At 36.0% G+C, this 95,536-nt stretch carries 91 protein-coding genes, 1 tRNA gene, 1 other RNA gene and 1 pseudogene; 77 read left to right on the forward strand and 17 right to left on the reverse strand.

All coding sequences use genetic code 11. The features are described 5' to 3' along the window. Window positions 1-400: 400 nt before the first annotated feature. From ACIQYS_RS15425 to ACIQYS_RS15445, 5 genes are all read left to right on the forward strand, one after another. Entirely contained in the window at window positions 401-967 is a 567-nt protein-coding gene (locus tag ACIQYS_RS15425; RefSeq protein ID WP_402981845.1) for an RNA polymerase sigma factor, read from the forward strand. Next, window positions 945-2,561, forward strand: coding sequence for a DUF4179 domain-containing protein (locus ACIQYS_RS15430; RefSeq protein ID WP_402981847.1), 1,617 nt, complete (start codon window positions 945-947; stop codon window positions 2,559-2,561). The genes ACIQYS_RS15425 and ACIQYS_RS15430 overlap by 23 nt, the downstream gene beginning before the upstream one ends. A 283-nt stretch (window positions 2,562-2,844) precedes the next feature. Beyond that, window positions 2,845-3,210 (forward strand): DUF2089 domain-containing protein, encoded by a 366-nt coding sequence (locus ACIQYS_RS15435; protein WP_402981849.1) that lies wholly within the window; start codon window positions 2,845-2,847, stop codon window positions 3,208-3,210. A 12-nt stretch (window positions 3,211-3,222) separates the two neighbouring features. After that, the gene (locus ACIQYS_RS15440) at window positions 3,223-3,603 is read left to right on the forward strand and encodes an SHOCT-like domain-containing protein (RefSeq protein ID WP_402981851.1); all 381 of its coding nucleotides are present in this window, start codon (window positions 3,223-3,225) and stop codon (window positions 3,601-3,603) included. 9 nt (window positions 3,604-3,612) lie between these two features. Further along, window positions 3,613-3,894, forward strand: a complete 282-nt coding sequence (locus ACIQYS_RS15445; RefSeq protein WP_402981853.1) for a hypothetical protein — start codon at window positions 3,613-3,615, stop codon at window positions 3,892-3,894. 224 nt (window positions 3,895-4,118) lie between these two features. Here ACIQYS_RS15445 and ACIQYS_RS15450 read toward each other — a convergent pair whose 3' ends face one another. Further along, window positions 4,119-4,754, reverse strand: coding sequence for a GntR family transcriptional regulator (locus ACIQYS_RS15450; RefSeq protein WP_402981855.1), 636 nt, complete (start codon window positions 4,752-4,754; stop codon window positions 4,119-4,121). 244 nt (window positions 4,755-4,998) lie between these two features. On the opposite strand from ACIQYS_RS15450, the gene garR reads away from it, so the two are divergent. Genes garR through ACIQYS_RS15470 form a run of 4 tightly spaced genes read left to right on the forward strand, consistent with a single transcriptional unit; the run spans window position 4,999 to window position 9,577 of the window. Continuing rightward, on the forward strand, window positions 4,999-5,892 hold the full coding sequence (gene garR / locus ACIQYS_RS15455; RefSeq protein ID WP_402981857.1) for a 2-hydroxy-3-oxopropionate reductase: 894 nt from the start codon (window positions 4,999-5,001) through the stop codon (window positions 5,890-5,892). A 3-nt stretch (window positions 5,893-5,895) separates the two neighbouring features. Further along, window positions 5,896-7,341 (forward strand): four-carbon acid sugar kinase family protein, encoded by a 1,446-nt coding sequence (locus ACIQYS_RS15460; protein WP_402981859.1) that lies wholly within the window; start codon window positions 5,896-5,898, stop codon window positions 7,339-7,341. A 19-nt stretch (window positions 7,342-7,360) separates the two neighbouring features. Beyond that, complete coding sequence (locus ACIQYS_RS15465) at window positions 7,361-8,197, forward strand: class II fructose-bisphosphate aldolase (protein ID WP_402981861.1); 837 nt, start codon at window positions 7,361-7,363, stop codon at window positions 8,195-8,197. Between the two features lie 57 nt (window positions 8,198-8,254). After that, the gene (locus ACIQYS_RS15470) at window positions 8,255-9,577 is read left to right on the forward strand and encodes a gluconate:H+ symporter (protein ID WP_402981863.1); all 1,323 of its coding nucleotides are present in this window, start codon (window positions 8,255-8,257) and stop codon (window positions 9,575-9,577) included. A gap of 913 nt (window positions 9,578-10,490) precedes the next feature. Here the strand turns inward: ACIQYS_RS15470 and ACIQYS_RS15475 are convergent. After that, complete coding sequence (locus ACIQYS_RS15475) at window positions 10,491-11,396, reverse strand: LysR family transcriptional regulator (RefSeq protein ID WP_402981865.1); 906 nt, start codon at window positions 11,394-11,396, stop codon at window positions 10,491-10,493. A 144-nt stretch (window positions 11,397-11,540) separates the two neighbouring features. Between ACIQYS_RS15475 and ACIQYS_RS15480 the strand changes: the two genes are divergently transcribed. Beyond that, window positions 11,541-12,521, forward strand: coding sequence for a DMT family transporter (locus ACIQYS_RS15480; RefSeq protein WP_402981867.1), 981 nt, complete (start codon window positions 11,541-11,543; stop codon window positions 12,519-12,521). 57 nt (window positions 12,522-12,578) lie between these two features. Further along, window positions 12,579-13,460, forward strand: a complete 882-nt coding sequence (locus ACIQYS_RS15485) for a DMT family transporter (protein WP_402981869.1) — start codon at window positions 12,579-12,581, stop codon at window positions 13,458-13,460. Between the two features lie 510 nt (window positions 13,461-13,970). On the opposite strand, the gene ACIQYS_RS15490 is transcribed toward ACIQYS_RS15485, so the two are convergent. Beyond that, window positions 13,971-14,450, reverse strand: a complete 480-nt coding sequence (locus ACIQYS_RS15490) for a GyrI-like domain-containing protein (RefSeq protein ID WP_402981871.1) — start codon at window positions 14,448-14,450, stop codon at window positions 13,971-13,973. Between the two features lie 177 nt (window positions 14,451-14,627). On the opposite strand from ACIQYS_RS15490, the gene ACIQYS_RS15495 reads away from it, so the two are divergent. Beyond that, complete coding sequence (locus ACIQYS_RS15495) at window positions 14,628-14,951, forward strand: DUF378 domain-containing protein (protein WP_402981873.1); 324 nt, start codon at window positions 14,628-14,630, stop codon at window positions 14,949-14,951. Window positions 14,952-15,370: 419 nt separating this feature from the next. After that, on the forward strand, window positions 15,371-16,210 hold the full coding sequence (locus ACIQYS_RS15500; RefSeq protein WP_402981875.1) for a hypothetical protein: 840 nt from the start codon (window positions 15,371-15,373) through the stop codon (window positions 16,208-16,210). A 122-nt stretch (window positions 16,211-16,332) separates the two neighbouring features. On the opposite strand, the gene ACIQYS_RS15505 is transcribed toward ACIQYS_RS15500, so the two are convergent. The 5 genes from ACIQYS_RS15505 to ACIQYS_RS15525 form a co-directional block, all read right to left on the reverse strand. Continuing rightward, window positions 16,333-17,562, reverse strand: a complete 1,230-nt coding sequence (locus tag ACIQYS_RS15505) for an MFS transporter (RefSeq protein WP_402981877.1) — start codon at window positions 17,560-17,562, stop codon at window positions 16,333-16,335. 89 nt (window positions 17,563-17,651) lie between these two features. Beyond that, the gene (locus ACIQYS_RS15510; RefSeq protein WP_402981879.1) at window positions 17,652-18,278 is read right to left on the reverse strand and encodes a LysE family transporter; all 627 of its coding nucleotides are present in this window, start codon (window positions 18,276-18,278) and stop codon (window positions 17,652-17,654) included. Window positions 18,279-18,345: 67 nt separating this feature from the next. Next, complete coding sequence (locus ACIQYS_RS15515; protein WP_402981881.1) at window positions 18,346-19,908, reverse strand: YndJ family protein; 1,563 nt, start codon at window positions 19,906-19,908, stop codon at window positions 18,346-18,348. Then, a complete protein-coding gene (locus ACIQYS_RS15520; protein ID WP_402981883.1) occupies window positions 19,898-20,509 on the reverse strand; it encodes a DUF4166 domain-containing protein in 612 nt (203 codons plus the stop codon). The genes ACIQYS_RS15515 and ACIQYS_RS15520 overlap by 11 nt, the downstream gene beginning before the upstream one ends. Window positions 20,510-20,521: 12 nt before the next feature. Next, window positions 20,522-21,379, reverse strand: coding sequence for a DoxX-like family protein (locus ACIQYS_RS15525; protein ID WP_402981885.1), 858 nt, complete (start codon window positions 21,377-21,379; stop codon window positions 20,522-20,524). Between the two features lie 161 nt (window positions 21,380-21,540). On the opposite strand from ACIQYS_RS15525, the gene ACIQYS_RS15530 reads away from it, so the two are divergent. The 7 genes from ACIQYS_RS15530 (at window position 21,541) to ACIQYS_RS15560 (ending at window position 26,373) form a co-directional block, all read left to right on the forward strand. Then, complete coding sequence (locus ACIQYS_RS15530) at window positions 21,541-22,047, forward strand: NUDIX domain-containing protein (protein ID WP_402981887.1); 507 nt, start codon at window positions 21,541-21,543, stop codon at window positions 22,045-22,047. Window positions 22,048-22,077: 30 nt separating this feature from the next. Then, entirely contained in the window at window positions 22,078-23,106 is a 1,029-nt protein-coding gene (locus ACIQYS_RS15535) for a serine hydrolase domain-containing protein (protein WP_402981889.1), read from the forward strand. Between the two features lie 22 nt (window positions 23,107-23,128). Continuing rightward, complete coding sequence (locus ACIQYS_RS15540) at window positions 23,129-23,566, forward strand: GNAT family N-acetyltransferase (RefSeq protein ID WP_402981891.1); 438 nt, start codon at window positions 23,129-23,131, stop codon at window positions 23,564-23,566. A 123-nt stretch (window positions 23,567-23,689) separates the two neighbouring features. Beyond that, window positions 23,690-24,259, forward strand: a complete 570-nt coding sequence (locus tag ACIQYS_RS15545) for a DJ-1/PfpI family protein (protein ID WP_402981893.1) — start codon at window positions 23,690-23,692, stop codon at window positions 24,257-24,259. A 40-nt stretch (window positions 24,260-24,299) separates the two neighbouring features. After that, window positions 24,300-25,109: an aminoglycoside adenylyltransferase domain-containing protein gene (locus ACIQYS_RS15550; protein WP_402981895.1), complete on the forward strand. Its 810-nt coding sequence runs from the start codon at window positions 24,300-24,302 to the stop codon at window positions 25,107-25,109. Then, the gene (locus tag ACIQYS_RS15555; RefSeq protein ID WP_402981897.1) at window positions 25,096-25,548 is read left to right on the forward strand and encodes a GNAT family N-acetyltransferase; all 453 of its coding nucleotides are present in this window, start codon (window positions 25,096-25,098) and stop codon (window positions 25,546-25,548) included. Before ACIQYS_RS15550 ends, ACIQYS_RS15555 begins: the two co-directional genes overlap by 14 nt. A 21-nt stretch (window positions 25,549-25,569) precedes the next feature. After that, window positions 25,570-26,373, forward strand: a complete 804-nt coding sequence (locus tag ACIQYS_RS15560) for a class I SAM-dependent methyltransferase (RefSeq protein WP_402981901.1) — start codon at window positions 25,570-25,572, stop codon at window positions 26,371-26,373. A 26-nt stretch (window positions 26,374-26,399) separates the two neighbouring features. Here the strand turns inward: ACIQYS_RS15560 and ACIQYS_RS15565 are convergent, their stop codons facing one another. Continuing rightward, window positions 26,400-27,176 carry an enoyl-CoA hydratase-related protein gene (locus ACIQYS_RS15565; protein WP_402981903.1) on the reverse strand — a complete coding sequence of 259 codons (777 nt, stop codon included), beginning with the start codon at window positions 27,174-27,176 and terminating at the stop codon, window positions 26,400-26,402. Between the two features lie 258 nt (window positions 27,177-27,434). Between ACIQYS_RS15565 and ACIQYS_RS15570 the strand changes: the two genes are divergently transcribed. Both ACIQYS_RS15570 and ACIQYS_RS15575 read left to right on the forward strand, forming a co-directional pair. After that, window positions 27,435-28,664, forward strand: a complete 1,230-nt coding sequence (locus ACIQYS_RS15570) for an EAL and HDOD domain-containing protein (protein ID WP_402981905.1) — start codon at window positions 27,435-27,437, stop codon at window positions 28,662-28,664. Window positions 28,665-29,507: 843 nt separating this feature from the next. After that, a complete protein-coding gene (locus ACIQYS_RS15575; protein ID WP_402981907.1) occupies window positions 29,508-29,873 on the forward strand; it encodes a YhjD family protein in 366 nt (121 codons plus the stop codon). Here ACIQYS_RS15575 and ACIQYS_RS15580 read toward each other — a convergent pair. Next, window positions 29,870-30,412, reverse strand: coding sequence for a competence protein ComK (locus tag ACIQYS_RS15580; protein ID WP_402981909.1), 543 nt, complete (start codon window positions 30,410-30,412; stop codon window positions 29,870-29,872). The two genes, ACIQYS_RS15575 and ACIQYS_RS15580, sit on opposite strands and share 4 nt — an antisense overlap. Window positions 30,413-30,590: 178 nt before the next feature. Between ACIQYS_RS15580 and ACIQYS_RS15585 the strand changes: the two genes are divergently transcribed. From ACIQYS_RS15585 to ACIQYS_RS15695, 23 genes are all read left to right on the forward strand, one after another. Beyond that, window positions 30,591-30,827 (forward strand): IDEAL domain-containing protein, encoded by a 237-nt coding sequence (locus ACIQYS_RS15585; protein WP_402981911.1) that lies wholly within the window; start codon window positions 30,591-30,593, stop codon window positions 30,825-30,827. A 137-nt stretch (window positions 30,828-30,964) separates the two neighbouring features. Then, entirely contained in the window at window positions 30,965-32,947 is a 1,983-nt protein-coding gene (uvrB, locus tag ACIQYS_RS15590) for an excinuclease ABC subunit UvrB (RefSeq protein ID WP_402981913.1), read from the forward strand. 5 nt (window positions 32,948-32,952) lie between these two features. Further along, on the forward strand, window positions 32,953-35,841 hold the full coding sequence (gene uvrA, locus ACIQYS_RS15595) for an excinuclease ABC subunit UvrA (RefSeq protein ID WP_402981915.1): 2,889 nt from the start codon (window positions 32,953-32,955) through the stop codon (window positions 35,839-35,841). A gap of 82 nt (window positions 35,842-35,923) precedes the next feature. Beyond that, window positions 35,924-37,045, forward strand: a complete 1,122-nt coding sequence (locus ACIQYS_RS15600; protein WP_402981917.1) for a DUF4097 family beta strand repeat-containing protein — start codon at window positions 35,924-35,926, stop codon at window positions 37,043-37,045. Window positions 37,046-38,018: 973 nt separating this feature from the next. Then, complete coding sequence (hprK, locus tag ACIQYS_RS15605; RefSeq protein WP_402981919.1) at window positions 38,019-38,954, forward strand: HPr(Ser) kinase/phosphatase; 936 nt, start codon at window positions 38,019-38,021, stop codon at window positions 38,952-38,954. 24 nt (window positions 38,955-38,978) lie between these two features. Further along, window positions 38,979-39,788: a prolipoprotein diacylglyceryl transferase gene (gene lgt / locus ACIQYS_RS15610; protein ID WP_402981921.1), complete on the forward strand. Its 810-nt coding sequence runs from the start codon at window positions 38,979-38,981 to the stop codon at window positions 39,786-39,788. 19 nt (window positions 39,789-39,807) lie between these two features. After that, window positions 39,808-40,746: a nucleoside recognition domain-containing protein gene (locus ACIQYS_RS15615; protein WP_402981923.1), complete on the forward strand. Its 939-nt coding sequence runs from the start codon at window positions 39,808-39,810 to the stop codon at window positions 40,744-40,746. Next, entirely contained in the window at window positions 40,743-41,399 is a 657-nt protein-coding gene (gene ppaX, locus ACIQYS_RS15620) for a pyrophosphatase PpaX (RefSeq protein ID WP_402981925.1), read from the forward strand. The genes ACIQYS_RS15615 and ppaX overlap by 4 nt, the downstream gene beginning before the upstream one ends. Then, the gene (locus ACIQYS_RS15625) at window positions 41,396-41,905 is read left to right on the forward strand and encodes an acyltransferase (protein ID WP_402981927.1); all 510 of its coding nucleotides are present in this window, start codon (window positions 41,396-41,398) and stop codon (window positions 41,903-41,905) included. Before ppaX ends, ACIQYS_RS15625 begins: the two co-directional genes overlap by 4 nt. Window positions 41,906-42,302: 397 nt before the next feature. Next, window positions 42,303-43,481: an ATP phosphoribosyltransferase regulatory subunit gene (locus ACIQYS_RS15630; protein ID WP_402981929.1), complete on the forward strand. Its 1,179-nt coding sequence runs from the start codon at window positions 42,303-42,305 to the stop codon at window positions 43,479-43,481. Beyond that, window positions 43,474-44,103 (forward strand): ATP phosphoribosyltransferase, encoded by a 630-nt coding sequence (gene hisG / locus ACIQYS_RS15635; protein ID WP_402981931.1) that lies wholly within the window; start codon window positions 43,474-43,476, stop codon window positions 44,101-44,103. The genes ACIQYS_RS15630 and hisG overlap by 8 nt, the downstream gene beginning before the upstream one ends. 8 nt (window positions 44,104-44,111) lie before the next feature. Next, a complete protein-coding gene (hisD, locus tag ACIQYS_RS15640; RefSeq protein WP_402981933.1) occupies window positions 44,112-45,395 on the forward strand; it encodes a histidinol dehydrogenase in 1,284 nt (427 codons plus the stop codon). Window positions 45,396-45,406: 11 nt separating this feature from the next. Then, window positions 45,407-45,988, forward strand: a complete 582-nt coding sequence (hisB, locus tag ACIQYS_RS15645; protein WP_402982033.1) for an imidazoleglycerol-phosphate dehydratase HisB — start codon at window positions 45,407-45,409, stop codon at window positions 45,986-45,988. 14 nt (window positions 45,989-46,002) lie between these two features. After that, on the forward strand, window positions 46,003-46,746 hold the full coding sequence (gene hisA, locus ACIQYS_RS15650) for a 1-(5-phosphoribosyl)-5-[(5-phosphoribosylamino)methylideneamino]imidazole-4-carboxamide isomerase (RefSeq protein WP_402981935.1): 744 nt from the start codon (window positions 46,003-46,005) through the stop codon (window positions 46,744-46,746). Then, on the forward strand, window positions 46,740-47,495 hold the full coding sequence (hisF, locus tag ACIQYS_RS15655; RefSeq protein ID WP_402981937.1) for an imidazole glycerol phosphate synthase subunit HisF: 756 nt from the start codon (window positions 46,740-46,742) through the stop codon (window positions 47,493-47,495). The genes hisA and hisF overlap by 7 nt, the downstream gene beginning before the upstream one ends. Then, complete coding sequence (gene hisIE, locus ACIQYS_RS15660) at window positions 47,492-48,118, forward strand: bifunctional phosphoribosyl-AMP cyclohydrolase/phosphoribosyl-ATP diphosphatase HisIE (protein ID WP_402981939.1); 627 nt, start codon at window positions 47,492-47,494, stop codon at window positions 48,116-48,118. Before hisF ends, hisIE begins: the two co-directional genes overlap by 4 nt. Window positions 48,119-48,192: 74 nt before the next feature. Beyond that, window positions 48,193-49,719 (forward strand): tetratricopeptide repeat protein, encoded by a 1,527-nt coding sequence (locus ACIQYS_RS15665; RefSeq protein ID WP_402981941.1) that lies wholly within the window; start codon window positions 48,193-48,195, stop codon window positions 49,717-49,719. Window positions 49,720-49,788: 69 nt separating this feature from the next. Then, window positions 49,789-50,739: a thioredoxin-disulfide reductase gene (gene trxB / locus ACIQYS_RS15670; protein WP_402981943.1), complete on the forward strand. Its 951-nt coding sequence runs from the start codon at window positions 49,789-49,791 to the stop codon at window positions 50,737-50,739. Window positions 50,740-51,021: 282 nt separating this feature from the next. Continuing rightward, window positions 51,022-51,504, forward strand: a complete 483-nt coding sequence (locus ACIQYS_RS15675) for an NUDIX domain-containing protein (protein ID WP_402981945.1) — start codon at window positions 51,022-51,024, stop codon at window positions 51,502-51,504. Further along, on the forward strand, window positions 51,497-52,384 hold the full coding sequence (gene rapZ / locus ACIQYS_RS15680) for an RNase adapter RapZ (RefSeq protein WP_402981947.1): 888 nt from the start codon (window positions 51,497-51,499) through the stop codon (window positions 52,382-52,384). The genes ACIQYS_RS15675 and rapZ overlap by 8 nt, the downstream gene beginning before the upstream one ends. A gap of 4 nt (window positions 52,385-52,388) precedes the next feature. Further along, window positions 52,389-53,345: a gluconeogenesis factor YvcK family protein gene (locus ACIQYS_RS15685; RefSeq protein WP_402981949.1), complete on the forward strand. Its 957-nt coding sequence runs from the start codon at window positions 52,389-52,391 to the stop codon at window positions 53,343-53,345. 65 nt (window positions 53,346-53,410) lie between these two features. Further along, window positions 53,411-54,352 (forward strand): DNA-binding protein WhiA, encoded by a 942-nt coding sequence (gene whiA / locus ACIQYS_RS15690; protein ID WP_402981951.1) that lies wholly within the window; start codon window positions 53,411-53,413, stop codon window positions 54,350-54,352. A 19-nt stretch (window positions 54,353-54,371) separates the two neighbouring features. Beyond that, the gene (locus ACIQYS_RS15695; protein WP_402981953.1) at window positions 54,372-54,629 is read left to right on the forward strand and encodes an HPr family phosphocarrier protein; all 258 of its coding nucleotides are present in this window, start codon (window positions 54,372-54,374) and stop codon (window positions 54,627-54,629) included. 795 nt (window positions 54,630-55,424) lie between these two features. On the opposite strand, the gene clpP is transcribed toward ACIQYS_RS15695, so the two are convergent. Next, entirely contained in the window at window positions 55,425-56,021 is a 597-nt protein-coding gene (gene clpP, locus ACIQYS_RS15700) for an ATP-dependent Clp endopeptidase proteolytic subunit ClpP (RefSeq protein WP_402981955.1), read from the reverse strand. Between the two features lie 163 nt (window positions 56,022-56,184). Between clpP and ACIQYS_RS15705 the strand changes: the two genes are divergently transcribed. The 5 genes from ACIQYS_RS15705 to ACIQYS_RS15725 all read left to right on the forward strand — a co-directional run bounded on the left by ACIQYS_RS15705 (window position 56,185) and on the right by ACIQYS_RS15725 (window position 59,642). Next, window positions 56,185-56,256 (forward strand) — tRNA-Arg (locus tag ACIQYS_RS15705). A gap of 257 nt (window positions 56,257-56,513) precedes the next feature. Further along, window positions 56,514-57,548 (forward strand): AI-2E family transporter, encoded by a 1,035-nt coding sequence (locus ACIQYS_RS15710; protein WP_402981957.1) that lies wholly within the window; start codon window positions 56,514-56,516, stop codon window positions 57,546-57,548. Window positions 57,549-57,683: 135 nt separating this feature from the next. Next, complete coding sequence (locus tag ACIQYS_RS15715) at window positions 57,684-58,262, forward strand: LemA family protein (protein ID WP_402981959.1); 579 nt, start codon at window positions 57,684-57,686, stop codon at window positions 58,260-58,262. After that, window positions 58,262-59,086 carry a TPM domain-containing protein gene (locus tag ACIQYS_RS15720; protein ID WP_402981961.1) on the forward strand — a complete coding sequence of 275 codons (825 nt, stop codon included), beginning with the start codon at window positions 58,262-58,264 and terminating at the stop codon, window positions 59,084-59,086. The genes ACIQYS_RS15715 and ACIQYS_RS15720 overlap by 1 nt, the downstream gene beginning before the upstream one ends. 109 nt (window positions 59,087-59,195) lie before the next feature. After that, window positions 59,196-59,642, forward strand: coding sequence for a GNAT family N-acetyltransferase (locus ACIQYS_RS15725; protein ID WP_402981963.1), 447 nt, complete (start codon window positions 59,196-59,198; stop codon window positions 59,640-59,642). Window positions 59,643-59,732: 90 nt separating this feature from the next. Here ACIQYS_RS15725 and ACIQYS_RS15730 read toward each other — a convergent pair whose 3' ends face one another. Both ACIQYS_RS15730 and ACIQYS_RS15735 read right to left on the reverse strand, forming a co-directional pair. Beyond that, window positions 59,733-60,884 carry a hypothetical protein gene (locus ACIQYS_RS15730; RefSeq protein WP_402981965.1) on the reverse strand — a complete coding sequence of 384 codons (1,152 nt, stop codon included), beginning with the start codon at window positions 60,882-60,884 and terminating at the stop codon, window positions 59,733-59,735. Beyond that, window positions 60,859-61,383, reverse strand: a complete 525-nt coding sequence (locus tag ACIQYS_RS15735; protein ID WP_402981967.1) for an RNA polymerase sigma factor — start codon at window positions 61,381-61,383, stop codon at window positions 60,859-60,861. The genes ACIQYS_RS15730 and ACIQYS_RS15735 overlap by 26 nt, the downstream gene beginning before the upstream one ends. 138 nt (window positions 61,384-61,521) lie before the next feature. On the opposite strand from ACIQYS_RS15735, the gene ACIQYS_RS15740 reads away from it, so the two are divergent. The 7 genes from ACIQYS_RS15740 to eno all read left to right on the forward strand — a co-directional run bounded on the left by ACIQYS_RS15740 (window position 61,522) and on the right by eno (window position 69,046). After that, window positions 61,522-61,755 (forward strand): glutaredoxin family protein, encoded by a 234-nt coding sequence (locus ACIQYS_RS15740; RefSeq protein WP_402981969.1) that lies wholly within the window; start codon window positions 61,522-61,524, stop codon window positions 61,753-61,755. Window positions 61,756-61,977: 222 nt separating this feature from the next. Then, window positions 61,978-63,015, forward strand: a complete 1,038-nt coding sequence (locus ACIQYS_RS15745) for a sugar-binding transcriptional regulator (RefSeq protein ID WP_402981971.1) — start codon at window positions 61,978-61,980, stop codon at window positions 63,013-63,015. 12 nt (window positions 63,016-63,027) lie between these two features. Next, window positions 63,028-64,035 (forward strand): type I glyceraldehyde-3-phosphate dehydrogenase, encoded by a 1,008-nt coding sequence (gene gap, locus ACIQYS_RS15750; RefSeq protein WP_402981973.1) that lies wholly within the window; start codon window positions 63,028-63,030, stop codon window positions 64,033-64,035. 223 nt (window positions 64,036-64,258) lie between these two features. Next, the gene (locus ACIQYS_RS15755) at window positions 64,259-65,443 is read left to right on the forward strand and encodes a phosphoglycerate kinase (RefSeq protein WP_402981975.1); all 1,185 of its coding nucleotides are present in this window, start codon (window positions 64,259-64,261) and stop codon (window positions 65,441-65,443) included. 15 nt (window positions 65,444-65,458) lie between these two features. Continuing rightward, window positions 65,459-66,220 (forward strand): triose-phosphate isomerase, encoded by a 762-nt coding sequence (tpiA, locus tag ACIQYS_RS15760; RefSeq protein WP_402981977.1) that lies wholly within the window; start codon window positions 65,459-65,461, stop codon window positions 66,218-66,220. Then, window positions 66,213-67,751, forward strand: a complete 1,539-nt coding sequence (gene gpmI / locus ACIQYS_RS15765) for a 2,3-bisphosphoglycerate-independent phosphoglycerate mutase (protein ID WP_402981979.1) — start codon at window positions 66,213-66,215, stop codon at window positions 67,749-67,751. The genes tpiA and gpmI overlap by 8 nt, the downstream gene beginning before the upstream one ends. 2 nt (window positions 67,752-67,753) lie before the next feature. Next, a complete protein-coding gene (gene eno / locus ACIQYS_RS15770; protein ID WP_402981981.1) occupies window positions 67,754-69,046 on the forward strand; it encodes a phosphopyruvate hydratase in 1,293 nt (430 codons plus the stop codon). Window positions 69,047-69,108: 62 nt separating this feature from the next. On the opposite strand, the gene ACIQYS_RS15775 is transcribed toward eno, so the two are convergent. Beyond that, the gene (locus tag ACIQYS_RS15775; protein WP_402981983.1) at window positions 69,109-70,647 is read right to left on the reverse strand and encodes an energy-coupling factor transporter transmembrane component T family protein; all 1,539 of its coding nucleotides are present in this window, start codon (window positions 70,645-70,647) and stop codon (window positions 69,109-69,111) included. Window positions 70,648-70,852: 205 nt separating this feature from the next. Here ACIQYS_RS15775 and secG point away from each other — a divergent pair, with 205 nt between their 5' ends. From secG to ACIQYS_RS15835, 12 genes are all read left to right on the forward strand, one after another. Continuing rightward, complete coding sequence (gene secG / locus ACIQYS_RS15780) at window positions 70,853-71,080, forward strand: preprotein translocase subunit SecG (protein ID WP_402981985.1); 228 nt, start codon at window positions 70,853-70,855, stop codon at window positions 71,078-71,080. Window positions 71,081-71,185: 105 nt separating this feature from the next. Beyond that, on the forward strand, window positions 71,186-71,932 hold the full coding sequence (locus tag ACIQYS_RS15785; protein WP_402981988.1) for an alpha/beta hydrolase: 747 nt from the start codon (window positions 71,186-71,188) through the stop codon (window positions 71,930-71,932). 42 nt (window positions 71,933-71,974) lie between these two features. Further along, window positions 71,975-74,281 (forward strand): ribonuclease R, encoded by a 2,307-nt coding sequence (gene rnr / locus ACIQYS_RS15790; RefSeq protein WP_402981990.1) that lies wholly within the window; start codon window positions 71,975-71,977, stop codon window positions 74,279-74,281. Between the two features lie 45 nt (window positions 74,282-74,326). Further along, window positions 74,327-74,794, forward strand: a complete 468-nt coding sequence (smpB, locus tag ACIQYS_RS15795) for an SsrA-binding protein SmpB (RefSeq protein WP_144513059.1) — start codon at window positions 74,327-74,329, stop codon at window positions 74,792-74,794. A 95-nt stretch (window positions 74,795-74,889) separates the two neighbouring features. Further along, window positions 74,890-75,243, forward strand: a transfer-messenger RNA (tmRNA) gene (ssrA, locus tag ACIQYS_RS15800). Window positions 75,244-75,394: 151 nt separating this feature from the next. Then, window positions 75,395-76,363 carry a tyrosine-type recombinase/integrase gene (locus ACIQYS_RS15805; protein ID WP_402981993.1) on the forward strand — a complete coding sequence of 323 codons (969 nt, stop codon included), beginning with the start codon at window positions 75,395-75,397 and terminating at the stop codon, window positions 76,361-76,363. Between the two features lie 429 nt (window positions 76,364-76,792). Next, complete coding sequence (locus ACIQYS_RS15810; protein ID WP_402981995.1) at window positions 76,793-77,428, forward strand: helix-turn-helix domain-containing protein; 636 nt, start codon at window positions 76,793-76,795, stop codon at window positions 77,426-77,428. A gap of 39 nt (window positions 77,429-77,467) precedes the next feature. After that, window positions 77,468-78,304, forward strand: a complete 837-nt coding sequence (locus ACIQYS_RS15815; RefSeq protein ID WP_402981997.1) for a DNA-primase RepB domain-containing protein — start codon at window positions 77,468-77,470, stop codon at window positions 78,302-78,304. 6 nt (window positions 78,305-78,310) lie between these two features. Beyond that, window positions 78,311-79,090 carry a hypothetical protein gene (locus ACIQYS_RS15820; protein WP_402982000.1) on the forward strand — a complete coding sequence of 260 codons (780 nt, stop codon included), beginning with the start codon at window positions 78,311-78,313 and terminating at the stop codon, window positions 79,088-79,090. A gap of 259 nt (window positions 79,091-79,349) precedes the next feature. Further along, window positions 79,350-80,687 carry an AAA family ATPase gene (locus ACIQYS_RS15825; RefSeq protein ID WP_402982002.1) on the forward strand — a complete coding sequence of 446 codons (1,338 nt, stop codon included), beginning with the start codon at window positions 79,350-79,352 and terminating at the stop codon, window positions 80,685-80,687. Between the two features lie 6 nt (window positions 80,688-80,693). Next, window positions 80,694-81,743 (forward strand): HNH endonuclease family protein, encoded by a 1,050-nt coding sequence (locus ACIQYS_RS15830; protein WP_402982004.1) that lies wholly within the window; start codon window positions 80,694-80,696, stop codon window positions 81,741-81,743. 308 nt (window positions 81,744-82,051) lie between these two features. Beyond that, window positions 82,052-83,119: a DUF7487 domain-containing protein gene (locus ACIQYS_RS15835; RefSeq protein ID WP_402982007.1), complete on the forward strand. Its 1,068-nt coding sequence runs from the start codon at window positions 82,052-82,054 to the stop codon at window positions 83,117-83,119. A 257-nt stretch (window positions 83,120-83,376) separates the two neighbouring features. Here ACIQYS_RS15835 and ACIQYS_RS15840 read toward each other — a convergent pair whose 3' ends face one another. Further along, window positions 83,377-83,952 (reverse strand): hypothetical protein, encoded by a 576-nt coding sequence (locus ACIQYS_RS15840; RefSeq protein ID WP_402982009.1) that lies wholly within the window; start codon window positions 83,950-83,952, stop codon window positions 83,377-83,379. 400 nt (window positions 83,953-84,352) lie between these two features. On the opposite strand from ACIQYS_RS15840, the gene ACIQYS_RS15845 reads away from it, so the two are divergent. The 5 genes and pseudogenes from ACIQYS_RS15845 to ACIQYS_RS15865 all read left to right on the forward strand — a co-directional run bounded on the left by ACIQYS_RS15845 (window position 84,353) and on the right by ACIQYS_RS15865 (window position 88,390). Continuing rightward, a complete protein-coding gene (locus ACIQYS_RS15845) occupies window positions 84,353-85,426 on the forward strand; it encodes a hypothetical protein (protein ID WP_402982012.1) in 1,074 nt (357 codons plus the stop codon). A gap of 30 nt (window positions 85,427-85,456) precedes the next feature. Continuing rightward, window positions 85,457-86,068: a hypothetical protein gene (locus ACIQYS_RS15850; protein ID WP_402982014.1), complete on the forward strand. Its 612-nt coding sequence runs from the start codon at window positions 85,457-85,459 to the stop codon at window positions 86,066-86,068. Beyond that, on the forward strand, window positions 86,061-87,155 hold the full coding sequence (locus ACIQYS_RS15855) for a hypothetical protein (RefSeq protein WP_402982016.1): 1,095 nt from the start codon (window positions 86,061-86,063) through the stop codon (window positions 87,153-87,155). The genes ACIQYS_RS15850 and ACIQYS_RS15855 overlap by 8 nt, the downstream gene beginning before the upstream one ends. A 161-nt stretch (window positions 87,156-87,316) precedes the next feature. Continuing rightward, window positions 87,317-87,490, forward strand: a pseudogene (locus ACIQYS_RS15860) (hypothetical protein); the annotation flags it as partial. Between the two features lie 186 nt (window positions 87,491-87,676). After that, window positions 87,677-88,390: a hypothetical protein gene (locus ACIQYS_RS15865; protein ID WP_402982019.1), complete on the forward strand. Its 714-nt coding sequence runs from the start codon at window positions 87,677-87,679 to the stop codon at window positions 88,388-88,390. Between the two features lie 1,003 nt (window positions 88,391-89,393). On the opposite strand, the gene ACIQYS_RS15870 is transcribed toward ACIQYS_RS15865, so the two are convergent. Beyond that, window positions 89,394-90,233 carry a tyrosine-type recombinase/integrase gene (locus ACIQYS_RS15870; RefSeq protein ID WP_402982021.1) on the reverse strand — a complete coding sequence of 280 codons (840 nt, stop codon included), beginning with the start codon at window positions 90,231-90,233 and terminating at the stop codon, window positions 89,394-89,396. 756 nt (window positions 90,234-90,989) lie between these two features. Here ACIQYS_RS15870 and ltrA point away from each other — a divergent pair. Both ltrA and ACIQYS_RS15880 read left to right on the forward strand, forming a co-directional pair. Then, entirely contained in the window at window positions 90,990-92,318 is a 1,329-nt protein-coding gene (gene ltrA / locus ACIQYS_RS15875; protein WP_402982024.1) for a group II intron reverse transcriptase/maturase, read from the forward strand. 215 nt (window positions 92,319-92,533) lie between these two features. Continuing rightward, window positions 92,534-92,971 (forward strand): hypothetical protein, encoded by a 438-nt coding sequence (locus tag ACIQYS_RS15880; protein WP_402982026.1) that lies wholly within the window; start codon window positions 92,534-92,536, stop codon window positions 92,969-92,971. A 131-nt stretch (window positions 92,972-93,102) separates the two neighbouring features. Here ACIQYS_RS15880 and ACIQYS_RS15885 read toward each other — a convergent pair whose 3' ends face one another. Further along, complete coding sequence (locus tag ACIQYS_RS15885) at window positions 93,103-94,326, reverse strand: IS110 family RNA-guided transposase (RefSeq protein ID WP_402982029.1); 1,224 nt, start codon at window positions 94,324-94,326, stop codon at window positions 93,103-93,105. Between the two features lie 381 nt (window positions 94,327-94,707). Here ACIQYS_RS15885 and ACIQYS_RS15890 point away from each other — a divergent pair, with 381 nt between their 5' ends. Next, the gene (locus ACIQYS_RS15890) at window positions 94,708-95,277 is read left to right on the forward strand and encodes a hypothetical protein (protein WP_402982031.1); all 570 of its coding nucleotides are present in this window, start codon (window positions 94,708-94,710) and stop codon (window positions 95,275-95,277) included. Window positions 95,278-95,536 lie beyond the last annotated feature (259 nt).

Here is a 95,536-nt window from a genome sequence, read left to right on the forward strand (position 1 = left end):
TGTTCCATTTTGTTTTGTCATATCGATCGACCTCCGTGTAATTTACTTAATCATATCACGTTAGCCTCGTACGACTTCTATCCTAACAGAGGGGGCTTCACAAACTCATTTTCACTTTCACATAAATATCGGGTTGAAGTGAAAAGAATTTAATCAGATGTAGGGTAGGTATCACCATACCATTTTACTATAATTCAACCTTTTCCTTTTACAATGCCTTTTATTAAGGTGACTTCAAAACACTATATGGGAATTATTTGAATTTATATCTAGGAAAGATATATTAAATCGATTTTAAATTAATTTCTAAAAAAATGAAATTATTTGCCGATGGAACTCGTTATGATAGATGAGTGATAAAAACGAGATATGCGCATGATCGTTTAGCAAGGAGGTCAATATGGAAGAAGAACTGCAGTGGATCCAGGAAGTGCTGACTGGAAATAAACAAACATACGCACACATTATTGATAAATATAAAGATAGGTTATATGCAACAATTTTACGAATGACAAGAAATCCGCAGAATGCACAGGATTTAGTACAAGAAGCTTTTATCAAAGTGTATCATCAGCTAGATAAATATGATCAAAAAGGTTCATTTTCTAGTTGGATTTACCGCGTTGCTATTAATCATTGTATGGATGAATTTCGTAAAAAGAGCTATAAGATGAAGCAAGTGGAAATAAATGAAGAGAAGATTGTGAACACTAATCATCCAGAAGTTGTATTTTTGAAAAAAGAGAAAAGCAGACAGTTAGAAAGACTTATTGCAACTCTACCGGAAGATGAGCGGATGATTATTCTTCTACGATATGTAAATGAACTGAGCTATAACGAAATAAGTGAACTAATTGAAATTCCTCTCTCCGATGTTCGAAATAAACTGCATCGAGCGAAGAAAAAAATGAGAGACACAGTAAAACGCGAAGGAGGCTATTTTTATGAACTGTCCGAAGGCAGATAAACTTTCCCAGTACGTTGATAACCTACTTACTAATGAGGAGCATACTGACATACAAGCCCACGTAAAAAGCTGTGAGGGTTGTATGCGAGTCGTCCAAGCATTTCAAGAAGAACAACAATTTTTAAAGGAAACTTTACAGACACCAATATTGCCAGATGATTTTGCTTCCATTGTTTTAGAGCAATTGGAGCCTTATGAACAGAATAAAAGTCTTCGCAAGAAAACTCCTTGGAAACGTATAATGCTGACCGCTGCAGGGATTGTGTTGACATTTGGATTAACTGCTACACTTAGTCCTAGTTTTGCTCAGTTGATAGGTGGAATGTTTGGAACAGAACAAGTGGATGAAGGATTAAGAATGGCTACTGAGGCTGGTTTAGGAGAAAGAGTAAATCTGGAAGTTACGGATCATGGAATTACGCTCAAAGTGGAAGATTTGGTTGTTGATTCTTCTCGAATTGCTTTGTCTTATCAAGTGTTGGATAAAAAAGGAAAACCAAGAGATACGTATCTTTATTTTCCGGATTCTCAGAATGAAATTATCGTAATCGACCAGAATGGAAATGTATTAGATGGGCTAAATTCTAGTTGGAGTAAGGGGAGCGATTATGGGCTGATCGAATACTCATTGCGTGAGCATAGTGCTCTGGAGAAGATAATTATTAAATTCGATTTAGTAGAGTTAAATGGAGTGAAGGGTAACTGGAAATTAGAAGTACCAGTCGATATAAAAGAAAATAGTAAATTGACAACTTCCACCCCTTTAAATGATGTTAAAACAAGTAGTCACGGAGTAAATATTGCGATGAAGAAAGTCCAGTTTGCTCCTTCTGCGAGCGAATTATTTTATGAAACATCCTTTACACCAGAAGAACAGACAAAAGTAGAAGAACATATACAAAAGCTTAAAGAACAATTTGGCGAGCAAAGTGTAAGCACTTTTACTAACTATGGAACAGCGATTCAATATCATATAGAAAATGAGGAAAAGAAACTAATTTATGAGCACAATACCTTTGCAGAAGGTCAAGGGCATCCTAGTAGCTCAAGAGCTCTCCACGGGTCTGTTATGAACATGGAGCAACTTGGTCAAGTTGCATGGAACGATTCATTTATTCCACAAAAAGACAAAAGCAAGCTTACTTTTGTATTAGATGGAGTATTTAAAACTGTGCCCACGGATTTCTCTATTAAAATAAAACCAAAAGAATTGAAAAAAAATCCTGTTTCCTTTGAATACGAAGATAATTTTATGACAATTAAAATAGCAAAAAAACATAATAATTATTCGCTTCGTAAATCACTCATCCCAATTAAAAAGGAAACAATCTTTAAAATTGAGATGGAAGGAGGACGAGAAACGACTGCTGCTGAAATCGGGACATGGGTTTTGGTAGATAACAAAGGAAAAACCTATTTTGCTTATCAAAGCGGATCTATTCTTGATGAAAAAGATAAAAACGATCGTTATAAGACAACGATAGATCTTAGGTCATATGATTTAGAAGAGATTCCTGAAGAATTAACATTACATCTTCTTTCCGTTACTCGATATGAGGAAGTGAAAGAAGAATGGAAAGTTCCATTGTATTAAATTGTTAAAAAGCATCTTATTTTACAGCTGAATTTGCATTTGGTGATTGATATTAATTGCATTCCACTGGATCACTGCTTGAAAATAAAAAAAGCGTCTTCATCTACAAATAACTAGTAGAAGAAGATGCTTTTTTGTAATTACAACTCCTATTAGTGAAACGTATTATTAATATAATTAACATTATGTTTTATTTTTATTTAAATATTTAATTTAAATATTGATTTTAATGATTTGGTGATATATGATAAATACAAATGAGAGGAGTGTATGAACAGCTATTATGACCTATCAAGTTATTAGTCAATGTCCTGTTTGTAGTGAAACGCTAAAAATTACGAAACTGCATTGCTCGCACTGTCACACTACAATCGAAAATGAATTTGAGTTATCTAAATTAGCTTCCTTATCAAGTGAACAACTTCGATTTGTTGAGGTATTTCTAACATGTAGAGGGAATATTAAAGAAGTGGAAAAAGAATTGGGAATTTCCTATCCAACGGTTCGTGGAAAACTAAATGAGGTTGTTAGCTCTCTCGGATACGAAACGAAAAAGAAAAGCGGAGTAGATGAGAAAAAGGTAATTGCGATGCTAGAAAATGGTGAAATAACTTCGGAAGAAGCGATCAAACTTTTAAAAGATGAATAGGGGGAATGAAAGATGAATGCAGAAATTGAAAAAGTATTAACAATGGTACAAGAAGGGAAAGTAGATGCAGCGAAGGCAACTGAACTTATTCAAGTTTTAAAGGAAAGAGAGTCAGGTAGCACCCCTTCGCCCAAATCATATACAGATAAAACATTGAAAGTAAGAGTAGTTTCGGCTGAAAATGATAATGTTACGGTCAATTTGCCTATTAAGCTAGTGAAGGTTGTGCTATTGGCAGGACATAGTATTGCATCTAGCATCCCACAGTCGGAAAAATACGTGAAGGATATTGATATCGGCTTGATTTTGGAAGCAATTGAAAATGAATTAGATGGACAAATTGTGGATGTTAAATCTGCAAACGGCGATACAGTTTCCGTTACGATTGAATAGAGCGTTAAGATGATAAACGTAAAAGTGAAAACAAAAGGGGTACGGTTTTCTCTTCCTGTTCCATACCTGTTCTTAAATCTAGGCATTTCCATACTTTCTTCAGAATTCTTGCATAAACAAATGAATAAATGGATAAAGGAATCGATGAAAGAAAAAGAAATGTCATTTATGATTCCACAGCTAGACAAAAAGGAACTAGGAAAAATTGTAAGAGAACTAAAAAAACATAGAGGGTTAGAGATTGTTGACGTTCAAGCAAAAGATGGTACGGAAGTTTTTATTAGACTGTAAATAACGAAAAAGGTAACACTGAGCGGGGTCTACTAGCTCATTAGTTACCTTTTTTATGTTCTAGGAAATATGATACTTTTTTATTAAACGCAATATAGGGATAATGCGTCTTAAAAGAACTATACGGTAACTGCAATGATTTTCGCCCTGCAGCGGAAATCCTAGCGGATACTGTTGCGCATTATTCCTAATGCGTGAACTATCCATTTGTAATACTAGCTTTTTTATCCGTTTCTTGAACTATTTAAAATATGTAAGCAAAAATCTAAATCCTCTTTCAGATGGTCTTCCATTAGTTTCTTCGCAGTTTCACCATCTCTTTGTTTAATAGCTTCATATATTTGCTCATGCTCGTCAATTAACCTTGGGCGATTGTAAAGCACCACCGTCTTGCGAAAAAGATAAATAACGGACTTCATTCGATCAATCGTGTCTACCATAAGAGCGTTACCACTCGCATGTACGATAATTTCGTGAAATCGTTCATTTGCTTTCATTATTTCTTCCACCGTGCCTTCTCTTCCTATTTTTATGCAATTAGAAAGAGAATCTAATTCTTCTTTTGGTAAATAAGTAGCAGCTGCTTTCGCTGAGAACCCTTCTAGTAAGCTTCTAACTTGAAATAGGTTTCGTAAATCTTTTTCGGTAGGCTTTACGACTTTTTTATTGACGATCAGCCCTTCGTGACTTAATTGTCGCAGTGCTTCTCTAATAGGAGTACGGCTGAATCCTAAATCCACTGCCAGCTTTTCCTCTACAATTTTTGCGCCACCTGGCAAATCTCCGTTTAAGATGCGATCACGGATCATTTCATATGCTTGTTTGGAAGCAAAGCGAGAATTTTTATCGCTTTGGGTCATTATGTTCACTCCTAATTTTTACAATTTCACTATAAATAACTTATCAAAAAAAGGGAAAGAAAGAAAGTTGGATTATTAGTATCATACATATCGTGTACAAGTATAACTAAAATGTGTACAAATTTTTAAAAATGGTATACAATAATTTCGTAAAGTTTATTGCAAACGGTTTCAACTTACATTTATTAATTAGAATTTAATATATTCGAATTGGAAATATTATTTAGAATCAGGAGGAATTATAATGTCAAAAAAAATAGGGTTTATTGGATTAGGTATTATGGGAAAACCTATGGCATTGAATTTATTGACTAAAGGGTACGAAGTAATGGTGAACGACCTAAACAAAGAGGCGGTTCAAACTTTAATAGATGCTGGTGCTTCAGCAGGAGATTCTGCAAAAATCATCGGTGAAAACAGTGATGTAATTATTACAATGCTTCCTGCTTCTCATCATGTACAACAAGTTGTACTAGGGGAAAATGGTGTACTTAGTGGGGCGAAAAAAGGTGCAGTAATTATCGATATGAGTTCGATTACACCAGTTGTTTCAAAAGAACTTGCTGCGACAGCGGAAAATCAAGGAGTAGAAATGTTAGATGCTCCTGTTAGCGGCGGGGAACCAAAAGCAAAAGATGGTACGCTTGCGATTATGGTCGGCGGTAAAGAAGCAGTATTTGAACAAGTGAAAGATGTTCTGTATGCGATGGGTGCAGAAGTAACATTAGTTGGTGGTAATGGAAGCGGAACTACTGCAAAATTAGCAAACCAAGTAATCGTAAACTTAAACATTGCTGCTATGTCAGAAGCATTAGTATTAGCTACAAAAGCGGGTATTGATGTAGAAAAAATGTATCAAGCAATTCGTGGTGGACTTGCAGGAAGTGCTGTGCTCGATGCGAAAGTTCCACTGATTTTAGATCGTAACTTTGTAGCTGGTGGAAGAATTGATATTAACATGAAAGACATCACAAACGTAATGGATACAGCGCATAGTATTGGTGTGCCAATGCCGTTATCTAGCCAACTGTTAGAAATTTTCCACGCATTAAAAGTAGACGGGAAAGCGGCAGACGATCACGGTGGTATTGTTCAATACTTTGAAAAACTTGCAAATGTTGAAGTTGGGAGAGTTTAATTCATGACTACAATTGATAGTACTGAAAAGAGATTAGCCGAGGAAGTTTTAGGTAATATCCAAGCTGTAGATACACAAGTTGTAAAAGAGATGCTAAAAGCTGAATTAGCTAATTTGAATAAAAAAATCATCGTGCTTGATGATGATCCAACAGGTGTACAAACTGTTCATGGTATTTCTGTGTACACAGACTGGTCAGTGGACAGTATCGAAAAAGGCTTCCAAGAAGAAAATGCCATGTTTTTTATACTGACTAATTCTAGAGGATTCACTGCTGCTGAAACCAAAAAAGCGCATACAGAAATTGCTACAAATATTGTAGAAGTGGCGAAAAAACAAAACAAAGAATTTATTGTCATTAGTCGCGGAGATTCTACTTTAAGAGGTCACTACCCGCTGGAAACAGAAGTATTAAAAGATACAATCGAAGCAGATTCTGACATCAAATATGACGGGGAAGTTATTCTTCCATTTTTCAAAGAAGGCGGACGCCTCACAGTAGATAATATTCACTATGTACAATACGAAGAATATTTAGTGCCTGCTGGGGAGACTGAATTCGCAAAAGACAGAACATTTGGTTATACAAAATCTCATTTAGGTGAATATGTAGAAGAAAAATCTGCAGGCAAATTCAAAGCAGAAAACGCAACGTATATTTCACTCGAAAGCTTACGATCACTTGATATAAAAGGAATTACAAATCAATTGCTTCAAGTAACAGATTTTAACAAAGTAATCGTAAACGCAGTAGATTATGTCGATGTAGAAATCTTTGTCATTACACTTGTGAAAGCAATGAAAGCTGGAAAACAATTCATGTTCCGAAGTGCGGCTGCTCTGACTAAAGTAATTGGTGGAGTAAGCGATAAATCACTATTAACAAGAGAAGAATTAATCCAAGAAGAAACGAACCATGGTGGTCTCATTCTAGTTGGGTCTCACGTTAAAAAAACAACAGAGCAGTTAGAAGTATTGAAAACTAGTGATTTCATCGAGTTCATCGAATTTGATTGTCATCTTGTCTTGCAACCTGAAAAGTTCCAAGAAGAAATAGATCGAGTAATTTCTACAACTGAAAACTTCATTCGTGAAGGTAAAACAGTTACTGTTTACACAAAACGAGAAAGACTCGATCTTGGAGAAGATAAAAAAGAAGAAGAGTTAAAACTTTCTGTTCAAATCTCGGATGCAGTAACAAGCATCGTGCAACGTCTCAACGTGCGACCAAATTACATCGTGGCAAAAGGCGGAATTACATCTAGTGATATCGGAACAAAAGGGCTAGAAGTAAAACGTGCAACAGTAGCAGGTCAAATTCAACCTGGTATTCCTGTTTGGTTTACAGGGGAAGAAAGTAAGTTTCCTGGAATCGCATACATTATTTTCCCAGGTAATGTAGGTGCAGTTACGACCTTAAAAGATACAGTGGAAATCTTAACTAAGTAATCATCAAGGGGAGACTTACATGTTAGTAAATACAAAAGAAATTTTAAAAAATGCGCAAACTGGTAAATATGCGGTCGCAGCATTTAACGTATACAGTTTGGAAACAGTTCAAGCAGCCATTCGCGTTGCAGAACGAGAAAACCAACCAGTCATTATCGCATTAGGTGAGCGCTACTTTCCAAGCGTTGATGTAGAAGGCTTTGCTGCACTTGTCAAAGCAATTGCAGAAAAGTCTCCAGTTCCTATTGCACTTCATCTAGATCATGCCTATGAAAAAGAATCGATTATTCGTGCCATTCGTTGTGGATTTACATCTGTTATGTTCGACGGGTCTGCCTATGAAATAGAAGAAAATATTCGTCGCACAAAAGAAATTGTGGAAATAGCGCATATGGCTGGTGTTTCTGTAGAAGCAGAAATTGGTTCATTAGCTAAAGGTGATTTCTCCGATGAAGAAGAAGGAGATGGCACATTAACAGATCCACAGTCTGCGAAAGATTTTGTTGCAGAAACAGGAGTGGACTTTTTAGCAGCTGCAATCGGAACGGTACACGGTATGTATAAAGGGGAGCCGAAAATTGATTTACCTCTTTTAGAGAAAATAGAGCAGGCTATTGACGTTCCACTTGTGCTTCACGGCGGATCAGGAACTCCTGATGCAATCGTGAAACAAGCTATTCAACTTGGAATATGCAAAGTGAATGTGAATACGGAAGTATCTATGGCTGCCGTTTCTTATTTGAACAACGCTTTTGAGAATAAACAAATGCCGCATCTTTCTATTGTTATGGGAGAAATGCAACAAACAATGGAATCAGTCATGACAAAATTTGTACGGTTATTTGCAAATAAATAAGAAATGTCCCCATGTCACTCATGGGGGCAAGCTTCTAAATCGAAATGGGGAATTCGAATGCCAATAGTATCAATTTGTATAGGGGTTGCACTTTTACTTCTATTAATGATCGTGTTTAAGTTAAATGCTTTTATCTCGCTTATTTTAGTTTCTCTTGTTGTAGGTATATTAGAAGGGATGTCACCACTTGAAGCAATGACATCTGTTCAAGGTGGTTTAGGTGGAACACTTGGAAGCCTAACTATGATTATTATCTTCGGGGCAATCCTTGGTAAGTTAATGACAGACTCTGGCGGAGCGCAACGTATTGCGTCAACACTTATCCATGCGTTTGGGAAAAAGAGAGTTCAATTAGCAGCTGTTTTAACAGCTTCTGTCGTTGGGATTGCGTTGTTTTTTGAAACAGGAGTTGTTGTATTAATTCCTTTAGTATTTACAATCGCAACTGCAGCTGGAGTGCCAGTTTTATATATTGGGATGCCAGTAATCGCAGCACTTATTACGATGCATGGTTTTGTACCTCCACATCCAGGACCAACTGCAATTGCAAGCGTATTCAATGCGGATATTGGGAAAACATTAGTGTATGGAATTATCATTGCGATTCCAGCAATCATTATTGGTGGACCAGTATTTACAAAGTTTTTCAAGAAGGAATCTTTAGAAGTCGAAATTCCAAAAGGACTTTTTAATCCGAAAGAATTTACCGAAGAAGAAATGCCTGGATTTGCTACTAGTCTTATAACAGCTTTAATGCCGGTTATTTTGATCGCTTCACATGTAATTGTCGTAATTGCAGCGCCAGATTCAGCTGTCATGCCGTTCTTTGATTTTATCGGTAATGCCAATGTTGCATTATTATTTTCTGTGATTTTCGCATTCTTTACGTTTGGATTGAATCGCGGTAAAAAAATGAAAGAAGTTATGCAATCGGTTACAGAAGCAGTTAGTGGGATTGCAATGATTCTATTAATCATCGCTGCTGGTGGTGCATTTAAACAAGTGCTAATTGATAGTCATATTGATCAATATATCGCAGACATTATGGCTAGCTCAACGCTTTCTCCATTACTTCTTACTTGGTTAATCGCCGCTATTTTAAGAGTGGCTGTAGGTTCCGCTACGGTAGCTGGTATGACGGCTGCGGGTATTGCAGCACCTCTTGTTGGAATTACTGGTATAAGCCCAGAACTAATGGTGTTAGCTGCCGGTGCAGGAAGTATTACGTTCTCCCATGTGAATGATGCAGGATTCTGGATTTATAAAGAATACTTCAATCTTTCAATCGGAAAAACGATTAAAACATGGTCTGTTATGGTAACAATTCTTTCGTTAGTAGGGCTAGCGGGCGTGTTAATTATTAATATGATTATTTCTTAATAAAAAGCGTATTCTTCTACGAATTGATTGTAGAAGAATATGCTTTTTTTGCCGAGTTGGACAATAACGAATGGAAGTTGGACAATCTTATCTACTAGTTGGACGATAATACATGAAAATTGGACAATCTCAATCGATAGCTGGACGATAAATCTGAAAACTGGATAATCTTTTTAATGGTAATGATAGATGAGGGTCTTTCTATTCACTTATTTCAGTTGTGTATAACGCAGGGATGCTTTACTAATTGAAAAGCGTTTTCTTTTACAGTGTGATTGTAAAGGAAAACGCTTTTGTTGCCGAGTTGGACAATCTTATCTACTAGTTGGACTATAATACACGAAAATTAGACAATCTCAACAGATAGATGGACGATAAATCAGAGGACCTGGACAATCTTTTTTTATTGGAAATAAAAGATAGTGGCTCTGTCTGTTCATGTTTTGTATATTCAATCATGCTAACACAAAGAAGCTTTACTTAAGCTTTATTATTATGTTTCTACATTGAAAATTCCAACCATTATGTTATAGTTGCGACTAACACCAAAACAGTCTTGCAATAAAATAGTATCGCTCCAAAGGCGATCGGCAGTTTAGGTAGAGTAAACCTTCCCGTCACTGACTAGGTTATGGGGGCGGTTTACTTTTTTTTTGAAAAAGTATATGACAGTGCAAGAATTGATACGATTAACGTTGACTTGGAAAGTAGTCATAGCAACATCTCCTTCCCTCTACATCAAAAACTATCGATGAAAAGAAAATCGGAATGAGATGCCAACCTCCCCTGAAACCTTATTCTATCACTCTTTAATTATACCATACGCATGTTCTGTTTACATTAAATTATCTGAATAGCGCGGCATCAAAACCGTCTCCAGGACCTTGAATATACTCCCTGCGTTAGAAATAAATTAACCACCATTCAGAATTGTCTCTGAATTGTGTCTAACAATGGGAAGCGCACTATCTTTTGTATGTTCGATTGTTTCAATAAACTTTTCGATTGTGGACGTTAGATAGGCATTGGAACGTCTAATGAAAACAGTTTTAATCTTACTATATTTTGCGGGAAGGATATGACATTGGATCAGCCCTCTTTTCTCTAAGTGGGGAACAGCAGATCTTGGAACGAATGTAATGCCAAGACCTATTACAACACTGCTTAAAATGGTTTCTAATGTTCCAAATTCCATCACTTTTTGAGGAGTAATATTTTGATCTTGGTACCAAGACTCTAGTCTTGCACGATATCCACATCCTTTGCTAAAACAAAGGAAGGGCTTATGAATTAATTGTTCTAAAGAAGTTGTGCTACTATCTGAAATCAAGACGAGCTCCTCTTGAAAGACATCATGCGATACAAGGTCAGGGTGCAAGTCAGTTTCTGTAACAAAAGCACCGTCTAAACGGTGATTCAACACGTCTTGTTGTAATTGGTTAGTAACACCTGTTAATAGAGATAGATCGACGTTTTTATACTTCTTCGTATAGATAGATAATATAGTTGGCAATTGGATGACTGTTTCTACAGATCCTATCTCTAACTTGCCAGAAGGTTCCTCGCCGCTTTGTACGACTTTTTTCATTTCATTCGTTAAAGTTAATATTTTCTCGCAATAGACTAATAGTTTTTTTCCTTCTGGTGTTAAGCTCATTCCTCGGTTATGCCGATTGAACAGCGGAGTATTTAGCTCTTTTTCTAGTTTATAGATTCTTGCTGTAATATTTGATTGTACATAGCTTAATGCTTTTGCCGCTTCGGTAATCGTTCCTTTTTGTGCAACCATTTGAAAAATCTCTAAATCTTTGAACTCCATCTTTTGTCACTCTCCTGCAACTTCATATGTTATTTTCATGGTATCACTAAAATTGATAGCAAACATCATTAATTTTCGTTTTACATGATGTCTAATGATGGCGTTTAATAGATTATATAAGCAAATGAAGGAGATGGATGTTTTGTGAAAGGGAATGTACTATTAGGTGCTATATTGTGTCTAGTTGCATGTGTGTCGTGGGGAGCAATGTTCCCAGTCGCGCATGATGCTTTTCAATATATAGATCCCTTTTATTTTACTATTTTCCGTTATGGCGCAGTAACGGTCATTTTAGTAATACTACTATTATGGAAAGAAGGGAAACAAGCATTTCAATTGGAAGGCAAAGGATTCTCTTTATGGTTTTTCGGTACGATGGCTTTCACCGTTTATAATTTACTTATTTTCTGGGGAGAGGATTTATTAGGAGAGCCAGGGGTAATGGTCGCATCGATAATGGAATCTTTGATGCCAATGATATCGATTGTGATTTTCTGGATGCTTTATAGACGTAGACCGTATACGTTCACATTAGTATGTGTGTTAATCGCATTTATTGGTGCAGCGCTCGTTATTACAAAAGGTGATTTTGGAGCGTTTCTATCCGCAACCGATAACTTTGTTCCTTCCATCCTCATTTTAATCGCGGTTATTGGATGGGTTGTTTACACAATGGGGGGGAGTAAGTTTCGTGGTTGGTCTGCGTTACGTTATTCTACATTAAGCTGTCTACTTGGAACGATTTCAGCAGGCGTTTTTGTTTGGATACTTACACTTTCCGGTTATGTGCGTGTACCTAGTATGGAAACAATTACGATTGTCAGTCCGCACTTATTGTTCATGATTATTTTTCCAGGGCTTATTGCACTCATTGGTTGGAATGTCGGTGTTAGTATTCTGACTCCATTAAATGGTCTATTATTTATTAACTTTGTTCCTGTTACAACGCTCGTGATTTCACTTGTTCAAGGAAATCAAGTAAATTATGTTGAATTAATTGGAATTACGTTTATAATCTTCTCGTTAATCGCAAATAATACGTTTCTGCGGAAGCAACAGCAGAAAAATATACAAGCTGAAACAAATAATATCAAAGCGTCTGCTTCTATGAAAGAAATTTTGTAGAAGCAAGACGCTTTTTTGCGCTATACTAGGAATATTGAAAAAAGGTTGGTGGTATATATGCAAAAATATATCGGTGAAATATTGCTTGTTGCAACGGCGATTATATGGGGAAGTGGATTCGTTGCAAGTGCCGTATCACTTGAATATTATTCTCCCTGTCAAATTTTGGCAGGAAGATTTTTAATCGGTGCTATTATTTTATGTGTTGTATTTCATAAAAAGTTAATGAAAATGAAGAAAAATACGCTAATAAAAGGCGCAGTTTTAGGGGTCTTCCTCTATCTAGCTTTCGCTCTTCAAACAGTAGGTCTACAATATACGACGCCTTCCAAAAATGCATTTTTAACGGCAGTAAATGTGGTCATCGTTCCTTTTATAGGGTTTATACTATATAAGCGAAAAATGGATATGTATGAACTTGGTGGGGCAGTTTTAGCAGTGATTGGTGTGGCGGTATTATCGCTTAAATTATCTGCTGAGATTAATATTGGGGATTTGCTAACACTTTGCTGTGCAGTTGGATTTGCTTTTCACATATTTTATACTGCAAGGTTTGTAAAAGATGAGGATCCTGTTGTTATAACGATTATTCAAATGATCGTGGCGGCTATTATCGGCTGGATAGTTGTTGCTTTCAGAGGAGAGACTGAATTTTCTATGGAGACAGAAGGGGTGTTGAACCTTCTTTATCTTGGTGTTTTTTCTACTACGATTGCTTATTTAATGCAAACCGTTGCGCAAAAGTATATAACCGAAACAAAAGCGGCCATTATTCTTTCGACAGAATCTTTTTGGGGCATGGCGTTCTCGGTAGTCATATTAAGTGAAGTGATGACTTTTAAAATGATTATAGGTGCTGTTCTAATACTTTTTGCAATAGTTCTTTCTGAAACAAAGTTTGGTTTTTTGAAAAAGGATAAAATAAAGTCCCTAGTTTAGGTTTTTAGAATAATGCGTCTTTCATCAGATAGGATCTTTGGGTTTGTCGTGTTGAGCGGTCTTTTTGTCGCGCTCGGGGTAGTCTTTGTCGTGTTCGAAGGTAGTTTGTCGCGTTCGCAGCAAGTTATGTCTCGTTCAACCAATTATTGGATTTTATTTTCAATTCTACATAAGATTGAATTTAAAACAGGGACGATGATTAGCTAACAGATTTTATGCATTGGAACGAAAGGGCGGGGACTCCAGAGGTGGCCAACAGGATGTTGGTCACGAAGGCGTTGCCACACGATGGGGTACTCTTAGCCTCTGTTCCTTAGTGAGACAGATGAGACTTCACAACGTACGCGCAAGCGGCGGTGACGGCTCATCGCTCATCCCGCGGAAAGCGTCCGCCCAGCAGCGGAAATCCTAGCGGTAAATTTTTTACGACGCATTGTTCCTATATGTCGCAATATTATAGAGCATATTCGTAGCGCTCTAGGATAAGTTATTAAATAGAATAGTGGTGTTTTACTTTATGGCCACCCAAATTTCATTATATGCATTTAGATTTTTCGGATCCGTTTCTATGTAAACTTCAAACGGTTGTATTTCAGTGGGCACATATCCGGAAGAAGGAAACCATTCAGAATAAATACGTTCCCATGTGTTTGCTATAGCCGATGGGAATGGACCCTGTACTTCAAAAACGACCCATTTAGAAGCTGGAAAGTCTATACTTTTTAATTCTTCTGGCACGTCGCCACTATGTTCTGCGGCAACATAATAGTCCATTTTATTTTCTTCTTTATTTACTTCTGCCCAAATACCTAAAAGTCCTTTTGTTTCTCCATTTCTCAACTGTTCTAATTGATCGAAGGTTCCATTTTCGTGAATGGCATTCCAAAAGTTTTGAAATGCTTGTATGCCACCGTTTTCTACTTCGTATGGAAATTCTCGATTCACTCCAATTACTTGAAAAGCTTCTTTTTCAACAATACGATATTGCATTTATTTTGCTCCTCTCCTATAGAATGATTCTCCATATAGCATGTTTCTCTATTTAAATTATATGCGAATTTTACGACTTGCTCCAGTTTTTATAGTGAGTCTCCTTTTATGTATGAAAGTTAGTTTTTAGAGAAAGATAAGGGAGCATTTTAATGAAATCAGAGGAGGTGTAAATCAATGCGTACGATACATCGGATTGCTTTAGTGCTTGTCATAATTGGTGCACTTAACTGGGGGCTAATTGGTTTTTTTAGATATGACTTAATTTCGTCTATATTTGGAGGAGAGACGACAGGTATTTCGAGGTTCATTTATGCACTTGTTGGATTGAGTGGACTAATCTGTTTACCACTTTTATTTGAACCGTCTAGAGATGTCGAAGTAAACAGAGATGTCCGCGGCATTAGAGATGTGAATTACGGAACGGAATTTGGTGAAGAAACGGATTTTACCGATATTAGGGATTATTCCGAGAGAAAAAAGTCTGAGGAAAAGAAATAATTTTGGTATTTAGAAAAAAACTGGCGAGCTGGTATAGGCTCGCCAGTTTTTTTACAGCCAAAATACTGGAAGGTTCCGTTACCACTTTGAATTAGGTGAGGGATCTGTGTTTTCTCTAATATTAAAGGTGTTAGTAATATGAATTTCAATGCCACCTTTGTCTTTATTGACCAAAAATTTCTCTTCAGACTTTTTCTTTTTATCATCATATCCTTTGCTTTTTCTATTTTTGGACTTAGGATATTTCTCTCCTTTCTAAATGTAATACTAGCATTAAAGGAGTCTCTAAATTTTGATTGGCCAACTTGAATAAAAATAATATTGAAAGAGAGGAAAAATAGCAACGTGTGAAGAAGATTAAGAGAGAGGTGCTTCCTGTCAGAATGTACAGAAAATTTTAATAAATCGGAGGGAATAGATTGAAAATTATTGATACCGTTCCACGTTTTCTTCATAATTATGAACCAACTATCAGCTTTCTAAGAAATTACTTTGCGGAATATCCAACTATTTTTGCACATTATTTTCCTCTTCATTGCAAAGACACCGATGAGAGACATACTGAATCGTTAAAGAAATACCCTCAGCAATTTTCTTCAATTCAACAAGTGCATGAAAATATAGTAACAGTTATTGAAGAAATAAGAGCAGAGTATGAAAAGTTGTACGAGATTACTTTTCCTATTGATATAAACTTAATTGTTGGTGGATTTGGATCAAATGCTTTTACCAATCACCAAATAATCCCAGACATAACGTTTGCTTTAGAGAGGTTATCGCCGAAGCTTGATCATTTACGCGTAATTGTTGCACACGAGTTTGGCCACGCAGCGCAAAATATTATTTCCGATCGAGCGGGGATGGCTTGGCCAACCGTTCCCTGGACAAGCTTACTTCTTGGGCTATACCGAGAAGGAGTAGCGACACACTTCTCGCGACAAACAGTTCCAAATGTACATCCTTTTATATACTTTTCCTATAATGATGAAGGGCATGAATGGTTAATTTTCGCAAAACAAAATGCCGAAACTATAAAAAAAGCATTTGCTGATGATTACGAAGTCTTAACACGAGAAGCACTATTTCATGAATGGTTTTCCATCAATGGCGGAAAAAAGTTTGGTTACACTAGATTAGCCTACTTTATAGGGGATATGTTTTTTCAATTCCAAGTGAAGGAAATGGGAGAAATGGAAGCTATAATTGCTTGGAAAAATGAAGACTTTGAAAATCAGGTAAAGCAATGGTTGTTTCAATAAAGGGAAATGTAAAGTCGATTTAGCCTATAACAAATTTAGGAGATTTTAGCTTGTGTTACCTACAAATGGAATATATAAAGGACCGACAGTCAAATGATTGTTCGGCCCCATTATTCAACATGTTATTTCTGTTCTATTTCCTCCACTTTTACGAACTTGAATACGATAAATAAGAGAATGAATCCAAGAACACTTGCCATAATATAACTAATATTGAGATAGTTATTCATAACAAGAGACATAATAGGAGGTCCAGCTGCAACCCCGATAAATCTTGCAGAACTGTAAAAAGAGGAGACAGTTCCTCGTTGTTCTTTTTCTATGTTTTCCGTTATAATCGCATCTAACGCAGGTAGTAATGCACCAATTGCAATCCCTAGTATGCTTGTTACAACTAATAAAAGGATTAATTTTTTACTTGTGAAACCGATAAATATGACACTTGCGGAAGTACCGATTAAACAAGCAATCATCAATTTTTTGATCGTCTTTAATTTTCCTTTAATATTACGGCCTGTAATATAAGATGCAATGCAAAGCAATAAAAGAGGAATGGCTAGAACGAACCCTTTTTTTATACCTTTAATATCATGTGTTTTCTCCAAGTTTTCAGAGAGAAAAAATAACACACCAAATAAAAGTAGCATGGCAAACAGTCCATTTAGAAATACCGTGAACAACCATTTACCTTCCTGCTTGAATGTTTTCTTTAAGTTAGAGAAAAAATCGTTTAATTTAATCGGTTCATCTTTTTCTTTCGGCACCTTTACAAAGAAGAAGACTAATACAATAGAGATCAAGCTAAAAACGGATATAGAAAAGAATGGTAAAAACCACAAAAGGGCAGCAAATACAGATCCGAGAATTGGACTTAATACTTTACCAAACGTATTAGATGTTTCAATAATCCCTAAGCAGGAGCTTGTTTTTTCATCGTCGTCTTTATACAGGTCTCCGACAAGTGGCAATACAATTGGCATAGCACCAGATGCCCCTATTCCTTGTAGAATTCTACCGATTATAATCCATGTAAAAGGGCTCTCCAGTTTCCAGGATGCAAAACCTGCAACGAGACCTCCAATTAATGCAAGAACTAAGCTCGGCAGAATAACCATTTTTCTACCGAAGCGATCAGAAAGATAACCCGCTACTGGTATGAGAAATATAGCAGCAACCGAATAACTAGTAATAATCATACTCGATTGAAAAGAAGTGATTCCAACCTTATTCTCCAGTATCGGTAGAACCGGAATAAGCATGGAATTACCTAGTGTCATAACGAGTGGGATGGAGGCCATACTGATAATACACCAAATACTTACTCTATTCTCGCGATCGTTTATTTTTTCCATATATACACCTCAAATAATCTTTTGATTGTTTTCGATCATTAAAGGTATGTTTTCCTTACGTCTTCTTATTATACTTTTAGTGAAGATGGTTAAAACAGGGAGTGATATGCTTGGATGCCAAAGTAAATTCCGAAACCAATCATAGATAAGGATGAAATTAATGAAACAGTTTTCAAAAAGGAGGTCGATAATACTTTACGGGAACCACTAGATATAATGGACATTACTAAATCTACTAAAGAAATACCTATTAAGATGGTCATGCTATATAAAATAATTTGGAATGATGATAATGCCCCTGCACCTCCTACTAATATAGAGCCATAAATGCCTAACCAAAAAAGAATTGTTAATGGATTTAATAATGCCATTAGTAGACCAGAGAAAAAAGATTGCCTCAGACGGACGGTTTTACGAAATTTGGAGTCCATGGAAACGGTATGTAATGTCAATAAGTTCTCTATTCCGGTATACATTAGTACAAAAAAGCCAAACGACCAAAGAAATGTTTTCATAAAAGGTGAATCAATAAATTGAGCGACACCGAAATACACCATGAGCATGTATATAATGTCAGTTGCAACTGCGCCAAGGCCGAATAACCATGCATGAAAGAATCCGTTTTTAATACCTGTATTTAATAAAGTTGCTTTAACAGGGCCGATCGGTGCTGCTAATGAAACACCTAAAAAGAAGTATGTAAATATTGAATTCATAAAAATAGCCCTCCGTTAAAATGATGTCTTTGCATCATATTCACAGCGGACTAATTGTACAACTTATTTAACTAATTTTTTTGTCTTGTAAAGAAATAACATAATTTATCGTTAGAAAAGGCAAAGAAAATATCCGCATTTGGTGTTTTGCTCGGAGCTGTCCCTCCTGTATTTCTTCAACCAGAAATTGCTCTTGCAGTGGCAATTTAAATACAAACTTATTAGCTGTTAAATAGATTCCTGCATCGGAATTAGTTGTTCCTTTACTTGTTAATAGAAGTTTATCTCCCTGCTGATGCAGTTCTAAAATCCCAATCATCGATGACCAAGGAAGCGGTAATGCAATATTCATATACGTTTTCTCATTAGTTCGGTAGTATGAGTATAGAGCGATAAAGATCACTTCTTTGTCTATTTTTCGTACCCATGCTCTCGTCTTTGTTCGACCATCCTCTATTGCAATTATATCTCCTGTCATTTCCATTTGTTTATTTGAAAATGGAAGGTTGAGTTGTTGTACTTTATTGCTAATGGGTTGATAGATAGCTGCAAACGGCTTAAACCAAGTATGCCAATGGACTTCTGAGAATAGTCTGTACTGTATTGTGTTTTCGTAAAAATCTATAATAGTAGGGGATAGAGTTTTCTTCTCAACGTATATATTCATGTCATCTACAAGCCCATTATAAGTATGTTTCTCCACACTTTTCGTTATAATCTGATCTCCAATCACTCGCTTTCCGCGAATCCTACTAATTGGGAATCGGTAGCCTCTTTCATTCGACGGTGGTGTGAATTTTGACCAACCAACTAAACCACATAAAGCGAATAAAACACAATTGAAAAATCCATGAAAACGTAACATAAAGTCAATGCTTACAGTAACCCTTGCTGCATACAACAATGAAAAAATAATCGTAACACCTAATGCTCCGAATGAAATCAGAACCAAAACTTTCTGTAAAGTACTCGAAAATGGTGATTTAAAAGATAAAAAGATTAAACCGTAAATCCCAATGATATAGAGAAGCACGGAAATAACTTCAAGCCATGGGAGGGAGGTAATACCAATTGCTACGATAATTGGTGATATTAAAATAATCGTACAAACAATTTTGTATAAAGTCGTTTTATATAAACGACCGAGAAAACCAACAAAAACAGGCAATAAAAATGAAGAATAATGGAAGTGTATTCCTGTTAACCATGTGATTAAAGGAGAAAATCCAGTATCAATTTCAGCTATATATGCAAAGAACCACATACCACCGATGAATAAATACATCATCCCAGCATCAATCGCAAATTCCTCTAAATGTACAAAGCCTCGACGTATAAAACGTCCGAACCCATACAAGGCAACAACAAATGTGAAGAGCAAATAGATTGCTGCCAATAATAAATCTAGTTTAGTTTCCGTTGTTATTTGTAAAATAAAAACGGAAGCAAAAGCGGGAATTGCAAAGTAATAATACAATCGAGTCTCTTTTTTAAAGATTAATTGTAAAGTGACTGGTACAAATAAAAGCTGGGCGACAGTTAACATTAACAAATACCACGGACCAACACTAAAAATCGCGGCCGCTACAAATAAAATAATATGTAATAATGCAATTCGTTTAAAAGTCATCGGCTCGGAATTCTCCTTCATATTCAAATAAAGTACCGATTAATAGGTTTGTAATAATGACATGTATAGAAAAAACATCTCTTTCTTCTATATAACACTCGTCTACCCGCACAACACCTTGAAAAATTGTAGGCAGGGGAATTTCAATTAATCCAAGAACAAATCGCTGCTTACCTGATTCAATTCGCAAATGCCCTTTTTCCGAAACGATGAAAATTAGTTCAGAGTAAAACAAACTAGGCTCCCCTAGATAATCCTTTACTACTTTTTTAGTAGCATCTAGGCTCATCAGTGCATTAAAGTATCTTCTCTTTTTAGGAAATTGAAAAGTTCTTTCCCAGTGGACTTGGTTCTCACCATTTACTCCAATTCGAGTTGTATTAGCAATCTTAAATGGAATATTCTCGCCTTGCTCTGGAAATAAAAACTTCCAGCGAGTTCCTAGTAAAAAGAAGGGGAGTAGACATTTAGGTCCTCCACTTATTTTTTTCATAATGCCTGTCGCTTTAAAATGCTTCCCTTCATGGAATGCATATCTCTTTTGAAGCATCGGCTGAAGTTTAGCAAATTGCTCTCCTAATATTTCTTTATATATAGACATTCATTTAACTCCTCATTTCGATCGTTTACAGCTTTTAGCAGACGGAATATCATGGCTCATGAAATATCCAATAATAGAAAGCACAAATAAAGTGACGTTAAACGTTAAAGGATTAAATGGATGACTAACACTAGCTGGCTCTGCAATAATGGCTGATAAGGTGAGCAACGGGAAAAGGATTAACTGTATTTTTAGTAATCTCTTTTTATGATGATAAAGTAACCAAATGAAACCGAAGATTATTTCCGCCATACCAATTGTAGTGACAAGACTAGTTGCTTCGCTTAAAGTTACGGGTAGTAAGCTTTTCGTCATGCTGACTTCTTCTGGATGCATCATCACTAATTTAGGTACTAAACCTTGATATACCCACACAAAGAAGAACAGGAAGGTAATCATCCAATGACTGAAAAATCGACGATACTGTTCAGAAGGTGATACCCCTTTTTCAAGCCACCTTTTTAATACGTCAAAACTTAGTGCAGTCGCCCATCCGATGAGAGGTCGAAAAATAAAACGGTCAAAAAGTTTACCTATCAAACCAAAATTCGTTTCATAGTCGTATTGCGTAAGAAACTTGATCGAATTTTGTTCAGGCGTATATTTCCAGTATCCTTTACCTTCTCGAATAATGGAAATTGTTTGATCCGTCCCAAAGTGCAAGGAAGATGTTCGCGAATCGTCCTTTGCATGAAAACTACCAACACTTTTTCCCCATCCAGCAATATTCAATCCAAATCCTATATTCGTTTTATATTCAAACAACTGCGGCTTCTGTTCTTCTTTTGGTAAATAGGTAATAGAAGAAAAGCGGAGATCCCATTGCTCATGCAGTTCTGGTGTCTGCGTGGCATTCCACAACTTTTCCATTTCTGAATTAATAATTATTTCTATATATATATTGGTTTTCTTTTCATTAGAACACCCCCAATGAAGCTTATCATAAGATGGAGGAGTTTTGGATAATGATGGAGAATAAATAAGTAGGTAAAGCTAGATAATTTGTTGAGAAGGATTGGAGTGTATTTAATATGAGGATAAAAAATCTAGCAAAGGTAGCTATAGTTAAAGCATTTAAAATGGGCATAAGAAATTCAGCGAAAGCAGTAATAATCAAAGATGAAAAATTACTAACCATTAAAATACACGAAAATGGTGGAACATATTATATTCTACCTGGTGGTGGTCAAAAACACGGCGAAAATCTTCAGCAAGCATTAGAAAGGGAGTGTAAAGAAGAGTTAGGTGCGAAAATAGAAATTGGAGAATTGATATTTGTACGTGAATATATAGGAAAAAACCATGAGTTTGCTGCTTACCATTCTCATGCTCATCAAACGGAATTTATGTTTTTATGTAATATTAATCAAGACACATTTAATAAGGGAGCTAGTCCAGACAAGGGCCAAATAGGAACGGAGTGGCTACCAATTAACGAATTGCTAGAACATAATTTATTTCCACAAGCATTAAGGCCACAGCTAATTTCTTATTTTAATAGTGGGAAAGCTCCAACTTATGTAGGGGATATTAATTAAATAGATCTTGAGAAATGAGGTTATATAGTAGTGTTCATTAGTAAGAATTTAAACGATAAGTTCAATCCGGTTATATCCCATGTAAATAATACATATAATTCGGTCGATGGCTCAGGTGCAGCTGTTGTTATTATACATAACGATGAAGTGGTAACAGAGAACTATTGGGGGCATCACTCAAAGGCTCCAGGTGCAAGGCTTGTCCAAGAGGATACACAATTTCATGTTGCTTCCGTGAGAAAGAGTTATATAGGATTCGCTGTTGCTTATGCTGTGCACAACGGCTATTTAGCTTCTATTGATGACAAGGTAATTAACTATTTACCCGAACTTGATGCCACTCTTTTGAATGGAACGACTCTTAGACATTTACTAACTCATACGCATGGATTACGGGAAATTGATGGTGAGATTAGTCGTGAATTTGATTCTGGACAGAGCTGGGCTTATCGTGGGATTAATATATCCCTACTTACGCAAATAGTTAAAGAAACAACTGGTAAAACAGTAAGCCAAATCTTATCTGAACACGTATTTCAACCGATGGGATTCCAAGAAACTGGTTGGTATGGACAACAAAATGACAAGCTTGCTGAAGTAATTAGAGATAATGATGAGCCTTTTTGGAACAGTTATTTAAGTACTGATGGTGATCAGATGAACATGTATGTATCAGCAAGAGATTTAGCAAAATGGGGTTATCTTCACCTCAAGCAGGGCTATATAAAAGGGGAACAAGTAGTAGATAATGAAATATTAAAGTTGGCCACGACTCTTCAAAGTCCTAAAACGATTGATGCTGATCTCCCGCAAAACGGGTTTTTATGGTTTGTGAAAGATTTGCCTGCCCAAAAGACAGAGATTGGAGAACTAGTCCCGAAAGGCTCCTATCAAATTTTAGGCTATACAGGTGCCGCAGTACTAGTCATACCTGAGCATGATATTGTAGCAGTACGAATGTTTAATAGTTTTGGTTCTCCAGACGGCTTCGATTATTTAGAGGATATCCGATCATTTGGAGATACGGTCATGGAGTGCGTGTTAAAGGACAAAAAATAATTGAAATTAGGAGATATTAAAATTGAATATTCAAAAGGCAACATTAAACGATCTTGATGCATTAACCGAACTATTTGATTTGTACAGATTGTTCTACGAGCAAGAATCTGATTTGAAAGGAGCAAAAGAATTCTTACAGGAAAGGTTCATGAATGAAGAGTCGATCGTTTTCATAGCCTATGATGAGCATGATCCTGTTGGTTTTACTCAGCTATTTCCATCATTTTCATCTGTAAGTATGCAAAAGTCATGGGTGTTGAATGATTTATACGTGAAAAAGAGTGCACGAAGAAGAGGAATAGCCGACAAATTAATAAGAAAAGCAATTAGCTTTGCGGAGGAAACTGGTGCAAAAGGAATTTTACTGGAGACAGGCCAACAAAACGTGAATGCACAAAAACTGTATGAGAAAATTGGCTTTATAAGAGAGTCAAGTTACTATTATTATTTTTTGATTTGAGAAATTAAAGTCAGCATTTCATTGGATGTTGGCTTTTACTTTTGTAAAGGGATATGAGACAAGCAATATTGGATAGATAATAGGTAAGACTTAAAACTAATTATTATTGGAGTGGTTTTATAAATGAAAAAGATATTATTCTTTGCTTATCCCCAATATGCAGATTTTGAAATCGCGCATGCTTTATTTTTACTAAAAAAAATTGGTAAATATGCAATTACTACAGTATCCATTGATGGGAGCAATGTAGAAAGTGTTGGAGGACTATGGACAAAAGTAGAAGGAACTTTATCGGATACAAACATCATGGATTTTTCATTAATTCTTATTCCAGGAGGCGACGGAGTTCCCGAGATTTTAAATGAAGAGATTATTACTGATAAGTTAGTAGAAGCATATAATCTATCGATTCCTATTGCCTCCATTTGTGGTTCCGCTGTATTACTAGGTAAAGCAGGTATTCTGGAAGGGCGACAGTTTACATGTAACCAAGGTACCTTTGAAAATAATAAACTTTTCTTTTCCAATTCCATTTATACTGGAAAAGATATAGAAGTTGGTCATCAGATTATTACAGCTAAAGGTACTGCATTTGCCGAGTTTGCAGTGTCTATCGGTAAAATACTTGATCTATTTAAGGATAAAGATCAATATGATTCGCTTTTGAAGTTTTGTAAAGGGATAAGTTCTTGAATTAAAAAACACATGAAAAGAGAAGGGGTGAAATACTAATATGGGCTATAATTGGGAGAATTGTACAGAGGAAGTAAGAGATTTTGTTTATGATTTACTCAATAGAACGAAAGAAATCATAGACAATAGTTTAATAGGCTTTTATATACACGGCTCACTTGCGATGGGCGGATTTAATCCTAAAAGTAGCGATATCGATATATTAGTTGTGACTGCGGAATCTTTATCTGTTCAAACAAAAAGCATGTTGGCAAAACTGTTTTTAGAATGCTCTAATAATCCATTTCCTGCCGAAGTCAGCTTTTTAAATGAAGTACAATTGAAAAATTGGAAGCATCCTCTTCCGTTTGATTTTCATTATAGTGAACATTGGAGAAGACGGTATGAAGAGGAATTGGAAATAGGGACAATGTTGTATTTAAACGACCTACCAACAGAAGACCCGGATTTAGCTGCACATATTACAATTACGAATCATCGAGGAATTCATTTATGGGGAAAAACGATTCAGGAAGTATTTCCTTCCGTACCGAACCCCCATTATATATCTTCTATTATGTATGATTTTGAGGATTGTTTAGAGAATATTGTGCGAGATCCTGTTTATTGTACGTTAAATCTCATAAGGGTTTATTGGTATGCACTGGAAGGGATTATTTCTTCTAAACAAGAGGCTGGCAATTGGGGATTATCTGTTTTACCAAGAGAATTTCATTCGACTATTCGCCAAATTATTTCAGCTTATGAAAGCGATGAGCAGCATCATTATTTTAAATCGAATGATTTAGTTTCTATTAGAGATTATATAAAAAGGCAAGTAGTAGGAAGGGAGAGATATGGGAGAATTTAAAGTTAAGGAGATTAACGATTTGTTGACCGACGATATTTTTCATTTAGTACAGGAAAGCAAAATAGAGGGCTTTCACTTTCTTGATAGGCTAACGAATGATTACAAAGGTGGTACAAATACTTTCAGTGAGCCTGGGGAATTTTTAGTCGGTGCTTACAATAAATACGGGGCACAAGTAGCTGTAGGTGGACTAAATATAGACCCTTTTTCCGATTGTCAAAAAATTGGTCGACTAAGAAGATTTTATGTTGGTAAAGACTATCGAAGAAATGGTATAGGGACTGTTTTGTTAAAGGACATAGTTTCTAAAGCAACGTGCTACTATGATGTGCTAGTGTTGCATACTGATACAATAAAAGCAGACAAGTTTTACACGGCTTTTGGATTTGTTAAAGATTCTAAATATCCTAATACAACACATTTTTTAAATTTGCAGTAACTTTTTAAAGGAGATGGCATGATGAAACAACAATTAGTTAGCCGTACAAATCGAATAGGGTGGAACCAATCAGCGTATCAAGCTTGGACGAATCGGCACGGTTCACCTAAAGAATATGCTAAAAAACTAATGGCAGACCCAACTTCTTCTGTTGCGCACTATTTAAAGTTCATGGGAGATGTGAAGAATAAAAAAGTCGCAAATTTTTTAGGATCAAAGGGAAATAAAGCAGTATCTTTTGCTTTGTTAGGAGCAGAGGTTTGTGTGGTAGATATTTCAGAAGATAATAAGAGATATGCAATAGAGCTGGCTAAAGAAGCAAAAGTGGATATAAAATACATAGTTTCAGATATTTTAGAAGTTCCAGAAGACAGTGGGTTAGTGAACTTTGATTTCGTTCTTTTAGAGTTAGGTGTGTTGCATTACTTTACTGATTTATCACCACTATTCAAAGTAGTTTATGACTCACTTAAACCTGGAGGACAATTTATCTTAAGGGACTATCATCCTTTTGTTTCCAAGTTAGTGAATGTCCAAGAACAGGAAATGATTGCGAATGGCGATTATTTTAGTGAAGCAGTGATCGAAGAGGATGTGGCTTATAGCATTCTATTATCAGAGGAAGATCGAGCTTCTTTACAAAAAGTTACTATTCGAAGATGGACTTTAGGTGAAATTGTTACCGCTATTTCCAATGCAGGATTTCGGATTAATTATCTGGAGGAAGAAGCAGGAGTTAGATGGGCGTTTCCAGCGGATTCACCGGAAGGAATACAGAACAAGATGCCGGGGTTATATACGTTAATTGCGATCAAAGAGGAATGAAAGCACCGTTTCATCCCTCTTTCCGGTTATCTCCCTTTAAACTCAGGTTTTCTTTTTTCGCTAAATGCTTTCAATGCTTCCACTCGATCCTCTGTTGGAATGGTGAGTTCGTATGCTTTGCGTTCGATATGTAGTCCGGTTTGTAAATCGGCATTCATGCCGTGTTTGATGGCAAACTTAGCTTGTTGCAAGGCAATTGGTCCATTAGCAAGCATGAGTGCCGCAAAGCTCTCCGTTTCGGATATTAATGTTTCTCGAGAGGTAACCTTAGTTAATAAGCCATATGCGAATGCTTCATCTGCTTTTAGTCTTTTGGCGGTTAGAATTAGCTCCATTGCTTTTGCTTCTCCGATGAGTCTTGGAAGCCTTTGTGTACCACCAGCTCCAGGAATAATGGCTAAGCTTGTTTCGGTTAATCCTAGCTGAATGTCATCCGCTGCAATTCGGAAATCGCATGCAAGTGCAAGTTCCGTTCCTCCTCCAAATGCATAGCCATTTAGCATAGCAATGGTTGGTTGTGGTAAGTTTTCAATGGCCGAAAATACTTCTCCAATTTTATAAATGTTCCGCTTTACTTGTTGATCGGTCAGTGTTTTTCGTTCTTTTAAGTCCGCTCCAACACTAAACGATTTCTCACCAGCACCCGTGAAAATCACGACACGAATTTCCGGATTAATACGAATCGATTCTGCAATATCCCAAAGCTCTCTTAGCATCTCATAGTTAAATGCATTTAGCGCACTCGGCCTATTTAATGTGACATATGCTATATTGCCATGTTGTTCATAACGAATTAAGTCCATTTTCTCCCTCCATACTATAGAATGATTTCCCCCTACCAAACATATCATTTTTCTAATAGTCTGTCATCTTACGTTAGAAGTAATCAATTACAGCTCACGTAATTGCGTCCAGATTTGAATTGCACTTAGGATTGCGTGATGCAGGTCAGTAAGCCGTTGTCCAAAGGCACCTGCTGAGTCAAGTTAAATTAGATCGATTTTCATTTTCTGATTTGGTACAATTATATTATTGAAATTTTAAGGATTTGAGGTATTCACTTGGACATTTTTGTTGCGAGACAGTCGATTTTTGCTAAAGATGAACATATATTTGCCTATGAATTATTGTATAGAAATGGCCAGGACAATTCATTTCCAACTATATCAGGGGATGAAGCCACATTAGATGTCATAACGCATACTTTTTTAACAATAGGTATTAATGAACTAGCAGGGGATAAATTATGTTTTATTAATTTTACGGAAAATCTATTAGTAAAAGAAGTGTTTTCTAAATTTCCTGCGAATCGAATTGTCGTTGAAATTTTAGAGGACATTCCGATCACGATCGCTTTACTTCAAAAACTTCGAGAAATTAAGTCTCTTGGCTTTTTAATTGCATTAGATGATTTTGTTCTGCAAGAAAATGTCGTTTTATACGATGAACTATTCTCACTTGTTGATTTTATTAAAGTAGATTTTCTATTAAGCACGTTATCGGAACGACAAGCCATTGAACAAATCGTCAAAACCAATTATCCTAACATCGTGTTGTTAGCAGAGAAGGTAGAAACACGCGAACAATTTTATGAAGCAAAAGTAGCTGGCTACGAACTCTTTCAAGGATACTTCTTTGCAAAACCAGAAGTGATTAAAGGAACAGAAATACCAACGAATTTAGCGCAGTATTTTCGGATTATTAACTTGTTGCAAAATAATTCAGTTTCCGTAGAAGAGATTTCGAATGAAATTGAGCGAGATGTATCTCTTTCTTTTAAAGTACTAAAAATGATCAATTCCCCTGCAGTTCGTACAAAATCCAAGGTCCGCTCGATTAAACAAGGAGTGCTCATGCTTGGACTTGAGGAATTGAGTCATTGGTTGTATGTTTTATTACTACGTGAATCGAAAAAGAATCATTCGGGTGATGGAATGGCTCTTATTGAAGCATCGCTATTTCGAGCAAAACTTTGTGAGTTATTAGCAAGGCGTAAATTTTTACAAAATGCTTCTGAGTATTTTTTAGTAGGCATGTTTTCTTTAATAGACACATTATTACATCGACCGATGATCTATTTACTACAAGATTTACCGCTTTCAGATGAAGTCGCAGCAACACTTTCTGGAACTAAAACGGAAATGTCTCCTTTTCTAGAGCTTGCCGTTGCATGCGATGAAGTACGTTGGGACGATATGATAGGTGGATCAGCAAAACTTGGTATTGATCATTCCACATTAAACGCGCTTTATCTAGATGCAAGGCGTTGGGCAACTGAAATTATAGACTAACTACCATGTCTTTTTTTGATTGGTAGTTTTTTTAATTGTATTCAAATAAAGACGCCAAGACATATTAGAAGAGTTTGAGTTAATTCGCATTATAGGTATAGTGCGTCGTAAGAAGTGAAGTGTCCGCTGTGATTTTCACTGCAGGGCGGACGCTTTCCGCCGGGTGAGCGATGAACCATCGCCGACGCTGCGCGTTCACCTGCGATGGTTCATCTGTCTCACTCATCCGGCAGGAGTCGCCGCCCTTCCGCTTCAATCCATGAGAATTTCTTTCTAATTTAGTGTCTGCAGTTCGGAGATGTAAATTGCTCAGGTTCACTGTGTGCTATTTAGTAAACCTAATTAGAAAATGCTGTCTCTACATAAAAGGAATTGGATAAAAGCCTAATTAACTCAACCATTTGTTGGGATAAACCACCTTATTCATCGGCGTCTCATTCCAAGTAAACTTGTTATTTCAAGAATTGGTTGCTTTCCATGACTGATTTATTACCCAAAGTCATTTTCTGGATGCACACATGTGAAAAACTGCATAATATTTAGTCTTAGCGAGTCGGTACTGATAAATAAGCAATTCCTTTTGGATTGGAGCGAAAGGGCGGTGACTCCAGTGGGATAAAGTGAGTCAGGTGAGACTTCACAACGTACGCGCAAGCGGCGGTGAAGGCTCATCGCTCACCCCACGGAAAGCATCCGCCCTGAAGCGGAAATCCCAGAGGACACTTAACAGAGCTTTCTTACGACGCATTATCCCTAAAAAGTACTTGTTCTTAATTGTTGCTTTTCCCTTTAAAAGTTGTATAATGAAATGAGAACAAACGTTCGTTAAAAGGAGAATGCGAAATGCCATTAATATCGGAAGAGGCCATGCCTTATTTAGAAAATATGATTTATCTCCCGATGGTATTAACTATTTTAGAGAAGGATCGAATGAATTTTGAAAGAGGTCCCTTTAAGTTAAAGCGTCCGTATGTAGCTATGGTAGAAGGAGCAGCAAAGCAAGTTCAAAAAGAATTGAAAAAGACACATATTTATATGAAAAGGCATAGTATGAAAGTTCTTCGCGGAGAAGGCGATGATATGTTCACGGAATATGTATTTTTTCATGGAGGCTATGAAGAACATCGTCGTTATCTAAATGTCCGACTCCGCAACCGAGTGGAAGAACTACTCACGATGTATTTGGCGATTGTGGAAAATGCACATTAACCAAATAAATCTTTTTGAAATAGTGGATTGCGAGAAGTGATAAATCCTTTATTTACTAGATGACTCATTCTTTTTAAGAAGTGCATATTTAAAAGGTTGGCAAATCCAACTTGTCGGCTAATTGTATTTGGAGAAGAAGGTACTTGTATCATTTGTCCGTTTGCTAAAACTATCGTGCAACCACCTTCGGAAGGATAAAAAGATTCGATGGCTCCAAGAGAAAACCATGTATTTAAATCAGATTTTGGAGAAAGGATAGGGATTAAAATACAAGGACTCCCAAAGTCGTGTGCGATAAGAATAGGAAGCTTCAAATAATTTCCAATAGCTTCTTTCGATAATTTAGTGGATTGTTGAAACGTAGAGCCGTAATAGGAACAAGAATACCGGACGATATCGTACGGCTTTTTACCTATTATTTTAGATTCACCCGAATAGCTAATAGCTTTTGTGAAAACTTTGTTATTAATTACAATTGGTTGAAGTACAGCGGTGTCAAATGAAACTAGGAAAGATTTTTCGTCTTTTTTATTGAACATATACATTCACTCCTTAGTAAGTTATAACTCGATTATAGTTAAATTTGGAAAAAAATCAAGTAAATATGTCGAATTTTTAAAATTTTTATCATTAATTATAAAATCTTAATTTTCTAAAAATGTTTGCAACTCACGTTGAGCTTTTATATAATGAAAAAAAGGCATCGGGGTGATGGAAATGGACAAACAATATTCATATGCAGATTTTTTAAGAGCAATGGGTCAGCCAGGGAAAGAAAGCTCCGCAGAAAAACTGTTGAACGAAATTTATCTAGATATGTTTTTGAACATTATCCACCGGGAACAAAGTAGTAAACGTTTATTAGAATTGATAGATGAGGCACTTGATCAGAAAGACAAAAAGGCATTTACACAATATGCCAATGCTCTACAACAATTAAATAATCCAAAGTAATGGATATATTAGCCGCTTATGCAGAGCGGCTTTTATTATGCACAAATAATAATGTTAAAAAACATACGTTCGTTTTATTAGTGTTCAAAAAAAGAGTATGTTAAACTGAAATTAATCAATTGGTGGGAGGCTTATGTATGGAACAAATTTTCGATTTGCAAGCTCCGTATGAGCCAGCAGGAGATCAAATAGAAGCAATAAAAGAATTAGTAAAAGGTGTACAAACAGGGAAAAAACATCAAACATTGCTTGGTGCAACAGGTACTGGGAAAACGTTTACGATTTCAAATGTTATTCAACAAACGAACAAGCCAACCCTTATAATGGCACATAACAAAACACTTGCGGGACAGCTGTATAGCGAATTTAAAGAGTTCTTTCCTAATAATGCTGTCGAATACTTTGTTAGTTATTACGACTATTTCCAGCCAGAAGCATATGTACCTCAAACAGATACGTATATTGAAAAAGATTCAAGCATTAACGAAGAAATTGATAAACTTCGACACTCTGCTACATCATCATTATTCGAAAGAAAAGATGTCATTATTATTGCATCAGTTTCTTGTATATACGGACTAGGGAATCCAGAGGAATACAGAGAATTGGTCGTTTCGCTTCGAACAGGAATGGAAATTGAGCGAAATCAGTTGCTTCGGAAACTAGTCGATATCCAATACGAACGAAACGATATGAATTTTACACGAGGAACTTTCCGTGTACGTGGGGATGTTGTCGAAATTTTCCCAGCATCAAGAGATGAAAAATGTCTTCGAGTAGAGTTTTTCGGCGATGAAATCGACAGAATTCGAGAAGTAGACGCTCTGACTGGGGAAATAATGGCAGAACGTGAGCATGTAGCCATATTCCCAGCATCTCACTTCGTTACACGAGAAGAAAAGATGCTACTTGCTATAGAGAATATTGAAAAAGAGTTAGAAGAACAATTAAAGGTACTACGAGATGAAGATAAGTTACTAGAAGCTCAACGGTTGGAGCAAAGGACAAACTATGATTTAGAAATGATGCGGGAAATGGGCTTTTGTTCAGGTATTGAAAACTATTCCCGTCATCTCACTTTACGAGAAGCAGGGGCAACTCCGTATACATTATTAGACTATTTTCCAAAAGACTTTTTATTAGTAGTGGACGAAAGCCATGTTTCATTACCACAAGTTAGAGGAATGTTTAATGGAGACCAAGCGAGGAAATCAGTATTAGTAAACCATGGTTTCCGGTTACCGTCTGCACTTGATAACAGACCACTTACTTTTAGCGAATTTGAAGATCACGTCCATCAAGCAGTATATGTATCAGCAACACCTGGACCTTATGAGCTAGAACATACACCTGAAATGGTTGAACAAATCATTCGCCCGACTGGGTTATTGGATCCGATTATTACATTGAAGCCGATTGAAGGACAAATTGATGATCTGATCAATGAAATACAAGAACGTACGGCGAAAAATGAACGGGTGCTTATAACGACATTAACGAAGAAAATGTCGGAAGATTTAACAGATTATTTAAAAGAGATCGGCATTAAAGTGCAGTATTTACATTCGGAAGTAAAAACATTAGAGCGAATTGAAATAATAAGAGATCTTCGTTTAGGAACATATGATGTCCTTATCGGAATCAACTTGTTAAGGGAAGGGCTTGACCTACCAGAAGTGTCGCTGGTTGCGATTTTAGATGCAGATAAGGAAGGTTTTTTACGTTCGGAGCGTTCATTAATACAAACAATAGGACGTGCAGCGAGAAATTCGAATGGCGAAGTAATAATGTATGCAGATAAAATGACGGACTCCATGCAAAAAGCAATAGATGAAACAAAACGACGTCGTACAATTCAAATGGAATATAATGAAAAGCATGGAATCACTCCGAAAACAATTGAAAAGAAAATTCGAGAAGTTATTCGTGCAACTCAAGTGGCAGAAGAAGAAGCAACTTATGCTCAGCAGTTAACGAGTGGTAAACCTTTAACTAAAGAAGAAAAAGATACACTACTACAAAATTTAGAAAAAGAAATGAAAGATGCTGCTAAAGCACTTAATTTTGAACGTGCGGCACAATTGCGCGATGCAATTCTTGAACTGAAGTTGGAAGGGTGAACCAGGTGAAAAACCAAGAAATTATTATAGAAGGTGCTCGGGCACATAATTTAAAGAACGTCAGCTTAAAAATACCAAGAGACAAGCTTGTTGTTATGACTGGATTGTCGGGATCGGGTAAATCGTCTTTAGCATTCGATACTATCTATGCGGAAGGTCAACGCCGATATGTAGAATCATTATCCGCCTATGCAAGACAATTTTTAGGGCAAATGGATAAACCGGATGTCGACGTCATTGATGGACTTTCGCCAGCTATTTCCATCGACCAAAAGACGACAAGTAAAAATCCAAGATCTACTGTAGCGACTGTTACGGAAATATATGATTATTTACGATTATTATTTGCTCGTGTCGGAAAACCAATATGTCCTACACATGGAATTGAAATATCTTCTCAAACGATTGAACAAATGGTTGATCGACTAAGTGAGTATCCGGAAAGAACGAAAATGCAAGTATTAGCACCAATTGTATCCGGACGTAAAGGGACGCATGTGAAGTTACTGGAAGACATGAAAAAGCAAGGCTATGTACGTGTTCGAATAGATGGAGAAATCACAGATCTAGATGATGATATAAATTTAGATAAAAATAAAAAACATAATATTGAAGTGGTTATAGATAGAATCGTTATGAAAGAGGGGGTCGCAGCAAGGCTGAGCGATTCTTTAGAATCTGCACTTAGACTAGCAGACGGTCGTGTGCTAATTGATGTAATGGAACATGAGGAAATTCTATTTAGTGAACATCATGCTTGTCCGATTTGTGGTTTTTCAATAGGCGAGTTAGAACCAAGAATGTTTTCATTCAACAGTCCATTCGGTGCCTGTACTGATTGTGACGGACTAGGAACGAAATTGGAAGTAGACCCGGAATTAGTTGTACCTGATAAAAGTATGACATTGGAAGAAGGGGCAATTGTTGCATGGCAACCAACGAGCTCCCAATACTATCCAAAATTATTAGAAGCTGTGTGCAAACATTACAAAATCAAAATGAATGTACCAGTCGAAAAATTGCCGATCGATCAGTGGAATAAAATTATGTATGGATCCGGCGAAGATAAGATTCGTTTTCGCTATGAAAATGAATTCGGTCAAGTGCGCGATAATCTAATTCAATTTGAAGGAGTACTCTCTAATATCGAACGCAGATTTAAAGATACGTCCTCTGACTATATTCGCGAGCAAATGGAAAAATATATGGCGCAACATGACTGTCCTACTTGTAAAGGGTATCGCTTAAAAAAAGAAACACTTGCAGTGAAAGTGGACTCGTTACATATCGGTCAAATAACGCAATTTTCAATCGAAGAAGCAAATAAATTCTTTCACCAATTAATATTGTCTGAAAAAGATATGCAAATTGCACGATTAATATTAAGAGAAATTGACGAGCGACTTGGATTCTTAGAAAACGTTGGACTTGATTATTTAACTTTAAATCGTGCATCAGGGACATTATCAGGCGGAGAAGCTCAACGAATTCGTCTTGCTACACAAATAGGTTCAAGGCTAACAGGGGTATTATATATTCTAGATGAACCTTCGATTGGTTTGCATCAGCGTGATAATGATCGATTAATCGACACATTAAAAAATATGCGTGACATTGGGAATACCTTAATCGTTGTAGAGCATGACGAAGACACGATGATGGCTGCGGATTACTTAATCGATATTGGACCTGGTGCTGGAATTCACGGTGGAGAAGTTGTTGCTGCGGGTACACCAGAACAAGTGATGAAAAATAAAAAATCCCTTACTGGCCAATATTTAAGTGGGAAAAAATTTATCCCTCTACCGACAGAGAGAAGAAAGCCTGATGGACGGTATATAAAGATTAAAGGTGCAACTGAAAATAACTTAAAAAATGTCAATGTGGATATTCCATTAGGGGTATTTACAGCAGTAACAGGTGTATCAGGTTCTGGGAAAAGTACATTAGTAAATGAAATTTTATATAAATCGCTTGCTTCCAAACTGAATCGTTCTAAAGTAAAACCGGGAGCAAATAAAAGTGTAGAAGGAATCGACCAGTTAGAAAAAGTAATAGATATCGATCAATCTCCAATTGGGCGTACACCAAGGTCTAATCCAGCAACATATACAGGTGTATTTGATGATATTAGAGATTTATATGCAGCGACAAATGAGGCAAAAGTAAGAGGGTATAAAAAAGGTAGATTTAGTTTTAATGTGAAAGGTGGACGCTGTGAAGCATGCCGCGGAGATGGAATTATTAAAATTGAAATGCACTTTTTACCGGATGTCTATGTCCCTTGTGAAGTATGCCATGGTAAACGGTATAATCGGGAGACCTTAGAAGTACAATACAAAGGGAAAAATATTGCAGAAGTTTTGAAAATGACAGTGGAAGATGGATTAGCATTTTTTGAAAACCATCCAAAAATTAGTCGAAAACTACAAACGATTGTCGATGTTGGACTAGGTTATGTGGAGTTAGGTCAACCAGCAACTACACTTTCAGGAGGAGAAGCACAGCGCGTAAAATTAGCTTCTGAATTGCATAAACGATCCAACGGCAAAACGTTTTATATTTTAGATGAACCAACAACAGGTTTACATGTCGATGATATTTCTCGCTTACTTGTAGTGTTACAACGTCTTGTAGAAAACGGTGATTCAGTACTCGTTATTGAGCATAACTTAGATGTAATCAAAACAGCTGATTATATGATTGATTTAGGTCCTGAAGGTGGAGACAAAGGTGGAACGATAGTTGCGGTTGGACCGCCAGAAAAAATTGTCGAAGCAAAAGATTCTTATACTGGTAAGTACCTAAAACCTATTCTTGAGCGTGATCGAAAACGAATGGATGAAGTTGTTTCAGAAGCTTCTACAAAGAAAAAACCAACCGTTCAATCATAAATGAAACTTTATTCAAGTTTAATCGTATTTTATAGGGTAAGTAACTCGTTTTATATTTTAAACTTATGAGGAGGCCTTCATTATGCAAGAAGAACGTAAACGTATTTTAGATATGGTTGAAAACGGCACGATTACCGCACAGGAAGCATTGGCACTACTAGAGGAACTCGGCAAACAATCAACACCTATTATTTCGTTAGACAAGGAAGAGCCAAAACAACAACGAACCCATGCTCAAAATAAGCACCAAAGCGCCGATTTCATAGAAGATTTAAAACGTGATTTTACGGTAATGGGTGAACGATTTATGCAGTTTATGCAAGGAACTGTAGATAAGATGAAAGAATTCGATTTTGAAATGCCATTTGGTGAACCAGTAATTTTTGAGGAAAGACTAGTCAAAGAACAAGCGTCTTTCGATGATATTTCCGTTAATATAGCGAATGGTAAAATAGAAATTCAGCAGACAGAAGAAGCGTACGCACACGCAACTGTAAAGGTGAAATCTTTCAAAAATTCAACAGAAGATGAAGCGAAAGCACGCTTTGCAGAAGAATTTATCTTTACTACTGAAGGAAACAAATTGCGCGTATACAGTGATATGAAAACAACATCTGTCCAAGTGATGCTATTTGTACCGAAAAAAGCGTATAATTATATTTCGGCGCGATTATTCAATGGAGAATTTTCCGCTAAGAATATGGAAGCAAACTCATTTAAAGTAAAAACAACGAACGGCAAAGTAACATTGGATACCTTGACGTTCAAAAGAGCAGATATAGAAACGGTAAATGGATCCGTACAAGTGCAACAAGTTGTAGGGGATTCGATTGAAGTAGAAACGATGAACGGTCGTATTTATGTAGATGGAAAGCTGAAAGAATTGGAAGGTTCTTCGGTAAGTGGGCATGTCATTTTAACGACAAAAGATAAGCAAGCACGTAAAATCGAAGGTACTGCTGTTGCAGGAAATGTTGAATTGTACGTACCAAAAGATGTATCGTTAAAAGGAGAAACTACTTCTCAATTAGGCAAGATTGATGTGCAACTTTCAGATGTTACGCATATAAATCAATCGGAACAATTGTTGAATAAAAAAGTAGGTTTCACTAAAATAGTGGATTCTGAAGCAGAACCGCTACGAGTATACGGAGATGCAAAAACGGGATCCGTGCTTGTGCGATATACAGTAGATAGTGAATAAACAACAAAAGCTGAAAGGGGCATAACGCACCTTTCAGCTTTTTTTAGGAGAAAGCATATACAATTAGGTTAAAATTCTCCAAATGACATCGGATATGTTACTTTCTAGAGATAATGCGTCTTAAGGAAGTTACCGCTTGGATTTCCGCTGCAGGGCGGACGCTTTCCGCGGGGGAGCGATGAGCCATCACCGACGCTACGCGTACGTTGTGATGTCTCATCTGTCTCACTTTTGGCGTCTGCAGTTAGTCAGAGATTTAAATTTATCAGGTCCACTAAGAAATATTTGTTAAAAGTAATTAGAAATTCTAACTCAAAATAAGTGGAGTATTTACTAGAATAATAATATGGACAATCCCTCCCTAAAGTTGGACAATCACCTCAAATAGATGGACAATCTAGCACGAAAGTTGGACAATCGTATAGAACTTGGACGATCTCTCCCCAAACCTGGACTATCACCTCAAATAGATGGACAATCTAGCACGAAAGTTGGACAATCGTATAGAACTTGGACGATCTCTCCCCAAACCTGGACAATCACCTCAGATAGATGGACAATCTAGCGCTAAAGTTGGACAATCATATAGAATATGGACAATCTCTCCCTACACCTGGACAATCTCCTCAAATAACTTGGACAGCCCTCTCTTCAAGTTCATTTCATGCAATCATTTATTGTTAAATTTTTCCGAATAACTCGTTATTTTAGAAATGATTGCTTTCGATGACCGGTTTTTCCTAGCGTTAACTTCCTTACGACGCAGTATTTCTTGGTTACTTTTGATGACCGATTTACTTTCCAAAGAACGCTAGAAACAATAAAGACAAGGCCTTAAAGGATGTCCAGCAACTTTTTATCCGGTATCCTTTAATAAATAGGAAAGCAAAAGAGAAATGAATACAAAAAGAATGACTAATCATGCTAAAATAAGAACTATGTGTAGCAAGAAGCATGAAAGGAGTGGAGAGATATGCCTCATGTGACGACAAAGGATATAAAAGAAAAGTTCAATCTTTCAATAGTAAGTGGGGAGGAAGGAATTGGACGCCACGTTGCAATTAGCGATATTTCTCGACCAGGAATTGAAATGGCGGGTTACTTCACACATTATCCATCCAATCGTATCCAATTAATGGGGAAAACGGAAATTTCGTTTTTTGCATTATTAACAGGGGAAGAAAAAAGCGAGCGAATGTTGAAATTATGTGCATCTGATACACCGGTAATTATCGTATCGCATGGAATGGAAGTACCAGAGGAATTGATCACGGCTTCTAATGAAAACTCTGTTCCTGTTTTAACGACGAGTATGCCGACTACCAGATTTTCTAGTATGCTAACTAATTTTTTAGAGAGCATGCTTGCCCCTACGACTGCCGTTCATGGAGTGTTAGTAGATATATATGGAGTCGGGATTTTAATCACTGGTAAAAGTGGCGTTGGTAAAAGTGAAACAGCACTAGAATTAGTAAAAAGAGGGCATCGTCTAGTAGCGGATGATTGCGTGGAGATTAGGCAAGAAGGGGAAGATACACTAGTTGGTAGTGCGCCAAAATTAATCGAACATCTTCTGGAAATCCGTGGACTTGGAATTATTGATATTATGACGCTTTTTGGTGCGAGTGCCATTCGAAACTATAAACGAATCACATTAGTAATCGAGCTGGAAATTTGGGATGAGAAAAAAACGTATGATCGGCTAGGATTAGAAGAAGAAAAGATGGAAATTATTAATACAGCTATTACAAAATTAACTGTTCCAGTTCGGCCGGGTCGAAACTTGGCTGTTATTATTGAAGTAGCAGCGATGAATCATCGATTGAAGCGAATGGGCATTAATGCTGCAGAAGATTTTGCGAAACGATTAGACGATGTAATCGGCCAAAATGGGGAATCAAATTACTAATAAGCCAATTGAAGGGAGTTTCATATGAATTTATTACAAGCAATTGATCCGGTAGCTTTTTCATTAGGATCATTAGAAGTGCGTTGGTATGGAGTAATTATCGCATTTGGGATAATAGTAGCTTTTTTAGTGGCACAGAAAGAGATGGTAAAACGTGGATTTCATCCAGATTATTTAACCGATTTACTCATTTGGGCTGTACCAATTGCGATCATTAGTGCTCGTATATATTATGTCATTTTCAAGTGGGATTATTATGGGCAAAATCCGGGCAAAATAATTGAAATTTGGAATGGTGGAATTGCGATTCATGGTGCATTAATTGGTGCATTTTTAACTGCTTATTTCTTTACGAAAAAGAGAGGAACTTCTTTTTGGAAAGTGACGGATATTGTAGCTCCTAGTATTTTAATCGGGCAAACAGTTGGACGCTGGGGGAACTTTATGAACCAAGAAGCGCATGGTGGAGAAGTAGCAAGAAGCTTTTTAGAAAATTTAATGCTCCCAGACTGGATTATTAACCAAATGTATATAAATGGTAAATATTATCATCCGACGTTTTTATATGAATCGGTATGGAATTTAATAGGAGTTATTATATTAATTCTACTTCGTAAAGTGAATTTACGTCGCGGGGAAATGGTCTTGTTTTATTTAGTATGGTATTCTGTGGGGCGCTTCTTTATAGAAGGAATGCGTACAGATAGTCTATACTTAATTGGTGATTTACGACAAGCACAAGTTATTTCATTAGTAACGATTGCAGTTGCCATTATTCTATTTGTATATAGAAGAATGACAGTTAAACCAGTTGTACGATATCAGGATAAGTAAGTGAAAGAAGGGGAATTGTGTGGGGACATTAAAAAGGGGGCTTTTAGCAGGTCTCAAAACAACGTGGACATTAAGTAAAGTAATTTTTCCTATTACTTTACTTGTAGTTATTTTGCAGTATACTCCTGTTCTACCATGGATAATCGATTTCATTTCGCCATTTATGGGTTTGCTTGGACTTAGAGGTGAAGCTGCGATCCCACTTGTTTTAGGGAATGCATTAAATCTTTATGCAGGTATTGCAGGGATTCTTTCCTTAGATCTAACAGTAAAAGAAGTGTTTATATTAGCAGCGATGTTATCTTTTTCACATAATATCTTTATAGAAACAGGCGTTGCACTTCGAGTAGGGGTAAAGCTTTGGGTTGTTTTAGTTGTTCGTTTTGGATTAGCTATTTTATCTGCGGTAATTATAAATTTAGTTTGGCAAGGTGGCGGCGAAATTGCAAAGTATGGTGCAGTCGTTGCTACCGAGAAAATCCCGGATGGTTGGGGTGAAATTATTCTACTTGGCTTGCAAAAAGCGGCTTTTGGCGTTTTACAACTTGCACTTATTGTTATTCCATTAATGATTATTATACAAGTTTTAAAGGACCGTAATTATTTGCAAAAGTTTTCCGAAAAGATTGCTCCATTTACAAAAGTTATTGGTATTCAACCAAATGCTTCTTTGACACTAGTTGCAGGGCTAACGATAGGTCTTGCATATGGTGCTGGTGTTATGATTCAGGCAGTCCAAGAAGATGGAGTAAGTAAAAAGGATGCGACACTTGTCTTTATTTTTTTAGTAGCATGTCATGCAATAGTGGAAGACACGTTAATCTTTCTTCCGTTAGGAGTTCCAATACTGCCTTTATTTTTCGTAAGACTCGTGACAGCGTTTATATTGACGATAATTGTCGCTTACGTGTGGCGTAAATCGGAGCAAAGAAAACATGAGGAAGTGGTTACACTATGAAGGTAAAAGCCTATAAAGCATTATTGTTTGATTTTGATGGAACATTATTAAACACGAATGAGCTTATAATCGAATCTTTTTTACATGTTTTAGGAGAAAAATTTCCTGGGAAATATGATAGAGATAGTGTTTTACCATTTCTCGGACCTACATTAGAAGAAACGTTCCATTCCATTAATCCTGAACTAACGGAATCACTCATAGCCGCTTATCGTGCATGGAATATTCAACACCATGATCAGATGGTTGTACCGTTTGATGGGGTTGTCGACACATTGTACAAATTAAAAGAAGAAGGTTACAAACTAGCGGTCGTATCGACAAAAAGAAGAGTTATGATTGATAGAGGGATTAACCTCATGAAATGCGAGACGTTATTTGACACTATCATTGGATTAGACGATGTAAAAAATGCGAAACCAGATCCTGAGCCAATCGAACTTGCACTTGAACGACTTGGCGTTGGAAAAGAGGATGCATTAATGATCGGTGATAATTTACATGATATTGTAGGTGGGCAAAGAGCTGGTGTAGATACAGCTGCTGTTGCATGGTCCATAAAAGGAGAAGCTTTTTTAGCAACTTACTTACCAACTTATATGATTCATCATATAAGTGAGCTTCTCGAAATTGCCAAAGGTCAAACGGTATGAGGAGAACGGAAAGATACCCTGTAAGTGGTGCGAACTCGTTATGGCATGTTTATGATACAGTTCCTTTTTGGAAAGTAATGAAAAATTTTATCTTCATACAAGCGGCGAGATACTCTCCCTTTTTAAGTTGGAAAAACTTCTTTTATCGTGCATTTCTAAAAATGGAAGTTGGTAAAGAAACGTCTTTTGCGTTGATGGTGATGGTAGATGTCATGTTTCCAGAGCGAATAAAGGTAGGAGACAATACGATTATTGGCTATAACACAACAATATTAGCGCATGAATATTTAATAGATGAGTATCGTATCGGTGATGTGATTATTGGCGACCGCGTGTTGATCGGTGCAAATACAACGATATTACCTGGAGTGACGATTGGGAATGATGCAGTAGTTTCCGCTGCTACACTTGTCAATGCGGACGTTCCAGAAGGCTGCTTTGTCGGTGGAAACCCGATGCGTATTATATATACGAAGGAACAAATGATCGAACGAAATAATAAATAACAAACAAAGCTATTCTTCATAAGGAGGATAGCTTTTTTTATGGCCGAGCGTCGAGCTTCTTCATTTATTCAAGGTAGGAACTTTATTGCGAACTAGAGCGTGCATCTTGCGATTCGTGGACTCAACCTTGCGATTAATCAACTCTCTACTGCGCAAGTACCTTAAGGTGTTGCATATAATTTATTTTTGGGGCTTTCTTAAGCTTAGATACTGATCAGTTAGCAAATTCCGTTGATTGGAGCGGAAATCAACAATATTCTAGTACAAAACCTATTTTTTCTTACTATTCTAAAAGGAACAATCGAATAGATTGACGAAATGAATAATATAGGATAAAATCTATATAATTTAACGTATTAGTACTCTAGCACGATGAAGTAATTTTAGGAGGGATGAAATGGCTAAAATTCAAATGTTCGAGAAACCTCTTGGAATGAGAGATTCATTTCCGGAAGTAAATGAACAAAAAGAATATATACGGTCAACAGCAAGAAACTTTATACGAAACAAAGGATACGATTTTATCAAAACACCATCGGTCGAATACTTTGAAACAATCGGAAAAGCTTCCGCAATTGACGAATCTTCTCTTTTTAAACTAGTAGACAACCAAGGAGAAACACTTGTATTGCGTCCAGACATGACGACTCCTATTGCAAGAATTGCAGCCTCGAAGCTACTAAAAGAAAAAAATCCATTGCGTCTAGCTTATTATGCAAATGTATTCCGAGCACAACAACGAGAAGGTGGCCGACCAGCAGAGTTCGAACAATTAGGACTGGAGTTAATCGGTGATTTCAGTGCATACGGTGACAGTGAAATTATTCATACAGCAGTAGAGCTTGTAAAAACACTTGGTGTGGAGCGTTTTCGAATTACAATTGGACATGCGGGGCTATTAACTGCATTTTTGGCGAATAATACAAACACGACGGAGCAAGTAGACATGTTAAGACAGCTATTAGTAGAAAAAAACTTCGTAGGATTCGAACAAAAATTAGACGATTTAGGCTTATTAGAAGAGCAAAAAGATAATCTTACAAAGCTAATAGATTACACAATTGACTTTAAAGCATTTGAAAACTTCCGACCGTTTTTAACTGATGAACAGCAATACTTAATAGATCAAGTGGAACAGCTAAAAAGCTTATTGGAACTTCAACTAAGTGACCCGTCTATAGTCTCATTCGATTTCTCACTTGCTAGTCATATGAGTTATTACACGGGCATGTTGTTTGAAATTTATGCTGCAGGAAGTGGTTTCCCCATTGGAAATGGCGGCAGATATGATGAATTATTCAAACAGTTCGATGAGCAAGTAGGTGCTACTGGTTTTGGAATACGGGTAGACAGACTGTTAGAAGTTTTACCGAAGAATGTTGTAGAAGAAAAGCGTACACTACTTTTATTTACAGAAGGCGCTTATTTGGAAGCAAATAGGTTAGCGGAGAAAAGAAGAAATAATGCAGAGCGCGTAACACTTCAATATACAGAGAGTGTACATGATTTAGATGCATTTAAACAAAGTTTCGATGAAGTACTAATTGTCTTAGAAGGTGGTTCTTTACGTGAATGAGTTAACAATTGCAATGCCGAAAGGGCGTATCTTTGAAGAAGCATATCAATTATTTGTAGATGCAGGGTTTAATCTACCGCATGAGATTAGCGACTCTAGAAAGTTAATTGTTGAAGCACCAGAGGAAAGAATTCAATTTATATTAGCAAAGCCAATGGATATTCCTGTTTATGTGGAACATGGGGTTGCGGATATTGGTATTGCAGGAAAAGATGTACTATTAGAACAACTACGAGATGTCCATGAATTACTCGATTTGCATATTAGTAATTGCTATATTGCAACAGCAGGGCTCCCTCATACGACGATGAACGAAATAGCCCCAAGAGTAGCGACGAAATATCCGACAATTGCTACGAACTTTTATAAAGAAAAAGGGGAGCAAGTGGAAATTATTGAGCTTAACGGTTCGATTGAGTTAGCACCAATGATTGGACTAGCGGATCGAATTGTGGACATCGTTTCAACCGGTCAAACATTAAAAGAAAATGGTTTAGTGGAATATGAAAAAATTGTAGCGATATCATCCCGTTTAATCGTTAATCCTGTAAGTTACCGAGTAAAAAGTGAACGCATCCGGGAATTCATCGCACAATTAAAAAATGAATTGATAAAAAGGTAGGGAATCCTATGAAGATAGAGAAGCTTACAAATACAATTTCATTGCAACGTTCTGTAGAACAAGCAAACGAAAATCACTTAGAGACGGTACGTGAAGTAATTGAGCAAGTGAAACAAAATGGCGATCAAGCCCTTTTTACATATACAGAAAAATGGGATGGTGCGAAACTATCTTCTTTACAAGTAACAAAAGAAGAAATGGAAGAGGCATACGCTAGATTTGATCCTCAATTGATTGAAGATTTAGAAGAAGCGGCTTCTAATATCCGTGCATTTCACTCACAACAAGCACGACAAAATATAGATTTCCCATTAGCTAAAAACTCGTATATTCAATATAAAATTTCACCACTTGACGCAGTAGGACTATATGTTCCCGGAGGCACTGCTGCGTATCCGTCGTCGGTATTAATGAATGCCATTCCTGCACTTGTAGCTGGTGTGAAGCGAGTAGTCATTGTGTCGCCACCATCAAAAGATGGGAAGCTTCCGGCATCTGTATTAGTAGCTGCTCGTATCGCTGGTGTTTCAGAAATTTATAAGGTTGGAGGAGCGCAAGCGATTGCTGCTCTGGCTTATGGAACGGAAACGATTAAAGCGGTTGATAAAATTACAGGCCCAGGGAATAGCTTCGTGGCGCTTGCGAAAAGAGAAGTGTTTGGAAAAGTTGCGATTGATATGATTGCAGGACCTAGTGAAATAGCGATACTCGCGGATGATACGGCTTATGCAGACGAAGTAGCTTCGGATTTATTGGCACAAGCAGAACATGACCCGTTTGCGTCTTCCGTGTTAGTTACAACGAGTGAGAAACTAGCGGAACAAGTTTCAATAGAAGTGGAAAAACAATTGAAACAACTTCCTAGAGAAGAAATAGCAAGAGCTTCTATTGAAAATTTTGGATGTATTTATATGGCGGAATCATTAGAACAAGCAATTTCTGCCATTAATGAGCTTGCACCAGAGCATTTAGAAATTATGACGGAACATGCAGAAGCAGTGTGCGAGAGAATCAATCATGCTGGCGCTATTTTTATAGGAAGATTTAGTAGCGAACCAGTAGGGGATTATTTCGCAGGTACAAATCATGTATTACCTACAAATAGCACAGCGCGCTTTTCAAGTGGACTTGGTGTAGACGATTTTGTAAAGAAAACGAGTGTTGTCTATTATTCAGAAGAAATGTGGCAAGAACAATATCCAAAAATCGCACGACTTGCAAGATTAGAACAGCTAGAAGGTCATGCACGCTCGGTGGAATCGAGAAGTTGGGATAAGGGGGATTCAAATTGACAAATAAAAGAATGGCTAAAATAGAAAGAATGACAAATGAAACAAAAGTGTGGGTAGAAATAGATTTAGATGGAGAAGGAAAGGCACAGATCGATACAGGTGTTCCTTTTATGGATCATATGCTTGACTTATTTACAAAGCATGGATTGTTTGACGCAACGATTAAAGCGAATGGCGATACGCATATCGATGATCACCATACGACTGAAGATATTGGAATCGTACTAGGTCAAGCAGTAAAAGAAGCTCTAGGGGATAAAAAAAGCATCAAACGATACGGAAATGCATATGTCCCAATGGATGATGCGTTAGCACAAGTAGTAATTGATATTTCAAACCGTCCACATTTAGAATTTCGTGCACAATTTCCTACGCAAAAAGTTGGGAATTTCGATACGGAGCTTGTGCATGAATTTTTATGGAAATTTGCGTTAGAAGCACGTATGAATGTGCACGTTATTGTACACTACGGAGTCAATACCCATCATATGATAGAAGCTATTTTCAAAGCATTGGCTCGCGCAATTGATGATGCAATTACGAAAGACGATCGAGTGAAAGGTGTACCTTCCACAAAGGGATTGCTTACATAATAGGGGGAAAAAACATGACGTCCATTCAAGTCTATCCGGCAATTGATATGAAAGGCGGAAAATGTGTCCGTTTATATCAAGGAGATTATGAGCAAGAAACTATTTATGGTAATTCGCCATTCGATATGGCTAAAAAGTTTGTGGATGAAGGTGCAACTTGGATTCACCTTGTAGATCTAGATGGTGCAAAAGACGGCGAGAAAATTCATGCCAACGAAGTCATTCGAATTGCAAAAGAACTTCCTGTTAGCGTGCAAATAGGTGGTGGCATTCGGTCGAACGAAGATGTCAGTTACTATTTGAATAATGGCGTGACACGTGTCATTATTGGAAGTCTTGCCATAGCTAAACCAGACCTAGTAGCAGAATTGCTAGAACAGTTTGGTGGTGACCGAATCGTAATCGGTCTAGATGCAAAAGACGGCATGGTAGCTACGCATGGGTGGTTGGAGACATCTTCCCAATCGGCTATAGAAGTAGGGCAGTATTTTGCTTCTAAAGGGGCTAAGCATGTTATTTTTACCGATATTGCAACCGATGGAACGCTTCAAGGACCTAATTTAGCAGCAAACAAAGAGCTTGCAGAAGCAACTGGGCTATCTGTCATTGTTTCTGGCGGGATTAGCTCACTAGAAGATTTAGGGGAAGTAGCAAAATTAGCAAAAGATACGACGGTAAGTGGCGTCATTACAGGGAAAGCATTATACAATAACCGTTTCACATTGACTGAAGCATTACAGGAGGTAACCAAATGGTAAAGAAAATTATTCCATGTCTAGATGTGAAAGATGGGCGAGTTGTAAAAGGAATTCAATTCGTCGGTCTGAGAGATGCTGGAGATCCAGCAGAGCTAGCGGCATTCTACGACCAAGAAGGTGCAGATGAACTAGTGTTTTTAGATATTTCTGCGTCTGTTGAAGGTCGGGATACAATGCTAGAAACAGTGAAAAAAACAGCGGCTCAAATTTCCATTCCTTTAATTGTTGGCGGTGGAATTCGTTCGACGGAAAATATGAAGCAGTTATTAGATGCTGGAGCAAGTAAAGTATCTATCAATAGTGCGGCAATTAGCAACCCAACGGTAATAACGGATGGTGCTAAAGCATTTGGGTCTAATAAAATCATTGTTGCCATTGATGTGAAATGGTCGGAAGAAGAACAGGATTGGTTCGTCTATACGCATGGTGGGCAAAAGAAAACGGATTGGAAAGCAGTAGATTGGGCAATAAAAGTAGAGAAGCTTGGAGCAGGGGAAATTTTACTGACAAGCATGGACCGTGACGGAGAAAAAGATGGCTATGACATCGAGATTACGAAACGGGTGAAAGAAGCTGTTTCTATTCCTATTACGGCTAGTGGTGGAGCTGGAAACGTCGAGCATATATTAGCTGCATTTACGGAAGCTAATGCGGATGCAGCTTTAGCAGCCTCCATCTTTCATTTCAAAGAAACGAGCGTAGCCGAAGTGAAAAACTACATACGTGAAAGAGGAGTTGAAGTAAAATGACCAACTTAAAATTTGATGATAATGGACTTATTCCCGTCATTATTCAACATGCCATAACTCGAGAAGTATTAACGCTCGCTTACATGAACGAGGAAGCGTATAACAAGACAGTAGAAACAAAAGAAACATGGTTATTCAGCCGAAGCAGACAAGAATTATGGCATAAAGGAGAAACATCTGGAAACACCCAAACAGTCGTTTCGATACGTACAGACTGTGACTCAGATGCTTTAGTTGTAGAAGTTTTGCCAAGTGGACCAGCTTGCCATACAGGAGAAGCTACTTGTTTCCATAACATTCTAGAGAAATTTGATGAGACAGTTGGTTACAATGTGGTTACTTCCCTCATTAATACAATTGAAGAAAGACAGCAAACAATGCCAGAAGGTGCCTATACAACGTATCTATTTGAAAAAGGCGTAGATAAAATTTGTAAAAAAGTTGGAGAAGAGTCTGCAGAAGTCATTATTGCTTCTAAAAATAATGATGCAGAAGAGTTGAAATGGGAAGCGGCGGATCTTATTTATCACTTGCTCGTACTATTACAAAATCAAAAAGTCAGCTTTTATGATTTGTTACAAGTACTGCAAAAAAGACATGAAGAGAAAGCCGATAAAAAATAATACTTTATGATATACTGAAGAGTATACTAATAAGGAACGTAGAAACGTTCCTTATTATTTTTCGGAGGATTATCTTGAATAAAAAAAGTAAAAAGGTTTTTAAAGAAAACATTATTTCGTTTTTGCCTACGGGCGATTACTACTATAAAAAAGCTTTAGATGAGCTACAAAAAGAAAAATACGAAAAAGCTCATAAATATTTAAAAAGAGCTGTAGATCTAAGCCCTAATGATCCGGCCATTTTAATGCAATATGCCATTTTACAAATGGAATTAGATAAATTTGATTTAGCTCATGAACTTTTGAGAAGTGCATATACGATCGACCCAGGTGACCCTGAAATTGTTTTCTTTTTGGCAGAAGTGAATGCCCACATAGGAAACTTTATGGATGCGAACCGATTTGCCAAAAAATATTTGGAGATGAATATAAACGGAGAATACACAGAAGATGCGATGGAAATCGTTGACTTCACAGAGCAGGAAGACATTGTATCTCTACAAGTGGACGCACCTTCCTCTGAAGCTCTCTTTTTACAGGAAAAATCTCGTCGGTTAATGGAACAAGGGAAATTTCCGGAAGCAGTTGAATTATTAGAGGATATTATTACACAATATCCTGATTTTTGGGCAGCATTTAATAATTTGGCGCTTGCCTATTTTTACATTGGCGAAGAGGAACAAGCAAAAGCGTTACTTCATGAAGTACTAAGGGAAAACAGAGGAAACATTCATGCGCTTTGCAATTTAGCAGTCATTTATTATTATGAAAAAAATCAAGAAGAATTAGATGAAATTACTGCATTTTTAGCGAAAATTAACCCTTATTTCATCGAGCATCGATATAAATTAGGAGCTACATTAGCACTAATAGGTAAATATGATCAAGCATTTAAATGGTTAAGAAGCTTGCAACGGAAAGGTTTTGAAGGAGATCCAGGGTTTTATTTTTGGTTATCTCATTCCGCTTATTTTTCCGGCCATGAAGAAGTTGCGAAAAGTGCTTGGAAGACATTATTAAAATTGGATCCAGAAAAGGCAGGTTTTGAGCCTTGGTTACCACACCTGAAAAATATAGATGAATCGCAGATGGAGAACCAAAAAGAGCTTATTTTAGAAAAGCTACAAGACAAGCATGTGAGTGAGCGGATTTTTGGTTTTTATTTATTGGGGAAATCAGCGCACCGTCAAGAAATTATTTCACATCCAAAATGGATTGTTGTAGAAGAATTGACGACAATGGAAAAATTATTTTTAGCCCATTCTTTAGGGCACTCATTTAACGAAAAATCTGTAGCGGAAAAAGCTTTTTTAAGAGTCATTGCAGCTACAGATTTACTATATGAAAAGCATAAACCTTTGGAACAATCCGCTGCGTTTTTATTTCAAATGTGGTTTGTATTAGTGGAACGTGCATTAAAAAAGGCATATGCCTTTAAAAATCCACGAGCACTTGCAGCTGCAACGGAATATATGTTTGAATCTTCTAGAACAAAAAATGTAACGAAAAAACAGTACGCGGAAGAATACGGGATTACGACTACTACCTTAACGAAATATGTGAATGAACTCATGCAATTTTTGCCATTATTCGACGCATAAGCATAAAAGTTGAAGCAGTTACAAAAATCCTATAGATTGATGGTAGAAGCAATGTAGGAGGAATGTATGATGACTGAAGAAAAAATCTATGATGTGATAATAATAGGAGCAGGTCCTGCTGGGATGACTGCCGCTGTATATACTTCTCGTGCGAATCTTTCTACGTTAATGATTGAACGCGGTATTCCAGGTGGACAAATGGCGAATACAGAAGAGGTCGAAAACTATCCAGGGTTTGAAATGATTTTAGGACCAGAACTTTCGACTAAAATGTTTGAACATGCGAAAAAATTCGGCGCTGAATACGCATATGGAGACGTATCGGAAATCGTAGACGGCGAAGTTTATAAAACGGTTAAAGTGAGCGGAAAAGAATATAAAGCACTTGCGGTTATTATTTCATCCGGTGCTGAGTACAAAAAAATGGGGATTCCTGGCGAAAGCGAGCTTGGCGGACGCGGTGTAAGTTATTGTGCAGTTTGTGATGGTGCATTCTTTAAAGGGAAAAACCTAGTTGTAGTCGGTGGGGGAGATTCCGCTGTTGAAGAAGGTGCATTTTTAACAAAATTTGCGGATAACGTAACGATAGTTCACCGCCGTGATGAGTTGCGTGCACAAAAAATACTACAAGATCGTGCATTTGCAAACGAAAAAATCGACTTTATCTGGAATACAACATTAAAAGAAATTCACGGAAAAGACGGAAAAGTGGGGAGCGTTACATTAGTTTCAACTGAAGATGGTTCTGAAAGAGAATTTGAAACGGATGGAGTTTTTGTATATGTTGGTATGCTTCCATTAACAAAACCATTTTCGAATTTAGGTATTTTAAATGAAAACGGATATATCGTAACGAATGAAAGAATGGAAACAGCTGTACCTGGAATTTTTGGGGCTGGAGATGTGCGTGATAAAATGCTTCGTCAAATTGTTACAGCAACTGGGGACGGAAGTATCGCTGCACAAGCTGTACAACATTATATTGAAAATGTAAAAGAAAAAACGGCAACGAACGCTTAACATTAGTAGTATTTACATACTTGTGTGTTTAGCGCAGCTACTAGGTTCTAATTTATAACTTTATCGTCCGTAACACTAGTCTGAATTTAATTATTTCTTAATCGATTTGTAACCTGCTTGAAACAATTATAGCGTATAGTTAGAAATATAAATTGACCCCCTTTTTATATAAGAAATAGTTGAACAGGCTGTTTCGCGATTTTAATCGTGAAGCAGCCTCTTTTTGTGAAAATTAATGTATAATAATATTATTAACACATGATAGATGTGGAGTGACAATTCGTGCAAAGAATCGCAAATTTACTTATATGCAAAGACGGAGAAGTTCTTTTATTAAAAAAGCCGAGAAGAAACTGGTACGTTGCTCCAGGTGGCAAGATGGAAATAGGGGAATCTATTCTAGTTTCTGCTATTCGAGAGTTTTCCGAGGAAACGAATGCTAAACCTATTGGGGCGCATTTAAAAGGGATTTATACGATGGTAATTGAAGAAAATGGGAAACAAATAGATGAATGGATGTTATTCACGTTTGTTGCCAGAGATTTGGAAGGTACACCATTTCATGAAACAACAGAAGGTATTTTAGAATGGCATCCAGTAGAAGCTTTACACACGCTTCCAATGGCTGAAGGGGATCGAACAAACTTGTTATTTGCTGTGCAAGAAAAAGGAATGCAATATGGAACCTTTGTTTACACGCCTGATTTTTCATTGATAACAGAAACGATTCAGCACTCATCGGAGGGGGAAGTAAACAATGGATAGTACTGCACAAAAGCTGGAAACTGAAGTGGTCATTATTACTGGAATGTCTGGAGCAGGTAAGACTGTTGCGATTCAAAGTTTTGAAGATCTTGGGTATTATTGTATTGATAATTTGCCACCGGAGCTTTTAAGTACATTCATCAAGCTAATGATCGATTCCAATAAACAACCTCGAAATATCGCAGCAGTAATGGATTTACGGGGAGGCGAAATGTTCCACTCTCTAGTCAAATCGGTCAATCAGCTACACGAAGCAACGACTATCACCCCAAAAGTGTTATTTTTAGATGCGAATGATGAAGTGTTAGTAAGAAGATACAAAGAGACTAGACGATCTCACCCCCTAGCTAATTCTGGCCTACCACTAGACGGGATAAAAAGAGAAAGAGAGTTACTTTCCGAACTAAAAGGAAGAGCTCAATTTATTTATAACACATCTACGATGAAACCTCGTGAGTTAAGGGAAAAAATACAAGATGAATTTTCGGCAAAAGGTAGTAAAGTATTTACTGTAAACGTCATGTCTTTTGGGTTTAAACATGGAATCCCTATCGATGCCGATTTAGTATTTGATGTACGTTTTCTTCCCAATCCATACTATATCGAAGAGCTCAAGTTGAAATCAGGACTAGATGAAGAAGTATCTAGTTACGTCCTAAAATGGGCAGATACAAAAACATTAATCGAAAAGCTAACGGATTTGTTTTCGTTTATGATTCCGCAGTATAAGCGAGAGGGTAAAACGCAGCTAGTTATTGCATTTGGTTGTACAGGTGGCCAACACCGGTCCGTTACATTGGCTGAATACTTTGGTACACTATTAACAGCAGAAGATAAAACGGTTATAACGCATCGGGATGTAACGATAAGAAAGGAATGAAGGAATGGAGCGTACAAAACACCGTAAGAAAATAGTTATTATTGGTGGTGGTACGGGACTATCTACATTGCTTCGTGGTTTAAAGAAATTCCCACTCGACATTACAGCAATTGTCACTGTAGCAGATGATGGTGGAAGTTCTGGTCGATTACGGGATGATTATGATATTCCACCACCCGGAGATGTTCGGAATGTGTTAGCGGCATTGTCAGATGTAGAACCTTTAGTGGAAGAAATGTTCCAGTATCGTTTTTCTAAATCGGAAGAATTAAAAGGCCATTCTTTAGGAAATTTAATGCTAGCAGCGTTAACTGAGATTACAGGTGATTTTGCTAATGCGATTAGTGAAATGAGCCGTGTATTAAAGGTTCATGGAAAGGTTCTTCCAGCAGCCAATCAATTAGTGATACTTCATGCACGATTTGAAGATCAAACAATTGTAAGTGGGGAATCAAAAATTCCATCATATGGAAAGAAAATAGAAAAGGTATTTATTTCGCCATCTGACGTGAAACCGTTACCAGAAACTATTAATACGATACGGGAAGCCGATATTATCGCAATTGGACCTGGAAGCCTATATACTAGTATTTTACCTAATTTATTGGTGCAAGGTATAAAAGAGGCAATTATCTGTTCCAAAGCGAAGAAAGTATATATTTGTAATTTAATGACACAGGCTGGGGAAACGAGTGATTATACTGCATTCGATCATGTCAACGCTTTAGTTGATCATGTAGGTGAAAATTTCTTAGATGCAGTTTTAATAAGCAATGAAGAAATCCCTGAAAATGTGCAATATTTATACAAGCAGGAAAAAGCATCTCCTGTCAGAATAGATATAGAGCAACTAGAAACATTAAACTTAGAAGTCGTGAAAAAAGACATTTCCATCGTCCATGGTGGCGCAGTGCGTCATGATGCGATGAAAGTAGCGAAATGGCTCGTAGAATATGCGTAGATGATTACTGTTATAATTACATAATAAGTTATGGTAATCGTTAGCAAGAAAGGGGGAAACGGATTATGTCGTTTGCTTCTGAAACAAAAAAAGAAATGACGCAAGAAGAGTCCAAACCATGTTGTGCAAAAGCCGAACTATCAGCACTTATTCGAATGAACGGATCGCTCTCATTTAGCAATAAAACACTAAGTTTAGACGTGCAAACCGAAAATGCAGCAATCGCTCGAAGATTGTACACATTGATTAAATCATTATATCAGTATCAAGTAGAATTGCTCGTTCGTAAAAAAATGAGATTGAAAAAAAATAATGTTTATATTTGTCGTATCCGTGATGGAGCGAAAGAGTTATTAGAGGATTTACAAATATTGAAAGACCATTTTCAATTTGAATATTCTATTTCAAAAGAATTAGTGAAAAAGAATTGCTGTAAGCGCGCTTATTTAAGAGGTGCTTTTTTAGCTGGAGGATCTGTTAATAATCCGGAAACTTCTTCTTATCATTTAGAAATTTATTCATTATACAAAACACATAGTGATGCATTGGTGGATTTGATGAATGGCTTTGAGTTAAACGCAAAAACAATTGAGCGCAAAAAAGGCTTTGTTGCATATTTAAAGGAAGCAGAAAAAATTTCTGATTTCCTAAGCATTGCTGGTGCCCACAGTGCCTTATTAAAGTTTGAGGACGTCCGTATTATCCGAGATATGCGTAATAGCGTAAACCGTTTAGTTAACTGTGAAACGGCCAATCTAAATAAGACGATTAGCGCGGCTATTCGCCAAGTAGAGAACATACGGTATATAGAAAGTTCAATCGGTCTCGATCAATTACCGGACAAACTACGGGAAATAGCACGTTTACGTGTAGAATATCAAGATGTAACATTAAAAGAGTTAGGTGAGATGGTATCTACTGGAAACGTTAGTAAATCTGGTATTAATCATCGTTTACGGAAAATAGATGAAATCGCAGATGCACTTCGTAGAGGCGAAACAATTTAGTGAAATGGAGCGTATATTGATGACAGAAAAACAAGTGGAAGTGAAATTACCAGCAGGGTTACAAGCAAGACAAGCTGCATTATTTGTTCAAGAGGCAAATCGTTATATTGCGGATGTATATTTAGAAAAAGATGAGAAAAAAGTAAACGCTAAAAGTATTATGGGTATTATGAGCTTAGCAATAAGCAAAGGAATTACTGTAATCTTAAGCGCGGAAGGTTCTGACGAAGAAGAAGCGGTAGAAACATTAGCGAAATTTATCTCCAATGAAGCATAAGAAGAAAGGGCTATCCCAGTATGTCAATTTTGACTAGGGGGTAGCTCTTTTTGTAGCTTAGTCATCCATAAAAAAATGTTATGTAACTGACTTTCCCTCAATCATATAGGTAAGCCACTTTCTATAAATTAACACATTATAGGGATAGAAATTCTAACTCAAAATAAGTGGAGTATTTACTAGAATAATAACTTGGACAATCTAGCACGAAGGTTGGACAATCATATAGAACATGGACAATCTAGCGCTAAAGTTGGACAATCGTATAGAACTTGGACGATCTCTCCCCAAACCTGGACAATCTTCCCAAATAGCTGGACAATCTAGCGCTAAAGTTGGACAATCGTATAGAACTAGGACGATCTCTCCCCGAACCTGGACAATCTTCTTAAATAGATGGACAATCTAGCGCTAAAGTTGGACAATCTCTCCCCAAACCTGGACAATCTTCTCAAATAGCTGGACGATCTCTCCCCAAACTTGGACAATCTTCTCAAACAACTTGGACTGGCCTCTCTCCAAGTTCGTTTCATGCAATCATTTATTGGGATGATATCGCATATTTATTGTTAACTCTTTCCAAATTAACTCGTTCTTTTTAGAAATGATTGCTTTCGATGACCGGTTTTTCCTAGCGTTAAATTCCTTACGACGCAGTATTTCTATATTGCGAATCCATCCTTTATAAGGGTAGTTTGTTTCAATTGTTTCGTTCAAGTGGCATTGCGTTTGGTTTAGGTTTATTTTAAAAAAAAATACCCAAGGAAAGTGAATTTTCCTTGGGTAACATAATTATTATGCTTTTTTCATTTCGCTGCGCTCGATAATATGATCGATTAAACCATATTCTTTTGCACGTTCAGCAGTCATGAAGTTATCGCGATCTGTATCTCTTGAAACGATTTCAATCGGTTGGCCAGTGCGCTCTGCCATAATATTGTTTAACTTGTCGCGTAAGAACAGAATACGTTTTGCAGCAATTTCGATTTCTGTTGCTTGCCCTTGTGCTCCACCAAGTGGTTGGTGAATCATTACTTCTGCGTTAGGAAGTGCATAGCGTTTTCCTTTTGTTCCAGCTGTAAGAAGGAATGCTCCCATAGAAGCAGCCATACCAATACAAATTGTTTGTACATCTGGTTTGATGAACTGCATTGTATCGTAGATTGCCATACCAGCTGTGATGCTTCCACCTGGACTATTGATATAGATAGAAATATCTTTGTCTGGATCTTCTGCTTCTAAAAATAGAAGCTGAGCCACGATGGAGTTCGCTACATTGTCATCAATGCCACTTCCAAGCATAATGATACGGTCTTTTAATAATCGTGAATAAATATCATATGCACGTTCTCCACGATTTGTTTGTTCAATTACTGTAGGAATTAAATTCATCCTGTTTGCCTCCTTCAAAGGTGGTATTGTAAGTTGATTACTGAAAAGTATATCTCAGTTGTAACTTTATCATACACATTAAGGTCAAGGAAGGTCAAATATTAAGCACTAAAAACTTAGGTTGAATTATTTACAAATCATTTGTATAATAGATTAGTCGCTTGCCTCCGTAGTTTAATGGATATGACGTAAGATTCCGGTTCTTGAGATGGGGGTTCGATTCCCTCCGGGGGCGTAATATAAGGTAATTCAATGTTAAGCTGAAATTATAGGGAAAACACGCTAAAACGATATTGCAACGTTTCGGCGTGTTTTTTGTTGTTCAATGAATCGACAAGAACGTTTCGCTTGTTATCTCCATAATATAAGGTAATAATGAAAGAAAGAGGCGTTATAAGGGAGTTTTTAACTTCATTCAGCAAACAATAACTTCTGAATGAAGTTAAAGCCTCCGGCGAATTTCGAAAAAGTGGATAGGGAGTTTTGCGGTATATGGATGTTGTAACGGAGTTTTTTCAAAAAAAAGGAGTAAAACGAGTTTTAATTTTTGCTTTTATTGTTTTCATACTTTATAGCATGAGGAGTATGATGAATCTAATCTTATTGACTTTTATTTTCACGTTTCTGATGGATCGCCTCATAGAATTTGTAGTCAAATACATACGATTAAACCGAAAAACCCTTGTTATCATTTTGTATTCACTAATTGTCGGACTACTGACCTTAGGCATCGTGAAATACTTACCTATTATTACGGTGCAAATCAGCCAACTTGCTAAGCAAATTACTGCTTTTTATACACAGCCACATGAAAATGTGTTAATTGGTTATATAGAAATGATTATTTCTAAAAATCAGCTTACTGCTTATTTAGAAAATGGGTTCTCCTTTTTACTGAAATATTTTACAGGTATTAGTAAAACGAGCATTCAAGTCATGATTGCTTTAATTTTGAGCTTGTTTTTCTTGCTAGAAAAACCACGGTTAAAAGAATTCACAAGTAAGTTTAAATATAGTAAGATTGCCCCTTTTTATTATGAGGTTGAATATTTTGCATCAAAGTTTACTCGCACTTTCGGAAAAGTAATTGAAGCACAATTCATTATTGCAATCGTCAATACTATTTTGACCGTAATTGCTTTAAGCATATTGGGATTTCCACAAATATTTGGGTTGGCAATTTTGATTTTCTTTTTAGGACTTATTCCGGTTGCAGGGGTAATTATATCGCTCATTCCATTAGTCTTAATCGCTTTTACAATTGGGGGAGTCCTAAAAGTAGCCTATGTAGTAGTGGCAATTTTGATCATCCATGCAATTGAAGCGTATATTTTAAATCCAAAGCTAATGTCTTCCAAAACGGATTTACCCGTTTTTTATACGTTTATCGTTCTTATTTTTTCGGAAAGCTTCTTTGGTGTTTGGGGATTGATCGTTGGGATTCCGATTTTCGTTTTCCTGCTTGATGTACTTGAAGTGACGAATAAGGAAACGATAAGTCCACCGCACGATCGAAAGAACGGATAAGTATAATTTAAGCACCCTTTTCTAATTTGAAAAGGGTGTTTTTGAAACCAATTAAGCTTTTTTTCGTATACATAGTATGTTTTACTTTTTAGTTTTAAGGAAAATTAACACTATACTTAGTTAGAGGTGAATGAGATGAAAAAAATTTTAGGACCTTTAGTAATAATCGTCGTGATTATCGCCATTTTTGCGGCAATACTAATACCTAGCTACAATGGATTTGTAAATGGGGAAGAAGATGTAAATAAAGCGTATGCGCAAGTAGAAAACCAATTACAACGCCGAATGGATTTGATTCCAAACCTTGTGAATACAGTAAAAGGATTTGCATCACATGAAAAAGAAGTGCTAACGAATATTGCGGACGCTCGTTCTAAATTAGCGGGGGCGAATACACCAGAAGAACAAGCAGCTGCAAATGATCAATTATCTGGTGCATTAAGTAGGTTACTAGTTGTTGTAGAAAATTACCCAGAATTAAAAGCTGATGCAAACTTCCGCCAATTGATGGATGAGCTGGCAGGAACAGAAAATCGCTTATCAGTAGCGAGACAGGACTATAATGGAATCGTTTCAGATTATAATAAAAAAGTAAAACGTATGCCCGGAAGTATTATCGCTTCTATCTTTGGCTTCGATGAAAAAGAATATTTTAAAGCCGATGCAAATGCAAAAGAAGCCCCAATTGTTGATTTTGAAGGAGCTGGGAAGTAATGAGTAAAGTTGCGCGTTTGCTCATAACTGCGCTACTTTTATTTATTTCCATTCCAATGGTAGCTGCAGCAGCATCCGATATTCCAAAGCCGATATCTGGAGAATTGTATGTACAAGATTATGAAGGCTTTTTATCAAATGAAACAGAGCAAAAAGTAGAACAATTAGGCAAAAAACTAGATGACGCAACAGGTGCACAAATTGTTGTGATGATTATCAATTCTTTGAATGGGCAAGATGTTAATCAGTTTAGTGTAGATGTCATCCGAGAATTTGGAATTGGGAATAAAGAAAAAAATAATGGTGTTTTATTTGTTATTGAAACGGATCCGACAAAAGAAGGGAATCGCGACATAGCGATTACAGTTGGATATGGTTTAGAAGGTGCGTTGCCTGATGGGAAAATAGGTCGAATTATTGATGAATATACGATGCCTTTCTTAGAACGGGGCGATATAGATGATGCGGTACTTTCCACATACCAAGTGCTATACAATGAAGTTGCAACAGAATACGGCTGGGACGGGGAACTTGTAGAACCAAAAGATCCAGCAGCATCCGGTGAAGGTTTTTCGTTATCGACTATTATTATCATAATCGTCGTCATTTATTTAATTTACACCATAATGTCTGGCGGCGGTGGTGGTGGCGGAAGACCCGGCTCTGGTAGAAGACGTTCGAGTACAAGAATGTATGGACCAGGGAGTTTCGGAGGTGGCTTTGGCGGCTTCGGAGGCGGAAGTGGTGGAAAAGGTTCTGGTGGAGGTTTCGGCGGATTCGGTGGAGGTAGTTCCGGAGGCGGCGGAGCAGGACGGAAATGGTAAAGTATTAATGGAAAAGTCCTGCAATAGGGCTTTTTAACAATTTTTATTTATGTGATTCTTTCGATTCCTTGATAACATAATAAAGAAGTATTGAATGGGGGATTTGGGAATGAAACTAGTAGAGATCAACAAGGATAACTGGCTACGAACGGTTCTTTTGACGACTAATGAGGATGGAAAGGCGACTGTAATAGAAAAATTCGTAGCTTCCAATGCGCTATCGATTGTGCAATCGATTTACGAAACTGGATGGATTGTTAGAGGCATTGAGGTAGATGACAAGACGATTGGCTTCACGATGTATGGGTTAGATGAAGATACTAAGAATTACTGGATATGTCGATTAATGATTGATCATACCAGTCAGGGGAAAGGCTATGGCAGAGAGGCTATTCAGTTGATTTTGGACGATATGAAACAGTTAGAAGGTTGTGAGACAATCTATCTATCAACGGAGCCAGACAATGAAGTAGCTATCAAGCTATACGAAAGTTTCGGATTCCAAAAAACAGGCAACATCAATGAAGGGGAAGCAGAGTTTGTACTGAAATTATAAGCGTAGGCTCTTCTTTTTTTGAAGTGAAACTTAGCATGAATACGTTCTCAACTAGAAAAAAAACCAACAATCAGTTGGTTTTTTTGATTATCAATTTTCAGCGAATTCATTTAGCATCAGCTTGATTTTTTCATATAGCATGATATGTCGTTCTGTAGTGATGTCACCAAGAAGTCCTAAATCAGATCCTGGAGCGAACATCAGTACTCCATCCTCGTATAATGTAATAGTATATAAAGTTGTTTCCTTATCTGCTGCGTTTGTTAGGTAAATTTGATAATTATCAATTTGTGGAAGAACTTCGGCCCTCTCATCGCTTTCTTGCTCTGTTGCTTCTTTGATAGGAAGGTGGTCAAAAGTTCTTAGAATAGAGTTTATTTTCTTTTTAACCGATGTACATCCCGAGTCATGTTGTACTCCACTGCCTTGTTGATCAACCATGCGACCATTGAAGCAAAGCGTATCAAAGGTAACATCAATCGATGGTGTTCTTACATCCCCGACAAATGCGCTAAAATTCTCTATTTTCTCTTGAAGTTCTATTCCTCCACCACCTTTAACACCATTATAACTCCCTATTTTTCCAGGCTCTGATGTAGAAAAGATAAATTCTTCTCTCAAAGTATGAAAAACTTTTTGTCCTTGGCTATTCGTTAAGGACACTTCTATTATGGGGCGATAGATAGTTGGGTGATCTTTCTCCTGTTCAATTTGGACGTTCTCTAAATGCATCTCTAAATCATTATTTAATAGAGAATGATTATATTTGAACACCATATTCGTACTGATCGCTTTTGTCACCATGTTCTCTGTAAAGTATTTACCAAAAGTGGCTGGATAATAATTCATAAAATCTTTGTATTCGTTTGATTCTAGAAGTTGATCATACTCCTCTTGGTTATTCGCTTCCGTTTCGTTTTGGAGATTCATCCAATCATTTATTAAACGCGAAAGCTCCATGTCTGGTCCATTGAATTCTCTCTCTAACACTGCTCTTATTACTTCTTCATTAGAAAGAGGTCCAGCCGTTTTCTCTGTCTCCGAAGGATTCGAAAAAGTAATAAATAGAAAAGAGGCGATTGCTACAATTGCTATTGAAATAAATGCAGGAAATATGTTGCGTTTTCTCTTTGCTTCTATTTTACCTTTTAAGGCTAGCCATGTATTATGCTTTGCTTTATCCGAACGCTTCACATGTTTCATTTCCTCAAAAAGCTTATCGAATTCTTTTGATGGTTCCATTTGCATGACCTCCTTTCTCATGGAATTCCTTTTTTAGTGCCTCAAGTGCTCGTGTCATTTTCATCTTCACCTTTGCCTCAGTCCAGCCAAGTATATAGGCTGTTTCTTTAATCGAACATTCTTGTACTTTGCGTAGGAGCAATACTTCCTGATAGTCTTTTTTTAGTTTACTTAAGGAATCATACATTCTAGCAAGCTGCTCCTTTTGTTCAAATTGACTGTCTGGTGATAATGTATTTGTTTCTATATCATGTTCTTTATCAAAAGTGAAAAATTGGATGACTCTTTTCCTTCGAAAATAATCATAGGTCACATTGCGTGCTATTTTTAATAGCCAAGTGGCAACTGAAGCCTGCTTATTAAAGGATTCTAGCCCTCTATATGCTTTATAAAATGTTTCTTGCGTAAGATCTTCAGCACATTCTCTATGACGGACAAGAAAGTATATATAACTATATACTCTATCGCTGTACTCTTTGTATAACTGTTCCATTTCCATCTGCTGACCTCCCCTTATTGCTATAGACGAAGGAACGAATAAAAAGTATCGCTTTTATTTTAACCTTTTAAAGGAATAACAGCTTCAAAAAGACTATAATAAACATGTATCAAATGATTTTTTGGGGGATGATATACAATGATTGTCCGTTTCTACACAAGACCAGGCTGTCATTTATGTGAGGATGCCAGAATAGTTCTGAAGCTAGTTCAAGACGATGTTGCATTTGAAATAAAAGAGTTTAACATCGAAGAAGATGATAAACTTCATGAAAAATATATGCTAATGATTCCTGTAGTCGAATTTGAAAATGAAATTATTCAATATGGCCAAATAGATTACGTTACCATTCTGGATGCATTACTTACATAATGCTCCAGACTTTTTTTATGTTTCTGCGAATCGCAAGATCACCTCTCTAAATCGCAAAATAGGCATCCTGGACAACATATAATCACAAAATAATGCACAAAGATTGCCAATTTGCATAATATATAATATGATTATTTATAGAAATTCACTTTTTTTTTAACTAAGTGGGACATTTTTTAACTAAGTGGGACAAAAACGTCATAACCGATGAGGAAGTGAAATATGGAATCATTGCTCACTGCTCAGCTAAAGCTAATACCAGAAATGAGTGAGTTGTTACAAAAGAGGTATCGAATACTTCAAACAATTCAACTTGCTAAAGGGATTGGCAGGCGAGTTTTAGGAGAACAATTAGGTTTGTCAGAAAGAGATACTCGAAAAGAGTTAGATACATTGAGAAACCAAGGTTTAATCGATATTTCAAGAGACGGTGCGGCAATTACTCCGGAAGGAACCAAACTATTAGTAGAACTGAAAGAAGTAGTTCGAGAATGGTCAGGTAGGTTGCAGCTGGAAAGACAACTTTCACAGCATTTACACATTAAAGAAGTAATTATTGTACCTGGAAATGTAGATACTAATACGAATGCGACTATGCTTTTATCACAAGAAGCAGCGAAGTATTTGGAAAGCATTTTGACGGACGAAAAAATAGTCGCCGTTACGGGCGGTTCTACTATTGCCTCTATTACTAATTTTGTACAAGTAACAACGAAGTGGAAACAATTATTGTTTATCGCTGCTCGAGGCGGTGTTGGTAAAGACGTGTCATTTCAAGCAAATACCATTGCATCCCTTTTTGCGGGTAAAATGAATGGCTCTTACCGGACCTTATATATGCCGGATAGTTTGAGTGAAGAAGCGTACACTACGATGAAGAAAGAGCCTTTCATTCAAGAAATGATGGATTTTTACGAGAGAACGAATATTGTTATTCACGGCATTGGCGATGCAGAAGAAATGGCGCGCAGAAGAAACTCAAGTGAGCAAGAAATTGAGCGTCTAAAAGAAGCAGGTTCTGTTAGTGAAGCATTTGGGTATTATTTTAATGAACAAGGTGAAGCAGTTCACCGAATTCGAACGATAGGCATTCAGTTAAAACAGTTACAACATATAGAGCATTTACTAGCGGTTGCTGGTGGAGCCAAAAAAGCAAAAGCATTATTGTCGTATTTTAAACAAGCACCTGAGCAAACAGTTTTAGTAACAGATGAAGGTGCCGCAAATGAAATGATGAATATAATCTCGCAAAACAACTAGGAGGAATATAACATGACAGTAAAATTAGCGATTAATGGATTTGGACGTATTGGACGTAAAGTTTTTAGAGAAGCATTAGAAAAAAGTGAAATAGAAGTAGTTGCAATCAACGACTTAACGGATGCTGCAATGCTTGCACATCTATTGAAATATGATTCTGTGCACGGAATTTTAAATGCAGAAGTGTCTTCAGAGGGAGATTACTTAGTTGTAAATGGTAAAAACATTCGAGTACTTGCGGAAAAAGACCCTGCAGCACTTCCATGGAAAGAGCTAGAAATAGATATCGTAATTGAATCTACAGGAATATTCAGCACAACTGAAAAAGCTGGGAAACATCTTGAAGCAGGAGCTAAAAAAGTAATTTTATCTCAACCTGCTAAAGACGATATGCCTACCTTTGTTGTAGGGGTAAATGCGGATAAATATGATCCAGCAACGAATCATATCATTTCTAATGCGTCTTGTACGACAAACTGTTTATCTCCACTTGCAAAAGTGTTACAAGACAAATTCGGTATTAAACGTGGAATGATGACAACTGTTCACTCATACACAAACGACCAACGTATTTTAGATTTACCACATAGTGACTACCGTCGTGCTCGTGCAGCAGCAGAATCAATGATTCCAACTACAACAGGAGCAGCATCTGCAGTTGCGAAAGTACTTCCTGAATTAAAAGGAAAATTAGATGGTATGGCAATCCGCGTACCAACACCAAATGTTTCTTTAGTAGACTTTGTGGCTGAGTTAGATAAAGAAGTAACAGTAGAAGAGATAAATGCAGCACTAAAACAAGCTTCTGAAAATGAATTAAAAGGAATTCTTGCTTTCAACGAGCTTCCACTAGTGTCCATTGACTATAATGGAAATACTGCATCATCTACAGTAGATGGATTATCTACGATGGTGCTTGGAGATAATATGGTGAAAGTATTATCTTGGTACGATAACGAATCAGGATACTCTGCTCGTTGTATCGACCTTGCATTACTTATGGCTTCGCGTGGACTTTAATTTGTAAGTGATAACCTCTATAATATAAGAGGGTAAAAGGAGCAAGGGTTACCCTTTGCTCCTTTATTTTTATTTAATTCAACAGTGATTTGAACCTCTGTTGAATTAAATAAAAGCCTCCAGCGGATGCCATGAATTTAGCGAGCAGGCTCGATAAAAATCTAGGCGAAAATACGCCGAGGTGAATTTGATTACTTATGTACATAACAAGGGGGCTTATTCCATGAAGGAAAAACAATCATTAAGCGATGTAACTTTACAAGGAAAGCGTGTGTTTTGTCGAGTAGACTTTAACGTACCGATGGAAGATGGAGCTATTACAGACGATACTCGTATTCGTGCAGCGTTACCGACGATTAACTATTTAATCGAACAAGGTGCGAAAGTAATTCTAGCTAGTCATATGGGACGCCCAAAAGGGGAAGTAAAAGAAGAGCTACGTTTGACAAAAGTAGGAGAGCATTTAGCGACACTGTTGAATAAGCCTGTCACAAAATTAGATGAATCAATTGGTGAAGCAGTAGCACAAACTGTTTCTGATATGAAAAATGGAGAAGTCGTATTATTAGAAAATGTCCGCTTCCATGCAGGGGAAGAAAAAAATGATCCGGAACTTGCAAAAGCATTTGCAGCTCTTGCAGATGTATACGTCAATGATGCATTTGGTGCCGCACACCGTGCACATGCAACAACTGAAGGTATTGCAAAATTACTACCAGCTGTATCTGGCTTATTAATGGAAAAAGAGTTAGACGTTTTAGGAAAAGCATTATCGAATCCGGAACGCCCGTTTACAGCCATAATCGGTGGAGCGAAAGTAAAAGATAAGATTGGCGTTATCGATCATTTATTAAATAAAGTAGATAATATTATAATCGGTGGGGGCTTATCGTATACCTTCTCGAAAGCACAAGGAAATGATATTGGAACGTCCCTTTTAGAAGAAGATAAAATCGAATTAGCAAAAGAATTTATCGAAAAAGCGAAAGAAAAAGGTGTTTCTTTCTACTTGCCAATAGATGTTGTCGTAGCGGATGAGTTTTCAAAAGATGCGAACACAAAAGTAGTAGATATCGATCAAATACCTTCTGATTGGATGGGGTTAGATATCGGACCAAAAACCGCTGCTTTATATGCGGATGTCATTAAAAATAGTAAGCTTATCATTTGGAATGGACCGATGGGTGTATTTGAAATGGCTGCTTTTGCAAATGGTACAAAAGGTGTTGCAAATGCAATGGCTGAAACTACTGGTTATACGATTATCGGTGGTGGAGATTCTGCTGCTGCTGTTGAAAAATTCGATGTTGCCGATAAAATGGATCATATTTCAACTGGTGGAGGAGCTTCTCTAGAGTTCATGGAAGGAAAAGACTTACCAGGCGTATCCGCTTTAAACGATAAGTAATGGAGGAGAATTTGTATGCGTAAACCTATACTAGCTGGAAACTGGAAAATGTATAAAACAGTTTCAGAAGCGAAAGATTTTGTGGAACAATTAAAAGAAAAGCAAATTGATAGCAGCAAAGTGGACACGGTTATTTGTGCACCAGCACTCTTTTTAGATCAACTAGTGCAAGCGACCAACGATTCCTTTATCGGGGTTGGTGCCCAAACAATGCATGAAGTAAAAGAAGGTGCATTTACCGGAGAAGTAAGCGGACATCAACTTCAAGATCTTGGTGTTAGGTACGTTGTAATTGGGCATTCCGAAAGACGTCAATATTTCAATGAAACAGATGAATCTGTTCATCAAAAAGTAAAAGCTGCGTTTGAATATAACCTAACTCCTATTATTTGTGTAGGGGAAACATTAGAACAACGTGAGCAAAATGAAACCGTAAATATCGTCTCTGCACAAGTAATGGCTGCTTTAGAAGGACTTTCAGAAGAAAATGTGGAAGCTTCCATTATTGCTTATGAGCCAATTTGGGCAATCGGCACTGGTAAAACAGCTACTGCTGACGATGCAAATGATGTATGCCAAGCGATTCGTGAAACGATTCTCGATGGATTTGGGGAAGAAGTGGCAAGCAAAGTACGTATTCAATACGGTGGTAGTGTGAAACCAGAAAATATTGAAGAGTTGCTTTCGAAAGAGCATATTGATGGTGCTTTAGTAGGGGGAGCAAGTTTACAAGTAGATTCTTTCGTAAAATTATTGGAGGCTGGACAAAATGCCTAAAAGTCCAGTAGCTTTAATCATTTTAGATGGATTCGGACTACGCCATGAATCGTTCGGAAATGCGGTAGCACAAGCAAACAAACCAAATTATGATCGTTATTGGAAAGACTATGCCAATGCTACATTAATCGCATCTGGTGAAGCAGTAGGGTTACCAGAAGGACAAATGGGGAATTCCGAAGTTGGACATTTGAATATTGGAGCGGGAAGAATTGTCTACCAAAACTTAACGCGCATTCATAAGTCTATTCGAGATGGCGAATTCTTTTTAGAGCAGAAGCTTTTAGCCGCGATAGAGCATGTGAAACAAACGGGTGGTAAGTTGCATTTAATGGGACTATTATCTGATGGTGGCGTTCACAGTCACTACTCGCATTTATTTGCTTTATTGAAGCTAGCAAAAGCGCAAGGGCTACAAGACGTATTCGTTCACGGCTTTTTAGACGGTCGAGATGTAGGACCTCAAACGGCTGTTGGTTTTGTTGAAGAAACCGAAAAGCAAATGAAAGAAATCGGCGTCGGAAAGTTTGCTTCCATTAGTGGAAGATACTATGCGATGGACCGGGATCGTCGTTGGGACCGTGTGGAGCTTACTTACCGAGCACTTGTTGACGGAGTAGGTCGCAAAGCGGAAACTGCAACGAGCGGAATTTTACAATCCTATGCAGAAGATGTATTGGATGAATTCGTACTACCATTTGTTATGGAAGAAAACGATAACCCAGTCGCAACAATCGATACTGAGGATGCGGTAATTTTCTTTAATTTCCGTCCAGACCGAGCGATTCAATTATCGCTAGCGCTAAATACACCGATGTTTGATAGCTTTTCATTAAGTGACAAACATCCGACGAATATGAAATTTGTCACGTTTACACATTATAGTGATGATGTCATGTCAGACGTTGTATTTGAGAAAAACGATTTATACAACACCATTGGAGAAGTGCTTGCGAAAAATGGCAAAACACAACTCCGCATTGCGGAAACGGAAAAATATCCGCATGTCACCTTTTTTATGAGTGGTGGACGGGAAGAAACATTTCCGGGAGAAGAACGTATTTTGATTAATTCTCCAAAAGTCGCAACGTATGATTTGCAACCGGAAATGAGTGCGTATGAAGTAACCGATGCACTGCTAGCGGAAATTGCGAATGATAAATTTGATGCCATCATTTTAAACTTTGCTAATCCAGATATGGTTGGTCATAGTGGAATGCTTGAGCCAACGATTAAAGCGATTGAAACAGTGGATGAATGTTTGGGTAAAGTAGTAGATGCTATTTTAGCAAAAGGAGGTCGCGCAATTATTACAGCGGACCATGGAAATTCAGATGAAGTAACGACGCTAGAAGGCCAGCCAATGACTGCACATACGACAAATCCAGTGCCAGTGATTGTCACGCAAAAAGAAATTTTGCTTCGTTCTGACGGAATTTTAGCCGATTTAGCACCAACCATGTTACACTTGTTAGGGATAGAAACACCACCTGAAATGACAGGTAAAACACTAATCGAAACGGAGAGTTAAAAATGCCAATTATTACACATTTACAAGCTCGTGAAGTATTGGATTCACGCGGGAATCCAACAGTAGAAGTAGAGGTTTTTACAGAAAGTGGAGCATTTGGTCGTGCGATCGTTCCATCTGGCGCATCTACTGGTGAATATGAAGCAGTAGAACTTCGTGATGGTGACAAAGCAAGATACCTAGGGAAAGGTGTTTTAAAAGCAATAGATAACGTAAATAATATCATTGCCGCTGAATTAGAAGAGAACTTTTCCGTTCTTGACCAAGTTGGCATTGATCACGCAATGATTGAACTAGATGGAACAGAAAATAAAGGAAACCTTGGTGCAAACGCAATTTTAGGTGTATCGATTGCCGTAGCGCATGCTGCAGCAGATTATTTAGATATTCCATTGTATCAATATTTAGGTGGATTCAATGCAAAACAACTACCAGTTCCAATGATGAACATCGTAAATGGTGGAGAACATGCAGATAATAACGTAGATATTCAAGAATTCATGGTTATGCCAGTTGGAGCAGAATCATTCCGCCATGCATTACGTATGGGCGCTGAAATTTTCCATAGCTTAAAAGCGGTATTAAAAGAAGCAGGATTAAATACAGCTGTTGGAGATGAAGGTGGATTTGCACCGAACTTAAAATCAAACGAAGAAGCACTTTCTACAATTATGACTGCAATTGAAAAAGCTGGTTATAAACCAGGTGAAGAAGTTCTTCTAGCAATGGACGTTGCCTCTTCAGAGCTTTTCAATAAAGAAGACGGAAAGTATCATTTAGCTGGAGAAGGCGTAGTGAAAACTTCGGAAGAAATGGTTGCTTGGTATGAAGAGCTTTGCGAAAAATACCCAATCGTTTCTATTGAAGATGGCTTAGACGAAAATGACTGGGCTGGACATAAATTACTGACAGAACGTTTAGGTAAAAAAGTTCAATTAGTTGGGGACGATTTATTCGTAACAAATACGAAAAAATTAGCACAAGGAATCGAGCAAGGTGTTGGAAATTCAATTCTTGTGAAAGTAAACCAAATTGGTACTTTAACAGAAACATTCGATGCGATTGAAATGGCGAAACGTGCTGGATACACAGCAGTTATTTCTCACCGTTCTGGTGAATCAGAAGACGTAACAATTGCGGATATCGCAGTTGCTACAAACGCTGGTCAAATTAAAACGGGTGCACCATCTCGTTCAGACCGTGTAGCAAAATACAACCAATTACTTCGTATTGAAGACCAACTAGATACGACAGCTCAATATTTAGGGAAAAATACATTTTATAACTTAAAATAATGATCAAAAAGCTACTTAACGATATCTGACGTTAAGTAGCTTTTTTAAAAAGAACTTTTTAGTTAAAACAAGTAAGGACCAATTAACAAAAATAAAACGATTAAGTTCATAAACGTTGAATAAACTACAAACACATTAAAATTATCTTCCGATACCTTTTCACGAAGCATATATAAAGGTACAGTTGAAAGAATGCTTGAGAACAGCAATAAAATCGCAAAATGCCAGTATTCCTTTATAAAGGGAATATGGGATATAAAATTATCGATAGAAGAAAAGTTAAATAAAAAATACATTTGTATCACGAGTAATGCGACGATATGTACAAGAAATGCAATTCTATGGGAATGAGCAAGTCTCTTCTTCAGCATGATGATTAAAGTTCCATAAGTTAAGAGTAAGGCAATGATGATCCAAACAATTGAAAAAAGGACAAGTAAAAATCCATAAAATAACTTTTCGATTAATGTGTAGAACGCTGCTTTATAATCTCCTTCCATAATTCCGCTGCTAGCTTGTTTTTTTGCCTCATCAGCAGATGAATATGCAAGAGATCGATTTATATCGTTCATTTTTAGATAAGCCACTGTTTGTTCATTCAAAAGGATAGGGCGTTCATACCGACTTCCCGATTTAGTGACAGCATGAGCTTGGATGATCGTTTCAGAAAAATCACCTACAAAAATTTTCGTAACATTTTCTCCAGAAGAATCATCGAAAGTTGAGGAAAACGTAATAATTGGTCCTTGTTTTCCTTGAAAGATAGTCGGAGTTTGAATATTTTTTAATAACAAACCTGTTTGATTTTCAACAAAAGATAATTTGTTAAAAATCGGTGATTGATGCATGGAAAGATTGAATGATGCAATTTCGATATTCTTTGTGTTCGATCCGCCAGCAGATACTTTTTTATCTAATAGCAAAAGGTAATTAGTAGCTGTTTGTTGGATAATTTGCAATGAGGAAAGAATTTCTTGTGCCTTTACATCAAATTGAAAAAGTTGAGTCGGCTGTTTAGATAAGTTATACAAAGTAAAAAGTTCCGTCTTTTCATTTTTCGTGACAACAAAGATTTGGTTGTCAATAATTCTAACAATTTTCACAGCTTCAGTCGTGTTGTAATGGCGTTCTTCAGCAGAATAAGGACTGTTTAAAACGATGATATTTTGATCGTCGGTCCAATATACTAGTGTGTCTTCTGTCTTAGCGAAATCTATAACGCTTTGAGCTATTGTTTTTTCTCCGTCTGAGCTATTCCAATGAATAAGTGAATTATCTTTTATGTAATAAGAATTTGTTTCGTCACTCCAACTGTTTGCATATGTATTTAACGTGTCTATTGTCCGTTTTTCAACACAATCGAGATCCATATTACAAGATAGTACTATTAGCTTTTGGAAATCAAGTAGGCTTACTGTATAGCCATTTTCTGCTGGTACGCTTTGCAGCTTGGAGAAATTACTTTCAACCGTGTCAACCGGAAAAGATCGACTCCACTGGTTTGATGGGAGTTCCGTTTGGATTTGTAGTGTTATCCAATATTGGAACCCTATTAAGCATAATACGATTAGTGTACTGATGATGATTAGTTTATTTTTCAACACGAACCTTCCTTTTTTAGTTTTAATTTTTAGTTACTTTCTAATACTTAAATTCGCTATGACTTGCGCTATTTCCTTTAGTAAATATATGTAAGTAGGGACCGTACATGTTAAATCTATTATTTTTATACTATACGGTTGTAACTTGTGGTTGTTTTTGCTAAAATTAAAGATGTTGTGAACGTTTTATCAGGAGGTGGAACAAATGCATACGTTACTAATGGTTTTACTTATCATTGTATCGCTCGCATTAATCGTTGTTGTATTGTTACAATCTGGGAAAAGTGCTGGTCTTTCAGGAGCCATCTCTGGTGGAGCTGAACAACTTTTTGGAAAACAAAAAGCCCGAGGCATGGACCTTGTGTTACATAGAATAACGATAGTACTTGCAGTGTTATTTTTTATTTTGACAATTGCTATAACAAAGTTTTAATTTGATATGAATTGATTCTAACCGAACCGCCTGACCGACATCTGATTGGTTAGGCGTTTTCTATTACATACTATATTTGTGGTAGTTGATTGGAGGTAGCTATAGATGAAAATTACAACACCAAAGCCATTTTTCTTTGAAGCTGGAAAACGTGCAGTGCTATTGCTACATGGTTTTACAGGTAATTCATCGGACGTTCGAATGCTTGGACGTTTCTTAGAGAAAAACGGGTACACATCACTTGCACCGCACTATAAAGGGCATGGCGTTCCACCGGAAGAACTGCTTGAAACAGGGCCGAAAGATTGGTGGAAAGATGTCATGCGCGCGTATGACCGTTTAAAAGCGGAAGGCTATGAAGAAATTGCTGTAGCAGGACTTTCACTCGGAGGCGTATTTTCATTGAAATTGGGGTATACAGTTCCTGTGAAGGGAATTGTCACAATGTGCTCTCCAATGACGATGAAAACAACCGACATTATGTTTGAAGGGGTATTAAAATACGCCAAAGAGTATAAGAAGTATGAAGGAAAAACGGAACCGCAAATAGAAGAAGAAGTAGAAGCTATTCGCCAAACCCCAATGGAGACGCTTTCTGAACTAAGAGAGTTTGTCTACAATGTTCGGGATCATGTCGACCATATTTACGCGCCACTACTTGTCACACAAGGTAAGAAAGATACGGTTATTGATATGAACTCGGCAAATACAATTTATGAACAAGCAGAATCCATAGAGAAAAAACTCAATTGGTATGAAAACTCAGGGCATGTGATTACGCTTGGTCCTGAAAAAGAACAATTACACGAAGATATATTAAACTTTTTAGAGTCGCTTGATTGGAATGTGTAAAACAGTCCAAATGTGCACACGCTGAAAAAGGAGGGATGTAACATGGAAAATATGAAAGAAACATTATTAGAACTAATGCAATCAGAAGAATATAAACCATTAACAACAAAAGAATTAGAGGAACATTTCGGATTAGTAGATGCGGATGATTTCAAAGAATTAGTGAAAACACTTGTTCAAATGGAAGATGCAGGACTCGTTGTCCGCTCGAGATCCAATCGTTATGGCACTCCTGCTCGAATGAACTTAGTCGTTGGGAAATTTATCGGGCATGCAAAAGGGTTTGGCTTTGTTGCACCAGAAGAGGGTGGAGATGATATATTTATTCCACCGACTGAAGTGAATGGAGCGGTGAACGGAGACAAAGTACTTGTACGTGTGTCCCGAGAATCACACGGTGACCGAAGCGAAGGCTCGATTATTAAAATTACACAAAGAGGGATCACTCAAGTTGTTGGAACATTCCAAGACAATCGAGGATTTGGCTTTGTTATTCCAGACGATAAAAAAGTACCAATGGACGTATTTATTGCAAAAGGGGACACACTTGGTGCGATTGAAGGTCATAAAGTAGTTGTAGAAATTACAGAGTGGCCGAATGAAAGAAAATCCGCAACTGGGATGGTTACGAAAATTCTTGGACATAAAAATGATCCAGGTGTCGATATTCTATCGATTATTTATAAGCATGGGATCACGATCGATTTCCCTGAAGAAGTAATTAACCAAGCGGAATCTGTTCCAGATGCAATCGATGAAAAAGACTTGGACGATCGCCGAGACTTACGAGATGAAGTAATCGTTACAATTGACGGAGCAGATGCAAAAGATTTAGATGACGCAGTTACTGTAACGAAACTACCGGATGGTACCTATAAATTAGGCGTACATATTGCGGACGTTAGTCATTATGTAACAGAAGGTTCACCACTTGACCGTGAAGCATATGACCGCGGAACGAGTGTCTACTTAGCAGACCGTGTTATTCCGATGATTCCACATCGCCTATCAAATGGGATTTGTTCATTGAACCCACAGGTGGATCGTTTGACTTTATCTTGTGAAATGATTATTAATGGGTCTGGTACAGTAGTATCTCATGAAATATTCCAAAGTGTTATACGCACAACAGAACGAATGACCTATTCGGACGTTTATAAAATTTTAGAAGAAAAAGATCCAGCGTTAATCGAGCGTTATGAACCATTAGTACCGATGTTTGAACTGATGGGGGAACTTGCAGCTATTCTAAGAGAAAAACGCCAAGATCGTGGTGCGATCGACTTTGACTTCCCAGAAGCAAAAATTATTGTCGATGAGGATGGCTGGCCGACGGATATTGCGACTCGTGAACGTACGGTTGCTGAACGTCTAATTGAAGAATTTATGTTAGTTGCCAATGAAACAGTAGCCGAGCATTTTAAATGGATGGATGTTCCGTTTATTTATCGTATTCACGAAGATCCAAAGCCAGAAAAACTGCAACGATTTTTTGCATTTTTAACGAATTTTGGACTTGTTGTAAAAGGAACGGGCAATGAAGTGCATCCAAAAGCATTACAAGAGATTATTGAAAATATTGAAGGTATGCCGGAAGAACCTGTTATATCTACGATGCTTTTACGATCACTTCAACAAGCAAAATATTATGGGGAATGTTTAGGACATTTTGGTTTATCTACCGAATTCTATACGCATTTCACATCACCAATTCGACGCTATCCCGATTTAATCGTACATCGATTAATCCGAACGTATTTAGTAAATGGAGACGTAGGCTCAGCAACGATCAATCATTGGGGAGCGATTATCGATGATATTGCCGAGCATACATCGAAACGTGAACGTCGTGCAGTAGATGCCGAACGCGATACGGATGCGCTGAAAAAAGCCCAATATATGTCCGATAAAATTGGCGAGGAATTCGAAGGTATTATTAGCTCTGTTACAAACTTTGGTATGTTCGTCGAGCTTCCGAATACAATTGAAGGTCTTGTGCATGTAACGAATATGACCGACGATTATTATCGTTTCGATGATCGACAAATGATGATGATTGGAGAACGAGCTGGTAAGCAATTCCGAATTGGGGATGAAGTAACCGTTCGCGTATCCGAAGTAAAACCAGAAGAATCTGCGATTGACTTTGAAATCGTCGGCATGAAAAAAGCATTCCACCGAACTAGAAAAGAAGCACCAAAAGTAATTCATGCACAGAAAAAAGAAAGCGCTGGAAGAAGAACATCCAAATCGAACCCAGCTCCGAAAAAAGAAGTAAAACAGAAAAAGAAATTTTACGAATCCGTTGCGAAAAAATCCCAACGTCGTAAACGACCAAAGAAAAAATAGAAGGAGCGCTTAGTCGCTCCTCGTACGCTTTAAGAGGTGAATGAGATGGCAAAGAAGCATGATGATAAAGTTCTTGCACAGAACAAAAAAGCTGGCCATGATTACTTTATCGAAGAAACAATTGAAGCAGGAATTGTATTGCAAGGAACCGAAATAAAATCCATCCGTAACGGAAAAGTGCAATTGAAAGACGCATTCGTACGTATTCGTAATAACGAAGCGTGGATTTCCAATATGCATATTAGCCCATACGAACAAGGAAATCGCTTCAACCATGACCCATTACGATCTAGAAAACTACTTTTACATAAAAAACAGATCAGTACATTAATCGGTGAAACAAAACGAGAAGGCTACACGATTGTTCCGTTAAAAATGTATGTGAAAAATGGCTATGCAAAAGTATTAATCGGCGTCGGAAAAGGGAAGAAAGACTACGACAAACGAGACGTCTTGAAGAAAAAAGAAGCGAAGCGTGATATCGAAAGAGCGTTCAAAGAGCGCAATCAGTAAGACGCTATCCATTATTGGTAGAATGTATCACTTGAAAATTGACCATTTTTGATGTATAGTAAGCTATGTAACAAAGCTTACATTATTCCATAAACGGGGACGTTATGGATTCGACAGGGATAGTCTGAGCTTGAGTTGCGCGTCGGAGGCTCGGCTCCGCAAAAACGGACTTTATAATAACAGGCAAAACAAACAACAACTTAGCATTCGCAGCGTAAGCTCGGATCTGCTTTATCTATCCATCGCCCATGTGGCTAGGTAAAGCTCAACTTTAGTGGGATACGGTTGGCAGTGCCACTTGAGCTGTCAGCAAGAGATTTCCAAGTTAGCGTACATGACGCCCGCTTGTCGGCATAGTGCTACGCGAAACCTAAATAGGCAAGATACACGCGTAGAAGCTTAAGTGTTAGAGTTTCTGGACGCGGGTTCAAATCCCGCCGTCTCCATATAATATACTGCTACAAATGTAGTGGTATCAACGGTTTTTACAAATAGGGAGTTTGAACGGTTGTTGAACTAGGGAGGAAACTCCCTAATAAACTCCCTAACGAATTTGCGACAATTGACCTTCTAATTTATTAAAATTAGGAGGTTTTTTGTATGGGTAGAAAACATGGTATTTTTTCCATTCAATCAGAAGAAGTTATCATCTCTACAAAGAAAAAAACAGTCAAAAGAAACGGTATAACTATCCCGCAAGCATTAGAAAGCATTTATCAGCAAATGCGAATCGCAGGAAACCGAATTAGAACAATTGAAAGCTATGATTATATTTTTAATCAGTTTGTACAGTACAATAAACTGGAATACGTAGAGGATATTACAGCTGATAGCATTTACGAATACTTAGGTTCATTAAATGTCGCTCAACAGACGAAATTAATACGTCTCAAATCGATTAAGGCTGTTTTAAGTAAATTTCATAATAACGGTTGGTTGAAACAAAAGTTCTGGAGTACAATTCATATCAAAATTGATAAGCAAATTAAAAAAGGTGCAAAAGCAAATGATATTGAAAAGCTTATAGAACTTATTGACCAAAATACGTTCATTGGCTTTAGAGATACAGTAGCTATTCTGACAATGTATAAGACAGGTATACGTATCCAAACATTAGGCGAGTTGAAAGAGAGACATATTGACTACGAAAACCTTTCCTTAAACCTTGACGGCTCAATTTTGAAGAATCATAAGTTCTTAAAACTGCCAATCGACCAAGAATTAGCTGACCTTTATAAAGTGTTGATTAAGCAAAATGATAAGATACGTAGTTACTACAATACGGAGAATACAAATATCATCATTACTCAGAATGGCTTACCGATTAATAATAGTAAAACGTCTAATAACGCTATTTCTAAACAGCTAAATAAATATTCGAAACGATTCGGCTTAGAAGACATCAATGCACATGCAATACGCAGAGGGTATGCTAAGAGGTTACTTGAAGCAGGAGCAAGCATTGCAATAATATCAAAAGCACTTGGTCATGCCGATTTAGGCGTAACAACGCAATATTTAGATTTGGATGTTGAAGAGGTAGCATTAAGCTTGCGGGACTACCTGTAAAGTTTAAATGAATTTAATAGCTACTGTGTTAGTTGCAGAAGTCAAAGGAATCTAAAACAACTAGAACTCAAAAATGAAAAGAATCCAGTCATTTAACTGATTGGGTTCTTTTTTGTATTCTATTGCTCGTATTGTCTTGTAGGAGCAGTAAAAAATAAAACAAGCCCGTCTGTTATTAAGTCTACCCTTTAGAGGACGGGGGTGCGTTTACAGGAAAGGCGCTAGCCACATAAGTGCTACTCTCTAGAACTGTTACAGTCACAAAAGGGGAACAAAATAAATTTACGATACGATAGAGAAAAAATTCAATAGTACATACTTTTATTGTTGTTATTAATAATAATCTATGTACTATAAAATAAAATACTTTACTTAACATTAAGTTAAGTATATAATCGAAATATAAACAATCAATTGGAGGATAATAAAATGACAAACAACTTAAAACAGATAAGGAAAATTAAAGGGATAACACAAAAAGAATTGGCTGATAATCTGAGCGTAAGCAAAGCAATGATAAGTATGTGGGAAAGTAATCCTAATGAGAAAATTCCACAGTCAAGAATAAACCAGATTGTTCAATTTCTTAAAGTGGATGAAAAAGTACTGTTTGAAAAGGAAATAGATGTAGAAGCAATAGAGCGAGAAGTTAAAAAGGATAAACTAGATGATTTGATAGATAAATACGCCAAAGATATAGAACTTGAAAATCTACAGCGCCTAAAGGAAATGGAACAACATCATTTAGGTTTATCAAATGAGATAAACGAAATGTTCAATGAACCAGACAAGTTAGAAAAAGTTAAACGGATTAGTCAAATATTAAATAATGAACAGATTGAATCGGTATTTGACCAAAATATAAGACCATTTGCATTAAATTCTATACTCGATAACTTCCTTACGTTAATGGAAGAAAAGAGTCCAATTAAACTAAAGCTCTTGTTTGTGGTTGTTGAATACTTAATGTTACTAGATGAAAATAATAGTATTGATGGTCAAAAAGCATTGTTAAGTGAGTATGAAGATTACTTTATAGAGTTAGAAAAAATACTAAAAAATTAATAACAAAGGGAATGTTTTATAAAAAATATGAAACCACAAATGGCTAAGAAGGTAAAGATTGAACAACAAATATCAAAGTTTATAAATGCTATACATGGAGATTATCCTTTTGAAATAAGGATTATGTCAAAGGATAAATACAACACAATGAGAAGTATTTTGTTTACAAAGGATTCTATATATATTAATAATCAAAGCAAAAAGAAAACTAAAATAGCGGAACATACAGCATCAAACTTAGGTGAAGTGCTGGAGTTAGAATACTTTTATTCTCAAGGCGGGGAAGTCTTTCTTACAGTTAATTCACCTAACATCGAATTGATGGACTCTTGTTTTACTTCTGACGAGCATATTATAAATGGTGGAATTATTAATAGTCATTTTATAGATATAGATGCACCTAAAGAAATAAAAGAAAATGAGTTGAATTTGAAAATATGGAAAAAACAGGTCAAAGATAAACTACTTGCATTTTCTTTAAGACCTTCCATGGTTGTTGACACCAAAAATGGCTATCATGTTTATTGGTTATTAGAGAATGGAAACCATCAATTATTTAGACAAGTTCAAATGCAATTAATTCATTATTTTGATGGGGATAAGAAATGTATAAATGAGAGTAGGATTTTAAGATTACCAGGATTTCAACATAGAAAAGACCCTAAACATCCATATCCAGTCACCTTAAAAATATTTGAACCCGATAGTAGATATAGTCAAGAACAGTTAATGAATGCATTACCAAAACTAGAAGAAGAAACAATGAATAAAATTTTATCGAGTACTATAAAATCAGAACCAATCCTCATGTTCTGGCATACAACAATGCGTACTAATTTTACTGCCATACTGCTTAGTATAATTAATTTTCTCTAATGAAGTATGGAAAAAGATTCTAGAGTAGAGGCTTTTTGTAAGGATATTATAAAAATTGCCGATGAAAACAAAACAGAAAGAATTTTTGTACCGGTATTTAAAGATATTAAAGAGGAAGTAGAAGGATACTTAGAAAACTATATAGATTCTGGACAAATAGAAGTCGCTTCTTATGGTTCTACAAAAGGAAGTAATGCATTCAATGATTGCAGCATTGTAGTTTTGGGTGGAATTCTTCATAAGACAGAGGACTTTTATATTGGCAAGTCTTTAGCAAATATGGAGAGTAATAGGAAAGATATACTTGATATCAATTGCAATAAGTATGGTAAAACACGAAGATTTAATGATTCCAAAATTGAGAAGGTTAAACTTTTAGATATGGTTGTAGACTATACACAAGAAATTATGCGTAGTAGTCAAAGAAATATTTCAAAGAATATTAATGGCAAGGTTTATGTCTTTCATTATGATGAAATCCTATTAGGATTATTACAGTCGATGTTTTCTGAGAGTATAGTCGAGAAATGGATACCTCAACATATTATTGAAACGAATATAAATCAGAAAAAAAACAATAAAAACGTTAAAGCTATTTGTGAATATCTAAAAAAACATACTGAAAAAGAAATATACTTTTCAGAAATTCTAGAAAAAGTAGGATTAAAAAAGCAATTATTTAGCAATACATTAAAAAATCCATCCCTACAAGCATTTCTTGAGGTCAATAAATATGTAGAGAAAAGAAATGGAAGAAAAAAACTTTTTGTGAAAATTGAAAAATAATCGATAGTACATAGTTTCTTAGTTTATTTATTTAATAGAAAACTATGTACTATTTTTAAAGTAACAAAAGAGCAGAATTACTTTAAGTGAAAATGTACAATTAAATAACCATATAACTCATTGCTCGGTAACTGACATGTGCTTCTATATAAATTACTTGAAAATTTTTGTTTTTCATAACTTTTTATTCTGAAAGATTTATAATAGGTAATATAAATTATTTACTATATGTTTATTCTATAAGATGGAGGTAGTATAAATGAAAATTAATCATGTTCGTATAAGAGAAGCGTGGGGTCTAAAAGATTTACTAATTAAATTTGATAAGCCTTCAGAAGAGTATTTCAAAAAATCTAATATCTCAATAATAGTTGGTGAGAACGGAACAGGTAAGACATCAATTCTTAGATTATTATCATATGCGTTTTTTCCAGAAATGAATGAAAAACAAGAGTTGTACCCTCAATTTCATATTAATTATGAAATTAATGAAAAAGAATATGAAATAGGTGCTTTGGGTAATGAATCTAGGAGTATAAGTAGACCAAAAAAGGTTATAGTTTCCTCATATGCAGTTTTTGAAGCTTTTAAAGTGAATTATAAAAAAGGTAATAAAGTAAACAATTATGTAGGTGAGTATGCTGGTACTGAGTATTACTACTGTGGACCGACAGTTAAGGGAGGAATTTCTAGCTTAAAGGAAGCGATACCAACAATAATTAAGTCATTTTATAATGCTAAAGAAAATAAGAAACTTAGTGAATCTATAAATCAATTAATGTCAGTAATCGGATATAGTGGTTATCCTTTTATTGAAATCTCTTTACCTAGGTTAAATCATAGTAGAATGAGAAAAATGGACTACAGCGATGAAGATATTTTGTTATTACAAGAGAAATCCTTTATATTGAAAAATGAAATTAAGTACCGTAGTCTTAAACCTTTAGGTGGGGGGAAATATTTAATCTCTCCAGAGGCAGTAGATGACAATTTCTTAGAGATGTTACTGGAATTAGATGAATCTGAATTTTTCAGTAAAATATTTATTGATTTAATTTTTCGAAGAGAAGGAGAAAATGTTCATTTTTCACAAATGAGTTCTGGAGAATTGACAATGTTTTTTAGATTCTTTCCTTTAATCGATAAAATTTGTGACGATTGTGTTGTTTTAATAGATGAACCAGAAACACATTTGCATCCAAAATGGATTAAAAATTATATTAACCTGTTAGTAAAATTATTCGGAAATTTTAATGTTCATTTTATTATTGCTACTCATTCTCCACTTATTGCTTCGGATGTACCTAAAGAATGTATTATTGGACTTAAGAGAATTAATAATAACTTAATCAAACAATACAATATCCATGAAAAAACCTTGGGAGGAGAGACAGGGGATATCTTACAGGATGTATTTAATTTAGAGGAGTATGGTGGAGAATTTACTAAGTCTAAAAAAGAGAAAATAAAGCAGCTCTTAATTGACTCTAAAATAAATGAAGCATTAAATTTATATGATGATTTAAGTTTAAATTCGGATAAATATAAATTTTTTGATGAAATAGTACATCTATTGCCAGATATCGGGAAGGAATAAGAAAATATGTGGAAAGTTGAGATAAAAAAAATTCATAAATTATACGAGTTTACTGATGATTTCATAAAAGATATGTTTAATTGGACCTTGGTCAATAAGGGGATTTCGCTAACAGGCGTTCAAGAATCTATACATATTAAAAGATTATATGATTTTGCTAATGAATGCCCAAGTTTAAAGAAGCACATGTACGAGTTAGCTCAATGTAGTGATATAGAAGAAGTTTTTAAAATGTATATAGAGCTTACTGAGAATTATGAAGCTATATTGAAGAGAAAATTTGAGCCGACAATAATTTTAAATGAAGAAACTACTAAGACGGTTAGAAAAGCATTTGAATATTTCTATAATGAAGCTTTAGATTTAAAATCATTTTGGGCTAACTATAAGAGTGGAGAGTATAAAAGTAAAAATGACTTCAGAAACGAAATAGGTGCAGTGAGACATAGATGTCCATATTGTGATATACAGAGAACTACTGTTGCTGATTTTACTAATACTGACCATTTCTTGCCAATATCCAATTATCCGTTTTTAGGAGTAATGTGGAAAAATCTCATCGTTTCATGTATAGCCTGTAATACGGCAATAAAAAATAATGTAATTAATTTACCGATTCTCCATCCATTCTTTGATAGCATACATGACGAACTATTCTTTACATTTACTATGGGAACAAAGACCATTGAAATTAATGCCATAGATAATGGCTTTGGAAAAGAAGCTGCTGAAAATTTTTACAAACTATTTCACCTAGATAAGAATTACCCAAAGTTGTGGGATGTAATTGAAAGGGAAGAGAAAGATATTATACGAGAAGCTAGTAGATATATTAAAAAACAGAGTGAAATAGAAATTAACAAAGGGTATCAAGAAGTTATTGAAATTATTGATGACAGGCAAAGAAATATTTATTCACAAAGAGCAATTGGTGAATGTACTAAATTAAAACTTGATTTTTATAAGTTTTACAAAGATTACAGTAAATCAAAAATGAAAAAATTTATGCTACTAGAACAATATGGAAAAGAAGTATTTGAAGAACAGGAAGTATAATTTAAATAGAATAGTATTATTATTGATTGTCTACTGTATTATATTTTGCAAGCTTTGATGAAAGAGTATAGTATAAGGGGTTCCTGCGTGAATAGTTGGAACAACTGCTTACAAGTATTGCATCAATAAAAACAACATACTAAATTGCAACCAGAGTGTCCTTTAGGGCATTCTGTTTTTTTTATAGTCTTATAAAAACATGAATACTTTATTTAGCACTTGGTTATAATAATTTGTTTAGGCAAAAATGTATAAAATCCAAACTCCTTGTCTATAAATATAAAAACTATTAGCAAGGAGAGGATTAGATGTTGATATTTCCACAATCCATCAAAATTAAATGGCATCAGCGATATAGGAATTACTATGAAATGAGGGGGTACATATTTACAGCTTATAGAGATGAGTTTGAGGTAAATGTTGTTGACCTACCTATAAGTAGTAATAAGAAGGTATGGGTTTATTGTGATTATTGTTATATAAAAGTACAAAAAAAATTTCAATGTTATATAAAACAAAAAGAAAAGTCAATAATAAAGAAGGATTGTTGTTATGATTGTAGACCTATAAAAACCAGAGAAAGCAACAAAATGAATTATGGAGTTGAAAGTACAAATCAGTTACATCAGACAATAGAAAAAAGAAATAATACAAACATTAAGACGTACGGTGGAGAAAATGTAATGGCAAGTGAGAGGGTAAGGGAAAAGGTAGCGCAAACAAATATTCAAAGATATGGTTTTAAAACTCCTGCACAAAATGAAATAGTTAAAGCGAAAATAAAAAACACAAACATTCTTAAATATGGATTTGTTAGCCCGACACAGAATGAGGAAATCAGAATAAAACAACTAACTAAAATGCTTGAAAAATATAATGTTGAGTATGGAATGCAAAGTGAGGAAATATTGAATAAAGCTAGAAATACTTTGTATGAGAATGGAAATGCTCCGATAAGCCGTCAACAGCGATATATATGGCAGATAACTGGGGGAGAGATAAATTACCCATTCAAGAATTATTCTTTAGATATTGCAATAGCTGATAAGAAGATATATATTGAGTGTGATTTTGGTGGGCATTGGCTTCAAATAAAACTAGGGAATAAAACAGAGGAAGAATTTAAATCAGATGAGCGTAAAAGGTACTATTCATTATATAGAAACGATTGGAAGTCTGTTCGAATAATATCTAAATCGGATAAAGTCCCAAGTCGAGAAAAAGTACACGAAATAATAGAAGTTGCTTATTATTATCTTCTAAGTGGACATAGTTGGATAAACTTTGATTTAGATAAAAGTATGGTAATTTGTAGCGATTATAAAGGAAGATACGATTTTGGAACATTATTTTATCCTTATCAACTTGAGTTATAATGTGAGTATTGATGAATATCAGTTTTTTTATACTAATTTAAAATGAGGAATAGTAAACTATGTACTAATGAATAACAGGGAAGATAATCTATTAAAATGATTATCTTCCCTATTTATATGCTACAAAGTAATGTTGTTTTGCTAGAAAAACTGGTGGTTCAACGAGTACTTAACCTCAGTAATGCTTAAATGAATGAGTAATATTTATTGAAAAAATTTTAGGTATTGCAATTATTGAAGAAGGACAAGTTTATAAATCAACATACTTTAGGTTGATATGAAGGTCTTTTAGGTATACACGGACTTTTAGTCATATTTATATCTAGAAATAAGTTCTTATAAATACATAGGAAATCCTCAATCTGTAAAGGTGTAAGACAGTGTAACTCTTTGGGTAGCTCACTTAAATATAAAAACCTTCTTCCTTTTATTTTATCTCCTAGCAGATTTTTTGCTCCAGTTCTTGTTCCACAATGAAGATATACTTTGTCAGGAAGTATGTTAAAACAAATACCTAATCTAGTAGCTACATCATAACTAGTTAATGGGCCAATCCCCTTGATTCTTCTACATAGTTTAAGGTAGTCTTCAAACTTTCTAATCCCTTTAATTGATTCGAAATTCTTTATTAAATGTTTTTCTAATTCTAATTTTGCTGATTTCGTTATTCGACGTTGATGCGAATGAGTTTTCCCCTCTGAGGTAATTGCCCAAGCTATCCTATTTATTAGCTCTTTTGGATTCTCTTTATAGATAGAATAATGTTGTAATTCTAATTGTTGTCGATGTTCAGTTCTAATAAAGTCTTCCACAAGGTATTCCAAATAATTCAATTATGCCACCTCCCTACTGTAATTATTATATGAAAAATATTGGTGAATTATGCAATTGAAATTTTCTGAGCTATATGCTTTGTTTTGACTTTATATTTAGTCAATGAAATCACAATTTCGTTTAGTATGAAAATATTCAAATATCCAATTTAAATTTAAGGAGTAGTAGAACAGTCCTTACATAGGCCTGTTCTACTACATTAATGGGAGTTTTAATTATACGTTACTGTAACATGAAGACATATGGCTCTATACAAAACAACCTTCCAAAAAAATTTTCCGTGTGTCTTTTGGTGTATGAGTAAAATCATATTTTAGCCTATCAATCTAATTAATTGTCGTATTTTGTTATAAAGAGTGATAGTATTTGATTATAAACTTACTGTTAGGATGGATAAATGTGGTGAATTTAAATAGAGAAAGCGTGATTGAAAGAGCATTTGATAAATCAACAACAAAACAAGTGATTGCGTATCTTAAATCTAAAAAACCGGGATGGGTGAGGGATAAAAAAAAGCAAAAAAATAAAACTGATTTAAAAGTAGACTTTTTATCTCTAAGTCAAATATTAAATGAAAAAGATATTAACGATTTGGTAGTAATGTCAGTAATGAAAAAAAATAGAGGCTTGCCAGCATACACATATAAAACTAGTAATTTAGGAAAATTGAAAGACAAAAGTTTACAAGAAATGAAAGATGTTTTTGTAAAGTCTTATTCACAGGGTGGAGGTTATGAAGTAGTATTAAACGACATTGAGTATTCAGATGAGAAATATAATTTATATACACATGTTAAAGAATATGAAACTTCTTGGAAAACAGGTGTTCAAGATGTAGGCTCAATATCGGCTGTCTATAATTGTAAGATTATTATTGACGTAAAAGAAAGTGTAGTTTCTATTGAAGTTGGTGATGACCATATTGAAGGGATAATTGTGAAATTCTTGGGTTCTAGACTGGGCTTGCCAATAGTACCTTATACAATAACAGTATTTAATGCTGTACACTCGGATAGTGCTAGTGAAAAAACTATGCTTATATTTGATTATATATATAATAGGCTACCATTAAAAGGTATTAGTTCTAGTTTTAATGATGTTAAGTTTGCTATAAACAGTACAACTCAAACTGGTGGTGTAAAAGGTGTCACTATTCATGGTAATGATATTATAAGCTCAGATGAAGCATGTAAATATATTACTCTTGCAAATGATATAATTTCCTTTAAAACAACTTCACTTTATAAAGGTTCAAAAGTGACAGTACAGTTTACCTTAAAAGGCAAACAATTTGACAAGTTGAAAATTACAGTTATGGACAATATGTCGGAAACATTAAAACAAGAAATTATGGGAAATTTACAGACTGAATATATTTTAATGTGTAAACAAGGTATTAAAGATATGGCTAAGACTAGATTAATATTGCAGCCAATTTACGAGAGCTTTATTAATAAAGCGAGCATCAGTTAATCCAATCTCTTATAAAAGTGGGTGAGAAAAATGCTATTAAATAGAGATAGTATTTATTATTTTTATGAAGGTAGTATAGATTGGGAAAATATTATTAATCAAAATGAAGAATATTTATCTATTATTTATAAAACCACCAATGATGTAGTTAATGTGAATATTGAATGGATGGATTCAATTAGAGTTAAAGATAAAATCGTAGCAAAAAATAAGAAACAATTGAAATTATTAGTTTATGAAAGCAGTAAAACAATATGTATTTTTAGTAGTTCTGAAAGTCATATTGCTTTTGCAATAGCACAATTAAATAATTATTTTCAGATATCAATACAAAAAGTGAAATTATTTGAATTATATCAAAATTTTTTTATTAAATCATTAGTAAAAAATACATTTAAATTAACGAGCTTAGATATTTTTAGGGCATCAGCAGAATCCTTTATTAATATTTCAGTTCAAGAAATTAAACAACATGAATTATTAACAGTTTTAACTAATCAAACTAAAGCATTAGTAATACTTCACGAGGATAAAGATATATATTTTGTAATAGATTCAAATTCAATAGTTTCTTTTTTTGATACGGAGGAAAGCCTAGGGATTTATGATGTCTGCAAAAGGATAGTGAAGGATATTGTATAAGTATAAGTGGTGGTCTACTTCGTTAATATTGATTCCATTTATCTCGATACTCGTATTGCTACTGAGGTCAAACGGAATTCAAACATTTTTTGCATCTAATCAACTAGAAGAGTCAATAAAAAATTCAGTTGGGATAGTAGGATGGATTTTCGGTGGAATTATGTCCTTACTCGGATTTCTCACTATTTTTATTGCATTTACATATGAAAATAAACTATTAAAAGCTTCAAAAATTAAGCAACAGCTTTTACGTCCCTATGCATTAAATTTATCTGAAATTATAAATAAATTAAGTGAGTATAGTTTGTATACAAGAAGAGACTTTATAATAAACATTATCTATTGGATTTTTTTAATTGTTTCAAGTAGTTCAGTAATAATATGGGGAATAATAATTGCATTTTATACAAACTTTGACTTTTCATTATCTGTAATTAATCAGAATAAAGTAATAAACTATGTGCTACTTCTTTTGTGGATATTATTCACACTGTTTCTTTTATCTATCTTAGTAATGATAAATTTTATAAGATTTAATAAAGACCCACTAGCAGAAGGCTATCTATTGGATGGATTTGAATTATCTGATATTGAATCACTAAAGAGAAATAAAGCGGATTTACAGGAACTATACTATAAGATAACTCCTACATTAATCTTAATGAAAAATCCAAATTATTTACCAGACAAGATTTCATATAAGCTAGAATTAAGTATACATTTCCCTGTTAAACTTTTAAATATAAGATTTGTAGTTGTGTTATATAAACAACAAAGTGACGATATTTCTATTAGAGTATTTGGAGTATTGAAAAACCTAAATAAATTGGGTGAAAGTTTTTCCACAATCATTGCTGATGACATAAATATCATTGGTGATTCTATAAACGAAAAAACAACTGGTGTAATTAAATTTTACGATAGAGAAGATAATTTAATTAGTTTACTAAAACTTAAAGTTGAAGAAAATGAAGAAGGAATGTCAATAAAGGCTTCAGAAAAAGTGGATTTAAATTTAATAACAAGAGATGTTGATTACAAGGATATTGAAAAAAGAGATGAAGAATTTATAGACTACACTATTTGAGTATTTGAAGAGATTTGAGAATATCTTTTCAAATATTTTTTTGTGCGAGGAAGTTAAATAAGTCTACAAATATAAAAATAAATTAGTGGAGAGGCTACATTAAATTTATTGAATTCATTGAGAAGTGGTATTTATCTAATAAAATGTGAAAGAACGGCTTTGTAATAAGTTCAGCACTTCAAAACGCTGCATCTGTAGCTGCATTATTCTTAACGACAGAAGCATTAGTAGCAGCTCATACCTCAGATTTATTTTCTTTAATATGTGTAACGCCTAAGATAGTTGAACTGAATGCAAGGTGCAGTTTAGAGAAGAGATTGCAGATATATTTATGAATTAAGTTAAAAAACTAAAAGCGATAATTAACATGCAGATTACTTTTCAAATTCATAGGTATAATTTTTTATATTCGAATTACCTCCATTTATATCTTAATATTCCAAATAATTATATCGTTTTTATTATTTAAAGCTTTCTTTAATTTAATGGCGGCTATATAAAAAAAGGAGCAGGGGATAACTTTGAAGAAAATAACAGGTTATATAGTATCTTATTTTACCATGTTAATAATGCTGTGTTTATTTATAAGTGTAGTAGTAGATTTTTATCAGCAGGAGCTAAATTTATTTAATATACTATTTATAGTGATTTTTGGATTAATGGGGTATGCAGTTTTTTATGTTATGATTTATCCTCTAATGAAATGGAATAGATATCTTAAAAAGATACATAAATTATTCGTTTTTCCAATAATGATACTTGCATTGATAATGAGATATTATATGAACGTAGGAGCAGGGTTATTGTTTTTAATGTTTTATATATTACCTACAGCTATGATTGTTCAATTTGTTCCAAACTCTTTTGAAATGAAGATGGGCCTAATATATATTGTGAATGTACTTGCAGTTGTTATTTTTACATATAAAGCAGAATGGGTGATAAAGCTCATCGAATATACTTTTGATAAATTTCAACCAAGAATTTTTAATAAATTTGCTAAGAAGGTTAATTATCGAATTGTGACCTATGGTATGATGATTGGAATTTATGTCTTGTATAATTTTAATCTGTTTTCAAATAACATTATGCAATTTAAAATCGATTTAGATATAACTCTAATTAAAGAGGTTTTTGTAACATTTATTGCCATAGATTCATTAATTCAAATCTTAAAAGGTAGAAATGATAATGTTAAGGGTGAGGAGCAGAAGAGTGAAAATATTAGGTGGTAAAATTGCTTGGAAATAAAGCTATAACATACTAGGTGCTGTATGACATTATTTCTAAGCCGTTTGAGTGGGGAATAATATATGATGGAGTTGTTATAGAGAACTTAATATTTTAATTTTTCATTAAATGAGATATACTTATTCTTAGAAGGTCTTTGAACCAAGTTCGTAAATATGTAATACACCCTTGCGAGTAAAACCTTAAAATAGAAATGTATGAAAACGGTGTAAACCCTTGAAACTATGAAGTCGGCATAGTGCTACGCGAAACCTAAATAGGCAAGATACACGCGTAGAAGCTTAAGTGTTAGAGTTTCTGGACGCGGGTTCAAATCCCGCCGTCTCCATACTATGATTTCATTGGAAATCAAACAGTGTGTGACTTTAAGTATATCTTTGCCGTTATGGCAAGGAAATACTTAATTTTATTTTAGGCAAGATTATACTTAAAACTATATAAATCATTATAATTTTTTAGTGATTAAATATTGATTATCTCGAAGAGCTGATAAGAACTAAAACGATGTTGGGGGCTGTGAAATAAAGCATAAACCTTCCGTTTGGAAAGTTTATGCTTTATTTATTGTGGTGGGAAACTTATGCTTTATTATTTGTTAGATAATAATTTACTTAACTAATTTGATTGCAAACATAACATAAAATGATAAGGATAAGAAACGTTTTTTGATCGAAGCATCATTAATGTAGATAGTGTAACTCTTTTATAAATAAGGTAACTCTGAATATAGTTTTTCTGATTGAGCTAATAGGACTGTTGACATAAGTAGGATTAACGCAAAAACGACTGAAAATCGGCAAAAAGAAGGAATAAAGGAAGAAAAAGTTGATTTTGAACCATTTGAACCTAAAAAAGGTTTGGAGAGAATTGATGGAACAAATAGGAGCATTGATTCTAGATCAATGCTCTTTTTGTTGACCTTATTGTATGAATGGGTGCTTTCGTCAATTAGTGCAATGTCTTTTTTAGGCGTTGCTCCTTTTACATTTAAAAGTACTTCTGATAATACTCTTTCCTTAACCTTCCGCTTAACTGAGCGTATATCTTGGTGGTTTCACTTTTCTCATTGCCCATGAGACTTTGTATGACCTCAATAGGAGCTCCATTATTCAACAAATGAGTTGCGTAACTGTGTCGTAGTTGGTGTGGATGAATCGATTTATTGATTTCAGCACGGTTGGAAATTCGCTTGATAATGTATCGCATTTGGGCGACACTCATTTTATGTGGCTGTCTTGCGGTCACAAAGATTGCAGGATTATGGTCATTCCGGTTTTCCATATAACGTTTAAGCCATATGTCGCAACATGTATTAAAATAAACTTCTCTTTCCTTATCACCTTTTCCTCTAACAATTGCGGATTGATTGGACCAATTTATATGGTTCTTTTCTAGCGCGACTATTTCTCCAATTCGACAACCAGTGGAAAACATGAATTCAAAAATCGCTTTTTCCATGGGGGAATGACAGGATTCACGAAGGTGTTCAATCTCCCGTTCGGTTAAATACTTGGGTATCCGTTTGCCTACTTTGGGTTCTTTTATTTTCGAAGTTGGATTCTTACTCAGGTATCCTTCTTCATGAGACCAACGAAAAAATGATTTCAAAAAGCGGATACGATGTGCAAGACTGGCTGGTTTTAAATGCTTGCCGGATATTGCAAGATACTCCTTTAGTTGATTTGAATCCAGCAATTCTATCTCTACATCCTTAAAATAACCAATAAGTAGCAAAGACTGTAACTGGTAGGCCTTCAATGTCTGTGGCGAAAAGCCCTCTATTCGTTTATCCATTTCAAACGAAGCCCATGCTTTTGTCAGTAGCAATTTCATTCCCCCTTAAAATAGTAATACTAAAAGGATTATTGCCAACTTAATAGAATTATAGACATAGGATGTGTTATTACTTTCGCAGCAGGTTAGTTGAACAGCAAAAATGGTCTTTTGGGAAAAGTAAGTTACTAAACTGCTGATATATGGGGGACAAATAATGATATATGTTATAAGACACGGATATATCATTTCGAATAACTCATTTGAATATGTGAAATATTTCACTTAAACTAACGAAGCAGGTGTGCGGCCGAGCCTAGGTCGTATCATATAGCGGGTGGGATTCCCGCCGAGAAAGAACTAGCCATTCACTCGTAGCGAGTCTTGGAGGGCTAATGGTAACATTAGCCTTTAAGCGTAGACAGTTAGGTGACGGGCCGAAAGCCAAATGGTTGAAGGGATTGAGCCCCATAATGTTAGTAAATCGAGAGGGTTGATGCCTTACCTGCGGCAGAAAACTACATTTTATTCTTCGTTAAAGGCAAGAAGGATGAAACCTCTCTGGGGTCAGAGACCTTGGCACGTCACACATGGATATGATACGGCAACTCGGGAGACCCTAACGGTCTCTTCTTAATTGAAGAGTATGGTGTACAAGTGATAATAAGCAAGGAAACCAAATGCCGTTTAGGGAGTCGGATAGCAGCGTAGTACCAATGAAGTTGGGTAATGCCGATGGAGGAAAGGCTGCTACCAAGTTATTACCCTTACTAGGGACACATTTACTACACGCGGAGGTAGGAATACTAAATGGAAACAAAACTATTAAGGATAGCAGAATTAGCAAAATCTGATCCGAAAATGAAATTTACATCTATTGTACATTTACTAAATAAAGAATCTCTAGTTCAATGTCATCTTGAATTACCTAATAAGAAGGCAACGGGGATTAATGGCACAACTAAAGAGCAATACAGTGAAACACTAGAGGAAAATATAGAGGATTTAGTAAGTAGGCTTAAAAGTAAAAGTTATCATCCTGTTCCCGTAAGGAGAATGTATATTCCTAAGCTAAACTCCAACAAGAAAAGACCCTTGGGGATACCGGAACACGAAGATAAGATTGTACAGAAAGGCATTACAAAAATACTAAATGCCATCTATGAAAATGATTTTCTAGACTGCTCTTTTGGGTTCCGCCCAAATCGCAACTGCCACGATGCTTTGAAAATATTAAATCATTATATTGAAAAGAAATCAGTAAATTATATAGTAGATGTAGATATTAAAGGCTTCTTTGACAACGTTGACCACATATGGATGATGGAGTTCTTAAAACTGCGAATTGCTGACCCTAACTTACTAAGAATAATTGGTAGGTTTCTTAAAGGTGGATACATGGAGGAAGGAAAGAAATACAAGACAGATAAAGGCACACCGCAAGGTGGAGTCATATCTCCGGTCCTTGCCAATCTGTACCTCCATTATGTCCTGGACCTGTGGTTTGAGAAGGAAGTTAGAAAACAGTGTAAAGGAGAAGCATACATAGTTAGATATGCAGATGATTTTGTTTGTTGCTTCCAATATAAGAGCGAAGCTCAGGAATTCTTTCAATCATTGAAGCTGAGATTACAGAAGTTTAACTTAGAAATAGCGGAGGATAAAACCAAAATTATTCCCTTCGGGAGATTTGCGGAGAAAGATGCAAAACTAAAGGGAAATGGGAAACCTGACACCTTTGATTTCCTAGGTTTTACACACTATTGTGGAAAGAGTAAAACTGGATACTTTCGTGTGAAACGGAAATCAAGCAGGAAAAAGCTACAGGGTAAACTAAAGGAATCGAAGGAATGGATAAAGAAGAACCGAAATAATGATATTCATATGATTATGGATAGATTTAAACGCTCACTCGTAGGTTATTACAACTACTATTGCATTATGGATAACACTCCAAGTGTTCAACAATTTAAAGACAAAATCCAATATTTACTATTTAAATGGCTCAACAGACGAAGTCAAAGAAAATCCTTTACTTGGGATAAATTCAATCTCTTTCTTCATAAATATCCTTTACCTTCACCAAGAATTAAGGTGAATATATACGACTTAAGAAAAGAGATTAGCTATATTTTGTGAATGATGACTTGGAGGAGCCGTGTGCGTAAATAGCGCAAGCACGGTTCTGTGAGGGGAGAGGAACACAATCTACCGCAAGGTAGAGAGGTTCCCTTCTACTCGACTAGTTGAACAGTGTTATTTAACTTGTATTTAACAATCGAGCCAGATTGTTAATTAAAGGTTAGTATAAAAACCTTTGTTTTATGGATAATAACCATACAAGGGGTGATGACATGAATTATTTACGAATAATTATTTACATGTGTATTTTTGGGGTTTTTATATACTCTCAAATATCATTTGCTGAAACAGATGATGAAGTTCCCTTTTTAATTAACAATGGTAAATGTCCAGATTCACAAAAATTAGGACGTGCAGATTCAGATAAAGGTCTTATAAATGCATTGAATACAATCATTCCTGAGGTTTATAAAGAAGATAATTATAAAGGTTGGAAAATAGAAACCATAGCACATTTTTCAAAGTCATCGCATCTAGAGGATTATTATGCAATGGCTAAAAATTATTGCGGAGAAGAAATAGCTGATAATTCTTGGTTTGTGGAAGTACTGTTTCCACAGTATTTACCGGCATATGACGCATCACACAGACAAATTTTTGTGACCAAAGACAAACAAGGGCAATGGTTTGTTTGGTTTAGATTTCACTAACCTTTTCCTATTCAACTCCCATGAAAATTAAAATCTTCGATTTTGAGAAAAAGGCAATACGAAATCAGACGCAGCTCATATATTTTTTAAAAAAGTGCAGCGCCTAAATGAGAATCAAATTATGGGTTGGATTAGGAGGCAGTTGGTTCAGTGATTGTAACGTTGTAACCTAAGTTTTCAAGTCTTCGAACAGAATATCGTACAATCGATTGTTCTTTTTGCTTGTCAAAGTAATCTTCTCCTAAATCTACGTACATCTCTTTGCGGGTTAAGAGATAATAGGAGATTCTTAAAATGGCATGAGCGACAGTTACTCCTGCACGCTTTTTACCTTTTCGGGATGCAGTACGTCTATACAATGCTCCTAGATATGTTTTGGAACCTTTGACAGAATGAGCGGCTTCTATTAAAGCAGATTTCAAATATTTATTTCCTTTTTTCATGTTGGTTGCTTTTCGCTTACCGGCACTCTCATTATGTCCAGGTGTTAATCCTGCCCAGGAACATAAGTGAGCCGCACTGGAAAATTGTTTCTCCACATCAGTTCCGACTTCAGCTATAATCTGTTCCGCCATACGAGTGGCAATGCCAGGGATAGAATCCAACCGTTCAATATCTTCTTGATGGGAGGATAATCTAGTAGCCACCTCTTGGTTTAGCAGTTCAACCTGCTCAGATAAAAAATCAATATGAGTTAGAATGGTTTTGATCATTAACCGTTGATGTTGATTGATATACCCACGAAGAGCGAGTTCAAGTTCAGTCTTTTTTTTCTTCATGGATCGTCGAGCTAAACTTGCTAACTTTTCTGGATCATCTTCGCCATCAGCGATAGCACGAAGCATATCAAGAGCTGAAACTCCCATGATGTCGGAGACAACGGAGCCTAGTTTGCTATTCGCTCCTTCTAAAACCTTTTGAATCCGATTATGTTGTCTAGCACGCTCTTCAATAATACTTCGGCGATATCGAACTAACTCTCGTAGTTCTCGCTGATTTCTGTCTGGGATGAAACTTGCTTTGAGTAGACCATGACGAAGAAGTTTGGCAATCCATTCGGCATCCTTCACATCGGTCTTGCGACCTGGTACTGCTTTCATATGTTGAGCATTGACTACTAAAAACTCAATACTCTCCGCTTCTAATAGATTAACAATGGGCTTCCAAAATACACCAGTACTTTCCATTGCTACGTGAGTACAACCATGCTCCTTAATCCAGTCAATTAACTGTAATAGAAATACAGTTTTAGTGGAAAACGTTTGGATCTCCTTCCCTTTCGGTGTCATAATACATGCAGTTATGGAATCTTTATGGACGTCCATTCCACATGCGCGCTCAATGATTACTTCCATTGTAATCATCCTTTCTACGGCAAATAGTATTGGAGGCTGGTGCAATAACCAGAGTAGGATTAATCTCCCATGAGTGCTTCCCGTAAGGGAGCGACAGTCTGTGATGCACCGTGGTCGTTGGAGTCAGACTAACGGAAGGGCTCTATGGCACCATAGTTCATCGACCTTCTTCTCCCAGCCGTAGAATCAGTATAGACGGATTTTCACCATTTTCATTCTCTGTGGTGAAGCGCTGATTTTGCGCTGCATGGATGGCTAACGGGTGCTTTACTTCAAGAAGTAGTAAAGCCTTTTTCTTGGTGAACTAGAGCGGCAGATTAGTTGGAAGAAGGAATGATTGTAACTGAAGAGGACAAACTAAACCTAATATAATTTAGGGTGATGAAATTGGATAAAGGTAAACCTCTTCTATTGATTTTATTTAGTATATTAATTTGTGGGTTGTATTATGGAACGGTAAATGCAAAAGTGAACGATACTACTCCTTCCTTTGAGGAAAAAATTATTGAAAGTAAACAACTCACTCCTTTAGAAAGCCAATTAATGTCTTTTATAAATGGTTTGATGGTAGGCGAACCAAAACAAGCCGTTGAATTGTGGATATTAGGCGTAAATAATCGAAGTGGTGCTGTTCAATATGCGATGTTGTCCCCTTCGCTTCGAAAACAATCAAGGAGTAAATTTGAGCAAACTCACTGGAGAACAGGTCAGTCAAGCCCTTCGGTTAGGAACTTTCGTTTTACAAAAGTAGAAAAGCTTAGCGAATCCAAAATGCGGTATACCGTTAAATATGATTTATGGGCATCATATGGAGATTTTGGTGGTGGGGAGAAGATTATAATCGTGGAAAAGAATTTAGAACCATTTAAAGAGTATTGGTTTACTTCATCAATAACAACGAAATTTAATCCATGGGAAGCATTTACCCCAGCCGAGACAGTTTTAAAATGAAAACATTGCAGTTAACAATCAAATAAAGGGCAAAGTTTGTGAATAAATGTACTTAAACTCCCATGAAAATTAGTTCTTCAAGAAAAGAAAAATGACAATACTTAAGAAAACCCCTACTTAATCGTTAAAAAAAGAGGAGAGCGTGAATAAGTCTATGGATTACAGTTGACTGGATTAAGGTCAGTATCAGTATTGACACTTCCTACCCATTTTCATTCTCTGTGGTGCAGCATTTTTTGTGCTGCATGGATGGCTAACG

Origin of the sequence: Psychrobacillus sp. NPDC096426, from assembly GCF_044762745.1 — a bacterium.
GTDB lineage: Bacteria > Bacillota > Bacilli > Bacillales_A > Planococcaceae > Psychrobacillus.

Excerpts from the sequence above, each read along its gene's own strand:
- ACIQYS_RS15425 (WP_402981845.1), top strand. The coding sequence starts at position 401 with ATGGAAGAAGAACTGCAGTGGATCCAGGAAGTGCTGACTGGAAATAAA.
- ACIQYS_RS15430 (WP_402981847.1), top strand. The coding sequence starts at position 945 with ATGAACTGTCCGAAGGCAGATAAACTTTCCCAGTACGTTGATAACCTA.
- ACIQYS_RS15435 (WP_402981849.1), top strand. The coding sequence starts at position 2,845 with ATGACCTATCAAGTTATTAGTCAATGTCCTGTTTGTAGTGAAACGCTA.
- ACIQYS_RS15440 (WP_402981851.1), top strand. The coding sequence starts at position 3,223 with ATGAATGCAGAAATTGAAAAAGTATTAACAATGGTACAAGAAGGGAAA.
- ACIQYS_RS15445 (WP_402981853.1), top strand. The coding sequence starts at position 3,613 with ATGATAAACGTAAAAGTGAAAACAAAAGGGGTACGGTTTTCTCTTCCT.
- ACIQYS_RS15450 (WP_402981855.1), bottom strand. The coding sequence starts at position 4,754 with ATGACCCAAAGCGATAAAAATTCTCGCTTTGCTTCCAAACAAGCATAT.
- garR (WP_402981857.1), top strand. The coding sequence starts at position 4,999 with ATGTCAAAAAAAATAGGGTTTATTGGATTAGGTATTATGGGAAAACCT.
- ACIQYS_RS15460 (WP_402981859.1), top strand. The coding sequence starts at position 5,896 with ATGACTACAATTGATAGTACTGAAAAGAGATTAGCCGAGGAAGTTTTA.
- ACIQYS_RS15465 (WP_402981861.1), top strand. The coding sequence starts at position 7,361 with ATGTTAGTAAATACAAAAGAAATTTTAAAAAATGCGCAAACTGGTAAA.
- ACIQYS_RS15470 (WP_402981863.1), top strand. The coding sequence starts at position 8,255 with ATGCCAATAGTATCAATTTGTATAGGGGTTGCACTTTTACTTCTATTA.
- ACIQYS_RS15475 (WP_402981865.1), bottom strand. The coding sequence starts at position 11,396 with ATGGAGTTCAAAGATTTAGAGATTTTTCAAATGGTTGCACAAAAAGGA.
- ACIQYS_RS15485 (WP_402981869.1), top strand. The coding sequence starts at position 12,579 with ATGCAAAAATATATCGGTGAAATATTGCTTGTTGCAACGGCGATTATA.
- ACIQYS_RS15490 (WP_402981871.1), bottom strand. The coding sequence starts at position 14,450 with ATGCAATATCGTATTGTTGAAAAAGAAGCTTTTCAAGTAATTGGAGTG.
- ACIQYS_RS15495 (WP_402981873.1), top strand. The coding sequence starts at position 14,628 with ATGCGTACGATACATCGGATTGCTTTAGTGCTTGTCATAATTGGTGCA.
- ACIQYS_RS15505 (WP_402981877.1), bottom strand. The coding sequence starts at position 17,562 with ATGGAAAAAATAAACGATCGCGAGAATAGAGTAAGTATTTGGTGTATT.
- ACIQYS_RS15510 (WP_402981879.1), bottom strand. The coding sequence starts at position 18,278 with ATGAATTCAATATTTACATACTTCTTTTTAGGTGTTTCATTAGCAGCA.
- ACIQYS_RS15515 (WP_402981881.1), bottom strand. The coding sequence starts at position 19,908 with ATGACTTTTAAACGAATTGCATTATTACATATTATTTTATTTGTAGCG.
- ACIQYS_RS15520 (WP_402981883.1), bottom strand. The coding sequence starts at position 20,509 with ATGTCTATATATAAAGAAATATTAGGAGAGCAATTTGCTAAACTTCAG.
- ACIQYS_RS15525 (WP_402981885.1), bottom strand. The coding sequence starts at position 21,379 with ATGGAAAAGTTGTGGAATGCCACGCAGACACCAGAACTGCATGAGCAA.
- ACIQYS_RS15530 (WP_402981887.1), top strand. The coding sequence starts at position 21,541 with ATGAGGATAAAAAATCTAGCAAAGGTAGCTATAGTTAAAGCATTTAAA.
- ACIQYS_RS15545 (WP_402981893.1), top strand. The coding sequence starts at position 23,690 with ATGAAAAAGATATTATTCTTTGCTTATCCCCAATATGCAGATTTTGAA.
- ACIQYS_RS15550 (WP_402981895.1), top strand. The coding sequence starts at position 24,300 with ATGGGCTATAATTGGGAGAATTGTACAGAGGAAGTAAGAGATTTTGTT.
- ACIQYS_RS15555 (WP_402981897.1), top strand. The coding sequence starts at position 25,096 with ATGGGAGAATTTAAAGTTAAGGAGATTAACGATTTGTTGACCGACGAT.
- ACIQYS_RS15560 (WP_402981901.1), top strand. The coding sequence starts at position 25,570 with ATGAAACAACAATTAGTTAGCCGTACAAATCGAATAGGGTGGAACCAA.
- ACIQYS_RS15565 (WP_402981903.1), bottom strand. The coding sequence starts at position 27,176 with ATGGACTTAATTCGTTATGAACAACATGGCAATATAGCATATGTCACA.
- ACIQYS_RS15575 (WP_402981907.1), top strand. The coding sequence starts at position 29,508 with ATGCCATTAATATCGGAAGAGGCCATGCCTTATTTAGAAAATATGATT.
- ACIQYS_RS15580 (WP_402981909.1), bottom strand. The coding sequence starts at position 30,412 with ATGTTCAATAAAAAAGACGAAAAATCTTTCCTAGTTTCATTTGACACC.
- ACIQYS_RS15585 (WP_402981911.1), top strand. The coding sequence starts at position 30,591 with ATGGACAAACAATATTCATATGCAGATTTTTTAAGAGCAATGGGTCAG.
- uvrB (WP_402981913.1), top strand. The coding sequence starts at position 30,965 with ATGGAACAAATTTTCGATTTGCAAGCTCCGTATGAGCCAGCAGGAGAT.
- ACIQYS_RS15600 (WP_402981917.1), top strand. The coding sequence starts at position 35,924 with ATGCAAGAAGAACGTAAACGTATTTTAGATATGGTTGAAAACGGCACG.
- hprK (WP_402981919.1), top strand. The coding sequence starts at position 38,019 with ATGCCTCATGTGACGACAAAGGATATAAAAGAAAAGTTCAATCTTTCA.
- lgt (WP_402981921.1), top strand. The coding sequence starts at position 38,979 with ATGAATTTATTACAAGCAATTGATCCGGTAGCTTTTTCATTAGGATCA.
- ppaX (WP_402981925.1), top strand. The coding sequence starts at position 40,743 with ATGAAGGTAAAAGCCTATAAAGCATTATTGTTTGATTTTGATGGAACA.
- ACIQYS_RS15625 (WP_402981927.1), top strand. The coding sequence starts at position 41,396 with ATGAGGAGAACGGAAAGATACCCTGTAAGTGGTGCGAACTCGTTATGG.
- ACIQYS_RS15630 (WP_402981929.1), top strand. The coding sequence starts at position 42,303 with ATGGCTAAAATTCAAATGTTCGAGAAACCTCTTGGAATGAGAGATTCA.
- hisD (WP_402981933.1), top strand. The coding sequence starts at position 44,112 with ATGAAGATAGAGAAGCTTACAAATACAATTTCATTGCAACGTTCTGTA.
- hisB (WP_402982033.1), top strand. The coding sequence starts at position 45,407 with ATGGCTAAAATAGAAAGAATGACAAATGAAACAAAAGTGTGGGTAGAA.
- hisA (WP_402981935.1), top strand. The coding sequence starts at position 46,003 with ATGACGTCCATTCAAGTCTATCCGGCAATTGATATGAAAGGCGGAAAA.
- hisF (WP_402981937.1), top strand. The coding sequence starts at position 46,740 with ATGGTAAAGAAAATTATTCCATGTCTAGATGTGAAAGATGGGCGAGTT.
- hisIE (WP_402981939.1), top strand. The coding sequence starts at position 47,492 with ATGACCAACTTAAAATTTGATGATAATGGACTTATTCCCGTCATTATT.
- trxB (WP_402981943.1), top strand. The coding sequence starts at position 49,789 with ATGACTGAAGAAAAAATCTATGATGTGATAATAATAGGAGCAGGTCCT.
- rapZ (WP_402981947.1), top strand. The coding sequence starts at position 51,497 with ATGGATAGTACTGCACAAAAGCTGGAAACTGAAGTGGTCATTATTACT.
- ACIQYS_RS15685 (WP_402981949.1), top strand. The coding sequence starts at position 52,389 with ATGGAGCGTACAAAACACCGTAAGAAAATAGTTATTATTGGTGGTGGT.
- whiA (WP_402981951.1), top strand. The coding sequence starts at position 53,411 with ATGTCGTTTGCTTCTGAAACAAAAAAAGAAATGACGCAAGAAGAGTCC.
- ACIQYS_RS15695 (WP_402981953.1), top strand. The coding sequence starts at position 54,372 with ATGACAGAAAAACAAGTGGAAGTGAAATTACCAGCAGGGTTACAAGCA.
- clpP (WP_402981955.1), bottom strand. The coding sequence starts at position 56,021 with ATGAATTTAATTCCTACAGTAATTGAACAAACAAATCGTGGAGAACGT.
- ACIQYS_RS15710 (WP_402981957.1), top strand. The coding sequence starts at position 56,514 with ATGGATGTTGTAACGGAGTTTTTTCAAAAAAAAGGAGTAAAACGAGTT.
- ACIQYS_RS15715 (WP_402981959.1), top strand. The coding sequence starts at position 57,684 with ATGAAAAAAATTTTAGGACCTTTAGTAATAATCGTCGTGATTATCGCC.
- ACIQYS_RS15720 (WP_402981961.1), top strand. The coding sequence starts at position 58,262 with ATGAGTAAAGTTGCGCGTTTGCTCATAACTGCGCTACTTTTATTTATT.
- ACIQYS_RS15725 (WP_402981963.1), top strand. The coding sequence starts at position 59,196 with ATGAAACTAGTAGAGATCAACAAGGATAACTGGCTACGAACGGTTCTT.
- ACIQYS_RS15730 (WP_402981965.1), bottom strand. The coding sequence starts at position 60,884 with ATGGAACCATCAAAAGAATTCGATAAGCTTTTTGAGGAAATGAAACAT.
- ACIQYS_RS15735 (WP_402981967.1), bottom strand. The coding sequence starts at position 61,383 with ATGGAAATGGAACAGTTATACAAAGAGTACAGCGATAGAGTATATAGT.
- ACIQYS_RS15740 (WP_402981969.1), top strand. The coding sequence starts at position 61,522 with ATGATTGTCCGTTTCTACACAAGACCAGGCTGTCATTTATGTGAGGAT.
- ACIQYS_RS15745 (WP_402981971.1), top strand. The coding sequence starts at position 61,978 with ATGGAATCATTGCTCACTGCTCAGCTAAAGCTAATACCAGAAATGAGT.
- gap (WP_402981973.1), top strand. The coding sequence starts at position 63,028 with ATGACAGTAAAATTAGCGATTAATGGATTTGGACGTATTGGACGTAAA.
- ACIQYS_RS15755 (WP_402981975.1), top strand. The coding sequence starts at position 64,259 with ATGAAGGAAAAACAATCATTAAGCGATGTAACTTTACAAGGAAAGCGT.
- tpiA (WP_402981977.1), top strand. The coding sequence starts at position 65,459 with ATGCGTAAACCTATACTAGCTGGAAACTGGAAAATGTATAAAACAGTT.
- gpmI (WP_402981979.1), top strand. The coding sequence starts at position 66,213 with ATGCCTAAAAGTCCAGTAGCTTTAATCATTTTAGATGGATTCGGACTA.
- eno (WP_402981981.1), top strand. The coding sequence starts at position 67,754 with ATGCCAATTATTACACATTTACAAGCTCGTGAAGTATTGGATTCACGC.
- secG (WP_402981985.1), top strand. The coding sequence starts at position 70,853 with ATGCATACGTTACTAATGGTTTTACTTATCATTGTATCGCTCGCATTA.
- ACIQYS_RS15785 (WP_402981988.1), top strand. The coding sequence starts at position 71,186 with ATGAAAATTACAACACCAAAGCCATTTTTCTTTGAAGCTGGAAAACGT.
- rnr (WP_402981990.1), top strand. The coding sequence starts at position 71,975 with ATGGAAAATATGAAAGAAACATTATTAGAACTAATGCAATCAGAAGAA.
- smpB (WP_144513059.1), top strand. The coding sequence starts at position 74,327 with ATGGCAAAGAAGCATGATGATAAAGTTCTTGCACAGAACAAAAAAGCT.
- ACIQYS_RS15805 (WP_402981993.1), top strand. The coding sequence starts at position 75,395 with ATGGGTAGAAAACATGGTATTTTTTCCATTCAATCAGAAGAAGTTATC.
- ACIQYS_RS15810 (WP_402981995.1), top strand. The coding sequence starts at position 76,793 with ATGACAAACAACTTAAAACAGATAAGGAAAATTAAAGGGATAACACAA.
- ACIQYS_RS15815 (WP_402981997.1), top strand. The coding sequence starts at position 77,468 with ATGGCTAAGAAGGTAAAGATTGAACAACAAATATCAAAGTTTATAAAT.
- ACIQYS_RS15820 (WP_402982000.1), top strand. The coding sequence starts at position 78,311 with ATGGAAAAAGATTCTAGAGTAGAGGCTTTTTGTAAGGATATTATAAAA.
- ACIQYS_RS15825 (WP_402982002.1), top strand. The coding sequence starts at position 79,350 with ATGAAAATTAATCATGTTCGTATAAGAGAAGCGTGGGGTCTAAAAGAT.
- ACIQYS_RS15830 (WP_402982004.1), top strand. The coding sequence starts at position 80,694 with ATGTGGAAAGTTGAGATAAAAAAAATTCATAAATTATACGAGTTTACT.
- ACIQYS_RS15835 (WP_402982007.1), top strand. The coding sequence starts at position 82,052 with ATGTTGATATTTCCACAATCCATCAAAATTAAATGGCATCAGCGATAT.
- ACIQYS_RS15850 (WP_402982014.1), top strand. The coding sequence starts at position 85,457 with ATGCTATTAAATAGAGATAGTATTTATTATTTTTATGAAGGTAGTATA.
- ltrA (WP_402982024.1), top strand. The coding sequence starts at position 90,990 with ATGGAAACAAAACTATTAAGGATAGCAGAATTAGCAAAATCTGATCCG.
- ACIQYS_RS15880 (WP_402982026.1), top strand. The coding sequence starts at position 92,534 with ATGAATTATTTACGAATAATTATTTACATGTGTATTTTTGGGGTTTTT.
- ACIQYS_RS15885 (WP_402982029.1), bottom strand. The coding sequence starts at position 94,326 with ATGGAAGTAATCATTGAGCGCGCATGTGGAATGGACGTCCATAAAGAT.
- ACIQYS_RS15890 (WP_402982031.1), top strand. The coding sequence starts at position 94,708 with ATGAAATTGGATAAAGGTAAACCTCTTCTATTGATTTTATTTAGTATA.